This is a genomic window from Pseudomonas gingeri, assembly GCF_013385635.1.
Taxonomy (GTDB): domain Bacteria; phylum Pseudomonadota; class Gammaproteobacteria; order Pseudomonadales; family Pseudomonadaceae; genus Aquipseudomonas; species Aquipseudomonas gingeri_A.
Genome location: NZ_JACAPR010000007.1, coordinates 262,906 through 374,677 on the forward strand (window position 1 = coordinate 262,906; position 111,772 = coordinate 374,677).

111 protein-coding genes and 4 tRNA genes (2 of these 115 running past the window's edge) are annotated in these 111,772 nt (G+C 62.8%); 90 read left to right on the forward strand and 25 right to left on the reverse strand.

What is annotated here, in order from left to right:
- The 18 genes from HX851_RS34815 to HX851_RS34900 form a co-directional block, all read left to right on the forward strand.
- Positions 1-78, forward strand: partial view of an EscS/YscS/HrcS family type III secretion system export apparatus protein gene (locus tag HX851_RS34815; protein ID WP_177057563.1) — the 3' portion only. The gene continues 177 nt to the left of window position 1, outside the view; 78 of the gene's 255 nt are visible here — the last part of the coding sequence; its start codon lies beyond the left edge, outside the window; it ends in the stop codon at positions 76-78.
- A gap of 7 nt (positions 79-85) precedes the next feature.
- Positions 86-877 (forward strand): type III secretion system export apparatus subunit SctT, encoded by a 792-nt coding sequence (sctT, locus tag HX851_RS34820; RefSeq protein ID WP_177064252.1) that lies wholly within the window; start codon positions 86-88, stop codon positions 875-877.
- Positions 878-1,915, forward strand: a complete 1,038-nt coding sequence (locus tag HX851_RS34825; RefSeq protein ID WP_177057561.1) for an EscU/YscU/HrcU family type III secretion system export apparatus switch protein — start codon at positions 878-880, stop codon at positions 1,913-1,915.
- A 114-nt stretch (positions 1,916-2,029) separates the two neighbouring features.
- On the forward strand, positions 2,030-2,521 hold the full coding sequence (sicA, locus tag HX851_RS34830; protein ID WP_017128073.1) for a type III secretion system translocator chaperone SicA: 492 nt from the start codon (positions 2,030-2,032) through the stop codon (positions 2,519-2,521).
- Positions 2,518-4,296, forward strand: a complete 1,779-nt coding sequence (sctE, locus tag HX851_RS34835; protein ID WP_256262809.1) for a type III secretion system translocon subunit SseC family protein — start codon at positions 2,518-2,520, stop codon at positions 4,294-4,296. Before sicA ends, sctE begins: the two co-directional genes overlap by 4 nt.
- Positions 4,297-4,318: 22 nt before the next feature.
- The gene (locus tag HX851_RS34840; RefSeq protein WP_177064253.1) at positions 4,319-5,311 is read left to right on the forward strand and encodes an IpaC/SipC family type III secretion system effector; all 993 of its coding nucleotides are present in this window, start codon (positions 4,319-4,321) and stop codon (positions 5,309-5,311) included.
- Positions 5,312-5,316: 5 nt separating this feature from the next.
- The gene (locus HX851_RS34845) at positions 5,317-6,402 is read left to right on the forward strand and encodes an IpaD/SipD/SspD family type III secretion system needle tip protein (protein WP_256262810.1); all 1,086 of its coding nucleotides are present in this window, start codon (positions 5,317-5,319) and stop codon (positions 6,400-6,402) included.
- A gap of 91 nt (positions 6,403-6,493) precedes the next feature.
- The gene (locus HX851_RS34850) at positions 6,494-6,790 is read left to right on the forward strand and encodes a phosphopantetheine-binding protein (RefSeq protein ID WP_177057557.1); all 297 of its coding nucleotides are present in this window, start codon (positions 6,494-6,496) and stop codon (positions 6,788-6,790) included.
- A gap of 288 nt (positions 6,791-7,078) precedes the next feature.
- Positions 7,079-8,245: a winged helix-turn-helix domain-containing protein gene (locus tag HX851_RS34855; RefSeq protein ID WP_256262811.1), complete on the forward strand. Its 1,167-nt coding sequence runs from the start codon at positions 7,079-7,081 to the stop codon at positions 8,243-8,245.
- A complete protein-coding gene (locus tag HX851_RS34860) occupies positions 8,242-8,682 on the forward strand; it encodes a transglycosylase SLT domain-containing protein (RefSeq protein WP_177064255.1) in 441 nt (146 codons plus the stop codon). Before HX851_RS34855 ends, HX851_RS34860 begins: the two co-directional genes overlap by 4 nt.
- Before the next feature lie 119 nt (positions 8,683-8,801).
- On the forward strand, positions 8,802-9,947 hold the full coding sequence (locus tag HX851_RS34865) for a PrgH/EprH family type III secretion apparatus protein (protein WP_218173409.1): 1,146 nt from the start codon (positions 8,802-8,804) through the stop codon (positions 9,945-9,947).
- A gap of 12 nt (positions 9,948-9,959) precedes the next feature.
- Positions 9,960-10,220 carry a type III secretion system needle filament subunit SctF gene (gene sctF / locus HX851_RS34870; protein WP_177057554.1) on the forward strand — a complete coding sequence of 87 codons (261 nt, stop codon included), beginning with the start codon at positions 9,960-9,962 and terminating at the stop codon, positions 10,218-10,220.
- Between the two features lie 11 nt (positions 10,221-10,231).
- On the forward strand, positions 10,232-10,540 hold the full coding sequence (gene sctI, locus HX851_RS34875) for a type III secretion system inner rod subunit SctI (protein WP_177057553.1): 309 nt from the start codon (positions 10,232-10,234) through the stop codon (positions 10,538-10,540).
- A complete protein-coding gene (locus HX851_RS34880) occupies positions 10,537-11,250 on the forward strand; it encodes an EscJ/YscJ/HrcJ family type III secretion inner membrane ring protein (protein ID WP_177064256.1) in 714 nt (237 codons plus the stop codon). Before sctI ends, HX851_RS34880 begins: the two co-directional genes overlap by 4 nt.
- Positions 11,247-11,807 carry an OrgA/MxiK family T3SS sorting platform protein gene (locus HX851_RS34885; RefSeq protein ID WP_177057551.1) on the forward strand — a complete coding sequence of 187 codons (561 nt, stop codon included), beginning with the start codon at positions 11,247-11,249 and terminating at the stop codon, positions 11,805-11,807. Before HX851_RS34880 ends, HX851_RS34885 begins: the two co-directional genes overlap by 4 nt.
- The gene (locus HX851_RS34890; protein WP_177057550.1) at positions 11,782-12,495 is read left to right on the forward strand and encodes an invasion protein OrgB; all 714 of its coding nucleotides are present in this window, start codon (positions 11,782-11,784) and stop codon (positions 12,493-12,495) included. The genes HX851_RS34885 and HX851_RS34890 overlap by 26 nt, the downstream gene beginning before the upstream one ends.
- Positions 12,496-12,502: 7 nt before the next feature.
- Complete coding sequence (locus HX851_RS34895; RefSeq protein ID WP_256262812.1) at positions 12,503-12,916, forward strand: hypothetical protein; 414 nt, start codon at positions 12,503-12,505, stop codon at positions 12,914-12,916.
- Positions 12,917-12,987: 71 nt separating this feature from the next.
- Positions 12,988-14,010 carry a quinone-dependent dihydroorotate dehydrogenase gene (locus tag HX851_RS34900; RefSeq protein ID WP_177057548.1) on the forward strand — a complete coding sequence of 341 codons (1,023 nt, stop codon included), beginning with the start codon at positions 12,988-12,990 and terminating at the stop codon, positions 14,008-14,010.
- Positions 14,011-14,155: 145 nt separating this feature from the next.
- Here HX851_RS34900 and rmf read toward each other — a convergent pair whose 3' ends face one another.
- Entirely contained in the window at positions 14,156-14,371 is a 216-nt protein-coding gene (gene rmf, locus HX851_RS34905; protein ID WP_002553055.1) for a ribosome modulation factor, read from the reverse strand.
- A gap of 689 nt (positions 14,372-15,060) precedes the next feature.
- Here rmf and rlmKL point away from each other — a divergent pair.
- Positions 15,061-17,328, forward strand: coding sequence for a bifunctional 23S rRNA (guanine(2069)-N(7))-methyltransferase RlmK/23S rRNA (guanine(2445)-N(2))-methyltransferase RlmL (rlmKL, locus tag HX851_RS34910; RefSeq protein WP_177057547.1), 2,268 nt, complete (start codon positions 15,061-15,063; stop codon positions 17,326-17,328).
- Positions 17,329-17,462: 134 nt separating this feature from the next.
- Positions 17,463-19,412 (forward strand): sensor domain-containing diguanylate cyclase, encoded by a 1,950-nt coding sequence (locus HX851_RS34915; RefSeq protein ID WP_177064258.1) that lies wholly within the window; start codon positions 17,463-17,465, stop codon positions 19,410-19,412.
- A gap of 175 nt (positions 19,413-19,587) precedes the next feature.
- On the opposite strand, the gene dacB is transcribed toward HX851_RS34915, so the two are convergent.
- Complete coding sequence (dacB, locus tag HX851_RS34920) at positions 19,588-21,042, reverse strand: D-alanyl-D-alanine carboxypeptidase/D-alanyl-D-alanine endopeptidase (protein WP_177057545.1); 1,455 nt, start codon at positions 21,040-21,042, stop codon at positions 19,588-19,590.
- 232 nt (positions 21,043-21,274) lie between these two features.
- Between dacB and HX851_RS34925 the strand changes: the two genes are divergently transcribed.
- Positions 21,275-21,619 (forward strand): YggL family protein, encoded by a 345-nt coding sequence (locus tag HX851_RS34925; RefSeq protein WP_177057699.1) that lies wholly within the window; start codon positions 21,275-21,277, stop codon positions 21,617-21,619.
- Between the two features lie 166 nt (positions 21,620-21,785).
- Here the strand turns inward: HX851_RS34925 and HX851_RS34930 are convergent, their stop codons facing one another.
- Positions 21,786-22,544 (reverse strand): hypothetical protein, encoded by a 759-nt coding sequence (locus tag HX851_RS34930; protein WP_177057698.1) that lies wholly within the window; start codon positions 22,542-22,544, stop codon positions 21,786-21,788.
- Positions 22,545-22,902: 358 nt separating this feature from the next.
- Here HX851_RS34930 and HX851_RS34935 point away from each other — a divergent pair.
- From HX851_RS34935 to HX851_RS34950, 4 genes are all read left to right on the forward strand, one after another.
- Positions 22,903-22,978 (forward strand) — tRNA-Glu (locus HX851_RS34935).
- 2 nt (positions 22,979-22,980) lie between these two features.
- Positions 22,981-23,056: transfer RNA gene (locus tag HX851_RS34940), tRNA-Gly, on the forward strand.
- Positions 23,057-23,160: 104 nt separating this feature from the next.
- A tRNA-Glu gene (locus tag HX851_RS34945) sits at positions 23,161-23,236 on the forward strand.
- 3 nt (positions 23,237-23,239) lie between these two features.
- Positions 23,240-23,315 (forward strand) — tRNA-Gly (locus tag HX851_RS34950).
- A gap of 126 nt (positions 23,316-23,441) precedes the next feature.
- Here HX851_RS34950 and HX851_RS34955 read toward each other — a convergent pair.
- Positions 23,442-25,181 carry a dipeptidase gene (locus HX851_RS34955; protein WP_177064259.1) on the reverse strand — a complete coding sequence of 580 codons (1,740 nt, stop codon included), beginning with the start codon at positions 25,179-25,181 and terminating at the stop codon, positions 23,442-23,444.
- Positions 25,182-25,250: 69 nt separating this feature from the next.
- Positions 25,251-25,892, reverse strand: coding sequence for a LysE family translocator (locus HX851_RS34960; RefSeq protein WP_177064260.1), 642 nt, complete (start codon positions 25,890-25,892; stop codon positions 25,251-25,253).
- 116 nt (positions 25,893-26,008) lie between these two features.
- Between HX851_RS34960 and HX851_RS34965 the strand changes: the two genes are divergently transcribed.
- Complete coding sequence (locus HX851_RS34965; RefSeq protein WP_177064261.1) at positions 26,009-26,959, forward strand: LysR family transcriptional regulator; 951 nt, start codon at positions 26,009-26,011, stop codon at positions 26,957-26,959.
- Between the two features lie 152 nt (positions 26,960-27,111).
- Here the strand turns inward: HX851_RS34965 and HX851_RS34970 are convergent, their stop codons facing one another.
- Both HX851_RS34970 and HX851_RS34975 read right to left on the reverse strand, forming a co-directional pair.
- Positions 27,112-27,519: a PA2817 family protein gene (locus tag HX851_RS34970; RefSeq protein WP_017126375.1), complete on the reverse strand. Its 408-nt coding sequence runs from the start codon at positions 27,517-27,519 to the stop codon at positions 27,112-27,114.
- 63 nt (positions 27,520-27,582) lie between these two features.
- Positions 27,583-30,030 (reverse strand): acyl-CoA dehydrogenase, encoded by a 2,448-nt coding sequence (locus tag HX851_RS34975; protein WP_177064262.1) that lies wholly within the window; start codon positions 30,028-30,030, stop codon positions 27,583-27,585.
- A 244-nt stretch (positions 30,031-30,274) separates the two neighbouring features.
- On the opposite strand from HX851_RS34975, the gene HX851_RS34980 reads away from it, so the two are divergent.
- The 4 genes from HX851_RS34980 (at position 30,275) to HX851_RS34995 (ending at position 33,443) form a co-directional block, all read left to right on the forward strand.
- Positions 30,275-30,934, forward strand: coding sequence for a transglutaminase-like domain-containing protein (locus HX851_RS34980; RefSeq protein WP_177057540.1), 660 nt, complete (start codon positions 30,275-30,277; stop codon positions 30,932-30,934).
- Between the two features lie 43 nt (positions 30,935-30,977).
- On the forward strand, positions 30,978-31,601 hold the full coding sequence (locus tag HX851_RS34985; RefSeq protein ID WP_177057539.1) for a glutathione S-transferase: 624 nt from the start codon (positions 30,978-30,980) through the stop codon (positions 31,599-31,601).
- 133 nt (positions 31,602-31,734) lie between these two features.
- Entirely contained in the window at positions 31,735-32,667 is a 933-nt protein-coding gene (locus tag HX851_RS34990; protein ID WP_017126379.1) for an ABC transporter ATP-binding protein, read from the forward strand.
- Positions 32,664-33,443 (forward strand): ABC transporter permease, encoded by a 780-nt coding sequence (locus tag HX851_RS34995; RefSeq protein ID WP_177057538.1) that lies wholly within the window; start codon positions 32,664-32,666, stop codon positions 33,441-33,443. Before HX851_RS34990 ends, HX851_RS34995 begins: the two co-directional genes overlap by 4 nt.
- 183 nt (positions 33,444-33,626) lie before the next feature.
- On the opposite strand, the gene HX851_RS35000 is transcribed toward HX851_RS34995, so the two are convergent.
- The gene (locus HX851_RS35000; protein ID WP_177057537.1) at positions 33,627-34,148 is read right to left on the reverse strand and encodes a DUF2062 domain-containing protein; all 522 of its coding nucleotides are present in this window, start codon (positions 34,146-34,148) and stop codon (positions 33,627-33,629) included.
- A 138-nt stretch (positions 34,149-34,286) separates the two neighbouring features.
- Between HX851_RS35000 and HX851_RS35005 the strand changes: the two genes are divergently transcribed.
- The 12 genes from HX851_RS35005 (at position 34,287) to HX851_RS35060 (ending at position 45,747) form a co-directional block, all read left to right on the forward strand.
- Positions 34,287-36,521 (forward strand): DNA internalization-related competence protein ComEC/Rec2, encoded by a 2,235-nt coding sequence (locus HX851_RS35005; protein ID WP_177064263.1) that lies wholly within the window; start codon positions 34,287-34,289, stop codon positions 36,519-36,521.
- A gap of 98 nt (positions 36,522-36,619) precedes the next feature.
- Positions 36,620-37,255 (forward strand): flagellar polar localization protein PocA, encoded by a 636-nt coding sequence (gene pocA, locus HX851_RS35010; RefSeq protein WP_017126384.1) that lies wholly within the window; start codon positions 36,620-36,622, stop codon positions 37,253-37,255.
- On the forward strand, positions 37,252-37,680 hold the full coding sequence (pocB, locus tag HX851_RS35015; RefSeq protein ID WP_177064264.1) for a flagellar polar localization protein PocB: 429 nt from the start codon (positions 37,252-37,254) through the stop codon (positions 37,678-37,680). Before pocA ends, pocB begins: the two co-directional genes overlap by 4 nt.
- Positions 37,680-38,690, forward strand: a complete 1,011-nt coding sequence (gene lpxK / locus HX851_RS35020) for a tetraacyldisaccharide 4'-kinase (RefSeq protein WP_177064265.1) — start codon at positions 37,680-37,682, stop codon at positions 38,688-38,690. The genes pocB and lpxK overlap by 1 nt, the downstream gene beginning before the upstream one ends.
- Positions 38,691-38,716: 26 nt before the next feature.
- Complete coding sequence (locus HX851_RS35025; protein WP_010447200.1) at positions 38,717-38,902, forward strand: Trm112 family protein; 186 nt, start codon at positions 38,717-38,719, stop codon at positions 38,900-38,902.
- Complete coding sequence (gene kdsB, locus HX851_RS35030; RefSeq protein ID WP_177064266.1) at positions 38,899-39,663, forward strand: 3-deoxy-manno-octulosonate cytidylyltransferase; 765 nt, start codon at positions 38,899-38,901, stop codon at positions 39,661-39,663. The genes HX851_RS35025 and kdsB overlap by 4 nt, the downstream gene beginning before the upstream one ends.
- A complete protein-coding gene (locus HX851_RS35035; RefSeq protein WP_017126388.1) occupies positions 39,663-40,127 on the forward strand; it encodes a low molecular weight protein-tyrosine-phosphatase in 465 nt (154 codons plus the stop codon). Before kdsB ends, HX851_RS35035 begins: the two co-directional genes overlap by 1 nt.
- Positions 40,124-41,143, forward strand: a complete 1,020-nt coding sequence (murB, locus tag HX851_RS35040) for a UDP-N-acetylmuramate dehydrogenase (protein ID WP_177064267.1) — start codon at positions 40,124-40,126, stop codon at positions 41,141-41,143. Before HX851_RS35035 ends, murB begins: the two co-directional genes overlap by 4 nt.
- Before the next feature lie 231 nt (positions 41,144-41,374).
- Complete coding sequence (locus HX851_RS35045; RefSeq protein WP_177057532.1) at positions 41,375-41,845, forward strand: (2Fe-2S)-binding protein; 471 nt, start codon at positions 41,375-41,377, stop codon at positions 41,843-41,845.
- On the forward strand, positions 41,842-44,160 hold the full coding sequence (locus HX851_RS35050; RefSeq protein WP_177064268.1) for a xanthine dehydrogenase family protein molybdopterin-binding subunit: 2,319 nt from the start codon (positions 41,842-41,844) through the stop codon (positions 44,158-44,160). The genes HX851_RS35045 and HX851_RS35050 overlap by 4 nt, the downstream gene beginning before the upstream one ends.
- A complete protein-coding gene (locus HX851_RS35055) occupies positions 44,160-45,146 on the forward strand; it encodes an XdhC family protein (protein WP_177057530.1) in 987 nt (328 codons plus the stop codon). The genes HX851_RS35050 and HX851_RS35055 overlap by 1 nt, the downstream gene beginning before the upstream one ends.
- Entirely contained in the window at positions 45,139-45,747 is a 609-nt protein-coding gene (locus HX851_RS35060; RefSeq protein WP_177057529.1) for a nucleotidyltransferase family protein, read from the forward strand. The genes HX851_RS35055 and HX851_RS35060 overlap by 8 nt, the downstream gene beginning before the upstream one ends.
- A 214-nt stretch (positions 45,748-45,961) precedes the next feature.
- On the opposite strand, the gene rne is transcribed toward HX851_RS35060, so the two are convergent.
- The gene (gene rne, locus HX851_RS35065) at positions 45,962-49,303 is read right to left on the reverse strand and encodes a ribonuclease E (protein ID WP_177064269.1); all 3,342 of its coding nucleotides are present in this window, start codon (positions 49,301-49,303) and stop codon (positions 45,962-45,964) included.
- 710 nt (positions 49,304-50,013) lie between these two features.
- On the opposite strand from rne, the gene rluC reads away from it, so the two are divergent.
- From rluC to sppA, 3 genes are read left to right on the forward strand one after another with little or no spacing between them, the layout of a single operon-like run.
- Positions 50,014-50,970, forward strand: coding sequence for a 23S rRNA pseudouridine(955/2504/2580) synthase RluC (gene rluC / locus HX851_RS35070; RefSeq protein ID WP_177057527.1), 957 nt, complete (start codon positions 50,014-50,016; stop codon positions 50,968-50,970).
- Positions 50,960-51,622 (forward strand): HAD-IA family hydrolase, encoded by a 663-nt coding sequence (locus HX851_RS35075; RefSeq protein ID WP_177064270.1) that lies wholly within the window; start codon positions 50,960-50,962, stop codon positions 51,620-51,622. Before rluC ends, HX851_RS35075 begins: the two co-directional genes overlap by 11 nt.
- 20 nt (positions 51,623-51,642) lie before the next feature.
- Complete coding sequence (sppA, locus tag HX851_RS35080; RefSeq protein ID WP_177064271.1) at positions 51,643-52,632, forward strand: signal peptide peptidase SppA; 990 nt, start codon at positions 51,643-51,645, stop codon at positions 52,630-52,632.
- Positions 52,633-52,778: 146 nt separating this feature from the next.
- Here sppA and HX851_RS35085 read toward each other — a convergent pair whose 3' ends face one another.
- On the reverse strand, positions 52,779-53,357 hold the full coding sequence (locus HX851_RS35085) for a Maf family protein (RefSeq protein WP_177057524.1): 579 nt from the start codon (positions 53,355-53,357) through the stop codon (positions 52,779-52,781).
- 105 nt (positions 53,358-53,462) lie between these two features.
- Here HX851_RS35085 and HX851_RS35090 point away from each other — a divergent pair, with 105 nt between their 5' ends.
- The 22 genes from HX851_RS35090 (at position 53,463) to lpxO (ending at position 72,838) form a co-directional block, all read left to right on the forward strand.
- On the forward strand, positions 53,463-53,990 hold the full coding sequence (locus HX851_RS35090; protein WP_083875327.1) for a YceD family protein: 528 nt from the start codon (positions 53,463-53,465) through the stop codon (positions 53,988-53,990).
- 13 nt (positions 53,991-54,003) lie between these two features.
- Complete coding sequence (gene rpmF, locus HX851_RS35095) at positions 54,004-54,186, forward strand: 50S ribosomal protein L32 (RefSeq protein WP_003179396.1); 183 nt, start codon at positions 54,004-54,006, stop codon at positions 54,184-54,186.
- A gap of 3 nt (positions 54,187-54,189) precedes the next feature.
- A complete protein-coding gene (plsX, locus tag HX851_RS35100) occupies positions 54,190-55,200 on the forward strand; it encodes a phosphate acyltransferase PlsX (protein WP_177057523.1) in 1,011 nt (336 codons plus the stop codon).
- Between the two features lie 138 nt (positions 55,201-55,338).
- Positions 55,339-56,277 (forward strand): ACP S-malonyltransferase, encoded by a 939-nt coding sequence (gene fabD / locus HX851_RS35105; protein ID WP_177057522.1) that lies wholly within the window; start codon positions 55,339-55,341, stop codon positions 56,275-56,277.
- 16 nt (positions 56,278-56,293) lie between these two features.
- The gene (fabG, locus tag HX851_RS35110; protein ID WP_177057521.1) at positions 56,294-57,034 is read left to right on the forward strand and encodes a 3-oxoacyl-ACP reductase FabG; all 741 of its coding nucleotides are present in this window, start codon (positions 56,294-56,296) and stop codon (positions 57,032-57,034) included.
- A gap of 196 nt (positions 57,035-57,230) precedes the next feature.
- Positions 57,231-57,467 (forward strand): acyl carrier protein, encoded by a 237-nt coding sequence (gene acpP / locus HX851_RS35115; protein ID WP_007987170.1) that lies wholly within the window; start codon positions 57,231-57,233, stop codon positions 57,465-57,467.
- 111 nt (positions 57,468-57,578) lie between these two features.
- Entirely contained in the window at positions 57,579-58,823 is a 1,245-nt protein-coding gene (gene fabF / locus HX851_RS35120) for a beta-ketoacyl-ACP synthase II (protein ID WP_177057520.1), read from the forward strand.
- Positions 58,823-59,638 (forward strand): aminodeoxychorismate lyase, encoded by an 816-nt coding sequence (gene pabC, locus HX851_RS35125; protein ID WP_177057519.1) that lies wholly within the window; start codon positions 58,823-58,825, stop codon positions 59,636-59,638. Before fabF ends, pabC begins: the two co-directional genes overlap by 1 nt.
- A gap of 1 nt (position 59,639) precedes the next feature.
- Entirely contained in the window at positions 59,640-60,839 is a 1,200-nt protein-coding gene (mltG, locus tag HX851_RS35130; protein ID WP_177057518.1) for an endolytic transglycosylase MltG, read from the forward strand.
- 19 nt (positions 60,840-60,858) lie between these two features.
- Positions 60,859-61,491 carry a dTMP kinase gene (gene tmk, locus HX851_RS35135; RefSeq protein ID WP_177057517.1) on the forward strand — a complete coding sequence of 211 codons (633 nt, stop codon included), beginning with the start codon at positions 60,859-60,861 and terminating at the stop codon, positions 61,489-61,491.
- Positions 61,484-62,467 (forward strand): DNA polymerase III subunit delta', encoded by a 984-nt coding sequence (locus tag HX851_RS35140; protein ID WP_177057516.1) that lies wholly within the window; start codon positions 61,484-61,486, stop codon positions 62,465-62,467. Before tmk ends, HX851_RS35140 begins: the two co-directional genes overlap by 8 nt.
- Positions 62,468-62,521: 54 nt before the next feature.
- Positions 62,522-62,878: a PilZ domain-containing protein gene (locus HX851_RS35145; protein ID WP_017126409.1), complete on the forward strand. Its 357-nt coding sequence runs from the start codon at positions 62,522-62,524 to the stop codon at positions 62,876-62,878.
- A 15-nt stretch (positions 62,879-62,893) separates the two neighbouring features.
- Complete coding sequence (locus tag HX851_RS35150) at positions 62,894-63,679, forward strand: TatD family hydrolase (RefSeq protein ID WP_177064272.1); 786 nt, start codon at positions 62,894-62,896, stop codon at positions 63,677-63,679.
- A gap of 442 nt (positions 63,680-64,121) precedes the next feature.
- A complete protein-coding gene (locus HX851_RS35155) occupies positions 64,122-64,760 on the forward strand; it encodes a TetR/AcrR family transcriptional regulator (RefSeq protein ID WP_017126411.1) in 639 nt (212 codons plus the stop codon).
- Positions 64,761-64,946: 186 nt separating this feature from the next.
- Entirely contained in the window at positions 64,947-65,915 is a 969-nt protein-coding gene (locus tag HX851_RS35160; RefSeq protein ID WP_177057514.1) for a GTP 3',8-cyclase MoaA, read from the forward strand.
- 246 nt (positions 65,916-66,161) lie between these two features.
- Positions 66,162-66,767: a DUF4823 domain-containing protein gene (locus tag HX851_RS35165; RefSeq protein WP_177057513.1), complete on the forward strand. Its 606-nt coding sequence runs from the start codon at positions 66,162-66,164 to the stop codon at positions 66,765-66,767.
- A 17-nt stretch (positions 66,768-66,784) separates the two neighbouring features.
- Entirely contained in the window at positions 66,785-67,348 is a 564-nt protein-coding gene (locus HX851_RS35170) for a DUF1285 domain-containing protein (RefSeq protein ID WP_177057512.1), read from the forward strand.
- A 188-nt stretch (positions 67,349-67,536) separates the two neighbouring features.
- Positions 67,537-68,250 carry a GntR family transcriptional regulator gene (locus tag HX851_RS35175; protein WP_177057511.1) on the forward strand — a complete coding sequence of 238 codons (714 nt, stop codon included), beginning with the start codon at positions 67,537-67,539 and terminating at the stop codon, positions 68,248-68,250.
- On the forward strand, positions 68,247-69,251 hold the full coding sequence (locus HX851_RS35180; protein ID WP_177057510.1) for an ADP-ribosylglycohydrolase family protein: 1,005 nt from the start codon (positions 68,247-68,249) through the stop codon (positions 69,249-69,251). Before HX851_RS35175 ends, HX851_RS35180 begins: the two co-directional genes overlap by 4 nt.
- Before the next feature lie 109 nt (positions 69,252-69,360).
- Positions 69,361-70,827 (forward strand): purine-cytosine permease family protein, encoded by a 1,467-nt coding sequence (locus tag HX851_RS35185; protein ID WP_177057509.1) that lies wholly within the window; start codon positions 69,361-69,363, stop codon positions 70,825-70,827.
- Entirely contained in the window at positions 70,820-71,746 is a 927-nt protein-coding gene (locus tag HX851_RS35190) for a PfkB family carbohydrate kinase (protein WP_177057508.1), read from the forward strand. The genes HX851_RS35185 and HX851_RS35190 overlap by 8 nt, the downstream gene beginning before the upstream one ends.
- Positions 71,747-71,938: 192 nt before the next feature.
- A complete protein-coding gene (gene lpxO, locus HX851_RS35195) occupies positions 71,939-72,838 on the forward strand; it encodes a lipid A hydroxylase LpxO (protein WP_177064273.1) in 900 nt (299 codons plus the stop codon).
- Here the strand turns inward: lpxO and HX851_RS35200 are convergent.
- Positions 72,835-73,704: a LysR family transcriptional regulator gene (locus tag HX851_RS35200; protein ID WP_177057506.1), complete on the reverse strand. Its 870-nt coding sequence runs from the start codon at positions 73,702-73,704 to the stop codon at positions 72,835-72,837. The genes lpxO and HX851_RS35200 overlap by 4 nt on opposite strands.
- Positions 73,705-73,813: 109 nt before the next feature.
- On the opposite strand from HX851_RS35200, the gene HX851_RS35205 reads away from it, so the two are divergent.
- From HX851_RS35205 to HX851_RS35215, 3 genes are all read left to right on the forward strand, one after another.
- On the forward strand, positions 73,814-74,392 hold the full coding sequence (locus tag HX851_RS35205; protein ID WP_177064274.1) for a DUF4865 family protein: 579 nt from the start codon (positions 73,814-73,816) through the stop codon (positions 74,390-74,392).
- On the forward strand, positions 74,379-74,513 hold the full coding sequence (locus HX851_RS35210) for a hypothetical protein (RefSeq protein ID WP_256262385.1): 135 nt from the start codon (positions 74,379-74,381) through the stop codon (positions 74,511-74,513). Before HX851_RS35205 ends, HX851_RS35210 begins: the two co-directional genes overlap by 14 nt.
- A 63-nt stretch (positions 74,514-74,576) precedes the next feature.
- Entirely contained in the window at positions 74,577-75,062 is a 486-nt protein-coding gene (locus HX851_RS35215) for a GNAT family N-acetyltransferase (RefSeq protein ID WP_177057504.1), read from the forward strand.
- Positions 75,063-75,220: 158 nt separating this feature from the next.
- On the opposite strand, the gene HX851_RS35220 is transcribed toward HX851_RS35215, so the two are convergent.
- From HX851_RS35220 to HX851_RS35240, 5 genes are all read right to left on the reverse strand, one after another.
- Complete coding sequence (locus HX851_RS35220) at positions 75,221-76,591, reverse strand: GntT/GntP/DsdX family permease (RefSeq protein ID WP_177057503.1); 1,371 nt, start codon at positions 76,589-76,591, stop codon at positions 75,221-75,223.
- A 152-nt stretch (positions 76,592-76,743) separates the two neighbouring features.
- On the reverse strand, positions 76,744-77,595 hold the full coding sequence (copD, locus tag HX851_RS35225; RefSeq protein ID WP_177057502.1) for a copper homeostasis membrane protein CopD: 852 nt from the start codon (positions 77,593-77,595) through the stop codon (positions 76,744-76,746).
- A 4-nt stretch (positions 77,596-77,599) separates the two neighbouring features.
- Positions 77,600-77,971: a copper homeostasis periplasmic binding protein CopC gene (gene copC, locus HX851_RS35230; RefSeq protein WP_177057501.1), complete on the reverse strand. Its 372-nt coding sequence runs from the start codon at positions 77,969-77,971 to the stop codon at positions 77,600-77,602.
- A gap of 176 nt (positions 77,972-78,147) precedes the next feature.
- Positions 78,148-78,876: a CbtA family protein gene (locus HX851_RS35235; protein WP_177057500.1), complete on the reverse strand. Its 729-nt coding sequence runs from the start codon at positions 78,874-78,876 to the stop codon at positions 78,148-78,150.
- A gap of 15 nt (positions 78,877-78,891) precedes the next feature.
- Positions 78,892-79,110 carry a CbtB domain-containing protein gene (locus tag HX851_RS35240; protein WP_177057499.1) on the reverse strand — a complete coding sequence of 73 codons (219 nt, stop codon included), beginning with the start codon at positions 79,108-79,110 and terminating at the stop codon, positions 78,892-78,894.
- 196 nt (positions 79,111-79,306) lie between these two features.
- Between HX851_RS35240 and HX851_RS35245 the strand changes: the two genes are divergently transcribed.
- A complete protein-coding gene (locus HX851_RS35245; protein WP_177057498.1) occupies positions 79,307-79,852 on the forward strand; it encodes a histidine phosphatase family protein in 546 nt (181 codons plus the stop codon).
- 124 nt (positions 79,853-79,976) lie between these two features.
- Here the strand turns inward: HX851_RS35245 and HX851_RS35250 are convergent, their stop codons facing one another.
- The 6 genes from HX851_RS35250 to HX851_RS35275 form a co-directional block, all read right to left on the reverse strand.
- Positions 79,977-81,056 (reverse strand): nucleoside hydrolase, encoded by a 1,080-nt coding sequence (locus HX851_RS35250; RefSeq protein WP_177057497.1) that lies wholly within the window; start codon positions 81,054-81,056, stop codon positions 79,977-79,979.
- 90 nt (positions 81,057-81,146) lie between these two features.
- Positions 81,147-82,457 (reverse strand): MFS transporter, encoded by a 1,311-nt coding sequence (locus HX851_RS35255; RefSeq protein WP_177057496.1) that lies wholly within the window; start codon positions 82,455-82,457, stop codon positions 81,147-81,149.
- A gap of 300 nt (positions 82,458-82,757) precedes the next feature.
- Positions 82,758-83,390, reverse strand: a complete 633-nt coding sequence (locus HX851_RS35260; RefSeq protein ID WP_177057495.1) for an N-carbamoylsarcosine amidohydrolase — start codon at positions 83,388-83,390, stop codon at positions 82,758-82,760.
- A gap of 14 nt (positions 83,391-83,404) precedes the next feature.
- Complete coding sequence (locus HX851_RS35265; RefSeq protein ID WP_017126435.1) at positions 83,405-84,157, reverse strand: maleate cis-trans isomerase family protein; 753 nt, start codon at positions 84,155-84,157, stop codon at positions 83,405-83,407.
- 65 nt (positions 84,158-84,222) lie between these two features.
- Positions 84,223-85,032 (reverse strand): alpha/beta fold hydrolase, encoded by an 810-nt coding sequence (locus HX851_RS35270; protein ID WP_177064275.1) that lies wholly within the window; start codon positions 85,030-85,032, stop codon positions 84,223-84,225.
- Positions 85,029-86,177, reverse strand: a complete 1,149-nt coding sequence (locus HX851_RS35275; protein ID WP_177057493.1) for an FAD-dependent monooxygenase — start codon at positions 86,175-86,177, stop codon at positions 85,029-85,031. The genes HX851_RS35270 and HX851_RS35275 overlap by 4 nt, the downstream gene beginning before the upstream one ends.
- A 312-nt stretch (positions 86,178-86,489) precedes the next feature.
- Here HX851_RS35275 and HX851_RS35280 point away from each other — a divergent pair, with 312 nt between their 5' ends.
- From HX851_RS35280 to HX851_RS35295, 4 genes are all read left to right on the forward strand, one after another.
- Positions 86,490-87,542 (forward strand): 2,5-dihydroxypyridine 5,6-dioxygenase, encoded by a 1,053-nt coding sequence (locus tag HX851_RS35280; RefSeq protein WP_177057492.1) that lies wholly within the window; start codon positions 86,490-86,492, stop codon positions 87,540-87,542.
- A gap of 268 nt (positions 87,543-87,810) precedes the next feature.
- Positions 87,811-88,251 (forward strand): MarR family winged helix-turn-helix transcriptional regulator, encoded by a 441-nt coding sequence (locus HX851_RS35285; protein WP_177057697.1) that lies wholly within the window; start codon positions 87,811-87,813, stop codon positions 88,249-88,251.
- Positions 88,252-88,611: 360 nt separating this feature from the next.
- Entirely contained in the window at positions 88,612-89,088 is a 477-nt protein-coding gene (locus HX851_RS35290; protein WP_177057491.1) for a (2Fe-2S)-binding protein, read from the forward strand.
- A gap of 16 nt (positions 89,089-89,104) precedes the next feature.
- Complete coding sequence (locus tag HX851_RS35295) at positions 89,105-92,659, forward strand: molybdopterin cofactor-binding domain-containing protein (protein ID WP_177064276.1); 3,555 nt, start codon at positions 89,105-89,107, stop codon at positions 92,657-92,659.
- A 163-nt stretch (positions 92,660-92,822) separates the two neighbouring features.
- Here HX851_RS35295 and HX851_RS35300 read toward each other — a convergent pair whose 3' ends face one another.
- Entirely contained in the window at positions 92,823-93,464 is a 642-nt protein-coding gene (locus HX851_RS35300; protein ID WP_369680881.1) for a TetR family transcriptional regulator, read from the reverse strand.
- Between the two features lie 527 nt (positions 93,465-93,991).
- Between HX851_RS35300 and HX851_RS35305 the strand changes: the two genes are divergently transcribed.
- From HX851_RS35305 to HX851_RS35345, 9 genes are all read left to right on the forward strand, one after another.
- On the forward strand, positions 93,992-94,963 hold the full coding sequence (locus HX851_RS35305; RefSeq protein WP_177057488.1) for a 2-dehydro-3-deoxygalactonokinase: 972 nt from the start codon (positions 93,992-93,994) through the stop codon (positions 94,961-94,963).
- Positions 94,964-94,994: 31 nt separating this feature from the next.
- Positions 94,995-95,615: a 2-dehydro-3-deoxy-6-phosphogalactonate aldolase gene (locus tag HX851_RS35310; RefSeq protein ID WP_177064277.1), complete on the forward strand. Its 621-nt coding sequence runs from the start codon at positions 94,995-94,997 to the stop codon at positions 95,613-95,615.
- Positions 95,616-95,672: 57 nt separating this feature from the next.
- Positions 95,673-96,821: a galactonate dehydratase gene (gene dgoD, locus HX851_RS35315; protein WP_177057486.1), complete on the forward strand. Its 1,149-nt coding sequence runs from the start codon at positions 95,673-95,675 to the stop codon at positions 96,819-96,821.
- Between the two features lie 177 nt (positions 96,822-96,998).
- Entirely contained in the window at positions 96,999-98,309 is a 1,311-nt protein-coding gene (locus tag HX851_RS35320) for an MFS transporter (RefSeq protein WP_177064278.1), read from the forward strand.
- A 43-nt stretch (positions 98,310-98,352) separates the two neighbouring features.
- Complete coding sequence (locus HX851_RS35325) at positions 98,353-99,171, forward strand: SDR family oxidoreductase (protein ID WP_177064279.1); 819 nt, start codon at positions 98,353-98,355, stop codon at positions 99,169-99,171.
- Between the two features lie 83 nt (positions 99,172-99,254).
- Entirely contained in the window at positions 99,255-100,256 is a 1,002-nt protein-coding gene (locus HX851_RS35330; protein WP_177057483.1) for a substrate-binding domain-containing protein, read from the forward strand.
- A gap of 229 nt (positions 100,257-100,485) precedes the next feature.
- Positions 100,486-102,000, forward strand: a complete 1,515-nt coding sequence (araG, locus tag HX851_RS35335; RefSeq protein ID WP_370590380.1) for an L-arabinose ABC transporter ATP-binding protein AraG — start codon at positions 100,486-100,488, stop codon at positions 101,998-102,000.
- A 74-nt stretch (positions 102,001-102,074) separates the two neighbouring features.
- On the forward strand, positions 102,075-103,040 hold the full coding sequence (gene araH / locus HX851_RS35340; RefSeq protein ID WP_177057481.1) for an L-arabinose ABC transporter permease AraH: 966 nt from the start codon (positions 102,075-102,077) through the stop codon (positions 103,038-103,040).
- Positions 103,041-103,149: 109 nt separating this feature from the next.
- Positions 103,150-103,959, forward strand: a complete 810-nt coding sequence (locus HX851_RS35345; protein WP_177057480.1) for an IclR family transcriptional regulator — start codon at positions 103,150-103,152, stop codon at positions 103,957-103,959.
- Between the two features lie 138 nt (positions 103,960-104,097).
- Here HX851_RS35345 and HX851_RS35350 read toward each other — a convergent pair whose 3' ends face one another.
- A complete protein-coding gene (locus HX851_RS35350) occupies positions 104,098-105,150 on the reverse strand; it encodes an NAD(P)-dependent alcohol dehydrogenase (protein ID WP_177064281.1) in 1,053 nt (350 codons plus the stop codon).
- 180 nt (positions 105,151-105,330) lie between these two features.
- On the opposite strand from HX851_RS35350, the gene HX851_RS35355 reads away from it, so the two are divergent.
- On the forward strand, positions 105,331-106,236 hold the full coding sequence (locus HX851_RS35355) for an AraC family transcriptional regulator (protein ID WP_177057478.1): 906 nt from the start codon (positions 105,331-105,333) through the stop codon (positions 106,234-106,236).
- 148 nt (positions 106,237-106,384) lie between these two features.
- Here HX851_RS35355 and HX851_RS35360 read toward each other — a convergent pair whose 3' ends face one another.
- Positions 106,385-108,049, reverse strand: coding sequence for an electron transfer flavoprotein-ubiquinone oxidoreductase (locus tag HX851_RS35360; RefSeq protein WP_177064282.1), 1,665 nt, complete (start codon positions 108,047-108,049; stop codon positions 106,385-106,387).
- Positions 108,050-108,610: 561 nt separating this feature from the next.
- Between HX851_RS35360 and HX851_RS35365 the strand changes: the two genes are divergently transcribed.
- From HX851_RS35365 to HX851_RS35385, 5 genes are all read left to right on the forward strand, one after another.
- Positions 108,611-109,360, forward strand: a complete 750-nt coding sequence (locus HX851_RS35365; protein ID WP_017123912.1) for an electron transfer flavoprotein subunit beta/FixA family protein — start codon at positions 108,611-108,613, stop codon at positions 109,358-109,360.
- 1 nt (position 109,361) lies between these two features.
- A complete protein-coding gene (locus HX851_RS35370) occupies positions 109,362-110,291 on the forward strand; it encodes an electron transfer flavoprotein subunit alpha/FixB family protein (RefSeq protein WP_177057476.1) in 930 nt (309 codons plus the stop codon).
- Positions 110,292-110,484: 193 nt separating this feature from the next.
- Complete coding sequence (locus HX851_RS35375; RefSeq protein WP_177057475.1) at positions 110,485-111,306, forward strand: substrate-binding periplasmic protein; 822 nt, start codon at positions 110,485-110,487, stop codon at positions 111,304-111,306.
- Between the two features lie 9 nt (positions 111,307-111,315).
- A complete protein-coding gene (locus HX851_RS35380; protein WP_177057474.1) occupies positions 111,316-111,672 on the forward strand; it encodes a DUF4398 domain-containing protein in 357 nt (118 codons plus the stop codon).
- A protein-coding gene (locus HX851_RS35385) for an OmpA family protein (protein ID WP_177057473.1) crosses the window boundary here: on the forward strand, positions 111,669-111,772 show its beginning. It continues 712 nt past the right edge of the window; 104 of the gene's 816 nt are visible here — the first part of the coding sequence; the start codon lies at positions 111,669-111,671; the stop codon falls past the right edge of the window. Before HX851_RS35380 ends, HX851_RS35385 begins: the two co-directional genes overlap by 4 nt.

Below are 111,772 nucleotides of genomic sequence, written 5' to 3' on the forward strand. Positions count from 1 at the left end.
CTGTTCCTGCTGTCGGGCTGGTATGGCGAGACGCTGCTCGATTTCGGCCGGGAAGTCATGCGCCTGGCGCTGGATTGAGAGGCGGATGTCGATTGTGCTGTTTTTCGAACTGCACGCCTGGCTGGCGGCGGCGCTCGTGGCGTTCGCCCGGCTGGCACCGATTTTTTTCATGCTGCCGTTTCTCAACAGCGGCGTGTTGACGGGGGTGCCACGCCAGGCGGTGATCATCCTGGTCGCGCTGGGTTTCTGGCCCGCCGTGGGTCTGCCTCTGCCGGCGCTGGACAGCCTGGCGTTTTTCGGTCTGTTGCTGCGCGAGGTGGGGATCGGCGTGCTGCTGGGCTGCCTGTTGTGCTGGCCGTTCTGGGTATTGCATGGCGTGGGCAACCTGATCGACAACCAGCGCGGGGCGATGCTCAGCAATACGGTGGACCCGGCCAACGGCGTGGACACCTCGGAGCTGGCGAACTTTCTCCAGCTGTTTGCGGCAGCGGTGTATCTCGAAGGCGGTGGCATGCTGTTGATGGTCGAGACCGTGGCCCGCAGTTATCAGCTCTGTCCGCCGACGCCGGCCTGCGCGACAAACCTGGCGTCGCTGCCACCCCTGCTGGACGGCCTGGTCGGCAAGATCCTGGTGATCAGCGCACCGGTGGTGGCGGCGCTGCTGATCAGCGAAGCCCTGCTCGGGCTGCTGTCGCGTTACGCACCGCAGATGAACGCCTTTTCCGTCTCGCTGACGGTCAAGAGCCTGGTGGCCCTGGTGGTGCTGATGCTGTATTTCGGCGTTCATCTCCCCGATGAAGTGTTGCGCATGGGGCGTGCCGTGGACGAGCTGGCGGTGCATATGAATCCGCCTATGCATGCCGGGGGACAGCACTGAGTGTCCTCTTCCAGCGCCTCGAAAACCGAAGATCCCACCCCCAGGCGCCTGCGTGATTCCGCCCGCAAGGGACAGACGTTCAAGGCCAAGGACCTGGTGATCAGTTGCATGGGCCTGTGCGCGATTGTCTTTCTGGTCTTCGCTGTTTCCTTGGTGGAGGTGATGGAGGTGTACCGGCGGATCATCGCCGCCGGCTTCGAAGACGACGCCCAGCGCTATTCCGCGCTCCTGTTGAAGCTGGGCTTGTTCTGCGTGCTGCCGTTGTTCCTGGTCTGCGTGTTGAGCAGCGCGCTGCCGGCCTTGTTGCAGAGTGGTTTCGCGCTGGCCACCGAGGCTTTGAAGCTGAACCTGGGCGCCTTGAATCCGATCAACGGGTTCAAGAAGCTGTTCAGCCTGCGCACGGTCAAGGACAGCGTGAAGGCCGTGCTCTACCTGGGCAGCTTTGGCGTGGCGCTGTGGATGGTCTGGCAGTCCGAGCGCCAATTGCTGTTCGCGCAGTTGTTCGCCCAGCCGCTGGACCTGTTCCCGGCCTGGGGGCGGATGCTGTTGACTCTGTTGCTGAGCTTCCTCGCCTGTGCCCTGTTGATTATCCTGCTCGATGCCTTGTGCGAGTACTGGCTCTACATCAAGGACCTGAAGATGGACCTGCACTCGGTCAGGCGCGAGCACAAGGAGCAGGACGGCGATCCGCATATCAAGCAGAAGCGCCGCGACCTGCATATCGAATTGCTGTCCGAGCAGGTCCGCTCCGATATCCGCGGCTCACGGGTGATCATCGCCAACCCGACCCATATCGCCATTGGCATCTACTTTCGCCCCGACATCAGCTTCATCCCCCTGGTCAGCGTGATCGAGACCAACCAGCGCGCCCTGGCGGTGCGCACCTATGCCCGCGAGGTCGGAGTGCCGGTGGTCAGCGATATCCGCCTGGCCCGGCGGATCTTCAAGACGCACCAGCGCTACAGCTTTATCAAGCTGCAAGAGATCGAGGACGTCCTGCGCCTGCTGATCTGGCTCGAACAGGTCGAGCAGGCCTGAACCCGCCCGATTCGCCGGGGGCCTGCATGAGCGCATTTTTGCGGTGGGCCGTCGGGGATTTTGGCTCAATGCAACGCGTCAGCCCGTCTGGCGCCATCTTCAGGAGTGTGGCCGATGAGTCGCAGAGACACGCAAGAGGACGAACAGATAGCGTTCGAGGCGGTGCAAGCCGTCCTCGAAGGCATGCCGCTCAAGGACGTGCGCGGGATCAGCGATGAGCAGATGGACGGCCTGTATGCCTACGCCTACCAGTTCTACGAACAGGGGCGGCTGGATGACGCCGAGAAATTTTTCCACTTCCTGTGCATCTACGATTTTTACAACAGCCAGTACTGGATGGGCCTGGCTGCGGTGCACCAGCTCAGGAAAAACTACCAGAAGGCCATCGAGCTGTATGCCGTGGCCTTTGCCCAGGGCAAGGACGATTACCGTCCGATGTTCTACACCGGCCAATGCCAGCTCGCCCTGGGGCAGGGCGGCAAGGCCAGGCTGTGTTTCGAGTATGTGCTCGAGCGCGCCACCCATGACGATTTGCGCAAGCAGGCCCAGGTGTATCTGGACGCCTTGCGGCATATCGATAGCCAAGGTCCGGAGGATCAGCAATGACAACGATCAACAGTGTCCCGGGTGCCGGTGCAATGGCTCACGCCGCTGACAGCCGCTATGCCGAGGCCGCCCGGACAGCCGCCCGGACCGCAGATTTCCAGCGGGTCAGCCATGAGGTGCTGGCCGGTATCGAGTCGGTGGGCTACGAGTCCGCCGAGAGTGCCAGGAACGATGGCCGGCCGCGGCTGCAACCACCACCAGCGCGGGTCAATGGCGATCAGGCCAACACCGAGGGTGAGTTCGTACGGCTGATCGCCTCGCTGATCGAGCTGTTGGGCAATGCCAGCCTGGAGAGCCTGAAGAACCGCCTGTCGATGCTGCGCAGCATGGCGCAATCGTCCCAGCAGGGCCTGGATCGGTTGTCCGCCGATTATACCCTGGCCCTCGGTGAGCTGGCCGCGGCCCAGGGGGCGGTGGACACCAGCCAGGAACAGCTGGAAAGCCTGCAGGCCCGGCTCGACCAGGCCCAGGTCGAACTCGAAGCCGCCGAGTCGCACCTGGCGTCGCTGCAACCGTCTTCACCCGGATACGCCGATGCCTTGTCCCGGCGCGATGCCGCCAGGGCGGCCCTGGGTGGCTTGCAACAGGGCTTCGACACGGCGTTGAACGCACATGTCGGGCTATTGGCCACGGCCAGGTCAGTGGCGGTCAGGACCGAAGCGCTGGCACAGCAGGTACAGGCCACCGGCATCGGTGGCAAGGATATCGATCGGCTCGGCCAGGCGCATCTGAACGCTGCCGGTGCCCTGGCGCTGGCGCTGGCGCAATTGATCGCCTTGCTGGGGGAGGCGGCCGACAAGCAGATGCAGGCCGATCAGGAGTTATTCCTCTCGATGCAGGCCGCGCGCCAGGAGTTCATGAAGGTCAAGTCCGATGAATACCAGGAGGAAGTCCGCAAGGCCGAGGCTGCTCAGAAAGTCATGGGTTGCATCGGCAAGATCTTCGGTTGGCTGGTGATGGCCGTCAGCGCGGTGGTGGCGGTGGTCGGCACGGTCGCGACCCTGGGGGCCGCCGCGCCCGCCGCCGGTGCACTGGTGTCCGCGGCGGTCGGCATCGTCGGGGTGCTGGCGTCGATGACGGATATGATCGTCAAGGAGGCGACCGGAACCTCGTACATGGAAAGCGCCATGAAGCCGCTGATGGAGGAGTTCCAGAAACTGGTCAAGCTGCTGGGTGACCTGGTCACGCAGTTCCTGACGGACGTACTGAAGGTTTCCGAGGACGTCGCGAAGATCATCGGTTCGGTCAGCGGTGCCATCGCTGCCGTGGCGATGGTCATCGCCGCGGCGGTCGTCGGTGTCCAGGCAGCAGGACCGATGCTCGGCCCGGTGCTGAACAAGGTCATGGAAAAGCTCGGTGAGGTTTTCTCCAAGATACTGCCGTCGCTGCTCAAGCAGATGGCGGGCGCGATAGGCAAGACCCTGGCCGGCCTGATGAAGCAACTGAGCGAGCTGGTGGCCTCCAAGAGCGACGATATCGCCATGACCCAGTTGAAGAACCGCCTGGAGATGTTCCTGGCGGTGCTCTCGACGACCGGGGTCGCGACGCAGTCGGGGTTCCAGGTCCAGAGCGGCCTGCACCAGAAAAAGGGGGCCGAGCACCTGGCCGATGTCCGCGTGAGCATGGCGGTGGTCGATTCGCTGGGCGACTACCTCAAGGAATCGCTGGAGACTTTCGCCAAGGCGATCGAGCAGAAGGATAACCAGCTCAAGCAACTCATGGCCGATATGCAGCACCGCCACGGTGCCAGCCTGCATATCGCCCGTCATATCTGACCGTTGAGAGAAGGTGATACCGATGCGCGAGATTTCTCTTCATGCAGCACCCCTGTCGATTCCCGCGCCCCTGGCGGAGCAGGAGGCTGTCCAGGCCGTCCGGCAAAGCCTGGGACCGCTGAGCGGGGAAAGCCTGAGCCGGATCGTCGAGGACCAGGTCGTGGTGACCTGGGACCTGCGCCCGCCCACGCTGGAGGAGTTTGAACAGCTGACCGATCCCAGTGACTTCAGCGAGGCCGAATGGACGGCAGTGCTGGGCGAGGCGAAAAAACTGCTCAGCGACAACGACCTCAGGGAGCTGGCTTTCAATCCGGCAGCCTGGGAAAAACACACCGGCGTGCTGATCGCCGCGATCATCGCCCTGAACGCTGCCCGGATAGCCACCGCCGAGTTGCGCGGGCATTTCAGCGTGATGACCGGCAATGCCGCGCTGGAGCAGGGCAAGGCGATTCGCGAGGGCGGCAACGCGGCGTTGTACAGCGCCATCGGTGGCGCGGTGATTGCCGGTGCCATGGTTCTGGGCGGTACGCTCATGACCCTCGATGGCTACAAGCACAAGCAAGCCGGCCTGACCACCCAGAAGCAACAGACCATGGAGGCTCTGGAGCTGGAAAGGGACATGCGCGACAACTACCTGAAGCAGGTGGCCCCGGGCGAGATCAATGTGGTGAAGGACATTATGAGGGATGCCCGGCAACTCCAGACGTCGGCCGTGAAAGAGAGTGAGCTGGCCGCGGTGAAGTGGGATCGCCTGCTGAACATGGGCGGCAGCGTGAGCGGGCTGGCGACGGTCATCAGCAACATGGTGAGCAGCTCCGTGCGGGTCGCCGAGATCACTCAAAAAGAGCGGGAGGTCCAGCAGCAGAGCAACCAGGGTGTGCAGAAGAGCCTGGGCGACGAAGAGGCCCAGATCGACGCCAGTACCGCTGCGCTGCTGCAGAAGCTGCTGGAGATCATGCAGCAGATCAATGAATCGCGTAACCGGGTGATCGAAGCCACGGGTGGCAGGGTGTGAGGTGAATGATGAACGATTTGGGTATCAGGAATCATCTGGCTCCGACCTTCTTGAACCTTGAGGATGTCGAGCCTTCGGAGGCGCCCGTACGGCGTGAGTCCCCGGCAATGGGGCATGTCCGGCAGACGCTCGCCGAGTCGCCCGACGAGCTGCGCGCAAGGCTGGAGGGAGCGGTCGAAGAACTGATCAATGCCAAGGATGAAGAGGAGCGTGAGTTCAGGCAATACAAGTTCGACCTGGCCCTGAAAGACCTGAGCGAGCAGGCAAAGCGCAAGGAGCAGGGGCAGATCAGGGGGTGGATCCGGCTGTCGGAGCAGGTCGCCGATTTGCCCCGCGGCGAGGCACTGCAGCCGTGGCAAGGGCAGGCAGTCAGCGAGTTGATCGAGCAGCTCGACCGCGAGCCGGAGATCCGCGGGCTGGGGGCGCAAAGAAGTGAAGGATTCCCGGATTTCTTTGACAAGCTGATCGAACTGATCGGTTTGATCGGCGACGGTTACCTGGACGTCTACGAACATATCGTGGCGAGCTATTCGAAATTTTTCCAAGCGTTCAATGAGCAGATCACTGCGAAGCTGCATGAATGGATAGAGGGGGCCAACGAGGGCAAGGACGTGGAGCTCAACGTGGAGGAGCTGAAAAAAGCCCTCGATGACCTGAGACAGCAATTCAGCCAGGCCCCAACGGGTGTGTTGTTTCCTGTTCCACCCGAAGACCCGGACGTTCCACCCAACACCGCCAGCAAGGAGGATGCGCTGGAGTGGATCAAGGCCATGGGTTCGGGGCGCCTGGTCGATCTTGGCGGTGGCAGGTATTACGTGATGATCGACCTCTCCCCGCTGGACTCGATGATCGAGAAACTTGACGAGATCCCACCGGGAGAAATCCAGGAAGGAAAGGTGACCTGGAACAGTGCCAAATTCCAGGCCTGGCAAACCGGCTTCAACGCGCAAGGCGAGCAATTGAAGAATGAACTCCAGAAGCTGACGCAAAAGTATTCCAGTGCCAACTCCACGCACGACAACTTCATCAAGACCTTGTCTTCCCACCTGAGCCAGTTCACGGACATGTTGAAGGCAATGCTCAACTTCTGACCCAGGGTCTGCCGACCTTGTATCACCACCTTTGAAGACGGACCCCGGGGGGCTTGATCCTGGGCTTCGTCCTGCTCCGGAGAAACACTGAATGACCTATCTGACACCGGGCTATTGCGATGACTTCATCGAACAGCAAGTGATGGTGTTACTGGCCGATTACTTCCAGCTGGAGCGTCGCAAGATCCTGTTCGAGTTGCGGCTTGTCGAGGACCTGTATGTTGACTCGATGAATATCGTCGAGATGGCGGTGCTGCTCAACGAGGCTTTTGATATCGAACTGCCCGAGTCCGGCGTGGCGCGCTGGCGGACGGTGGCGGATGTGTGCCGTCTTGTAGGCGTTACCCGGCAACAACGAGTGACCAGAGAAACGACTGACATCACATAGGGTTCTTTCTGCTGTTGTGTGACTCTTATTACCTGGATGTTTGCTATTCCTTTGATTGCGTAGTTTTTTTCTTATTTCATGAGGGAAAAGTCCTACGGACTGCTGGAGGCCAAGTTTCTATAGTCGCTGCCGTTCCTCGTTGACAGGTCAGGGTTGCCCGAGGCCTGTCTTGAATGTCAGTACATTTCTGTAGAGGTCTCACGCTGATTTATGGACCGTGCCACTGATAACGTCCTGAAACAATCATTCGCCTTTGGCGAGTGGATATTGCAAAGCGATGGAACGCTGTTGCGAAACGGAAAAGGAGTTCATCTGCCACCCAAGGAGTTGCAGGTCCTGCGGTTGTTGCTGGGGTCGGCCGGCAGGCTGGTCACCAAGGATTCGCTGCTCGATTGTGTGTGGCCCGGTTGTGATGCGGCCGAGGAGTCGTTGACTCGCTGTATCTATGCCTTGCGCAAATTGCTGGGGGAGGGACGGGGCTATGTCGCGACCGTCTATGGCAAAGGGTATCGCTTTGTCGGGGCGGTAGCGCCCCTGGCGGCATCGCTGGCGGAATGCCCGACGGCCTCCTCGCTGGCGGTGTTGCCGTTTCGCCATGCCGACGACATGGCGGCGCTGGATCTGCAGGATGCCACGATCCGGCAACTGAAGGCGGCGTTCGACGGTACGCTCAGGATCCTGCCGGCGGGGCTCATGATGCCCGGCTCCGGTCCGGGCGATACCCGGCAATGGATGGAGCGGCTGGCGCCGGATTACTACATCAGCGGACGCTTCTATGTCCGGGGCGATCGGATGGAACTGTCGGTCGAGCTGATCCGCGGCAACGATCACTATCTGGTCCGCGGGCCCGTGGCAATCAAGGGCGCACTCGAAGAGGTGCTCGGGTCGATGGTGTCGATGGTGGCGCAGCATCTCCCCGATGTGCGCCCCTCCGTCAGCGGTTGCTCGTCCTATCCCCTGGCGCTGGCTTTCCTCAAGGGCGTCTACGGCTTGCAGCGGTATACCCCGCAAAGCGTGCAGGAGGCGCTGCTGTATTTTCGCCAGTGCCTGCATATGGATGCGAGTTATGTTCCGCCCTGGTGCGGCCTGGCCGATGCCCATCTGGCCTTGTCTATGCTGGGGCGGATTGATCGCGAGCAGGCCATCGAGCAGGCCCGCGAGGCCATTGCCCAGGCCTTGCTGCTGGAACCGGGCAATACCGATGCGCTGGCTCGGTTGGCCCTGATTACCAGCCTGCAGGGTTGTGGCGATGCGGCCCAGGTGTTGTTCCAGCGTTGCCTGCTGACCTCCGACCGGGCCGACATCCACTACCTGTATGCCTGGCATCACTGGTCTGGCGGGCGTGACGAGCGTGCGCTGGAGTACCTGGACTCATCGTTGCGGCGTGATCCGTCCTTCATGGCGGCACAGCGGATGCGGGTGCGGATCGCCGAGGAACAGCGAACCCGGGCATGATCGGGCGATACCTGTGTGGCGCCTGGCTGATGCTGTTGTGGGCCGGGCCGCTGTCGGCCTTTTGCTGGGACTCTGCGGGACTGCGCCATGGCATAGAACCGGAACTGTTGTATGCCATGGCCCAGGTGGAAAGCGGCCTGCGTGCGCGGGCCACGGGCAGCAACAAGGATGGCAGCCGGGATATCGGCCTGATGCAGATCAACAGCTTTCATCTGCCCCGTCTGGCCGCACAGGGCATTACCGAACAGCGGTTGCTGGAGGATCCCTGCCTCAATGTGCAGGTCGGCGCCACGATCCTGGCGCAGTTCATTGAGCGTCATGGTTACGGCTGGGCCGCCGTGGGTGCCTACAACGCCGGTAGCGCCGAGGATCGCCAGGCTATCCGTGAACGTTATGCGCGCAAGGTCTGGCGTCTTTATCGGGTGCTGGTGCCGTGAGCGGGCCGGGCCTGCCGATTCTGATTGAAATCTTCCGGGCGGGCGCCATCGGCGATCAGGATCGTTGGTGCAGGCCTCGCTAGTATCGCCGGACGCTTTACCGATCGAAGAGGGTGACGATGTCGGACAACCCCTTTTTACCCTGTGTCCTGAGAATTGGCAGCGGCCTGTTGCAGGGCTGTGAGTTCAACCTGCGCAGCAGTCGGACACTGTTTATCGTCGGGACTCCCGATCTGTTGGGAGACGATGGACTGGTAGCCGCGATACCGGATGACGCGGTCTTCGTCCCGTTGGAACAGGGCAACTGCAACTTCGAAGTGTTGCTCGACCAGGAACGGGCGACCCTGCGGATACTGGGCGACGAAGCCGAGGAACGCGAGGTGGTATTCCAGCGTTGCGAACGCATCGCCGGGTTGCTGATTGCCCTGCGGCCGGAACACGAACCCTGGGCGCCGCAGGTGTTCGCGCAAGCGCTTGTTGCCGAGCCGACTGCGCCTCGTCGCAGCGGTCCGCGGCTCAAGAAGTTTGTCGTCATGGCCTTGGTTTTTGTCTTGCTGGCGGTGTGTGCGGCGGTCTGGTCGGGGCCGATGGAAACTTCCCGGCCGGATGTATCGAGCCTGATCGCCGGTACTCGTGAGGCCGCGCAGGTGGTTCAGGGCCGGGATGATCGTGTCTATGTATTTGTCAGCTCCGAACGTGATGCCGGCTGGAGTCGCCAGGTGCTCATGCGGCATCGCATCCCGAGCCAGGTGCTGGATGTAATGGAGGAGCGACGGCGACTGGAGTCGTTGTTGAGCGAGCGGGCGGCGGTGTTGAAAGTCCGTCGTGTCGACCTGTCGCAGCCTTCCAGCGTGCGGGTTTTCCACAGCTTCCGAGGCGGCCCGCCGGATGCCGGACTGAAACGGCAGGTCTCGCATTTGTTGCTCGCCGAGGCAGCGTATGTGCAATACGTGGACTTCGAGGAACAGGACGACGAACTGCTGGGCACCCTGGCCCAGGAGGGGTTGCAGCGCCTGGCCTTGTCTTTCGAGCGGATCGAACGGGGAGATGGCGTCACGTTCAACGTCGCCGGCGATCTCCAGGATGCGGACCGGGAAGGCGCCCGGCGTTTTGTCGATGAGTTTTACCGGCGCTGGGGCAATCGCCATGTTCGCTTCACCATCGATCTAAGGGATGACTTGTTCAAGGGCCGGTCATTCCAGGCAGGGCCGCAGGGCTATATCAAGATGAGTAGTTCCTCCTGGCATTTTTCGACAATGCAATAAACGAGGTGATGCATGGTAGATGTCTCAAGATCCATCGAGTTTTCCGACGACTTCCTGGGTAAGCAGGCGGCGGCTTTCGAGGAAGGGGCCAAGAGCCTGAAGGAGGCACTTGACGCCGCCCTGGCGGAGCTCAAGACGGATGTTTCCGATCCGGGACTGTTGGCCAGTTATCAGTCGGCCTTTTCTTCCTACACCGTGTTCCGCAATGCCCAGACCAACACCATCAAGGGCTTCAAGGATATCGACATGTCGATCATCCAGTCGGCGCGCTGAGAGTCCTGCTCATGGCTTATCAAAGCAATCCTGTCAGCCTGCTCGAACAGGTGGCGATGGTCGAGTTGCGCAGCCCCGGCGAAAGCACGGCGGTGTCGCTGGAAGCCCGCCTGATCGAGGCCTTTGCCGATTCCGCGGTGGACTCGACCCGCCAGGTCGACGGCGTCCGGCGGTTACTGGATAGCCCGGATATCACCCATCCCGAGAAGCTTGCGGTGCTGCAGGAACAGCTCGGGCAGTACAACGTCGATATCAACCTGCTCAATACCCTGGTGCGCAAGGCCGTGGGCACGGCAGAAACCCTGCTGCGTTCGTCATGAAAGCGGGCATCTGGCTTGTCCTCTTGTGCCTCGTGCTCGCGGGGTGCCGGCAACCGGCGCTGCTCGAAGGCCTTGATCAGCAACAGGCCAACGAGGTGGTATCGGTGTTGCAGCGCAACAATATTGGCGCGACCAAGCAGGACAACGGCAAGGTTGGCTACAGCGTCAAGGTGGCCCGGGTGGATTTTCCGGCGGCGGTGGACCTGTTGAACCTCTATGCACTGCCGTCGAAACCGCGCCTGGAAGTGGCCCAGCTGTTTCCCGCGGACTCCCTGGTCGCTTCTCCCCGGGCGGAAAAGGCTCGGCTCTATTCGGCGCTGGAGCAGCGTCTGGAGCAGACCCTGGGCGTGCTGGAAGGCGTGGTCTCGGCACGGGTGCATGTCAGCTATGACCTGGATGCCGGGGAGGGTGGACGCAAGGCGCCGGCCGTACATCTGGCGGCCGTGGCCGTGCATGAGCGCGATGTCGAGCCGGGGCTGCTGGTCAACGATATCAAACGGTTCCTGAAGAACAGTTTCAGCGCGGTCGAGTACGAAAATATCTCTGTGGTTCTCACCCGCCGCACTCCCACCCAGCATGCGGCGCCGCTGCCGGTCGAACCGGAGGTGGGCATCGGGTGGCTTCCCGCTGTGGTCCTGGCGCTGCTCGTGGGCTTGTTGGCCGCTGCCGGTTGGTTCTATCAAATGCGTTCGATTGGAAGGCGAGCATGAGTTTCCCGGAGGAACAATTGCAGCAGATTCTCTGGCAGCCGCTGGACTACCTGCATGCCCGGCGCCTGACCCTGCCGGAGGATGTTGGCGGAGCAGCGGTTCGGCAGGTGCTCAATCGCATGCTGCTGGAGGGGCTTGGGCTGCAAACGTCCTGTTCGACGTCCTCTGCGCTCGCTGCGCTGTGGGTTCGTGAGTGGCGGCGCTTGCCGCATATCGCCCGGTTGATCGGTGCCCAACGCTTGTGGCCGGCGCTGGCGCGGGGCGCGCGCATGGGCTTGTTGTCCGCCGGCGTGCGCGACTTTGCACGCTGTGCCATCGGGCCTCGGCTGGTCGTGGAATGGCAGCACGGCAGCCCCGTGTTACAACAGGTGGACAGCGTCGGGCTGGCGCAGTTGCTGGCGTTCGAACGGGCGCTGCCTGCGGCCCTGTGCGAACGGCTGCCGCTGCAATTCCCCGAGGCGGTGGTCGCCGGCCTGGTCCGCTGGCCTGCCTGTGTGCCCGATCCGGCGCTGTTTTTCCTGGCGGTGCAGCATGCTCGACGCCATCCGCAGGATTGATGAATTGCCGGTGCCGGACACCGATGCCGTGCATATCACTCGCCAGGAACTGGCGAGTGCCCGTCGCTGCCGCGCGTTGGAGCGTCAGGCGCAACGCCGTGCGCGCCAGTTGATCGACCAGGCCCAGGTGCAGGTCGAGGCGATCCAGGCCACGGCGTTTGCCGAAGGTTATGCCGAGGGTGTGATTCAGGCGGTTGTCGACCTGGCCCGGGGCTTGTGCGAGTCCCAGCGCCTGGCCAGCCAGTTGCGCGGGCAAATGGTCGAAGCGGTGCGGCAATTGCTCGGACATCTGCTGGAGGATTCGCGCTGGTTCGACGAGATGCTCGAAGACTGGCTGGCAGGGCAGGCCGATACCGCGCGGATGGCCTTGCAGATCCTCTTGCCGGAGGGCTGTCGCAGCCGGGTCGGTGCGTTGCGCGAGCATCTGGAGCGCCTGGGCGTGTCTTCGGTCAGGTTCGAGTTCGAAGAGCAGGAGCGTTATGTCGTCCGCCTGGCCGACCAGTTGTTCGAATTCGACCTGGAGTCGGCCCGCGAGCAACTGACCCCACGGGTGCTGAGCCAGTTGGCGGGCTTGCCCGATGGCGTGCGCGAGCTTGACCGGCAGGCTCGGCAGGCGCTGGTGCAGTTGGTGTCCGGGTTTGTCGAGAGTCGCGAAGAACCCTCACAAGGAGACGAGGATGCACATTGAAAGGCCCATGGCAGTCTCCGTGACTTCTGCGCCGGAGGATTTTCCTGCGAGCGCCCTGGAGCAGCACCTGAATCAGTCGGCCGATGCCGCGCTGCCGCCCGATCCCGGTTTTGAAGCTTTTTATCAGCGCCTGGCGGCGTTGTTCGGGGCGGGTGAAAAAGAGCTCCTGCGGTTTATCGGCAGCTATCGCAGCAGTGACGAGGGGCCGCTGGACTACCGTACGGTCAGCGCGCAGATGAAGGTCGTCGGCCAGGCCTTGTCGCGTTTGAAGGACGAGGGGCTGGAAGGTTCCGCGGCGGACAAGGAACTGCGTGGGGTCATGGCACGGCTGTTCGGCACCAGCCTGTTCATCAGCCAGTACCTGCAGGAAATTTTCAACCCGGTGCTGGATGAGGACAGTCGGGAAAAGGCCGATTGGTAAACTCGCTTGTCGGGTGGCGCCCCGGCTATAATCGCCCATTCAATTCGCCGCCATCCGAGTCAAGCCCGCCCATGTATAACCTGGCCCGCCAGCTGTTGTTCAAACTTTCCCCGGAAACCTCCCACGATTTGTCCCTGGACCTGATCGGTGCGGGCGGCCGCCTGGGGCTCAACGGCCTGTTGTGCAAGGCACCGGCGTCGAGTCCGGTGAACGTCATGGGGCTGGACTTTCCCAATCCGGTGGGCCTGGCCGCGGGCCTGGACAAGAATGGCGCGGCCATCGACGGTTTCTCCCAACTGGGCTTCGGTTTTGTCGAGATCGGTACGGTGACGCCACGGCCGCAGCCGGGCAATCCGAAACCACGGATCTTCCGCCTGCCCGAGGCCGAGGCGATCATCAACCGCATGGGCTTCAACAACCTGGGTGTGGATAACCTGATTTCCCGGGTGCGCGCCGCTCGCTACAACGGCATCCTCGGGATCAATATCGGCAAGAACTTCGATACCCCGGTGGAGCGTGCCGTCGACGATTACCTGATCTGCCTGGACAAGGTCTACGCCCACGCCAGCTATATCACGGTCAACGTCAGCTCGCCGAACACCCCGGGTCTGCGCAGCCTGCAGTTCGGCGACTCGCTCAAGCAGTTGCTCGAAGCCTTGAGCCGGCGCCAGGCGGAACTGGCTGGGCAGCATGGCAAGCGCGTGCCCCTGGCGATCAAGATCGCCCCGGACATGACCGATGAAGAGACCGTGCTGGTGGCCCAGGCCCTGGTGGAGTCGGGAATGGATGCGGTGATCGCCACCAACACCACCCTCAGCCGTGTCGGTGTCGAAGGCCTTGCCCATGGCGACGAAGCCGGCGGCCTGTCCGGTGCCCCGGTGCGCGAGAAGAGCACCCACACGGTCAAGGTGCTGGCGGCCGAGCTGGCTGGGCGCTTGCCGATCATCGCCGCAGGCGGGATCACCGAGGGCGAGCATGCGGCCGAGAAGATCGCGGCCGGCGCGAGCCTGGTGCAGTTGTATTCGGGCTTTATCTACAAGGGACCGACGCTGATTCGCCAGTCGGTGGATGCCATCGCCGCTTTGCGCCGCTGAATTCTGCGTATCAAAAAGGCGGCGCATTAAAAAGGGCTCCTCTGGGGAGCCCCTGGGCCGAAGCCCGCCGCCCGGATGGGGCGTGCGTGGTTAAGTCGTTGCTATCGCAGTGATGCTCAGATTGTGGTGTCGGAATGTGCCCTGATCAGCCGACAGCGTGAAGTTCGTTGAGTCTGTGGATTCCCGCAGTGCCGGTCATACCGTCCCAGTTGTCGCCGCGTCCTTCTCGCCAGCCGTTGATCCAGGCTTGGCGTACCGACGGTAGAGTAAAGGGGCAAAGCTCACGGGATTTGCCATGAACGCCGTATTGATATCCGCGTAAAAATGCTCTTTCCAACGGATCACGCTTAAGTCTTCTCATAGGGTGTTGCCCTCACTGGTTGACTGTTATATGTCCCGTCGACCTCTTGTCGAGGCCGGGCAGAATGCATCTGCATGTGCTCGCTGCCGGCGTGGCGAGCTCCGCATCGGATGAAACTGCCTGCGCGTCGATCATGCTGCGTTAAAAACAGGTTCGGAATGCTCATTTAGCGGGCTAAACTCCGCTTCCCCACCTGTTTTTTCCTTGCCTGATCGCCGCTCGGCGAGTTTCACCAGAAGCGGGGATGTTGACGCCATTGCGACGTCAACCTGTGTTGAGTTCTAACCAATGCGCAGGGGCGTGTGAATGATCGTTTTGTCATAAGGACGTAACGATATGGGTGTTAAGGCCATAAGATAGCTCGGCCGTTTGCGCGGTTATCCGGAGAAAATCCAGCTATCATCAGCCCTTGCATGAATGATGCGTTTAATTCTCTGTTGAAAATACTGACCCTTCGTACTCAGGTATTATTCGACGAAGGGTCACGATGTGACTTTTTGTTACGGAAAGAATGAACTGTCCCGGCGTCCAAGTTCTTTTGTCCCCCGATTTCAGGGGGCAAAAGCATCTGCCGGGATGGAACGGCGCAATGGTGCGCCACACGAGCACTCTTCAAGAAAAGTGCTCGATCGAAACCGAGCGGGCGATGCGTCGCCCGTTCATTGACTGCTCAAGGCCCTGGAATTCCCATGTCGGATCGTTACGAACTCTTCCTCACTTGTCCCAAAGGCCTCGAAGGCCTGCTTCTGGAGGAAGCCGTCGGGCTTGGCCTTGAGGAGGCGCGCGAGCACACCTCGGCCATTCGCGGCGTGGCCGACATGGAGACGGCCTATCGGCTGTGTCTCTGGTCGCGCCTGGCCAACCGGGTACTGCTGGTGCTCAAGCGTTTCCCGATGAAGGACGCCGAAGACCTCTACCACGGCGTACTGGACATTGAGTGGCAGGACCATATGGTCGCCGACGGCACCCTCGCGGTGGAGTTCAGCGGCCATGGCTCGGGCATCGACAACACCCACTTCGGCGCCTTGAAGGTCAAGGACGCCATCGTCGACAAGTTGCGCACCCCGTCGGGCGAACGTCCGTCCATCGACAAGATCAGCCCGGACCTGCGCATTCACCTGCGCCTGGACCGTGGCGAGGCGATCCTTTCCCTCGACCTGTCCGGCCACAGCCTGCACCAGCGCGGCTATCGCCTGCAGCAGGGCGCGGCACCGCTGAAGGAAAACCTCGCGGCGGCGATCCTGATCCGTTCCGGCTGGCCGCGTATCGCCGCCGAAGGTGGCGCCCTGGCCGACCCGATGTGCGGCGTGGGTACCTTCCTCGTGGAGGCGGCGATGATCGCCGCCGATATCGCGCCGAACCTCAATCGCATCCACTGGGGCTTCGATGCCTGGCTCGGCCATGTGCCGGCCCTGTGGAAAAAGCTCCATGAAGAAGCCACCGCCCGTGCCGAAGCCGGCCTGGCCAGGCCGCCACTGTGGATTCGTGGTTATGAAGCCGATCCGCGCCTGATCCAGCCGGGCCGCAACAACGTCGAGCGCGCCGGCCTGAGCGACTGGATCAAGATCTACCAGGGTGAAGTCGGTACCTTCGAACCGCGCCCGGACCAGAACCAGAAAGGCCTGGTGATCTGCAACCCACCGTACGGCGAGCGCCTCGGTGACGAGGCGAGCCTGCTCTACCTCTACCAGAACCTCGGCGAGCGCCTGCGCCAGGCCTGTCTGAACTGGGAAGCGGCAGTGTTCACCGGCGCCCCGGACCTGGGCAAGCGCATGGGCATTCGCAGCCACAAGCAGTACTCGTTCTGGAACGGCGCGCTGCCGTGCAAGCTGCTGCTGATCAAGGTCGTCCCGGACCAGTTCGTCACCGGTGAGCGCCGTACCCCGGAACAGCGCCAGGTCGAACGGGCCCAGGCCGAAGAGCAGGCGCAGATCGCCGCCGAGGCACCGAAGTTCAACAAGAACGGTAACCCGATCAAGCCTGCGCCGGTACCGGCCCCGGTGGTCGAACAGGCACGCCTGAGCGAAGGCGGGCAGATGTTCGCCAACCGCCTGCAGAAGAACCTCAAGCAACTGGGCAAATGGGCCAAGCGTGAAGGCGTCGATTGCTATCGTGTCTACGATGCCGACATGCCGGAATATTCCCTGGCCATCGATCTGTACCACGACTGGGTACACGTCCAGGAATACGCCGCGCCGAAATCCATCGATCCGGAGAAGGCCCAGGCCCGCCTGTTCGATGCCCTGGCCGCGATTCCCCAGGCACTCAACGTCGACAAGAGCCGGGTGATCATCAAGCGCCGTGAGCGCCAGAGCGGGACCAAGCAGTACGAACGCCAGAGTGCGCAGGGCAAGTTCACCGAAGTCAGCGAAGGCGGGGTGAAGCTGCTGGTCAACTTGACCGACTACCTCGATACCGGGCTGTTCCTCGACCACCGGCCGATGCGCATGCGGATCCAGAAGGAGGCCGCCGGCAAGCGTTTCCTCAATCTGTATTGCTACACCGCGACTGCCAGCGTGCATGCGGCCAAGGGCGGGGCACGGACGACCACCAGCGTTGACCTGTCGAAGACCTACCTCGACTGGGCCCGGCGCAACCTGTCGCTGAACGGCTTCTCCGACAAGAACCGCCTGGAGCAGGGCGACGTGATGACCTGGCTGGAAGGCTGTCGCGACGAGTTCGACCTGATTTTCATCGATCCGCCGACCTTCTCCAATTCCAAGCGCATGGAGGGCGTGTTCGACGTCCAGCGTGATCATGTGCAACTGCTCGACCTGGCCATGGCTCGCCTGGCACCCGGCGGCGTGCTGTATTTCTCCAACAACTTCCGCAAGTTCCAGTTGGAAGACAACCTGGTGGCACGCTACGCCGTCGAGGAAATCAGCACCCAGACCCTGGACCCGGACTTTGCCCGCAACACCAAGATCCACCGGGCCTGGAAGATCACCGCCCGCTAAGCCATGAGCAAGCCCCAGAGTCTTGATTTTTATAGGCTCGGGGGCTTTTGCGCTGGCTAATCTACTGGCGAATAGCTATAACTCAGTCAAAGCCAATGTGATGTAAAACACGCCGGCGTGATGAGTTGTCGCCTATGTCGTCGCATGCCGTACGCCCCAAGATTCTTGGCTTTATCAGTGAGGATGTCTCTGCGTGGCTGGTTGCGGTACTGGTCCTGGTGGCGGGGGGATTGCTCACTCTGCTGCTGTCCGTGGCGACACGTGACCTCAATCAGCGTCAGTTGCAGCAGCGTTTCGAACTGTTGGCCAGTGAACGCTTCAGCCGTATCGAGGAGCGCTTCGACGACCAGGCGCAGCGGCTCGACAGCCTGCGGCGGTTTTTCGTCAATTCCGATTCGGTGACTCGCCAGGAGTTCGAAGGTTACGCCAGGCCGTTGCTGCTGCGGACCCAGGCCTATGCCTGGGCGCCGAGGGTCAAGGGCAGCGAGCGCGAGCCGTTCGAGCAGCAGGCACGGGCCCTGGGCATCAGCGATTTTTCCATTCGTGAACTCAACGCCGAAGGCCACCTGCAACTGGCCGCGGTGCGTGACGAGTATGTGCCGGTGTTGTACAGCGAGACGCAGAGTGCCCTGGGTTCGCCGCTGGGCTACGACTTGCTGGCACAGCCCTTGCGCCGTTCGACCCTCGAGCGTGCCCGCGACTCGGGCGCCATGGCGATCTCGCAACCACTGAACCTGGTGGGGGTCGAACCGGCCTATGCCCGCGGTGTGCTGCTGGTGGCGCCGGTCACCCTGGCTGTGAGTGTCGAGCAGCCCCGGCCGTCGCCCTATGGCTACGTGATGGCGGTGATCAGCATGCGTCAGTTGGTGGCCGACGGCTTGCCGGAACAGAACCACGACAACCTGTCGGTGCGCATCCTCGATCTGTCGACGGAGGGCGAGCACGAAGTGCTGTACGAGTCACTCAATCTGCCGGTTGAAAACTCATTGGCGGCGATTCGCCTGTTGCGCCTGGCCGACCACGACTATCAGGTGGACATCCGGCCCAGCGATGCCTTCATCCAGGCCAATCATTCCTCGGAGGCCAGCCTGGCTGTGCTCGGCGGACTGCTGAGCGTGTTGCTCAGTGCCCTGCTGTACAACCTCGTCAGCCAGCGCCAGCGTGCCCTCAAGCTGGTGGAGCAGCGCACCTCGCAGTTGCAGGTACGCGACCGCTTGCTGGAAAAGCTTGGCGCGAACGTGCCCGGCGGTATCTACCAGTACAAGCTCAACCTCGACGGCGGTGCGCATTTTGTCTATGCGAGCGCCGGTACGGGGGATATTTTTGAAGTCGATACCCGGCGTCTGCAGGAGAATGCCGAGCCGGCATTCGAACGGGTTCATCCGGATGACCTGGGGCCGCTGCGTGCCTCCATCGAGGTGTCGGCCGAGCGACTCAGCCCCTGGCGCGAAGAGTTTCGCGTGATCCTGCCGGTGCGCGGCCTGCGCTGGTTGCGCGGCGAGGCCACGCCGGAGCGCCTGCCCAGCGGCGAGATACTCTGGCACGGCTATCTTTCCGATATCTCCGATCTCAAGCGGGTCGAGGAGGAGCTGCGCGCGCTGTCGGTCACCGACTCGCTGACCGGTATCTACAACCGGCGTTATTTCCAGGAGCGGCTCAAGACCGAGCTGGCACGGGCCCAGCGCGGGCCTGGCAGCCTGGCGGTGATCATGCTCGATATCGATCACTTCAAGCGCATCAACGATCAGTACGGCCACGCCGAAGGCGATCGGGTACTCAAGGAATTGTGCGTGCGGGTCAGCCATCGTTTGCGTCGCACCGATGTCTTCTGTCGCCTGGGCGGCGAGGAGTTCATGGTGTTGTGCCCCGACACTGACGCCGAACAGGCCTGCAGCCTGGCGTTGGAGCTGTGGCATGGGCTGCGCAATATGCCGTTCGACGGCGTCGGGCGGGTCACGGCAAGCTTCGGGATTGCCAGCTGGCGCGCGGAGGAGGGGGCGGATGCGCTCTTGCTGCGGGCGGATTCGGGCGTGTACTCGGCCAAGCAGAAGGGGCGGGACCGGGTGATGGCGGAGCTCGACTGAGGCAGGTCGAACGGTTTCTGACCGAAGCAAAAGCTGTGGGAGTGGAGTTTGCGTGGGAGGGGGCTTGCCCCCGAAGGCAGTGTTCCTGCCACAAGGCGTGTGGCGAATCTACCGGCCTCTTCGCGGGCAAGCCCGCTCCCACATAAACCTGCCTTTTACACATGGCTTGTGCAGGTTACTCGTCCGAATCGGCCGGTCGCGGCTGGCGATACAGGTCCAGCAATACCTGATCCAGTATCGACGAGGCGCCCCATGGCTTCGGATCGTTGAGGATGGCCACCACCGCCCAGGTCGTGCCGTTGCTGTCGCGGCTGAAGCCGGCAATCGCCCGCACGGTGTTCAGGGTGCCGGTCTTGATATGTGCCTCACCCGACATCGCCGTATGTTTCAGGCGCTTGCGCATGGTGCCGTCCATGCCGGTGATCGGCATTGAACTGATGAACTCCGCGGCGTAGGGGCTTTTCCAGGCTGCCTGCAGCATGCTCGCCATCTCCCGGGCGCTGACCCGTTCGGCACGCGACAGGCCGGAACCGTTCTCCATCACCAGGTGCGGTGCGGTGATGCCTTTCTGCGCCAGCCACTGGCGCACGACCCGTTGCGCGGCCTTGGCATCGTCGCCGTCGGCATCATTGCGGAACTTCGCGCCCAGGCTGAGGAACAGTTGCTGGGCCATGGTGTTGTTACTGTACTTGTTGATGTCGCGGATGATTTCCGTCAGGTCTGGCGAGAACGCCCGGGCCAGCAGCTTGGCGCCCTTGGGTACCGCGTCCTGGCGGTCCTTGCCGTGGATGCTGCCGCCCAGTTCCTGCCAGATGGCGCGTACGGCGCCGGCGGTGTAGGTCGGATGGTCGAGCAGCGAAAGATAGGTCTGCGAGCTGCAGCCCTCGGCCAGTTGGCCGCTGACCGTGACGATGGTCGAACCGTCGGCCTGGGTCACCGGGTTGTAGCGCACGTCGCCGGCGCATTGCTTGGCATTGACCACCTTGACCTGGTTGTCGATGCGGATATTGGCGATCGGCGGCTCGACCGACACCAGCACCTTGCCCGAATCGTTGCGGGCGACAAAACGCAGGGCCTTGAGATTGACCATCAGCGCATCGGGCTTGACCAGGAACGGCTTGTTTTCGTCATTGCCGTCATCGTTGAACTCCGGTAACTGCGGTTGCACGAAGAAGCTGCGGTCGAGTACCAGGTCGCCGGTCACCTGGGTCACGCCATTGGCCCGCAGGTCGCGCATCAGCAGCCAGAGCTTTTCCATGTTCAGCTTGGGGTCGCCACCGCCCTTGAGGTACAGGTTGCCCTGCAGGATGCCGTTGCTCAGGGTGCCGTCGGTGTAGAACTCGGTTTTCCACTGGTGATTCGGCCCGAGCATTTCCAGGGCGGCGTAGGTGGTGATCAGCTTCATGGTCGAGGCCGGGTTGACCGACACATCGGCATTGAACATCGTCGGTGTACCCGGACCGTTGAGCGGCAGCATGACCAGCGACAGGGCATCGTTCTGCAGCTTGCTGGCCTTGATTGCCTGCTGGACCTTGGGAGAGAGGGTGGTGTTGACCGGAGCGGCGGAAACGGGAAGTGCCAGGGGAAGAAGGAGACTGGCGAGTACGAAAGGGCGCAAAGATTTGATCATATAAAATAAGACCCTACAGCCGAGGGGAAAAATACGAGGGCATATGGACAAAAAACCCTCAATGGTCATGAAAGTGTCGGCATTATGCCCCAAGCGGGCGCTACTGGGGCCTTGCCGGTGGGACGGCATTTCAATTTTTTGCGCCCGATCGACCGGCTGCGCCCAGAGACTCGGGCAATTGCAGCCTCAAACTGCTAAAGTGCCGCCCGTTATTACTTTTGAGGATTGTTTCATGGCGACTAACCGTTCCCAGCGTCTGCGCAAAAAATTGTGCGTTGATGAATTTCAGGAGTTGGGTTTCGAGCTGAACCTGGATTTCAAAGAAGACCTGAGTGAAGAGGCTATCGACGCTTTCCTCGAGGCTTTCCTGAAAGAAGCAATGGAAGCCAATGGTCTGGGTTATGTCGGCGGTGATGACTACGGTCTGGTCTGCCTGATCAAGCGTGGCTCGGTGTCCGAAGAGCAACGTGCTGCTGTCGAAGGCTGGCTCAAGGCCCGCAGCGAACTGAGCTCGGCTGAAGTCAGCCCGCTGCTGGACGTCTGGTACCCGGAAAAACCGATCAATCCGGTAGCCTGATGTCGTTCGGGCAAGGTGCCCTGTAAGCGCCTTTCCCGAGGCACAACGAAAAACGGACACGCCATGGCGTGTCCGTTTTTTTATGCCCGCTGCTTATGTGGGAGCCGGCTTGCCGGCGATGGCGTGCGCATGGGCGCTGTCGGCCTGAAGGGCGTGTCCGCTGCAATCAGTCGTAGATCGCCTTCTTCTTCCAGTCGGCGTCGGCTTCCACATCCTTGAGGCCCTGGGTCAGTTCGTTGACGTCATCTTCGGCCGGCTGGGTGGTTGCCAGGACCATGGCGTTGGCCCGCGCCAGGAGTTTCTCCAGGAACAGCAGTTGCTCGGTATAGACCGCCGGCTCCGGTTGCTTGCGCAGGTATTGCACGCCGCGTTCGAACGCCAGGCGCGCCTGCCCTGGCTGGTTCTGTTGCAAGGCATGCTGGCCGAGGTTGTTGAAGAACTCGATGTGCAGCAGGACCAGGATATGCCGCACTTCGCGGATCCAGTGCTTGGCTTCGGTGGGCTGCAGGAAACCATCCTGGGCCGCGCGGGTGATCTGGCCGTGCAGGGCTTCGAGCAGGAAACGCACGTCCTTGGCCTTGGCTTCGGTCTGGATCGGGCTGGGCGGGTTGTTGACCGGGATCGATTCGCCCTGGTTGACCAGGCCGTTGAGTTCGGCGATGCGCGACTTGAGCACGGCATCGGTCTTGCTCATGTTCAGCAGTCGTTGATTGACGTTGAGTTCCAGGCGCGTCAGCAGCAGCTTGAGCGCGGCGTTCATGTACTGACCGGGAAAGGTCTCGGTGATTTCGCCGCAACGACGCAGGCGATCCTTGAGTTCAACCTTGAGGCGAGCCTTTTCCAGCTTGTTGTTCTCGGCCATATGGTTGAGGAAGCCAATGGCGATCAAGAGAAAGATCCCGGCTGCTACCAGCAGGGTGATCATGAGTGGTGTCACCGTTAAGACCTCTTCAAGGTGGAATGCGAGCGAGTGTAGTGGCTTGGCGTTGTCGCTGATAGCGTTGATCGACGTGTAGCACGGTGCCAGAGCGCCTCTCTATAGATAGGTGCACATTGCCACTATTTGCGCAGGTGGACTATAGCGCCTTGTCGAGTGCCAGAATATAGGCGCCAATCGTCGGACGCGAGGGAAGCCTCGAAAGGGCCGCAAAGCAGGGCGAAGTCATTGATTTAAATAAATTTATAGTTGGGGGTTGACGACCCTTCGATCCATCCATAGAATGCGCGCCACTTGCAGCGTAAAGCACACAGCGAAACGCGGCAGGGAGTGAATGTTGTAGCGTGTCCCCTTCGTCTAGTGGCCTAGGACACCGCCCTTTCACGGCGGTAACAGGGGTTCGAGTCCCCTAGGGGACGCCAATGCGGGAATAGCTCAGTTGGTAGAGCACGACCTTGCCAAGGTCGGGGTCGCGAGTTCGAGTCTCGTTTCCCGCTCCAATTTTAAACGGTCTTGCCTTCGGGCGGGGCTGAGTGAAATCAGGATCAGATCTTCGGATGTGGTGCTGGACACCGAAACACACACCATGTGTTCCGGGTAGCGTGTCCCCTTCGTCTAGTGGCCTAGGACACCGCCCTTTCACGGCGGTAACAGGGGTTCGAGTCCCCTAGGGGACGCCATTTGCGGGAATAGCTCAGTTGGTAGAGCACGACCTTGCCAAGGTCGGGGTCGCGAGTTCGAGTCTCGTTTCCCGCTCCAAATTCAATGAAAACGCCGCTCAGTGATGAGCGGCGTTTTTGTTTGTGTGTGACTTTATCCGCTACTATTCGATTTCATGGTGGCTCACGCCAGTGGACCCGCCGCAACGGCGGGTCCTGAACACGATCAGAGCTTCGGCAACTGCCCGATCCGCCCCATCATCTCGGTGACGATCTGCAGGTCCAGCAGGAACTGCTCCACGGTCTTGAACTCGTTGTCGGTGTGGCCGGTGTACTTGACCTCGGGCCGGGCCAGGCCGAATTGCACGCCGTTGGGCAGTTCATGGACGGACGTGGCGCCGGCGGAGGTGCCGAACTTGTGAGGCATGCCCAGGTTTTCGCTTGCCACGGCCAGCAAGGCCTTGACCCACTCACCTTCGGGGTTGCGGTACATCGGTTCGGCGATTTTGGTATCAAGCGTCACGGCAACCCGGGTCTTCTTGCTCCAGGCGTCCAGCTTGCCGGTGATTTCGGACTTGAGCAGTTCGGGCGACTTGCCCTTCGGCACCCGCAGGTTGACCGCGAGCTTGAAGACCTTGTCATCCTGGCCGACATACGTCAGGGAAGCGGTCAGCGGTCCCATGAAGGCATCGGAGAAGCCCACGCCCAGCTTGCTGCCCAGATAATCCAGGCCCCAGTTGTCGGCGGCATAGCGGGCGGCGTCGGTGATCTGGTTGTGCTTGAGCGCAACTTTGCCATCGAGGCCATTGATGAAATCGAGCATCCGCACCACCGGGTTGACCCCGGACTCGGGCTCGGAGGAGTGGGCGGAAACGCCGGTGACCGTCAGCGCGACGTCCTTGCCGACGACCTTGGCGCTCACTTCGAAGTTGCCGCCGTGGCGCTTGGCATACCCCGCACCGGCTTTCTGCAGGCTGGCAGCCAGTTCGGCGGGCTTGTCGGTCACCAGGGTGGCGACGGACGTCGATGGAATCTGGTTGGTCGCCATGCCGCCGGTCATCGCGGTGATTTCCGCGCCCTTGCCCTGTGCCTCGCGTCGGGCAAAGCTGGCCATCACGGTGCCGTAGCCTTTCTCGGCAATCACCACCGGGTAGCCGCCATCCAGCGCCAGGTTATAGGTGGGCGTCGGGTTGTGCTCGAAGTAATAAGGGATGGCGTCGCCGCTGGTTTCCTCGGTGGTGTCCACCAGCAGCTTGAAATTGCGCGCCAGCGGCAGCTTTTCTTCCTTGATGACCTTCATGGCGTAGAGCGCGACGACGATGCCGTTCTTGTCATCCTCGGTACCACGGCCATACATACGGTCGCCGATCAGGGTGACCTTGAACGGATCGAGCTTGGTGCCGTCCTTCAGTACCCAGTTTTCCGGTGTTACCGGCACCACGTCGGCGTGAGCGTGGATACCGACGACTTCATCGCCGGTGCCTTCGAGGGAGATCTCGTAGACGCGGTTGTCGATGTTGCGAAAGTTCAGGTTGAAGGCCTGGGCAAGGCTCTTGATCTTGTCGGCGATCTTGATGAATTCCGGGTTGTCGTGCTGGGCAACACCGTCGACGTTGAAGGTCGGGATCTCCACCAGTTCACGCAGGGTTTCGGTGGCGGCGCTGCCGTATTTCACTCGTGCGTAAATGCCGAGCAGGCGATGGATCTCGTTCTGCTGGTCGACGGACAGGCTCTTGTTGTCGAGGAAGGCATTGATCGCCGGGCCGAGTTTGTCGGTCTTGGCCAGATCGCTCTTGCCCAGGTTGCCGAGGAACTGGCGGAAATCCGTGACCGAGTTGTCACTGAAGGTCTTGAGGATGGCCGCGCTCTGTTGTGGGGTGATATTGGCTGCTGCGTGTACGGCGAACGACGAAAGACTGGCCAGCATCAATGTGGTGGTGGCCAGGTGTTTGAGGGCGAAATTCATTGCAGGACGCATTCCTTTGCAGGCTGTTGGTGGGGAATATCTGATCAATCAGACAGAAACACCCCCGGACTATAAAGAAAGCATCAACCGCCCGGCAAACAGAATCAGCACCACGCCCATGCTGCGTTCAAACCAGTGCCCCATCTTCAGAAACGCCTGGCGTACCCGTTCGCTGGAAAACAGCAGGCTGACCAGGATGAACCACAGGGCATTGATGCTGCACATCCACAGGCCGTACAAAGCCTGGATCTTCAGCGGCGTCGAGGCGCTGACCACCGTGGTGAAGATCGCCAGGAAGAACAGGGTGGCCTTGGGATTGGTGGCGTTGGTCAGGAAGCCGGTGGTGAAGGCTTTCGGCAAACCTTGCCGTGGCGCGTTGTCTGGCTGTGGTGCGGCGATATCCGTCCGTGCTCCCTGTGGTTTGCTCCTGAGCAGATTGATCCCCAGGTAAAGGATATAGCCGGCACCGATGACCTTGGCGACGTTCAGCAACCAGGGTGCGCTGTTCATCAACGTGCCGACACCGAGCAAGGTGTACAGCACATGCACCGAGATGCCCGCGCCAATGCCGATGGCGGTGAACAGGCCGACCATCCTGCCAAACCGCACGCTCTGGCGAATGGTCACGGCGAAGTCCGGGCCGGGGGCGACCACGGCAAGAAAGTGGATGGTCGCCAGGGCGATGAATTCGTGGAGATACTGGGAATACATGAGGGTTTCCTCGACAGGGGGGCGTGGTACAGACCGTGATCAGGTTTGTCGGCGACCAGTATAAAAATGGCCGGGACATGTGATAATCCGGTCAAATCTCAATGGACCTGTGCATCATGAGCATAAATCCACCTCTGGCCCTGCTCAGCGAAATGGCGATTTTCGTCAAGGTGGTCGAGACCGGCAGCTTCTCCGAGGCGGCCCGGCAGCTCGGCTCTTCGCCTTCGGCCGTCAGTCGTTCGATTTCCCGCCTGGAAAAGGCTCTGGCAACCCGCTTGTTGCAGCGCACCACACGCAGATTGCGCCTGAGCGACAGCGGCGAGGAGACCTTCAAGCGTTGCCGCGACATGGTCAGTGCGGCCCGTTCGGTCATGGAGATCAGCGGCCAGTACACCCATGAGGCGCAGGGCCTGGTGCGGGTGAGCGTGCCGAAGGCGGTGGGACGCTTCGTCGTGCATCCGCACATGCCGGAGTTCCTGCGACGTTATCCACAGGTGGATGTGCAGATGATCCTCGAAGACCGGCCGGTGGATCTGATCGAGGACAATGTCGACCTGATCCTGCGTATCACCGATCATCCGCCGGTCGGCCTGGTGGGACGCCAGTTGATGCCCATCGAGCATTTGCTCTGCGCGACCCCGCAGTACCTGGCCGAGCATGGCACGCCGCAGCACCCCCATGACCTGCTGGAGCACAGTTGCATCTACCTGGGGGATACGCCCAACGATGCACGCTGGAAATTCCGCCGGGGCGGCAAGTCGGTCACGGTCGGGGTACGCGGGCGCTATGCGGCCAATCACACCGGCGTGCGGCTGGATGCGGTATTGCAGCATATCGGCATTGGCAGCCTGCCGTACTTCACGGCGCGGCATGCACTGGAGCAGGGGCTGATCGTGCAGGTGCTGCCGGCGTGGACGTTCCTGGCTTCGTACCACGGCGGCCTGTGGCTGCTGTATACGCCAACGCCCTATCTGTCACCGAAGTTGCGGGTGTTCATCGACTATCTGGTGGAGTGCCTGGCGCGGGAGCCGACGTTGAAATCGACGCAGGGATCAATGTCGCCTTAGGCCTTGAGGGACAGGGCCTGGACACTGCGGCGCGGAAGAACCCGTGGGAGGGGGGCTTGCCCCCGAAGGGCGTTCCGAGGTCTTTCAGGTGATGCGCGTTATCGTTCTTCGCGGGCAAGCCCGCTCCCACAGGGGGCGGGTGATGCTCGGCATCAGTGCTTGCTGTCCTGGTTGGACAGGGCCAGCAGCTGCTTTTCCTGGTTCCAGTCGAACGGTTCGTCGTTCTGTTCGGCTTCGTAGCGACGTTCTTCCAGCGCCTGGTACAGCTCCAGCTCTTCGTCCGGCATGTAGTGCAGGCAATCGCCGCCAAAGAACCACAGCAGGTCGCGCGGGACCAGATGGGCGATCTGTGGATAACGCTGGATCACCTGGCACAGCAGGTCCTGGCCCAGGTACTGGCTTTCTATGGGCTCGACCGGCAGTTGCGCACGCAGCTCGTCGAAACGCTCCAGGAACAGCGCGTGGCTTTCTTCGGGGACCTGTTCGGCTTCGCCGACGGCAACCAGAATGCTGCGCAGGTGGTCGAGCAGGACCAGGTGATCGGCAACGACGTTGGACATGACAAGGGGCCTCAAGAGTAAAACAGGCGCGAGAGTATAAGGCCCCGCGCCCGTGTTGTCCCGCTAGCGAACCTTGCCGGTGCTCTGGCTCAGCTCTTCCTTGCTGAAATCATCCACATCGATGACCTGGCGCCGTGCGGCTTCGGCCTTGCGCAGGGTTTCGGCCTCGGCCGGTTGCAGTACCCCGGCTTCCAGGGCCGCATCGATGGCCGATTCGCCGGCCGCCGGCTTGACCTGGCCTCCTTTGAGCCCGCTGTGCAGCTTTTTCTGCAGTTCATGACTGGCGCCCAGCAGGTCACAGGCCTGTTGCAAGGCGCCGACCGGATCGTCCGCCGATTGCGGGCGATAACAGCCGGCGAGCACGGCTTCCAGGGCCGGATCGCCCTTGGCCCGGCCCAGTACCGCGGCGACCGCGGCATCCAGGGCATCCGATGGCCCGGTATGGCGACGGCCGAACGGGAACACGATGACCCGCAACAGGCAGCCGAACAGCCGGCTGGGGAAGTTGCGCAGCAGTTCGTCCAGTGCCCGCTCGGAATGGCCGAGGCTTTCTTCCATGGCCCAGGTTAACAGCGGATCCAGGTACTCGGGCGAATCCAGGTCGTGGTAACGCTTGAGCGCCGCCGAGGCCAGGTACAGATGGCTGAGCACATCGCCCAGGCGGGCCGACAAGCGCTCGCGGCGTTTAAGTTCGCCGCCGAGCAGCATCATGCTCAGGTCCGCCAGCAGGGCGAAGGCCGCCGCCTGGCGATTCAGTGCGCGGAAATAGCCCTGGCTGAGGCGGTTACCCGGCGCCGGCTCGAAGTGGCCGAGCCCGAGGTTCAGCACCAGGGTGCTGGCGGCGTTGCTCACGGCAAAACCGATATGCCTGAGCAGCAGGCCGTCGAACTCCAGCAGTGCCTGGTCGTGATCTTCGCGTCCGGCCAGGGCCATTTCCTTGAGCACGAACGGGTGGCAGCGGATGGCGCCCTGGCCGAAGATCATCAGGTTGCGCGAGAGGATATTCGCCCCCTCGACGGTGATGAAGATCGGCGCGCCTTGCCAACTGCGGCCCAGGTAGTTGTTCGGCCCCATGATGATGCCCTTGCCGCCGTGGACGTCCATGGCGTGGCTGATGCACTCGCGGCCACGTTCGGTCAGGTGGTACTTGAGGATCGCCGACAATACCGAGGGTTTTTCCCCCAGGTCCACGGCATTGGCGGTGAGCATCCGCGCGCTGTCCATCAGCCAGGCATTGCCGCCGATTCGCGCCAGGGCTTCCTGGATCCCTTCGAAGGCCGACAGCGGCACATTGAACTGTTCGCGAACCTGGGCGTACTGGCCGGTGACCAGGCTGGTGAACTTGGCCGCGCCGGTGCCGACCGCCGGCAGGGAAATCGAACGGCCCACCGACAGGCAATTCATCAGCATCATCCAGCCTTTGCCGAGCATTTCCTGGCCGCCGATCAGGAATTCCAGGGGGATGAACACATCTTTGCCAGAGTTCGGCCCGTTCATGAAGGCGGCGCCCAGCGGCAGGTGGCGACGACCGATCTCGACACCCGGGGTATCGGTGGGAATCAGCGCCAGGCTGATGCCCAGGTCTTCTTCCTCGCCCAGCAGGTGATCCGGGTCATGGGCCTTGAAGGCCAGGCCGAGCAAGGTCGCGACCGGGCCGAGGGTGATGTAGCGTTTTTCCCAGTTCAGGCGCAGGCCGAGGACTTCCTGGCCTTGCCAGTCGCCCTTGCAGATCACCCCGGTGTCCGGCATCGAGCCGGCATCGGAGCCGGCCAGCGGGCCGGTCAGGGCAAAACACGGGATGTCGTCGCCACGGGCCAGCCGCGGCAGGTAATGATTGCGCTGTTCGTCTGTGCCGTAATGCAGCAGCAATTCCGCCGGACCAAGGGAGTTGGGGACCATGACGGTGGAGGCGAGGTCGCCGCTGCGGGTCGCCAGCTTCATCGCCACCTGGGAGTGGGCATAGGCGGAAAAACCCTTGCCGCCGAACTCCTTGGGAATGATCAGGGCGAAGAAGCCGTGCTGCTTGATGTGTTCCCAGGCGGCGGGCGGCAGGTCCATGGCCTGGCCGATCTGCCAGTCGCTGACCATGGCACAGAGCTCTTCGGTCGGACCGTCGATAAAGGCCTGTTCTTCTTCGCTCAACTGCGCCTTGGGATAGGCCAGCAGCTTCTTCCAGTCGGGCCGGCCGCTGAACAGCTCGCCATCCCACCAGACGGTACCGGCGTCGATGGCATCGCGCTCGGTTTCCGACATCGGTGGCAGGACTTTCTGGAACCAGGCGAACAGCGGTGCGCTGAAGAACCTGCGCCGCAGGTCGGGCAGTAACAGCGGCAGGGCCACGGCGGCGAGGATCAGCCAGAGGATCAGCTTCAGCCAGCCATGGCCATGGACAGAAATATCCAGTGCGACGAGGTACACGGCCACCACGCCAAGCGCAGGAAGCGGGGCGATGCGCCGGTGCGCCAGGTAGGCGGCGCCGAGCAGCAGAACCAGTATCCACAACAGCAACATATTCAATCCTCCGTGAAGACAAGGCAAAAACACCCCAGAGCTTAGTCGGCATCTGCTAGGCGGGGCGTCAGAGCTGTGTGTCTAAATCTGTGGGAAAAATCATTTGGATGGCGGTCATTCCTGAACGGGCAAAGCCTTTGCACTGTTGCAGGAAACCCCGGTTGGTCTGTGACTTGGCCGAATCGTCGTTATCGGCGCACCGGACCGAGGACTAGACTCGGGGCTTCCCAGGGAGACTGCCGTCATGCACGAGTATCTGAATCCAGGACGCTTCATCGATAGTGACCACCCGGCCGTGGTGGAGTTCGCCGAAAGTCGCCGTGGGCCCGGTGGCGATCCACGGGAGCAGGCCATTCGCTTGTATTACGCGGTGCGCGACGAGATTCGCTACAACATCTACGCCTTCAGTCGTAATCCGGACACCTTGCGCGGCAGTCACGCCCTGGCGGTAGGGCAGAGCTATTGCGTGCCCAAGGCCACCTTGCTCGCCGCCAGCGCCCGGCATTGCGGGATCCCGGCGCGAATCGGCCTGGCCGATGTGCGCAATCACTTGTCGACGCCACGGGTGCTGGAGTTGCTCAAGAGCGAGGTGTTCGCCATGCACGGCTACACCGAGTTCTATCTGGACGGACGCTGGGTCAAGGCCACGCCGGCCTTCGACCGCGGGCTGTGCGAAGCCTTCGGGGTGATACCGCTGGAGTTCGACGGCCTGAGCGACAGTGTGTTCCACCCCTACACCCTGGGTGGCCAGCGGCATATGGAGTACCTGCGCGACCACGGGCAGTTTGCCGATGTGCCCGAACCGCTGTTCTACGGGCACCTGGCCGAATGTTATCCGCATCTGTTCGCCCCCGACGCGATTTCCCTGCGCGGGGACATGCGCAACGATTTGAGTCGTGGCTGATCGGGCGTAGACTGCCTCGGCATTTATCCAACGAGAGGCCGTCATGCTGAAGATCTGGGGTCGGAAAAATTCGTCGAATGTCAGAAAGGCGCTGTGGATTGCCGAAGAACTGGGCCTGTCCTACGAGGCCATCGATGCCGGTGGCGCCTTCGGGGTCGTTGGCACCCCGCAGTACCGCGAGAAAAATCCCAACGGCCTGGTGCCGATGATCGAGGACGGCGATTTTGTCCTGTGGGAGTCCAACACCATCGTCCGTTATCTGACAGGCAAGCACGCCAGCGGCTCTGCCTGGTCGCCCACAGACCCGCAAACACGGGCATCCGCCGAGAAATGGATGGACTGGACCACCTCGTCTTTTGCCACGCCGTTTCGCGGGGTGTTCTGGGGCGTGTTGCGTACACCGGTCGAGCAACAGGACTGGACGGCCATCAACGCTGCGTTGAAAACCTGCGGCGAACTGCTGGCCACGGTCGATCAGGCACTGGCCGAACAGCCGTACCTGTCCGGCAACGAGATCGGCATGGGCGATATTCCCCTCGGCAGCTTTATCTACGCCTGGTTCGAAATGCCCATCGAACGCCCGTCGCTGCCCCATTTGAGTGCCTGGTTCGAGCGCCTGAAACAACGCCCGGCCTATCAGCGGGCGGTCATGACAGCGTTGACTTAATACCCACTATTAACGCGGGTTGCTGTACTTGTGCGGCGCTGCCAAGCACCATAGTGCTGGCTCGCCGCTATTGTTTTCGAACAGGCTTGCCCTTATTTAGAACTTTCTTCCCTTCTTGGTGCATGAATCCGATATGAGTTCCGCTCTGTCCATCCGGCAGCTAACCAAAACCTACGGCAACGGTTTCCAGGCCCTGAGTGGTATCGATCTGGATGTCGCCGAAGGTGACTTTTTCGCCTTGCTCGGCCCCAACGGTGCCGGCAAATCCACGACCATCGGCATTCTCTCGACCCTGGTGAACAAGACCAGCGGCACGGTGAATATCTTTGGCAACGACCTGGACAAATCTCCGGCGGCGCTCAAGCGCAGCATTGGCGTGGTGCCCCAGGAGTTCAACTTCAACCAGTTCGAGAAGACCTTCGATATCGTCGTGACCCAGGCGGGCTACTACGGCATTCCGGCGAAAATCGCCAAGGAACGCGCCGAGCAGTACCTGACCCAGCTGGGCCTGTGGGACAAGCGCGATGTGCCGTCGCGTTCGTTGTCCGGCGGCATGAAGCGCCGGCTGATGATCGCCAGGGCCCTGGTCCACGAGCCGCGCCTGCTGATTCTCGACGAACCGACGGCCGGGGTGGACATCGAGCTGCGCCGTTCGATGTGGACCTTCCTCACCGAGCTGAACGAGAAAGGCATCACCATCATCCTCACCACCCACTACCTGGAAGAGGCTGAGCAGCTGTGCCGTAATATCGGCATCATCGACCACGGCACCATCGTCGAAAACACCAGCATGCGCCAGTTGCTCAGCCAGTTGCATGTCGAGACCTTCCTGCTCGACCTCAAGCATGCCCAGACGGTGGCGCCGGCGTTGATCGGCTATCCGAGCAAGCTGCTCGACAGCCATACCCTGGAAGTGCAGGTCGACAAGGCGGTAGGTATCACCGCGTTGTTCAGCCAATTGGCCACGCAGCAGATCGAAGTCCTCAGCCTGCGTAACAAAACCAATCGCCTCGAGGAGCTGTTCGTGTCCCTGGTGGAAAAAAACCTGTCGAAGGTGGCGGTATGAGTTCGGAGCTGCAACCCAACCTGGTCGCCCTCAACACCATCGTTTACCGCGAGGTGAAGCGTTTTACCCGGATCTGGCCGCAGACGCTGCTGCCCCCGGCCATCACCATGGTCCTGTACTTCGTGATCTTCGGGAACCTGATCGGCCGGCAGATCGGTGATATGGGTGGTTTCACCTATATGGAATACATCGTACCCGGGCTGATCATGATGTCGGTGATCACCAACTCCTATGGCAACGTGGTCTCGAGCTTCTTCGGCAGCAAGTTCCAGCGTTCCATCGAAGAACTGATGGTTTCGCCGGTTTCGCCCCACACGATCCTGATCGGCTACACCCTCGGTGGTGTGCTGCGCGGCCTGATGGTGGGGATCATCGTGACCCTGCTGTCGCTGTTCTTCACCCACCTGCAGGTCCATCACCTGGGTGTTACCGTGCTGGTGGTGGTGCTGACGGCGACGATTTTCTCGCTCCTGGGCTTTATCAACGCGGTTTTTGCACGCAACTTCGACGATATCTCGATTATCCCGACTTTCGTGCTGACGCCGTTGACCTACCTGGGCGGGGTGTTCTACTCGATCACCTTGCTGCCACCGTTCTGGCAGAGCGTGTCGCTGGCCAACCCGGTGCTGCACATGGTCAACGCCTTCCGCTACGGTATCCTCGGCGTATCGGATATCCGTATCAGCGTGGCGATCACCTTCATGCTGGTGGCGACGATTGTCCTGTATATCGGTTGCACGCGGCTGCTGGTCAGTGGCCGGGGCATGCGTCAGTAGCATTGGCCTGATGATCGTCCCAACGCGGTGCTGATCGTTCCCACGCGGTGCTGATCGTTCCCACGCTCCCGCGTGGGAATGCCTCTCTGGACGCTCCGCGTCCGCTTCAAAAGCCTCGAGGGCAAGCCCGCTTGCACAGCGTCACGGCTGCATTCCCACGCGGAGCGTAGGAACGATCTGCGATTATCCCTTCCGGCGTTGTTCCCGACGCCTCTTCCACTGCCGCGCCACCCACCACCGCCAGTAACCCATGGTCACGCAATAGCCCAATGCGGCCAGCAACAGCCCGAGAATCACCGAGCCCAGCAGAAAGGGCTGCCACAGCGTCGACAACTGGCCGCTGATCCAGTCCCAGGTCAGCTCGTCCGGCAGGCTGCGTGGTGGTACCGCCATGATCCAGGCACCGATCTGGTAGGTGCAGTAGAAGATCGGCGGCATGGTCAGCGGATTGGTCAGCCACACCAGGCTGACGGCAATCGGCAGATTGCCGCGCACCGAAATCGCCAGGCATGCCGCCAGCAACATCTGCAACGGGATCGGCATCAACGCGGCAAACAGACCGACCGCCATGGCCCGGGCCACCGAGTGCCGATTGAGGTGCCAGAGGTTCGGATCGTGAAGCAGTTTGCCGAAAAATCGTAAGTGCTTGTGTTCCCGGATGCTGTCGGGGTCAGGCATGTAGCGTTTGAATAAGCGACGCGGCATAAGGCTTCTCGGTCGGTTCAAGCGGGCAGTATGCCCGGATTCTACGTACGGCCAATTCAGACTTTGTGACAATTAATAAAGCACTGGCCGGGCAACCGGGCTATTCCGAGAACTGAGGACCGGTTCAAGGAGTGGGGGATGCGCACAGGGATGCTGGCGCTGGCGGCGGGCCTGCTGGTTTTGCGGTTTTTGCCGCAATTGCCGCCTGTCGGAATGCTGCCGGTGCTGTCACTGGTCGGCCTGATGTTGTTGCCGTTTCGCAGCTATCCCGTCGCCTTGTTCCTGTTCGGTTTCAGCTGGGCCTGCCTGCAGGCACACTGGGCATTGGCCGATCGCCTGGTGCCGGACCTCGATGGTCAGACGCTGTGGCTCGAAGGGCGGGTGGTCGGCCTGCCGCAGGCTGGTGATTCCGTACAGCGTTTCGAACTGGCGGACGCGACGGCTCGTAGGGGGGCGCTGCCGCAGCGGATCCGCCTGGCCTGGTACGGCGGCCCGCCGGTCAACAGTGGCGAGCGCTGGCGGCTGGCGGTCAAGCTCAAGTCACCGCAGGGCCTGCTCAATCCCCATGGTTTTGACCGTGAGGCCTGGCTGCTGGCACAACGGGTCGGCGCCACGGGGACCGTCAAGGACGGGCAATTGCTCCTGCCCTCCACGGGCTCCTGGCGCGATGGGATTCGTCAGCGGATGCTCCAGGTCGAAGCTCGGGGCCAGGCGGCGACCCTGGTGGCGCTGGTGCTGGGCGATGGTTCGGGGCTGTCGTCCGAGATCTGGCGCGTGTTGCAGGACACCGGGACCGTGCACTTGCTGGTGATTTCCGGGCAGCATATCGGGCTGTTCGCCGCCCTGGTCTATGCACTGGTTGCAGGTCTGGCGCGTTATGGCCTGTGGCCGCAACGCTGGCCCTGGCTGCCGTGGGCCTGTGGCCTGGCCTTCGCGGCTGCGCTGGGCTATGGCCTGTTGGCGGGGTTCGGCGTGCCGGTGCAGCGGGCCTGCGCGATGATCGGCCTGGTGCTGCTGTGGCGCCTGCGTTATCGCCATCTGGGGGCAACCTGGCCCTTGCTGCTGGCACTGAACCTGGTGCTGCTGTTCGATCCGCTGGCCAGCCTGCGTCCCGGCTTCTGGCTGTCCTTTGCCGCGGTGGCGGTGCTTATCTTCACCTTCAGCGGGCGTCTCGGGGCTTGGGGGATCTGGCAGACCTGGACCCGCGCGCAATGGACCATTGCCCTCGGGCTGGTGCCGTTCCTGCTGGTATTGGGTCTGCCGGTCAGCCTCAGCGGGCCGTGGGTCAACCTGATCGCCGTACCCTGGATCAGCCTGGCGGTATTGCCGTTGGCCTTGCTCGGTACCTTGTTGCTGCCATTGCCCTGGGGTGGCGAAGCCTTGTTGTGGCTGGCCGGTGGTTTGCTGGAGTTGCTGTTCCTCGGGCTCGCCGAGGTGGCTATACGGGTTCCGGCCTGGCTGCCGGAGGCCATCCCGCTGTGGGCCTGGCTGCTGGGCAGCCTGGGCATCCTGCTATTGTTGCTGCCCGCCGGTGTGCCGCTGCGGCCCCTGGGCTGGCCGCTGGCGGCATGGGTGGTACTGGCACCACAAGACCGGGTGCCCGCAGGCCAGGCGGAAGTCTGGCAGATGGATGTCGGACAGGGGCTGGCGATCCTGGTGCGTACCCGACACCACAACCTGCTGTACGACACGGGGCCGCGTTTCGGTGATTTCGACCTGGGCCAACGCGTGGTGTTGCCATCCCTGCGCAAGTTGGGCGTGCGCGAACTCGACCTGATGTTGATCAGCCACGCCGATGCCGACCATGCTGGCGGGGCCCTTGCTGTCCGGCGCGGCCTGCCGGTGATCCGCGTGCTCAGCGGCGATGCCGAGGGCTTGCCGGCGCAACTGCTCGCCGAGCCCTGTGCCAGTGGTGAACGCTGGGAATGGGACGGCGTGAGCTTTGCCCTTTGGCAATGGCCGGGTGCCCGGGACAGCAACCAGCGTTCCTGCGTCTTGCAGATCGAAGCGAATGGCGAGCGGCTGTTGCTGACCGGCGATATCGATATCCAGGCCGAGTTGGCCTTCCTGGAGAGCCCGCTGGCTGTCGCCAGTGACTGGCTGCAGGCGCCTCATCACGGCAGCCGCAGTTCTTCCTCGCTGGCTTTTCTCCAGCGCCTGGCGCCCCGGGCGGTGTTGATCTCACGGGGGCATGGCAATGCGTTCGGCCATCCGCATCCGCAGGTCATGGCGCGCTACCAGGCTATGGGCATGGCGATCCATGACAGCGCGGAGCAGGGCGCCGTGCGTCTGCAACTGGGAACCTTCGGCGCGCCAAGCTTCCTGCGGGGGGAGCGGCGTTTCTGGCGGGTACCGCCGCCGGCGAATAAATAACCCTGGGTTATTAAAGTGCAGGGGTATGCGACATCACGTTCTTCGGCCAGACCGACCCCTATGTTAGAGTGGCGCACTTTTTCGAGGGGACTGTCACTGTGTGGGAATTGGTCAAATCCGGCGGCTGGATGATGTTGCCGATCATTCTGAGTTCCATCGCGGCTTTGGGCATCATTGCCGAACGGCTGTGGACCTTGCGCGCCAGTCGCGTGACCCCGGAGCATCTGCTCGGGCAGGTCTGGGTCTGGATCAAGGACAAGCAGCTGGACAAGGAAAAACTCAAGCAACTTCGGGCCGACTCCCCCCTGGGCGAGATTCTCGCGGCGGGCCTGGCGAACTCCAAGCACGGTCGCGAGATCATGAAGGAGTGCATCGAAGAAGCCGCCGCCCGGGTGATTCATGAGCTGGAGCGCTATATCAATGCCCTCGGCACCATTGCCGCCATGTCGCCGCTGCTCGGTCTGCTGGGCACGGTGCTGGGCATGATCGATATTTTCAGTTCGTTCATGGGCTCGGGCATGACCACCAACGCGGCGGTCCTCGCCGGGGGGATTTCCAAGGCCCTGATCACCACGGCTTCCGGCCTGATCGTGGGGATTCCGGCGGTGTTCTTCCACCGCTTCCTGCAACGCCGGATCGACGAGCTGGTGGTCGGCATGGAGCAGCAGGCGATCAAGCTGGTCGAGGTAGTACAGGGCGACCGTGATGTGGAAATGCCCGAGGGCAGAGCGTGAAATTCCGCCGCAAGCCCCGGGAAACCATCGATATCAACCTCGCGTCGCTGATCGACGTGGTCTTCGTCCTGCTGCTGTTTTTCGTGGTCACCACCACCTTCACCCGCGAAACCCAGTTGCGCGTGGACTTGCCGCAGGCGGTCAGCGGCTCGCCGGCCGAAGACCAGTTGGTCAAGCAACTGGATATCGCCATCAGCGCCGACGGGGTGTTCTCGGTGAACAACCAGTTGTTGCCGAAAAATGACCTGGCGAGCCTGATGGAAGCCCTGCGGAAAGAGTCCGGTGGCGATACCAACCTGCCGCTGTCCATCAGCGCCGATGGCAAGACCCAGCATCAGGCCGTGATCACTGCCATGGACGCCGCCGGCAAGCTCGGCTTCAGCCATTTGCGCATGACCACCGTCGAGGCGGCGCCGGCTCCCTGATGGCACTTTCCGATCGTCTGACGCGCGCCTGGTACAGCGGTCATCCGGCCCTGGTTCTGCTGCGCCCGCTGGAGTGGCTGTATCGGCGGGTGGTCGATGGCAAGCGGGCGCGTTTCGTTGCCGGTGAAGGCACCATCTACCAGCCACCGGTGCCGCTGATCGTGGTCGGCAATATCACCGTCGGCGGCACCGGCAAGACGCCGATGATTCTCTGGCTGATCGAGCATTGCCGGCAGCGTGGCCTGCGTGTCGGCGTGGTCAGCCGGGGTTATGGCGCCAAGCCGCCGAGCCTGCCGTGGCGGGTGCTCGCCGATCAGAGCGCGGCGGTGGCCGGCGACGAGCCGTTGCTGATCGTCCAGCGCAACGACGTGCCGCTGATGATCGACCCGGATCGCAGCCGTGCGGTGCAGGCCCTGCTGGCCACCGAAACCCTCGATCTGATCCTTTCCGATGACGGCTTGCAGCATTACCGCCTGGCCCGCGACCTGGAACTGGTGCTGATCGATGCCGCCCGTGGCCTGGGCAATGGCCGGTGCCTGCCTGCCGGGCCGTTGCGCGAGCCGCTCGAACGCCTGCAAAGCGTCGATGCGCTGCTGTACAACGGGGCCAGCGAGGATGGTGACAACGGATTCGCCTTCCACCTGCGACCGACCGCCCTGGTCAATCTGCTGAGCGGCGAACGCCGGCCGCTCGACCATTTTTCGCCCGGGCAGGCGTTGCACGCGGTGGCCGGGATCGGCAACCCGCAACGTTTCTTCGGCACCCTCGAAACGCTACACTGGCAGCCTGTGCCCCACGCCTTTGCCGATCACGCCGAATACAGCGCCGCGGCCCTGAGTTTCACGCCGTCGCTGCCACTGGTCATGACCGAAAAGGACGCGGTGAAGTGCCGGGCGTTCGCGGCCCCCGACTGGTGGTACCTGGCGGTCGACGCGGTGCCTTCCGAGGCTTTCGCGGCCTGGTTCGACACGCAGTTGCTGCGCCTGTTGCCCGATCGTCTTTTGCCCTAAACCCGTTTTTATCCAGGGAATCCTTCATGGACACCAAACTGCTCGATATCCTCGCCTGCCCGATCTGCAAGGGTCCGCTCAAGCTCAGCGCCGACAAGACCGAGCTGATCAGCAAGGGCGCCGGCCTGGCGTTCCCGATCCGCGACGGCATCCCGGTGATGCTCGAAAGCGAAGCCCGCACCCTGAGCACCGATGAGCGCCTGGACAAATGAGCACCCCGTTCATCGTCGTAATTCCGGCGCGCTTTTCTTCCACGCGCCTGCCGGCCAAGCCGCTGCAACTGATCGCCGGCAAGCCGATGATCCAGCACACCTGGGAACAGGCCTGTAAAAGTAGCGCCCAGCGGGTGGTGGTGGCGACGGATGACGCGCGCATCGTCGAGGCCTGCAAGGCCTTCGGCGCCGAAGTGCTGCTGACCCGCGAAGACCACGAGTCCGGTACCGACCGCCTGGCCGAAGTCGCCAGCCTGCTGGGGCTGGCACCGGACGCCATCGTGGTGAATGTCCAGGGTGATGAGCCGTTGATCCCGCCGATGGTGATCGATCAGGTCGCGGCCAACCTGGCGGCGCATACCGAAGCGCGCATGGCCACCCTCGCCGAGCCGATCGAAGACGTCGAGACTCTGTTCAATCCGAATGTGGTCAAGGTGGTCAGCGACATGAACGGCCTGGCGCTGACCTTCAGCCGCGCCACCTTGCCCTGGGCCCGAGATGACTTCGCCAAAGGCCGCGAGCTGATGCCCGAAGGCGTGCCGTTCCGTCGGCATATCGGCATCTATGCCTACCGCGCCGGCTTCCTGCATGACTTTGTCGGCTGGGGGCCGTGCTGGCTGGAAACCACCGAGCGCCTGGAGCAGTTGCGTGCCTTGTGGCATGGCGTGCGCATCCATGTGGCCGATGCCCTGGAGGCACCGCCTACCGGTGTCGACACAGAGCAGGATCTCGATCGCGTTCGTCGCTTGCTGGAGGCCTGATGCGGGTTCTGTTTGTCTGTCTGGGCAATATCTGTCGCTCGCCCACGGCCGAAGGTGTATTGCGTCACAAGTTGCGCGAGGCCGGCCTGGCCGAGCATATCGAAGTCGATTCCGCCGGCACCGGCCAATGGCATGTCGGCAAGGCGCCGGACAGTCGCAGTCAGCGCGCCGCGCGGATGCGCGGTTATGACCTGTCGGCGCAGCGTGCGCGGCAGGTCAGCGCGGCGGATTTCAACCGTTTCGACCTGATTCTCGCCATGGACCAGAGCAACCTGCGCAACCTCAAGCTGCTGCAACCGGCCCAGGGCAAGGCCGAGCTGGACCTGTTCCTGCGTCGTTATGACGGTGCGGTGGAGGAAGTGCCGGATCCGTACTATGACGAAGAGCACGGGTTCGAGCAGGTGCTGGACCTGATCGAACAGGCCAGCGACCGCCTGGTCGTCGAACTCAAGGGGCGTCTATGAGCCTGCAACTGCAAGCCGGGGTCTCCCTCAAGCCGTATAACAGCTTTGGTGTCGATGTCCGCGCGCAGTGGTTCGCCGAGGCCCACAGCGACGATGACGTACGCGAGGCCCTGGCTTATGCGGCGCAACAGCAACTGCCGCTGCTGGTGATTGGCGGTGGCAGCAACCTGCTGTTGACGGCGGATGTCCCGGCGCTGGTGCTGCGCATGGGCAGCCGTGGCATCCGCCTGCTGAGCGATGACGGCGAACGGGTGGTCATTGAAGCGCAGGCCGGTGAACCCTGGCATCCGTTCGTGCTGTCGACCCTGGCCCGGGGCTGGTCCGGCCTGGAAAACCTCAGCCTGATTCCCGGCACCGTCGGCGCGGCACCGATGCAGAACATCGGCGCCTACGGGGTCGAGATCAAGGACGTGTTCGCCGGCCTGACCGCCCTGGACCGGCAGACCGGCGAGTTGCGCGAGTTCTCCCTGGAAGAGTGCCAGTTCGGTTATCGCGACAGCCTGTTCAAGCATGCCGCCGGACGCTGGTTGATCCTGCGTGTGCGCTTCGCCCTGAGCCGGGTCGAGCACCTGCACCTGGGCTACGGCCCGGTGGCCGAGCGCCTGAGCGAGCAGGGCATCAGCCAGCCGAACGCCAGCGATGTCAGCCGGGCCATCTGCAGTATCCGCAGCGAAAAGCTGCCCGACCCGGCGGTCCTCGGCAATGCCGGGAGTTTCTTCAAGAACCCGCTGGTATCGGCGGTCCACGCCGCCGAACTGAAGCAGGCGCATCCCGGGCTGGTGGGTTATCCACAGGCTGACGGCCAGGTGAAGCTGGCGGCGGGCTGGTTGATCGAGGCCGCCGGCTGGAAGGGCTTTCGTGAAGGCGATGCCGGGGTGCACCGCTTGCAATCGCTGGTGCTGGTCAACTACGGCGCGGCCAGCGGCCTGCAGTTGCTTGCCCTGGCCCGCCGGATCCAGGCCGATATCGCCGAGCGCTTTGCCGTCGATCTGGAAATGGAACCGAACCTGTACTGAAGCTATGCTGATGGCTGCCATGCCAAGCCCTATGTAGTCAGACTACATAGGGCTTTTTTGTGAAAACGGCTTTCCCTTGGCCGGTTAACGCTGTAAATAATGCTTTCAAGAACGGCCGATGAAGTACTCACTTCATGAAAGAGCCGATTAGCCTGAGTCGATCTGCTGCCGTCCGTGCGGCGCCTGCGCAGATGGCTCGACCCCCATGACCTGAATAATGCGGGCGTGCCCATGATTACCCTGAAACTCAATGGTCAAGACCATCCCCTGGACGCTACCGAGGACATGCCGCTGCTGTGGGCGATCCGTGACGTGGCGGGTTATACCGGGACCAAGTTCGGCTGCGGCATGGGCCTGTGCGGTGCCTGCACCGTGCACATCGACGGCCTGCCGGCGCGTTCCTGCATCACTCCGCTCGGTGCGGTGGCGGGCAAGGGCGTGAACACCATCGACGGCCTGCACAGCGACCCGGTCGGCCAGGCGGTGCAGCAGGCCTGGCTGGACGGCGGGGTGGCGCAGTGCGGCTTCTGCCAGGGCGGGCAGATCATGTCCGCCACGGCACTGCTCAAGGTCAACCCCCAGCCCAGCGACGAGCAGATCGAAGAAGCGATGGTCGGCAATATCTGCCGATGCGGTACCTACAACCGCATCAAGACGGCGATCCACAATGCCGCCGCGCACCTGCAGGAGGCCAAGGCATGAGCCAGTCCCTGAACGATTTCGCCCTGAGCAACCTCAGCCGGCGCGGCTTTCTCAAGGGGGTCGGGGTCACCGGTGCCCTGGTGCTGGCAGCGACCTGGGGCTTGCCCGAGGCCTTTGCCGAGGGTGAGAAAAAATACGGCGCCGATGGCATGCCCAATGGTTGGATCGACGATCCCAAGGTCTACGTCAGCATCGACGCCGATGGCAGCGTAACAGTGACCTGCAACCGCTCCGAGATGGGCCAGGGCGTGCGCACCAGTTTGAGCATGGTGGTCGCCGACGAACTGGAAGCCGACTGGGCGCTGGTCAAGGTACGGCAGGCGCCGGCGGACGAAGTGCGCTTCGGCAACCAGGACACCGACGGCTCGCGCAGCATGCGCCATTGGTACGAGCCGATGCGGCGTTGCGGTGCGGCGGCGCGGACCATGCTCGAACAGGCGGCGGCGCAGCAGTGGAAAGTCCCGGTGGGCGAATGCCATGCGCAGTTGCACAAGGTTATCCACAGCCCGAGCGGGCGTGAACTGGGCTACGGTGCCCTGGCCGCCGCTGCCGGCGCGCTGGCGGTGCCGTCCTGGGACAGTCTCAAGCTCAAGCAGCCGGCGGAGTTTCGCTACATCGGCAAGGAGTCGACGCGGGCCATCGATGGCGCCGATATCGTCAATGGCCGTGCCCTGTATGGCGCCGACATCCATTTCGACGGCATGGTCTACGCCACCGTGGCGCGTCCGCCGGTGTATGGTGGCAAGGTCAAGTCCTTCGACTCGGCCGCCGCGCTGAAGGTGCCGGGTGTGCTCAAGGTGCTGGAGATCGAAGCGCGTCCGCTGCCTTCGGAATTCCAGCCATTGGGTGGCGTGGCGGTGATCGCCAGCAATACCTGGGCGGCGATCAAGGGGCGCGAGGCGCTGAGTATCGTCTGGGACAATGGTGATAACGTCAGCTATGACTCCATTGCCTATCGCCAGGAGCTGGAGGCCTCGTCACGCAAGCCGGGCAAGGTGGTGCGCAACACCGGCAATGTCGATGAAGCGCTGAAACGTGCCGCCAGTCATTTCGAGGCCGGCTACTACTTGCCCCACCTGTCGCAATCACCCATGGAGCCGATGGTCGCCATCGCCCGTTTCAACGATGGCCAGTGCGAAGCCTGGGCACCGACCCAGGCGCCGCAGGTCACCCGTGAGCGGATTGCCGAGCGGCTGGGCATCGGCTTCGACAAGGTCACGGTCCATGTCACGCTGCTGGGCGGCGGATTCGGACGCAAGTCCAAGCCGGACTATGTCATCGAGGCGGCGATCCTGGCCAAGGAGATGCCGGGCCAGGCGGTACGGGTGCAGTGGACCCGCGAGGACGATATCCATTATTCCTATTTCCATACCGTCTCGGCGGAGTACCTGCGTGCCAGCCTGAACAAGGACGGTACGCCTTCCGGCTGGCTGCACCGCACGGTGGCGCCGAGTATCACGGCGTTGTTCGCGCCCAATATGAACAATGAGGCGGCGTTCGAACTGGGCATGGGCTTCACCAACATGGCCTACGACATTCCCAACGTGCGCCTGGAGAACCCTGAGGCGAAGGTTCATACCCGCGTCGGCTGGTACCGTTCGGTGTCGAACATTCCCCATGGTTTCGCCATCCAGAGTTTTGTCGACGAACTGGCCCACAAGGCCGGGCAGGATCCGTTGGCGTATCAGCTCAAGCTGTTGGGACCGGACCGCAAGATCGATCCGCATACCCTGAGCGACCAGTGGAACTACGGCGAATCCCCCGAGCGTTATCCGATCGACACCGCTCGTTTGCGTGGCGTGCTGGAAACCGCGGCCAAGGCGGCGGGTTGGGGGCGCAAGCTGCCCAAGGGGCGTGGGCTGGGCCTGGCGGTGCACTACAGCTTTGTCACCTATGTGGCGGCGGCCATCGAAGTCGAGGTCAAGGAGGATGGCACGCTGATCGTGCACAAGGCCGATATCGCCGTGGATTGCGGACCGCAGATCAATCCGGAGCGGATCCGCTCGCAGTTCGAGGGTGCCTGTGTGATGGGCCTGGGCAATGCGGTACTGGGGGAAATCAGTTTCAAGGACGGCAAGGTCCAGCAGGACAACTTCCATATGTATGAAGTGGCGCGCATGTCCCTGGCGCCGAAGGAAGTGGCGGTGCACCTGGTCACGCCAGCGGGAGAAGTACCTTTGGGCGGGGTGGGTGAACCTGGCGTACCGCCGATCGCGCCGGCCCTGTGCAATGCGATCTTCGCCGCCACCGGCCAGCGCATCCGCAACCTGCCGGTACGTTACCAGCTGCAAGGCTGGAACAAGGCGAAGGCCTGATGGACAGTGTCGATCTGAATGTCCTGCGCAGTGTCCTGCAATGGCGCCGCGCCGGGCAGCGGGTGGTGTTGTACAGCGTGGTCCAGACCTGGGGCAGCGCGCCCCGGCAACCGGGGGCGATGCTGGCCCTGCGCGGCGATGGCGTGGTGATCGGCTCGGTCTCGGGTGGCTGCATTGAAGACGACCTGATTGCCCGGCTGTACGATGGCCGCCTGCCCGAGGATGGGCCGCCCGTGCAACTGGTGACCTATGGCGTGACCCGCGAAGAGGCGGCGCGTTTCGGCTTGCCCTGTGGCGGGACCCTGCGCCTGACCGAGGAGCGGATCGACGATTTTGCCTGGGTTGCACAACTGCTGGAGCGTTGCGAGGCCCATGAGGTCGTTGCTCGCGAACTGGACCTGAGCAGCGGTGCGGTGACCTTGCACGAGGCGGGCAAGCACGACGCCCTGACTTTCGATGACCAGGTCTTGCGGGCCATCTACGGCCCCCGCTGGCGCCTGCTGTTGATCGGCGCCGGCCAGTTGTCGCGGTATGTGGCGGAAATGGCCCGGCTGCTGGATTTCGAGGTACTGATCTGCGATCCGCGGGAGGAGTTCGTCCATGGCTGGGAGGAACGGCACGGGCGCTTTGTGCCGGGCATGCCCGATGAGGCCGTGTTGAATATCCAGACCGACGAACGCACGGCCATTGTCGCCCTGACCCATGACCCGCGACTGGACGACATGGCATTGCTCACGGCATTGAATTCCAGGGCCTTCTACATTGGCGCGCTGGGGTCGCGGATCAACAGCCGCAAGCGTCGGGACAATCTCGCGGCGCTGGGGTTGAGCGCGGAGGCCATTGCCCGCCTGCACGGTCCGATCGGCTTGCATATCGGCAGTCACACGCCTTCGGAGATTGCCTTGTCGCTGCTGGCTGAGATCGTCGCGATCAAGAACGGCGTGGAGTTGCGGCAGAAGAAGCCGGAGCTTGCGATCAATGGCTGATCCGGTCGCGGCGATTATCCTGGCAGCGGGGCAGGGCAGCCGCTTTCGGCAGGTCGCGGGGGCTGACCAGGATAAGTTGCTGGCGCCTTGCCGTGGCCGTGACGGGGTGATTCGTCCGGTGCTGGAGCAGGTGCTGTGCAGCTTGCCTCACGGTCTTGGCGAACGGATTGTGGTCACCACGCCGGATCGTGCCGAGGTGATTCGTCTGGCGCGCGTGCATGACTGTCGGGTGCTGCTGCTGGATTCCGCCGGCATGGGTGACAGCATCGCCGCCGCAGTTGCCGCAACCGCTGGTGCCGGGGGCTGGCTGGTGGTGCTGGGCGATATGCCGTTTATCCTGCCGCAGACTTTTGCACGAGTGCTGGAGGGCATGGCCGGCGATCTGATCCGCGTGCCGGTGCTTGCCGGTGAATATGGTCATCCGGTGGGTTTCGGTGCCGGTTTCGGGACTGCGTTGCGGGGTTTGTCCGGGGACCGTGGGGCCAAGCCCCTGTTCGCGACGGCCAGGGTTCATCCGGTAGTGGTCGAGGACCCCGGGATCACCTGGGATGTCGATCTTCCTTCGGCCCTGGAATTTCCCTTCTCTACCCCAGATATCTGACCAGAACCGGATAGCCAGATAGCTGGATCGCTCCTACGCTCCTACGCTCCGCGTGGTAACGCCTCCCTGGACGCTTCGCGTCCGCCTTTGTGACGCGGAGCGTCACGGGCTGCATTCCCACGCAGAGCGTGGGAGCGATCTGAGTCTGATGTGACCGCCATAAAAAAACCCCGCCTGCATCGCTGCAGGCGGGGCTTTTCAGTTACCGCTGGAGTCAGGCGAGGGGTTTAGGCTCGTGGGCTTCTTCCAGGGCTTTTGGCGTGTGCTCGATCACTTCGTCGACGGATTGCAGGTTCTCGTCGATGGTCGGCGCAGCCGGCTCGCTTTCAGTGTGTACAACAGGCACCGGAGCGGCTTCTTGTACCACTTCAGCAACCACTACCGCTTCCACGGCAGGTGTGGCGGCTGCGCCAGCCAGTTCGGCAGCCTTGCGGGCCTCTTCTTCACGCTTGCGGCGACGCACTTCACGTGGGTCGTTCGGCGCGCGGCCGTTGCTGGACACGACCACTGCCGGAGCTTCTTCAACCACTGGCGCGGCGACTTCGGCAACGACTGGGGCCTCGACCGGAGCCGGCTCTGGTTGCGCAGCCACGACAGGCTCCGCGGCAACCGGTTCGGCAATCACAGGCTCGGCGACTGGCGCCGGTGCCGCTTCGACGACGGCCGGTTCAGCGGACCATTCGAAGGTCGCCTGGACTTCCTGGGCGGGCTCCGGTGCTTTCTCGACGGCTGCTTCAACGACCGGGGTTTCAACTACTGCTGCTTCAACCACGGGGGCTTCGACAGCCGCCGTTTCGATAACAGGGGCTTCGACCGCAGGCTCTGGCGCCACGAACACTGGCAGTTCGGCAGCAACAGCGGGTTCAGCCGCTGCTTCGATCACCGGTGCGGCTTCAACTACCGGAGCAACTTCCACTTCCGGTGCGGCAACCGCATCTACCGGAGTCGTCGCTTCCACCACAGGCGCTTCGACGGCCGGGGTTTGCTCGACAGCGGCGGTGGCGCGTTCAGCCTGCTGCTGCGCTTGGGCTTCAGCCGGGGCGCTGATCACGCTGCTGGCGACAGCGGCGGTCACGGCCAGGCCTGCAGCCAGGTCATCAGTGCTGGCTTCGCCCTGATTACCTTCGCCGCCTTCTTCGGAGCCTTCGATCACATTGCCGTTGGCATCGCGCTGCCGCTCGCGACGGTTGCTGCGACGACGCTGGCCGCGGGAGCGACGACGTGGACGATCGCCACCTTCGGCGTTGTCCTGGCCGTCGTCCTGCAGTTGCTCTTCGCCCTGCAACACTTCCTCTTCTTCACCCGCTTCAGCGGCCTGTTCGGCGCGTGGCTGGCGTTCTTCACGCGGAGCACGTGGCTGACGCTCTTCACGCGGGGCGCGGGCCGGACGTTCTTCAGCGACAACAGCAGCAGCGGCGCCGGCGACAGCGCCGACTGCCGGGGTGGCATCCAGCGGTTCACGCAGTTCACGTACACGCTCTTCACGCTCGCCGCGTGGCTTGCGATCTTCACGTGGGGCACGCGGTGCACGTTCTTCGCGTGGAGCGCGCGGTGTACGTTCCTCGCGGGCTACGGCCGGAGCTTCGTCACGGGCTTCACGCGGGGCTCGTTCTTCACGGGCTTCGCGAGGTACACGTTCTTCACGCGGCGCACGCTCTTCGCGAGGTTCGCGCGGTGCGCGTTCTTCACGTGGCGCACGCTCTTCGCGCGGCTTGCGTTCTTCATCGCGGCGACCGTTGCGGTTGCGGCTCTGCTGACGACCGTTGCGACGCTCTTCGTTACGGGCAGGACGCTCGGCGGCCGGTTTCTCGACCACGACCGGCGCGGCCGGCTCTTCCTTGGTGGCGAACAGGCTGACCAGGGACTTCACCAGGCCCTTGAACAGGCTTGGCTCGGCAACCGGAGCCGGGGCGGCAACCACCGGGGCGACCACTTCGGTCGGCACGGGCGCATTGGCGCGGGCCGGAGCGGTCTTGACCGCGGCTTCCTGGCGAACCAGGGTGCGGGTTGCGGCGGCCGGCTGGACTTCTTCCACTTCGGCAGCGGCAGCGGCGATTTCGTAGCTGGACTGGTTGGTGTGGGCTTCCGGGCTGTCATCGCGCAGGCGTTGCACTTCGAAGTGCGGCGTCTCGAGGTGATCGTTCGGCAGGATCACGATGCGGGCACGGGTGCGCAGTTCGATCTTGGTGATCGAGTTGCGTTTTTCGTTGAGCAGGAACGCAGCGACCGGGATCGGCACCTGGGCGCGGACTTCGGCGGTGCGGTCCTTCAGGGCTTCTTCTTCGATCAGGCGCAGGATCGCCAGGGACAGCGACTCGACATCACGGATGATGCCGGTGCCGTTGCAGCGTGGGCAGACGATGCCGCTGCTTTCGCCCAGGGACGGACGCAGGCGCTGACGGGACATTTCCAGCAGGCCGAAGCGCGAGATGCGGCCGACTTGTACGCGGGCGCGGTCGGCTTCCAGGCATTCGCGGACTTTTTCTTCCACGGCGCGCTGATTCTTGGCCGGGGTCATGTCGATGAAGTCGATCACGATCAGGCCGCCGATGTCGCGCAGGCGCAACTGGCGGGCGATTTCTTCAGCGGCTTCGAGGTTGGTCTGCAGCGCGGTTTCTTCGATGTCGCTGCCTTTGGTGGCGCGCGCCGAGTTGATGTCGATGGACACCAGGGCTTCGGTCGGATCGATCACGATGGAACCGCCGGAAGGCAGTTCGACGACGCGCTGGAAGGCGGTCTCGATCTGGCTTTCGATCTGGAAGCGGTTGAACAGCGGGACGCTGTCTTCGTACAGCTTGATCTTGCTGGCGTACTGCGGCATCACCTGGCGGATGAAGGTCAGGGCTTCGTCCTGGGCTTCGACGCTGTCGATCAGCACTTCGCCGATGTCCTGGCGCAGGTAGTCGCGGATGGCGCGGATGATCACGTTGCTTTCCTGGTAGATCAGGAAAGGCGCGGAACGATCCAGGGACGCTTCCTTGATCGCGGTCCAGAGTTGCAGCAGGTAGTCGAGGTCCCACTGCATTTCTTCGCTGCTGCGGCCCAGGCCGGCAGTACGCACGATCAGGCCCATGTCGGCAGGTGCCACCAGGCCGTTCAGCGCTTCACGCAGTTCGTTGCGCTCTTCGCCTTCGATGCGGCGGGAAATGCCGCCGGCACGCGGGTTGTTCGGCATCAGGACGAGGTAACGACCGGCCAGGCTGATGAAGGTGGTCAGGGCGGCGCCCTTGTTGCCACGTTCTTCTTTTTCGACCTGGACGATGACTTCCTGGCCTTCGCTCAGGACGTCCTTGATGTTGACGCGGCCTTCGGGGGACTTCTTGAAGTATTCGCGGGAGATTTCTTTCAGCGGCAGGAAGCCATGGCGCTCAGAGCCGAAATCGACAAAGGCAGCCTCGAGGCTTGGTTCGATGCGAGTAATCCGGCCTTTATAGATGTTGGCCTTCTTCTGCTCGCGTGCACCGGACTCAATGTCCAGGTCGTAGAGGCGCTGGCCATCTACCAGTGCAACACGCAACTCTTCGGGTTGAGTTGCGTTAATCAGCATTCTTTTCATGTAGTACCGTCGGTTTCCGGGCTGCCGGAAACGGCGTTCGGCACACACGACTTCTCACGGTCGGTGTCAGGTGCGTCAGGAGTGGTTGGCCACTCCAGTGTCTAGCGAGATTTCGACCTTCAGGCGAAGTCGCGACTGACGCTTCCTGCTTGCTGTGGTGGCATAAGCACCGCTTAAGCAAAACTGAGTCAGGAGGAGGAATCAACCGCGGGTGTGGACGATATGAAGCGTCTTGAACAAGCCTAATGCTACACAGTCCGACGGTTGTGCATCTCCACCCTACACGTATCCCTGATAATTCGGGTGCTGCCGCGCGCAGAATCCGCAGCGGGTTGGCATTTACCGTGAACGCCGAAAGGGGAGTTCACGCATCATGGCTAATCAGGCGTTGTTTCCGGCACTCTCGCTCGGGCTTGTCCTGCGACTGACTGCACTTTGTGAACTGGCCGTGAATATCGGCTCGGGATGACGAGTGGTTACTCAGTTTCCCGGCTCGCTTCAGGCCTCATGTCACCTGCGCTCGTTACAATCACGAACCTGCCATGTGTAGCGAAAGCCCCGTAGGACGGCCTCGCGTCCTGATGAATTGCGTTGGTCAGGGTCGGCTGTTTGCCGTTGTTCCTCTGCCCGGCCGCTTTTGGCGGCGTTCGCGACTATAGCAGCAATGATTAAGTGCTTCAATTCCATAAAAAATTGTTATCATTCCCAGCATGACGACGACTACCCCCCCGACCCCAGGCGTCCAACTGCTTGAGGTCTTGCCGGAATATGCCGGCCAACGCATCGACAACTTTCTTCTTGCCCGGCTCAAAGGCGTGCCCAAGACCTTGATCTACCGCATCTTGCGTAAAGGCGAAGTGCGAGTGAACAAGGGGCGGATCAAGCCCGAGTACAAGCTGCAGGCCGGAGATGTCGTTCGAGTGCCTCCCGTGCGCGTTCCCGAGCGCGACGAGCCCGTGCCGCTGGCCCAGGGCCTGTTGCAGCGCCTGGAAGCCTCGATCGTGTTCGAAGACAAGGCGCTGATCGTGATCAACAAGCCGGCCGGTATTGCCGTGCATGGCGGCAGCGGCCTGAATTTCGGCGTGATCGAGGCATTTCGCCAGCTGCGCCCGGACGCCAAGGAACTGGAACTGGTGCACCGACTGGACCGTGACACTTCCGGCCTGCTGATGATCGCCAAGAAGCGCAGCATGTTGCGCCATTTGCACGAGCAGTTGCGCGGCGATGGCGTGGACAAGCGTTATATGGCCCTGGTCCGCGGACGCTGGGATACCGCCCTGAAGCAGGTGCGGGCGCCGTTGCTCAAGAGCAACCTGCGTTCCGGCGAGCGCATGGTCGAGGTCAATGAAGAAGGCAAGGAGGCGCTGACCGTATTCAAGGTACTGCGTCGCTTCGGTGACTTCGCCACCATGGTCGAGGCCAAGCCGGTGACCGGCCGGACCCACCAGATTCGTGTACACACCTTGCACGCCGGCCATTGCATCGCCGGTGACAGCAAGTACGGCGAGGAGGCTTTCACCAAGGAGATTCGCGACCTGGGTGGCAAGCGCCTGTTCCTGCACGCCTACATGCTGACCGTGCCGTTGCCCGATGGCGGCGAGCTGAAGTTGCAGGCGCCGGTGGATGAAATGTGGGCCAAGACGGTGGAGCGGTTGAGTGCGGTCTGATTACAAGCTGCTGATTTTCGATTGGGACGGCACCCTGGCCGATTCCATTGGTCGGATTGTCCAGGCGATGGGCGAGGCGGCCGAGCGTGCCGGCTGGCCCAAGCGCGATGATCCGGCGGTCAAGGGGATTATCGGCCTGGGCTTGCCGGAAGCGATCCGTACCCTCTATCCAAGTATTTCCGACGAAGAGCTGGTCATTTTCCGTCAGCACTACGCCGACAGTTATATTGCCCTGGAAGCCGTGCCTTCGCCGTTGTTCCCGGGCGTGGTGGAGTCCATGGACGCGTTTCGCGCCGCGGGCTACCAGTTGGCCGTGGCGACCGGCAAGGCCCGTCGCGGGCTGGATCGGGTGCTGAAGGCCCATGGCTGGCTGGATTACTTCGATATCACCCGGGCCGCCGACGAAACCGCGAGCAAGCCGCATCCGTTGATGCTCGAAGAGATTCTTGCCTACTGTGGCGTGCCGGCGTCCCAGGCGCTGATGGTCGGCGATTCGGCGTTTGACCTGCAGATGGCGCGCAATGCCGGCATGGACAGCGTGGCGGTCGGCTACGGCGCCTTGTCGCTGGATGAGTTGCGAGTGTTCGAGCCGCGTTTGGCGATCGATGGTTTTCCTGAATTGCATGCCTGGCTGAATCGCCAGGCCCATTGAGTCTATTGGGGTGAGCACGCATGGCAGATGAATGGAGTGCACCGCCCAAGGCGAATGCCGAAGGCGGCGACGACAAAAGCTGGAAACTGCTGGAGAAGACCCTGCTGGCGGGTGTCCAGGAGCAGCGCCGGGCGCGGCGCTGGGGGATTTTCTTCAAGCTGCTGACCTTCGCCTATCTGCTGGTCGCGCTGTTGATGTTCTCGCCGCTGATGGACATGGAAAAGAGTGCCGGTCGCGGTGCGCACTACACCGCCCTGATCGAGGTGCGCGGGGTGATCGCGGACAAGGAGTCGGCCAGCGCCGACAATATCGTCAGCAGTCTGCGCGAGGCGTTCAAGGATCCCAAGGTCAAGGCGGTCATCCTGCGTATCAACAGCCCGGGCGGTAGTCCGGTGCAGTCGGGTTATGTCTATGACGAGATCCGCCGGCTGCGCGGCCTTCACCCGGATACCAAGCTCTATGCGGTGATTTCCGATCTCGGTGCCTCGGGGGCTTACTACATTGCCAGCGCGGCTGACCAGATCTACGCCGACAAGGCCAGTCTGGTCGGCTCCATTGGCGTGACGGCGGCGGGTTACGGTTTTGTCGGCACCATGGAGAAGCTGGGGGTTGAGCGTCGTGCCTACTCTTCGGGTGAACACAAGGCGTTCCTCGATCCGTTCCAGCCACAAAAGGCGGATGAAACCCGCTTCTGGCAAAGCGTGCTGGACACCACTCACAACCAGTTCATCGACAGCGTCAAGAAAGGGCGTGGTGATCGTCTCAAGGATAAAGAGCATCCCGAGCTGTTCTCTGGTCTGGTCTGGTCTGGTGAGCAGGCCTTGCCCCTGGGGCTGATCGATGGCCTGGGCAGTGCCAGTTCCGTGGCCCGTGACGTGATCGGCGAGAAGGAGCTGGTGGACTTCACGGTCCAGGAGTCGCCTTTCGATCGCTTCTCGAAAAAGCTCGGTGCCAGCGTGGCCGAGCAGTTGGCCATGTGGATGGGCTTCCAGGGGCCGCCCCTGCGTTGATGATTGCGAGGCCCCTGTAAGGAGCCTGGCTTGCCAGCGATGGCGTCCGGATGGGCGCCGCAAGGTTCAAGGCCCTCTTCGCGTACAGGTTTGATCGTTCCCACGCTCTGCGTGGGAATGCCTCCCAGGACGCTCCGCGTCCCGCTTCAGGGAATCTCGACCCCTTCGGCCAACAGCATATCCACCAGTCGGATCAACGGCAGGCCCACCAGGCTGGTGGCATCTGGCCCCTCTGTACGTTGAAACAGGCTGACACCCAATCCTTCCGCCTTGAAGCTGCCCGCGCAGTCATAGGGCTGCTCGGCCCGCAGGTAGCGTTCGATGCGCTCCGGATCGAGCTGGCGCATATGCACGGTGAACGGTACGCAGTCGACCTGGCAGCGGCCGCTCTGGCTGTTGAGCAGGGCCAGGCCGGTGAGGAAAGTCACACTGGCGCCGCTGGCCGCCAGCAGTTGCTCGCGGGCCTTGTCGAAGGTGTGGGATTTGCCGATGATGCGCCCGTCGAGCACGGCGACCTGGTCCGAACCGATGATCAGGTGTCGTGGATGGCTGGCGGACAGGGCGCGGGCCTTTTCTTCGGCCAGGCGCCTGACCAGGGCCTCGGCGGACTCGCCGGGCTGGTGGCTCTCGTCGATATCGGGCGAGCCGCAGGTAAAAGGCAGGCGCAGGCGATCAAGCAGTTCCCGGCGATAAACCGAGCTGGAAGCGAGTAACAACGGCAGCATGGGCTTCTCCTGAGGGTAGCCGGCGATTCTATCCAGAGGCGAAGCTGACGGACAGGGCTGAATTTCCTTTGACATGGTCAGGGGTATCCCTATAATGCTGCGCCTATGTTGAATGACCCGATTCCACCTCACGTTGACCCGCGCAAATTGGCTGACCGTGGCACCACCCTTCAAGGTGAACTGCTGCTGGCCGATTTGGAGAGACTCTGCGACCCGCTTTCCGACAACGTCGGTACGGTGCAGGCCAAATTCGTTTTTGAACGAGATGAACGTAAGTCTGTGGTTATCCACAGCTTTATCGACACCGAAGTCAAAATGGTTTGCCAGCGTTGTCTTGAGCTGGTCACCCTGCCGATCCACAGCGAGTGCAGTTATGCCGTGGTGAAGGAGGGTGCGAATACCCAGTCGTTGCCGAAAGGTTATGACGTGCTGGAACTGGGCGAAGATCCTTTGGATCTGCAGGCATTGATCGAGGAAGAGCTTCTGCTCGCCTTGCCCATTGTGCCTGCTCATCATCCGGAAGAATGCCAGCAGCCGGACGGGCTCGAAGAGCCTGAGCCGAGCGAGGACGAGGTAACGCGGTCCAACCCGTTCAGTGTATTGGCGCAGTTAAAGCGTGACCCAAACGTTTAGGAGTTAATCAATTATGGCTGTTCAGCAGAACAAAAAATCCCGCTCCGCCCGTGACATGCGTCGTTCCCACGATGCTCTCGAGGCTAGCACCCTGTCCGTGGAAAAGACCACCGGTGAAGTTCACCTGCGTCACCACGTATCGCCAGAAGGCGTATACCGTGGCCGTAAAGTGATCGACAAGGGCGCTGACGAGTAAATCTTGTCCGCTCAGATCATCGCGATCGACGCAATGGGCGGGGACTTCGGTCCCCGCAGCATTGTCCAGGCCAGTATTGCCTGCCTGTCCGCTACACCCTCGCTGCACCTGACCCTTGTCGGTCAACCTTCCCAACTCGATGAATTGATTGCTGGTTATCCGGCTGTTGATCGCGCGCGCCTGACGATTGTCCCGGCGGCGGAGGTCATCACCATGGATGAGCGGCCGTCCCAGGCCCTGCGTGGCAAGCCCGATTCGTCGATGCGCGTGGCGTTGCAGCTACTGCGTGACGATAAGGCCCAGGCGGTGGTCAGTGCCGGTAATACCGGGGCGCTGATGGCCCTGTCGCGTCATGTGCTCAAGACCCTGCCGGGCATCGACCGGCCAGCGATGGTGGCGGCGATCCCGACCCGGCGCGGCTATTGCCAGTTGCTCGACCTCGGGGCGAATGTCGATTGCAGTGCCGAGCACCTGTTCCAGTTCGCCGTGATGGGCTCGGTGGCCGCCGAGGCCCTGGGCGTGGTGCGGCCGCGGGTGGCCTTGCTGAATGTCGGTACCGAAGACATCAAGGGTAACCAGCAGGTCAAGCTGGCGGCCGGTTTGTTGCAGGAAGCTCGCGGGCTGAACTATATAGGCTTCGTCGAGGGGGACGGGCTGTACCGTGGCGAGGCCGATGTGGTGGTCTGCGACGGCTTTGTCGGCAATATCCTGCTCAAGTCCAGCGAAGGCCTGGCGACCATGATCGCCGCGCGGATCGAGGCGTTGTTCCGTCGTAACCTGGCGTCGCGGGCGGTCGGCCTCCTGGCCTTGCCGTTGCTCAAGCGCCTGCAGGCCGACCTGGCACCGGCGCGCCACAATGGCGCGAGTTTCCTCGGCTTGCAGGGTATCGTGGTCAAGAGCCATGGCTCCGCCGGCGTGCAGGGTTTGCAGAGTGCCATCCAGCGCGCCCTGATCGAGATTCAGGAAAACCTCCCCGAGCGCCTGCACGGACGCCTGGAGGAACTGTTGCTTTAGGCGTTTTGCCTGGCAAATGCTTAAATGTGACCGCTCGGTTCAACGTGCCATCCAACTGAGGCATTCAATCAAGAATTTCTGGCGTTCCCATGGTGGGACCTCAACTCTCCGACGACAAGATCATTAGGGGCTCGTTTCATGTCTACTTCCCTCGCATTCGTCTTTCCAGGACAGGGCTCGCAGTCCCTCGGCATGCTGGCCGAGCTGGGCGCGCAGTACCCGCTGATCCTGGAAACCTTCGCCGAGGCCTCCGAGGCCCTGGGCTATGACCTCTGGGCACTGACCCAGCAGGGGCCGGAAGAGCAACTGAATCAGACCGACAAGACCCAGCCGGCGATCCTCACCGCTTCGGTGGCCCTGTGGCGCCTGTGGCTGGCTGAAGGCGGCAAGCGTCCGGCCTATGTCGCCGGCCACAGCCTGGGTGAATACAGCGCACTGGTTGCTGCCGGCAGCCTGAGCCTGGCCGATGCCGTTCGTCTGGTCGAGCGTCGCGGTCAGCTGATGCAAGAGGCCGTGCCGGCCGGGCAGGGCGCCATGGCGGCGATCCTTGGCCTGGAAGATGCCGATGTGGTTACAGCCTGTGCCGACTCCGCCCAGGGCGAAGTGGTCAGTGCGGTAAACTTCAATTCGCCGGGCCAGGTGGTGATCGCCGGGGCCAAGGCCGCTGTCGAGCGCGCCATGGAAGCCTGCAAAGCCAAGGGGGCCAAGCGCGCATTGCCGTTGCCGGTCAGCGTACCGTCACATTGCGAGCTGATGCGTCCGGCTGCCGAACGCTTCGCCGAATCGGTTGCGGCCATCGACTGGCAGGCACCACAGATCCCGCTGGTGCAGAATGTCAGCGCCGGCGTCGCCGCCGATCTGGATACCCTCAAGCGCGACCTGCTGGAACAGCTCTACAAGCCGGTGCGCTGGGTCGAGTCCGTGCAGTACCTGGCGGCCCAGGGCGCGACCGAACTGGTCGAGTGCGGCCCGGGCAAGGTCCTGGCCGGCCTGAACAAGCGTTGCGCCGATGGCGTGAACACCTCCAACCTGAATACCCCGGATGCCTTCGCCGCCACGCGCGCGGCACAGGCCTGAATTAGGAGAAGCCTGCATGAGTCTGCAAGGTAAAGTTGCACTGGTCACCGGCGCCAGCCGTGGTATCGGCCAAGCCATCGCCCTCGAATTGGGTCGCCTGGGGGCTGTGGTCGTCGGTACCGCGACATCCGCCTCGGGTGCCGAGCGCATTGCCGCGACCCTCAAGGAACATGGTATTCAAGGTACTGGCCTGGAACTCAACGTCACCAGCGACGAGTCCGTGGCCGCAGTCCTGGCGAGCATCACCGAGCAGTTCGGTGTGCCGGCGATCCTGGTCAATAATGCCGGTATCACCCGCGATAACCTGATGATGCGCATGAAAGACGATGAGTGGTACGACGTGGTCGATACCAACCTCAACAGTCTGTTCCGCCTGTCCAAGGGCGTTCTGCGTGGCATGACCAAGGCGCGTTGGGGCCGAATTATCAATATTGGCTCGGTTGTGGGTGCCATGGGTAACGCAGGCCAAGTAAACTACGCGGCAGCCAAGGCCGGCCTCGAAGGTTTCAGTCGCGCACTCGCGCGTGAAGTCGGTTCGCGGTCGATTACGGTAAACTCGGTTGCTCCAGGTTTCATCGACACCGATATGACCCGCGAATTGCCCGAGGCACAGCGTGAAGCCCTGCTGACGCAGATTCCGCTGGGCCGTCTCGGCCAGGCCCAGGAGATCGCGCAAGTGGTCGCTTTTCTGGCTTCGGACGGTGCGGCTTACGTGACTGGGGCTACAATCCCGGTGAACGGCGGGATGTACATGTAATTCAAATGTGACGGATTGCTTCAAAAAAATGTCATACCAGCTGTCTAAAATCCGTTATAAAGCTGCAACTTATTGATGGGCAGAGGGCAAAGGGGGACGAAGGCTGAAGCTTTCGGTTGAAAAGCTGAAAAGCCTTTCTATACACTTACCCACCGGCCAGCTGCCTGAATTTTTCCATTAGGAGTGAAAACAAGGTATGAGCACCATCGAAGAACGCGTCAAGAAAATCGTTGCCGAGCAACTGGGCGTCAAGGAAGAAGAAGTGGTCAACACTGCTTCCTTCGTTGAAGACCTGGGTGCCGACTCCCTTGACACCGTTGAGCTGGTGATGGCTCTGGAAGAGGAATTCGAGACCGAAATCCCTGACGAAGAAGCTGAAAAAATCACCACCGTACAAGCTGCTATCGATTACGTTACTGCCCATCAGGCGTAATAGTTTGTAATCGTTGCCCGCTGTCATGGAAAAACCGCACTGCCATCATGGCGTGCGGTTTTTTCTTTAGGTGTGAGGCAAAGTGTCGTCAACAGGATAAAGGAGAGTGCTGTGTCGCGTAGACGCGTCGTAGTCACCGGTATGGGGATGTTGTCGCCATTGGGTACGGATGTTCCGAGTACCTGGCAGGGCATTCTGGCTGGCCGCAGTGGCATTGGTCTGATCGAACACACAGACCTTTCTGCCTATACCACCCGTTTTGGCGGCTCGGTAAAAGGCTTCAAAGTCGAAGAATATTTGTCGGTCAAAGAAGCCCGCAAACTCGACCTGTTCATTCAATACGGCCTGGCTGCCGGTTTTCAGGCGGTGCGCAATGCCGGCCTGGAAGTTACCGACGCCAACCGCGAACGCATCGGCGTGGCCATGGGCTCGGGTATTGGCGGTCTGACCAATATCGAGGAAACCAGCCGCACCCTGCATGATTCCGGGCCACGGCGCATTTCGCCGTTCTTCGTGCCTGGCTCGATCATCAATATGATTTCCGGCTTCCTGTCCATCCACCTGGGTGCCCAGGGGCCGAACTACGCCATCGCCACCGCCTGCACCACCGGTACCCACTGCATCGGCATGGCGGCGCGCAACATTGCCTACGGCGAAGCCGACGTGATGATTGCCGGCGGCGCCGAGATGGCCGCCTGCGGCCTCGGCATGGGCGGCTTCGGTGCTTCGCGCGCGTTGTCGACCCGCAACGACGAGCCGACCCGTGCCAGCCGTCCGTGGGACAAGGGCCGCGACGGCTTCGTGTTGTCCGACGGCGCCGGTGCGCTGGTACTGGAAGAGCTGGAGCACGCCAAGGCGCGTGGTGCCACCATCTACGCCGAGCTGATCGGCTTCGGCACCAGCGGCGATGCCTACCACATGACCTCGCCACCCGCCGACGGCGCCGGTGCGGCGCGTTGCATCGCCAACGCCCTGCGTGATGCCAAGCTGAATGTCGATCAGGTGCAGTACGTCAATGCCCACGGCACCTCGACCGCGGCCGGCGACCTTGCCGAAGCCCAGGCGATCAAGACGGTATTCGGTGAGCACGCCTACAAACTGGCGGTCAGCTCGACCAAATCGATGACCGGTCACCTGCTGGGTGCCGCCGGGGCGATCGAGGCGATCTTCAGCGTCCTGGCGATCAACGACCAGGTAGCGCCGCCGACCATCAACCTCGACGAGCCGGACGAAGGCTGCGACCTCGACTTCGTGCCTCACGAAGCGCGGCGCATGCCGATCGACGTGGTGCTGTCCAACTCCTTCGGTTTTGGCGGTACCAACGGCTCGCTGGTGTTCCGCCGGTTCGCCGAGTGATGCAAAGCTGGGTCGACGGTCAGCCGGCGGATTCGTTGCCGCTCAAGGACCGTGGCCTGGCCTACGGCGATGGTCTGTTCGAGACCATTGCCGTGAAAGCCGGGCGTCCGCTGCTGCTGGAGCGGCACCTGCAGCGCCTGGCCGAAGGTTGCCAGCGCCTGGGCATCACTACGAACCAGGCGTTGATCCGCAGCGAGCTGCTGGTCTACAGCGCCGCCATGGGCGAGGGTGTGCTCAAGCTCATCCTCACCCGGGGTGACAGCCTGCGCGGTTACGCCGCCGCCGCCGATGCGGTGCCGCGGCGTATCCTCCAGGGCAGTCTGCCAGCGGCTTATCCACCGGCCCTGCAAAACCTGGGCATTCGTCTTTTCCCCTGTGTCACCCGCCTGTCCGAACAACCCCTGCTGGCCGGTCTCAAGCACCTCAACCGGCTGGAGCAGGTGCTCGCCCGCAGTGAGTGGCAGGATGCCGAACATGCCGAAGGCTTGATGCTCGATGGCGCCGGGCGGGTGATCGAAGGGGTCTTCAGCAACCTGTTCCTGGTACGTGGCGGCGTGCTGTTCACCGCTGACCTGAGCCGGTGCGGTGTGGCCGGCGTCATGCGTGCCGAGTTGCTGGATCAGGCCCGTGCTCTGGCTATCCCTGTGGATATCTCGGACATCAGCCTGGAGCAACTCCGACAGGCCGATGAGGTCTTTCTCTGTAACAGCGTCTACGGCGTCTGGCCGGTTCGTGCATTTGCCGATCTGAGCTGGTCGGTGGGTCCGCTCACCCGTAAACTGCAAGGTATTGCCCGCGCGTTATTGGATGTTTGAATTGAGACGTAAATTCTTGGTGCTGCTGCAGACAGGTCTGGTGCTGGCGGGATTGGCGCTGGGCGGATCGGCCTGGAAGATTCATTCGGCGCTGGAGCAGACCCTCGACCTGACGCAGGAGCAATTGCTCGACGTGCCGGCCGGCGCGACCCCCACCGGGACCTTCAATCGCATGGAGGCCGACGGCACCCTGCGCGATGCGTTCTGGCTGCGTCTGTACTGGCGTTTCAACCTGTCCGCCGTGCCTTTGCACAGTGGCGAGTATCGCCTTACCCCGGGCATGAATGTGCGTGCGCTGCTGGGCCTGTGGCAGCGTGGCGAAGTGGTGCAGTACAGCCTGACCCTGGTCGAGGGCTGGAACTTCCGGCAGGTACGCAGTGCCCTGGCGAAAAACGACAAGCTCCAGCAGACCCTCAACGGCCTCAGCGACACCGAAGTCATGAGCAAGCTGGGCCATCCGGGTGTGTTCCCGGAAGGTCGTTTCTTCCCGGACACCTACCGCTTCGTACGCGGCATGAGCGATGCCGAACTGCTGGAAAAGGCCTACGACCGCCTGGACAACGTACTGGACCAGGAATGGCAGAAGCGTGCCGCCGACGCCCCCTACACCGACCCCTACCAGGCGCTGATCATGGCGTCGCTGGTGGAGAAGGAAACCGGCGTACCCCAGGAGCGCGGCCAGATCGCCGGAGTCTTCGTGCGGCGGATGCAGATCGGCATGCTGCTGCAGACCGATCCGACGGTGATCTACGGCCTGGGTGAGCGCTACACCGGCAAATTGACCCGCGCCCACCTGCGTGAGGCCAACCCCTACAACACCTACCTCAACACCGGCTTGCCACCGACACCGATCGCCATGGTCGGCCGCGAAGCGATTCATGCCGCGCTGAACCCGGTGGCGGGCAACAGCCTGTACTTTGTCGCCCGGGGCGATGGCAGCCATGTCTTCTCCGACGACCTGGACGCTCATAACAACGCGGTGCGCGAGTTCCAGCTCAAGCGACGAGCGGACTACCGTTCGAGCCCGGCGCCGGCGGTAGCACCCTCTACGGCACCCGCCACCGTGCCGGCAGTTGTTCCCGGCGCCGAGCCGAAGCCGGCCCCGGACACCACTGAACCCGCCGCGGCGCCCCTCGGCGCCCCGACTGAAGCGCCGCCCGCGTCGGACCCCGTCGCACCCGAGACGAAGGACGCGCAATGACTCTGATTAAGGACTGCCTGTGACCGGCTTGTTTATTACCCTGGAAGGCCCGGAAGGCGCCGGCAAGAGCACCAATCGCGAGTACCTGGCCGAGCGCTTGCGCGCCCGGGGCATCGATGTGCTGCTGACCCGCGAACCGGGCGGTACGCCCCTGGCCGAACGTATTCGCGAATTGCTGCTGGCCCCGAGCGATGAAGCCATGTGTGCCGACACCGAACTGTTGCTGGTGTTCGCCGCCCGTGCCCAGCACCTGGCCCAGGTGATTCGCCCGGCCCTGGCGCGGGGGGCGGTGGTGTTGTGCGATCGCTTTACCGACGCCACCTATGCCTACCAGGGCGGCGGTCGTGGCTTGTCCCGGGAGCGAATCGCCACATTGGAAACCTTTGTCCAGGGCGAGTTGCGCCCGGACCTCACCCTGGTCTTCGACCTGCCGGTGGAAATCGGCCTGGCCCGCGCCAGTGCGCGTGGCCGGCTGGATCGCTTCGAGCAGGAAGGGCGGGTGTTCTTCGATGCGGTGCGCAGTACCTACCTGAAGCGTGCTGAAGCCGACCCGGCACGTTATCGCCTGGTCGATGCCGCCTTGCCGCTGGCACAAGTCCAGCAAGCGCTGGACGGCCTGCTGCCACTGATCCTGGAGCGGCATCGTGGCTGAAGCCTATCCCTGGCAGGACGCCCTCTGGCAGCAACTGGCCGGTCGCACGCAGCATGCCCATGCCTATCTGCTCCACGGCCCGGTGGGGATCGGCAAGCGGGCCCTGGCCGAACGGCTGATGGCGCTGCTGCTGTGCAAGAGCCCGCAAGGCCTCAATGCCTGCGGCCATTGCAAGTCCTGTCTGTTGCTGGCGGCGGGCAGTCACCCGGACAACTACATCCTCGAACCGGAAGAGGCGGACAAGGCGATCAAGGTCGACCAGGTTCGCGATCTGGTCAGCTTCGTGGTGCAGACCGCGCAACTGGGCGGGCGCAAGGTGGTGCTGATCGAGCCGGTGGAGTCGATGAACATCAACGCCGCCAACGCCTTGCTCAAGAGTCTCGAAGAGCCGTCCGGCGATACCGTGCTGTTGCTGGTCAGCCACCAGTCCAGTCGCTTGTTGCCGACCATTCGCAGCCGTTGCGTGCAGCAGGCCTGTCCGCTGCCGGGCGAAGCCATGAGCCTGGAGTGGCTGGCCGGGGCCTTGCCCGATTGCAGCGAAGAAGAGCGTGCCGAGCTGCTGACCCTGGCGGCCGGTTCGCCTCTGGCGGCGGTCAGTCTGCAGGCCCAGGGCGTGCGCGAACAGCGGGCGCTGGTGGTGGACGGAGTGAAGAAACTGCTCAAGCAACAGCAGTCGGCCACGCAGTTGGCCGAGGGCTGGAATGCCATTGCGCTGTTGCTGCTGTTCGACTGGTTCTGCGACTGGTCGAGCCTGATCCTGCGTTATCAACTGACCCAGGATGAAGCTGGCCTGGGCCTGCACGATATGCGCAAGGTGGTGCAGTACCTCGCGCAGAAAACCTCGCAGGAAAAGGTCCTGAATATCCAGGACTGGATCCTCGCCCAGCGGCAGAAGGTGCTGAGCAAGGCCAACCTCAACCGGGTGCTGCTGCTCGAAGCCTTGCTGGTGCAGTGGGCAGCGTTGCCGGCGAACTAGCCGTACAGGCCACCAAGCGCCTAGAATCGGGTTATCTGCATTTCGGGAGTCCGCATGAACGAACCCATTGGTCCAGGCCCGCGCAACGGTATCCTGTCCCTGACCATCAAGGACAAGTCGGTGCTGTACGCGGCCTATATGCCCTTTATCAAGAACGGCGGCCTGTTCATCCCCACCAACAAGAGCTACAGGTTGGGTGACGAGGTGTTCATGCTGCTCAACCTGATGGATGAGCCGGAGAAAATCCCGGTCGCCGGCAAGGTTACCTGGATCACCCCCAAGGGCGCCCAGGGCAATCGCGCGGCAGGTATCGGCGTACAGTTCAACGACGGCGACAACACCGCCCGCAGCAAGATCGAAACCCATCTGGCCGGCGCCCTCAAGTCCGACCGTCCCACCCATACGATGTAGTTGTCACTCTATCTCATGCTTGTAGATTCCCATTGCCACCTCGACCGTCTTGATCTCGCCGAACACCAGGGTTCCCTGGATGCCGCCCTCGAAGCGGCGCGCCAGCGCGGGGTCGGGCACTTCCTGTGCATCGGTGTCAGCGCCGATAACGCCGCCGACGTGAAGGCGCTGGCCGAGCGTTATGCCGATGTCGACTGTTCGGTCGGTGTGCACCCGCTGGACGTCAAGCCCGAGGCGACGCTGGCCCTCGACTGGTTGTTGCGCGAGCTCGATCATCCGCGCGTGGTGGCCATCGGCGAAACCGGCCTGGACTATCACTACGAGCCGGAAGCGGCCGACTTGCAACAGGCGTCTTTCCGCCTGCACCTGCAGGCGGCGCAGAAGACCGGCAAGCCGGTGATCGTGCATACCCGTGGCGCCCGCGCCGATACCCTGAGCCTGTTGCGCGAAGCACAGCTGCCCCAGGCCGGCGTGCTGCACTGTTTCACCGAGGATTGGGACATGGCCCGCGCGGCGCTGGACCTCGGGTTCTATATCTCGCTGTCGGGGATCGTGACCTTCCGCAACGCCGATGCCTTGCGCGATGTGGCCCGGCAGGTGCCGGCCGATCGCCTGCTGGTGGAAACCGACTCGCCTTACCTCGCGCCGATTCCCCATCGGGGCAAGCCGAACCTGCCGCAGTACGTGCGCGATGTGGCGGATTATCTGGCGATGTTGCGCGGGGTGCCTTATGAGCAGTTCGCCGAGCAGACCACCGAGAACTTCAAGCGCTTGTTTCCGCTGGCCCATGTACGTTCCTGAGCGTCGTTGTGGGAGCAATCCCTTGACCTTGAAAGCCAAATCGCAGGCAAAAAAAACCCGGGTTCTGGGGGGGTGAATCCGGGTTAAGACCATTAGGAGTAAAACAAAGGCGCGCGGTCCCTTGGCACCTTTATCGGCGCGTCACTTGGGGGAGATGTCGCGCCGACACTTCAAGTATTGGCCAGTATCGCGTCACGTCCAGTCAGGCCTGCTCATTTTTTAAACAGATTTGGAATACCTGCGCTTCGGTTGAGTTCTCATTGCTCGGCACCGCCTCCGGGTCTTGCCTGAATGCGACGCTCCGTGACCCGGACGAAGACTTTTTGACCGATAAGGTCTGATTCGTCGACAGTGAAAACGAAAAGCCTCGGATGATTCGTGCAATTTGGCGCGGCTCAGGCATAATACTTGGCTTCGATTTTGCCCCTACAGACCTTTTCTTATGCATAAAGAACCCCGTAAGGTCCGTGAGTTTCGTCGCCGCGAGCAAGAAATTCTCGATACCGCGCTAAAGCTGTTCCTCGAACAGGGTGAAGACAGTGTCACCGTCGAGATGATCGCGGATGCCGTCGGTATCGGCAAAGGCACCATCTACAAGCACTTCAAGTCCAAGGCGGAGATCTACCTGCGCCTGATGCTCGACTACGAGCGCGACTTGAACGAATTGCTGCACTCGGCCGACGTCGACAAGGACAAGGAAGCACTGTCCCGCGCCTACTTCGAATTCCGCATGCGCGACCCGCAGCGTTATCGACTGTTCGATCGCCTGGAAGAGAAGGTGGTCAAGGGCCATCAGGTCCCGGAAATGGTCGAGGAACTGCACAAGATCCGCGCCTCCAACTTCGAGCGCCTGACCTTGTTGATCAAGGGCCGTATCAGCGAAGGCAAGCTCGAGGACGTGCCGCCGTATTTCCACTATTGCGCCGCCTGGGCGCTGGTGCACGGCGCGGTCGCGTTGTACCACTCGCCGTTCTGGAGCAATGTGCTGGAGGATCAGGAGGGCTTCTTCCAGTTCCTGATGGACATCGGCGTGCGCATGGGCAACAAGCGCAAGCGCGACACCGATACGCCGGTAGCCTGACCGGCGCGGTATACTGGTGATGGTCCTGTAGGAGCCGGCTTGCCGGCGAAGAATGATAGCGCGGTGCGGCTTGAATTCCGCGTCGCTTGAATCGCCGGCAAGCCGGCTCCTACGGATAGGACTTGCTAAAAGTTGATTTTCAAGTCAGCTTTTAGTCTGTGCCAGAGTTCATCGCCGGAGTGTTCCATGATCGTTGACCGTCAAGGCAGGCGTTTTCGCAACCTGCGCATCAGCCTGACATCCGCCTGCAACTATGCCTGTACCTATTGCGTGCCCAATGGCAAGCGGCTGGTGGCTGCCCAGGATGAATTGTCGGCCGAAGCCATGGCGCGGGGTGTTGCCTACCTGATCGAGGCGGCCGGTATCGAGCGCTTGCGTATTACCGGCGGCGAACCGCTGGTCAGTCCCAAGCTGGAAGCCTTCATGGGCGCGGTGGGCAAGATGGGCTTGAGTGATATCAGCCTGACCACCAACGGCCAACTGCTGACACGCAAACTGCCGTTGCTGGTGGAGGCCGGCATCCGGCGGATCAACGTTTCCCTCGACACGCTCGACCCCGAAGCGTTCCGCAGCATTGCCCGTGGCGGCGATCTGGCGAGCGTGCTCGATGGCATGGACCGGGCCCGCGCGGCGGGGCTGAAGATCAAGGTCAATATGGTGCCGCTGCGCGGACAGAACCTGGACCAGGTGATGCCGCTGCTCGACTACTGCCTGGAGCGGGGTTACGAGCTGCGTTTCATCGAATTGATGCGCATGGGGCATCTGGCCAGCGACAACAATGCCTTTCTCCAGCAGTTTGTCAGTCTCCAGCAATTGCTCGGGCTGATCGGTGAGCGCTACGAATACCTGCAGGCCAATGCACCGGTCGACGCGACCGCGGTGCGCTACGAGATTCCGGGGCAGGGCTATTTTGGCGTGATCGCCAATGAAAGCGTACCGTTCTGTCGGACCTGCTCGCGCTTGCGCCTGTCCTCCACGGGATGGCTGCATGGCTGCCTGTCGTCGAGCAATCGGCATTACGTCGGCGACCTGCTGGACAAGCCGCGCCACGAAGCCCTGCCGGCGTTGCAGCGGCTGCTGGTCAAGGCCCTGGGCGACAAGCAGGAAGTGGCCTTCTCCGGCGGGGCGACGGTGATGAAAATCATTGGTGGCTAGGCATATCCACACCTCTATGTAGGCGCGGAGCTTGTGTGGGAGCGGGCTTGCCCGCGAAGCTTTTAGCGGCTTCACTGGCCTCTTCGCGGGCAAGCCCGCTCCTACAAAAGCCTGCTTCCACATGAATCAAGCAGTATCCCCCTGGGCTTGAAGCATGCCCCGCCCCCTCTGACTGACCAATCTGGCGCGGAAGCTGCATCACGCGGCTATTCGCCGGTTTTCCGTCACCGGCCTCTGGAGGATAGGATGCGTAGCCTGGTTATGCTGCTGGCGTTTTTGGCGCTGGGCGGCTGCATGAAAGTCAGCGATCTGGGAGAGGGCGCGCGTTATCAGATGAGCGACGCGGGATTGCTCGATCATAGCGATACGCGCCGGATCCATTCGTTCCGCATTCAGCCTGACTCCTTCATCTACATTGCCCAGGGTGCATTCACTCCGCCCGGCAGCGCCTATCCACGGCCGAACGTGGTGGCCGAAGAGGCCTTCAACGGCTTTGTCGAATACTTCCCGATGGTCCGTCGCGCCCGTGCGCCGGAGGGCCTCGACGAGGCCATGGCCGAAGCCCGCTCCGCCGGTGCCCACTACCTGCTGTACACCCGTTTCGCCAAGGCCGACGACCGGATCGGCAACTACGACGAATGGGCCGACCAGGAAGCCGTCGATCGCCTGGGGATCGACAGCGGCGTGATCCAGATCATGCTGATCGAAACCAGCACCCAGTACCTGATCGATACCGCGCGGATCAAGAGTCGTGGCGGTTTACTGACGTTCCATGACAACAAGCCGCAGGACCTGATCGCCAAGCCACTGGCCGAATATGCGCGTAGTCTATTGGGCTTGAGCGATCAGTAAGTCATTTCGGAGTGAGCATGAGTGAACCAGGCAAGGCCAACGACCTGTTGGCACAGATTCCCAGGACGGAAAAGGGGCTGCCGCCGGTTCACCTGTGGAATCCGGACTTCTGCGGCGATATCGACATGCGTATCGCCCGCGACGGTACCTGGTACTACCTGGGCACACCCATCGGGCGCAAGCCGATGGTCAAGCTGTTCTCCACCATCCTGCGTCGTGACGGCGACGATTATTTCCTGATCACCCCGGTGGAAAAGGTCGGCATCAAGGTCGACGACGCGCCTTTTGTCGCCGTGACCCTGGAGGTCCAAGGGCAGGGCGAGGCGCAGCAACTGTGCTTTACCACCTATGTCGACGAACAGGTCAGCGCGGGTGCCGAGCATCCGATCCGGGTGCTGATCGATCCCGTCAGCCAGGAGCCGACGCCGTATGTGCATGTACGCAGCAATCTCGAAGCGCTGATCCACCGCAACGTGTTCTACCAGTTGGTGGAGCTGGCGGTCACGCGACAGATCGACGGCCAGTCCTGGCTGGGCGTGTGGAGCGGCGGTGAGTTTTTCCCCATCGGCCTCGAACCCTGAGGTGGTTCCGCCTGCCGACGGATCACGAGCAAGCTTGCTCCTACAATGACCGCAACCAGACCTTGAGATGACGCGCACTCTGTAGGAGCCGGCTTGCCGGCGATAGCGCCCTCAAGTACATCGCCATTCATCCCTTCGAAAAATAAACTCCTTGCATCGGCAAGCCTGTTTCGGTTATCAATTTGTACATGATTAGACATGTTCGATTTGACAAGAAAAAACGGGTGGTCGACGAGCTGATCCGACGCATCGAAAGCGGTCTTCTCGAAGACGGCTTTCTGTTGCCGGGCGAGCATCAGTTGGCCGAAGAGTTCTCGGTGAGCCGTGGCACGCTGCGCGAGGCCCTGGCCGAGCTCAAGCGGCGCAACTACATTGCGACCCAGAGCGGCGTCGGCTCCATCGTCACCTATGACGGCATCGCGCTCGACCAGCGCGCGGGCTGGGCCCAGGCCCTGGCCGACACCGGTGCGCTGATCAACACCGAAGTGCTGCGCTTCGAGGCCGTGCAGCGCCCGGACCTGTTCAGTCGCTACGGCACTGACCGGTTCATCGCCCTCGACCGGCGTCGGCGCAATACCGAAGGCGTCGTGGTTTCCCTCGAACATTCCCTGATGCCGGCCAGCGACGGCCTGGAAAACCTGCCGGAAACCGGCCTGATCGATAACTCCCTGACCATCACCCTGGCCGCCCACGGCTTTGTCGGCGAACGCGGCGACCAGTGGATCGGCGCCGAACCCCTGGGCGAACAGGACGCCGAACTGCTTGGCCGTCCCGTCGGCACCGTGTTCCTCAAGGCCCTGCGCACCACCTATGACAAACAGGGACGCTTCATGGAACAGGTCGAAAGCCTGCTCGATCCCTTGCATTTCCGCCTGCACCTGGCTTTTGGAAACCCGACATGACCCCGACGCACCGCGCCCTTGGCGCATTCTATGGCCTGGCCCTGGGCGATGCCCTCGGCATGCCGACCCAGTCATTGAGTCGTAGCCAGATCCAGGCGCGCTTCGGCAGCATTCGCACCCTGGTGGATGCCGGCCCGGACCAGCCGATTGCGCCGAACATGCCCGCCGGTTCCATCACCGACGACACCGAACAGGCGATCCTGGTCGGCCAGTTGCTGATCGACGGCCAGGGCCATATCGAGCCGGCCGTGCTCGCCGAGCGCCTGATTGCCTGGGAGGCGGTGATGCAGGCCAAGGGTTCCCAGGACCTGCTGGGGCCGTCGACCAAACGCGCGATCGAGATGATCCTCGCCGGCCACAGCCCTGAAGAGGCCGGGCGCTACGGCACCACCAACGGCGCGGCGATGCGTATCACGCCGGTTGGCATTGCCGCCGATATCGTCGAGCCCGGGCGCTTTCTCAAGGCCGTGGTCCAGGCCTGCCAGGTCACCCATAACACCACCCTGGGCATCGCCAGTGCCGCCGCCGTGGCCGCGGTGATCTCCAGCGGGATCAATGGCAAGGGCCTGGCGCAGGCGCTGGAGGTCGGCACCGAGATCGCCTTTGCCGCTGAACAGCATGGTCACTGGGTTGCCGGTGGCCGTATAGGTCCGCGCATCCGCTGGGCCCGGCAACTGAGCGCCGACTGCGCCGATGCCGATCTCGGCGATCTGCTTTATGACGTGATCGGTACTTCCGTGGCCAGCCAGGAATCGGTGGTGGTCGCCTTTGCCCTGGCCCAGCGCGTGGCCCTGGGCCGGCTGAGCGCTTTCGACGCGACCTGCCTGGCCGCCAGCATCGGCGGCGACACCGACACCATCGCCGGGATTCTCGGCGCCATGCTCGGTGCCTGCGACGGCCTGGAATGCTGGCCGCCCGAACTGATCGCACAGATCATCGAAGTCAACAGGCTGGAACTGGTTCCACTGGTTCAAGGGCTGATTGCCCTGCGCACCGCCTGAAATAACAACACGCAACGGACTGCAGAAGAAGGGGGCCGGAGTGGCCCGGGTTTCACCACGCCTTCCGCACTGCCCACAACCACAACAATGGCATCAGGAGCTGAACACCATGACCTCATCAAACGCCGGGCAAAGTGCCGGGCAACTGGAAACCCGCGGTATCGAACCGGCCCCCGAAGCGGAGTGCAACGGCCATCCCCTGCAACTGTTCTGGGTCTGGTTCGCCGCCAATATCAGTATTCTCGGCCTGCCACTGGGGGCGACCCTGGTGGCCTTCCGTGGCCTGGCTATCTGGCAGGCGATCATTGTCGCGATCATCGGTGCGGCGGGTTCCTTCGCCGTGGTGGGGGTCATCTCCATCGCCGGTCGACGCGGCCGGGCGCCGAGCCTGACGCTGTCGCGGGCGATCTTCGGGGTGCGCGGCAATATCGGCCCGACCATCGTTTCGCTGATGTCGCGCCTGGGCTGGGAAACGGTCAACACCACCACCGCGGCCTTCGTGCTGCTGTCGCTGTGTTCGATCCTGTTCAACTCGCCGGTCGAAGCCAAGAGTGCGCCGGCCCTGACCCTGCTGTTCATCGCCATCTTCGTGCTGCTGACCCTGTCGGTGTCCGGCCTCGGTCATGCCACCTTGCTGGTCATCCAGAAGTGGGCGACCTACGTCTTCGGCGGCCTGAATATCATCGTCGGCGGTTTCCTCTGCGCCACCATCGACTGGAGCGCGGTGTTCAACGCCACCCCGGCCCCCATGAGCGCGATGATCATCGGCATCGGCACCATGGCGGCGGGCACCGGCATCGGCTGGGCCAACGCCGGGGCGGACATGTCGCGCTACCAGCACAAGAGCGTCAAGGCGGCGCGCCTGGTGGCTTCGGCGGCCTTTGGTGCCGGGATTCCGCTGGTGCTGCTGATCACCCTCGGCGGCCTGTTGTCGGTGGGCAACCATGACCTGGCACAAGCCACCGACCCGATCATCGCGATCCGCGACATGCTGCCGACCTGGATGGCCGTGCCCTACCTGATCACCGCCTTCGGTGGCCTGCTGCTGTCGAACAACCTGTCGGTGTACTCGGCCGGGCTGACCACCCTGACCCTCGGCTTGAAGGTCAAGCGTGTGCACGCGGTGATCGTCGATATCGTGGCGATCTTCGCCGGCTCCATCTACTTCATGCTGATCGCCGACAGCTTCTACGGTCCGTTCATCACCTTCATTTCGCTGCTGGCCGTGCCGATCACCGCCTGGGTCGGGATCTTCGTGGTCGACCTGCTGCATCGCCATGTCTACAGCGCCAAGGACCTGCTGGACGTCAGCCCGACCAGCGCCTACTGGTATCGCGGCGGCGTGGAATGGCGCGCGTTCGGCGCCTGGGCCGTGGCCATCGTGCTGGGCTTCAGCTTCACCACCATCGGTACCACGGCCGAGAACATCTGGTTCCGTGGTTTCCTCTCCGATTCCTGGCTGGGTCACAACGGCCTGGGCTGGATCGTTACCTTCCTCGTTGCAGGCGGTATCTACGGCCTGCTCGGCGGCGCGGCGGATCGTCGTGCGGCCTTTGTAGAGAATGCCAATGGCTAGATTGCTGCATACCGGCCAGGTCATGGTTGACCTGGTCATTTCCCTCGACCAACTGCCGGTCAGCGGCGGCGACGCGCTGGCCAATACCGCCAGCTTCGAGGCCGGTGCCGGTTTTAATGTGATGGCCGCTGCCCGGCGCAACGGTTTGGCGGTGGTCTATCTCGGTCGTCACGGCAACGGTCGCTTCGGCGAACTGGCCCGCCAGGCGATGGTGGCGGAAGGGGTGGAGATCGCCCTCGACCGTGACCAGGAAAAGGACACCGGGCTCTGCGTGTCCCTGACTGAAGCCAGTGCCGAGCGTACCTTCATTTCCCATATCGGCGCCGAAGGCGGGCTCTCGTCCGCCGAATTGGCGCGGGTTGCGGTGCAGGTCGACGACTATGTCTATGTCAGCGGCTACAGCCTGCAATACCCGGACAAGGTGCAGGCGCTGCTGGACTGGGTGCTGGCCTTGCCGAGGGCAGTGACGGTGGTGTTCGATCCGGGGCCGCTGGTCAACGCCCCGGACTCGGCGCCCATGGCGGCCCTGCTGCCGCGTATCGATATCTGGACCAGCAACAGCGTCGAATCCCTGCGCTTTACCGGTGCCGAGGATATTGCCGGTTCGCTGGACAGCCTGGCACAGCGCTTGTCCGACGGCGCCCTGTTGCTGGTGCGCGATGGCCCTGGCGGTTGCTGGATCAGCCGGGGCGGGGAGCGCCGGCATATCCCCGGTTTCAAGGTGCGGGCAGTGGATACCAATGGTGCCGGTGACGCTCATTCCGGCGTGTTCCTGGCCGGGCTGGCGGCCGGGCTCGATGCTGCCGAGGCAGCCCTTCGCGCCAATGCGGCGGCGGCCCTGGCGGTGACGCGCTGGGGGCCGGCAACCTCGCCGGGCACTGACGAGGTGGATGCCTTGCTCGCTCGGCCGAAGGGGTAAAAATGTAGGAAAAACCTGTAATAGATTGCGTTTTTGTCTTCGGCTTAAGTAGGAAATGCTGGAAACCACGGCGGCGGCTGTTCTACCCTAGCACGTTGGCTATTTTTCTCGACATCCGGCTTCCGGAGGCTCTGCTCCAGGGCTGGCTGTCGCGAGAAGTTAGCGTGTTCTCCGACTTCTGTGACGACGCCCGTGAAACTCATCATCATTGCTGTTTACGTACTGTCCATCGCGTATGTGCACCTGCGCGGTCAAGTCCGGCACAAGCTGGGCCGCCAACTGAGCGACCACTCCAGCTTCCTGGCACCGATCAACTGCTTCCTCTACCTGTTTTCGAAGATCCCCAGCCGTCCCTACCTGCAAACGACGGACTTCCCCGAACTCAAGCCGCTGCAGGACAACTGGCAGGAAATCCGCGAGGAGGCCCTGGCCCTGTTGCGTGCCGGCGAAATCAAGAAGTCCGAGCGGCCCGACGATGTCGGTTTCAACTCCTTCTTCAAGTCCGGCTGGAAACGCTTCTACCTGAAATGGTATGGCGACAATCATCCCTCCGCCCTGGAGCTCTGCCCGCGTACCACCGAACTGCTCAACGGCATCGGCACGGTCAAGGCGGCGATGTTCGCCGAGTTGCCACCGGGTTCGAAGCTGGTCCGCCACCGTGATCCGTACGCCGGTTCCCTGCGCTACCACCTGGGGCTGGAAACGCCGAACGATGCCGGCTGCTACATCAACGTCGACGGCCAGAACTACCACTGGCGTGACGGCGAGCCGGTGATGTTCGACGAGACTTTTATCCACTATGCGGAAAACACCACCGACAAGGACCGCGTGATCCTGTTCTGCGATATCGAGCGGCCGATGAAGTATCGCTGGGCGGCAGCCTTCAACCGCTGGTTCAGCCGCAACGTCATGGCGGCTGCCGCGGCGCCCAATGGCGACGGCGACAAGACCGGCGGGATCAACAAGGCCTTTGCCAGGCTGTACATTATCCGCCAGCGCGGAAAGGCCCTGAAAAAGACCAACCGCACGCGCTACTACCTGGAGAAGTGGGCGATCTTTGCCGGGCTGCTGGCGTTGTTCCTGCTGATCTAGCCGCGCTCCAACACTCCCCGGAACGCGGCACTCAATGCCCGCAATGTCTCCTGCGAGCGGGCATCCGTAGGCCGCGCGTGCAGGATGATTTCGGTCACCGGCAGCGCCGGCAGTCCCAGTTGCTCGCCGACTTCGACAGCACCGGCCGGCGCCACCCGTTTGGCCAGCGCGGCCACGCCGAGGCCGGCGCTGACCGCCGCACCCACTGCCATGACGCCGCCGCCGATAAACACTTCGGTCCAGGCAATCCCCGCATCGTCCAGTACCCGTACCGCCAGGTGTCGCACACCGCAGGGCGCGGCCATGGTCGCCAGACGTAACACGCTGCCCGGCACATGTTGCCAGGTCGGTGCGGCGAACCAGCCGAAGCGCTCGACCACCAGCACTTCGCCGTCGTGGCGGTCGCCCTCGCTACGCACGATGGCGGCGTCCAGTTCGCCGCGGTCGAACGATGCGCTCAGGTCCCGGGACGAAGCGATGCGTACTTCGATGATCAGCAGCGGATCGTACTGGGCCAGCCGGCTCAGCAGCACCGGCAGGTCGGGCCCGGCGACATGATCGCTGATGCCGATGATCAAGCGTCGGCCCGGCGGCGCGCTCATATCGCCGAGAGCCCGTTCATGGGCCTGGAGCAGGGTCCGCGCCGCCTGGATGAATTGCTCGCCGGGAAGTGTCAGGCGCACATGCCTTGGCGTGCGCTCCAGCAAGCGATAGCCGAGACGCTCTTCGAGACGCTTGAGCTTCAGGCTGATGGCCGCCTGCGAAGTATCCAGCGCCTGGGCGGCGCGGGTGAAGCTGGCGAAGTCGGCGATCAGGACAAAGGCCTGGACAGTGTCGATATCGAGCGGCCTGCTGGTGTCTGTCATATCTATCTCTTATCACACTTATATCTGTAGATATCTTGTTGTAATCATAGCGCTTGCGCAAGCTGGCTCCAGGTTTTCCACCGCCGGTTTTTTCCGAAGGAGCGCAGTCATGTTTGCCAAACAGTATTCACACCGCTTGCCCGCCAACTACGACATGGGCCTGATCCGTCGTCGTGCCACTGAACTCGGACCGCTCTGGGACGGTGCCCGCGGCCTGGTGTTCAAGGCCTTTATCGCCCGAGAGAGAGGCGTTTTCGCTGCCTCGGCCAACCAGTATTCGTCGGTCTACCTGTGGTCGGATCCGGCCGCCGCCGGGGCGTTCCTGATGGATGAGCGTTTCCAGAAGGTGATCGATTCGTTCGGGCGTCCGCGGATCGAGGCGTGGTTGCCATTGGATTTCCAACTGGGCACGGCGCTTGAGGCACGAGCGCTGTATCGCGAAGAACTGGCGGTCGATCCGGAGGCGGATCGCGCCGGGCTGCTGGCAGCCGGGATCGAGCACAACCGGGCACTGCTGCGCCAGGAAGATACCTTCGCGGTGTTCCTGGCGCTGGATACCGCGACCTGGCGGTTGGTGCGCATCATCCTGTCGTCGGCCGCGCCGGATCGTAGTCGTGCCAGCGATGCCTACGAGGTGTTGTACCTGGCGCAACCCGGCGTCGAGAGCCGGCGCCATGGACGGGGGTAAGCGGGAGGTTGGCGTCAGCCATGCGGTGCTTGCCCATCTGCTGGGATTGGCGGTGGGCGCCGTGCTGATCCTGGGCCTGACATTGTTCGCCTGCCTGTTGCTGCGAGCGAATTTTTATTGAAATGATTCAAGCGGCAACACAATCCGAATAGCATGGGCGACTTCATTGATGGTGGAAGCGCCCATGTCCCTCGAAATACGCGAAGCCCGGCCCAGCGATGCGCCGCAGATCCTGGCCTTTATCACCGAACTGGCGGACTACGAACGGGCGCGTCATGAAGTGATCGCCAGTGTCGTCGATATCGAGCGCAGCCTGTTCGGCGAAGGCGCCACGGCCCATGGCCTGATTTGTCTGCGTGAAGGCGAACCGGTCGGATTTGCGGTGTTTTTCTTCAGCTATTCCACCTGGCTCGGGCGCAACGGCCTGTACCTGGAAGACCTCTACGTCTCGCCACAACAACGCGGTGCCGGGGCGGGCAAGAAGCTCCTGCGGCACCTGGCGAAGATTGCCTGTGCCAATGATTGCGGACGTCTGGAATGGAGCGTGCTGGATTGGAACGAATCGGCGATCCGCTTCTACGAGTCCATCGGCGCGCAACCCCAGAGTGAGTGGGTGCGCTACCGCATGGACGGTGAGGTGTTGAAGAACTTTGCCTATTCGCAGGACTGAGCGGAGATCCTGAAAACACCGCGAAACCTGTAGACCCTGGTTTGGGTGGGAGGGGACTTGCCCCCGAAGAGGCCCTTCAGTCTTGCGCCGTCTGTCCGGACACCCTCGCCGGCAAGCCGTCTCCTACAGGTGGTCGGGTTCAAATCATCGGCGGCGGCTTATCTGAACCACTGCCACAAGAGCAGCGTGCCGATCAGCCCGACCACCGAGACAATGGTCTGCAATACCGACCAGACCCAGATCGTCTGCTTGAGTTGCAGGCCGAAGTACTCGCGCACCATCCAGAAACCGGCATCGTTGACATGGCAGAAGAACACCGAGCCAGCGCCGATGGCCAGTGCTACCAGCGAACTCTGGGTGGTTGCCAGGCCCGCCATCAGCGGGGCGAGGATGCCCGCGGTGGTGGTGGTCGCCACGGTGGCCGAGCCGGTCGCCTGACGCAAGGCCACGGCGATCAGCCAGGCCAGCAGCACGTAGGACATGTTCGCGCCGGTGGCGACCTTGCTGATGGTGTCGCTGATCCCCGCTTCCAGCAGGGTCTGCTTCAGTCCGCCGCCGGCGCCGATGGTCAGCAACAGCACGGCAATCGGCGCCAGGCTCTTGCGCAGCACGCTGCCGACCTGGTCGCGGGCCATGCCGATCGACCAGCCGAGGCAGATCACCGCGGCGATCACCGCGAGGCCCAGGGCGATCAGCGGCTCACCGAGAAACTTCAGGGTAATCGCCAGGTTGCTTTGCGGCGCCATGGCGACCTTCGCCAGGGTGCTGCCGAGCATCAGCAGCACCGGCAGCAGAATGATCAGCAGGGAGATGGCAAAGCTCGGTTTGCGCCGGGTCTCTACCTTAGCCGTGAACAGTGCACCGAGTTCCGCCGGCTCCTGCACATCCAGGCGTTTCGACAGCCAGATGCCATACACCGGGCCTGCCAGCATCACCGCCGGAATGGCGATACAGAAGCCCAACAGCATGGTCATGCCGAGGTCGGCATGCAGGGCACTGACGGCGATCAGCGGCCCCGGATGGGGCGGCATCAGTGCGTGCAGGGTGGTCATGCCGGCGAGGGCAGGGATAGCCACCTTGAGTAGCGGCTGGCCGGACTGGCGGGCGATCACGAAGATGATCGGCACCATCAGCACCAGGCCGACTTCGAAGAACAGCGGCAGGCCGATGACCATTGCCACCAGCGCCATCACCCAGGGCAGCGACTTGCCGCGCGCATGACGCAGCAGCGTCGAGGCGATGCGGTCGGCGGCTCCGGACTCGGCCATCAGCGCGCCGAGCATGGCGCCCAGGGAAATGATGATCCCGGCTTCACCGAGCAGGCTACCGGCGCCTTTGCTGAATGCCTTGGCCACTTCCTCGGGCGGCAGGGACGCGCCGAGCCCGGCGACGAAGGTGCCGATCAGGATGGACAGGAAGGGCGGCAGCTTGGTAAGGCTGATCAGCACGATGATGGTGGCGATGGCCAGCAGGCAGCAGACGATCAGGCGGGTGTCGTGGGCGAGCCACGCGGCATGTGAAAGATCCAACGGAAACCCCTTCTTGTAATATCTTGTTACGCGGTTGGAAGGAATATACCTGATCAATTCATATAGATGACTATCTGACGCGGGTTTTTTACCAACGGCCGTCTGAAAGTCCCGAGAAGCCGGTGTCGTTTGTTGGCGATGACTGGATCGGCTCAGTTCATCAGCATCGGCGGCAATGTGCCCAGCAGCGAGACAGCGAGGATCGCGCCCAGTCCCAGCAGCCATTCGAGCGTCACACTGCGGCGCAGGAGGCTGAAATGCCCGCGGCGGCTCATCACCAGGTTGAACAGCGCCAGCCCCAGCATCAGCACGACCATCAACACCTTGATCAGCAGGATCAGGGCAAAGCCGCTGAACAGCGGAGTCGGCCAGACGGCACCGGTGAGCACGCGCACGTTGATCATGCCGGTGACGATGATGGTGGCGACCAGCAGGTAGCCGAGGTTGCTGAAGCGGCGTAGTACCCGGTTGATGTCATGTTCCGCCGGCTTGCCCAGCACCAGAGCGAGCAACATCAGGCCGCCGACCCAGGCACCGACACCACTCAGGTGCAGCAACTGGTTGAGCATCAGCAACTGGCCGCTCAGGCCGTCGAGCATCGCACCGTGGCCGACCGGTGCGAGGGTCGCCAGCAGCAGGAACGCGAGCAGGAGATTGGCCCGGGGCGGGCCGTTGGCGCACAGGCCGAGCAACAGCAGCAGGCTGAGCCCCAGGTGCCAGCTCCAGACCTTACCGAAGAAGGTGCTGCCCAGGACCAGTTGCAGGGTGGGCCGGTGGATCGCGTCGGCCCAGTCACCGGTCATGCCGGCGGTAGTCAGCAGCAACCAGGCGACCGCACTGAGCAAGGCCAGCCCGGCCATCCAGCGTTTGGCCCGCGACAGGTGCCGGTCGAGGAGTGCGCAGGGGGCCGGGCCGATCAGCAAGGGCCTGAACAGGCAGGCCCCGAACAGCGACAGGACCATGGCGAAATGCAGGAAACGGCACAGGACCATGGCGCTTTGCATGAATTCAGTTGCCCACCTTGAAGTCGTAGTTGCCTTCGCTCTTGTGGGTGTCGACCGAGACCGCATGCCATTCGACCTTGTAGTTGCCGGCCTTCAGCGGGGCGGCCGGGGTCACGACAAGGATTTTCTTGTCGGCCGGATCACTGGCGATGCTCGCCGCGACCGGGGTGCCGCCGCTGCTTAGCTCGACCTTGGTCAGTGCGGCCTCGACACCTTCGCTGAACACCAGGCGCAATTCGCTCGGGGCGCTGACGGTGCTGTCCGCCGCCGGGGTTTCACTTTTCAGGTGAGCGTGGGCGAAGACAGAGCCGGCGGCGACGCAAGCGCCGAGCAGGACAACGGTATTCAGGGCTTTTTTCAGGTAGGGAAATGACATCGATCAGTACCTTGATGGCGGGAACAGGTGAGGATGATGCGCAGGTGCAAACTTGACAATAGCGGGTTTAGAAACACTGTAGGAGCCGGCTTGCCGGCGATGGCGTCCGCACAGGCGGCGCAAGGCCGAAGGGCCTAATCGCTGGCAAGCCCGCTCCTACAGGTGGGCAGGCCCGATCAGCCGAGCACGTAATGACCGTGGCGCTTGAGGCTGCGCTCGGTCAACCCGCCGAACAGCAGGCCGAGGGTGGTCCACAGCACCAGTTGGATACCCAGGGCGGCGACGCGGAACTGCCACAGCACCACGGCCGAGAAGTCCGCCGGCACTTCATTGACTTCCGGGAATGCATAATGAGCCACGGCGGCGATCACGATATACAGCGCGGCACCCACCAGGGCGGCCGTCCAGGCACCATGACGGGCGATCAGCTTGCGACCGAGGTTGATCGCGATCACCATCGCCGCGATCGACACCGCCAGCATCAGGAAGAACAGCTTGGTGCGCTGCTTGATGGTATCCGGGTCGCCGATCGACGGCGGATTGGCCGGGTACTTGAGTTCCGGCACGAAAATCACCGCGACAAAGGCGGCCAGGGCCAGCAGGGCGGACAGGCCGCGCGGGCCCATGCGACCGACGCGGCCCATGGCGTAGGCGAATACCAGGGCGAACAGGCCGCCCATGGAGGCGCTGTACACCAGCACGCCGGTCAGCAGGCCGATGCTGCTCTGGGTTTCGCGGCTGACCAGTTCCGGTTCAGGCGCTTCGCCCTTCATGGCGTCCATTTTTTCTTCGAAGGCAATCGCCTTGTCGACCTGCGGCTCGCCAAATACCTTGGCAAAGCCGAACGCCAGCAAACCGGCGACGATGCCCACGAGCATGCCGCGCAGCAGAAGTGATCCAGTCATGGTGTGTTCTCGTGATCAGTGGCAGGGAAAGCCGAGCAAGTGGCGGCCATCGTGTACGAATTCATGTACGTACATGCCGGAGATCAACGAGGTCGCACCCTGTTCCGCGCCGACGAAGTAAATCGCCAGCATCAGCAGCAGGCCGCCGAAGATTGCCCACGGCAGCAGTTCGCCGAGGGGAATGGTGGGGATCGATATGGAGCCGGGATTATCGTATGTTGCGGTACTGGCCATCTGAAAAGTCTCCAGGGATTGTGCGTCCGGTCTGAGATGTGAAGTGCGCATGGAAGGGTCTGACTCTCGGCATCTAGAATGCGATTACAGTGGCGCAACCGTGCCGGGTTTCCACCGGCTTCCTTCCTTGTAACAAATTGATACAAGTGCTCGCGGAGTGTAATCCTCTGTGAAGCGTAACGGGAGAAAATTCCATATGCCGATCCGGCTCAGTGTTGTCTGCCATGCCCGTACCGAGGCCCAGCGCCTGGGGCGTTTTCCGCTGGACGAGCCGGTGGAACCCAAGGGCCTGGCCAAGGCCGCCGAGCTGGCAGCCCGCCTGAAAAAGCCGGTACGGATTCTCAGTGCGCCGGAGAGCCGCGCCTGGCAGACGGCCGAGGCACTGGGTAGTGAGATCGAGATTGTTCCGGAACTGGGCGATTACGACTTTGGCGAATGGCAGGGCCTGGCCCTGGCGGACCTGCAGGAGAGTGATCCCGAGGCACTGGCGGCCTGGGTCAGCCAGCCAGAGGTGGTCGTGCCGGCGGGCGAGTCGGTGACGCAGTTGTGTGCGAGAGTGGGAGCCTGGCTCGACGGTTTTCACGAGGACGGACATTTTGTCGTCGTGACCCACCCCTTTGTGATCCGTGCGGCGATCCTGCATGCGCTGCAGGCCAGTCCGGCTTCATTCAACGCGATCGACATCGAACCCTTGTCGGTGGTCGACCTGCGTCGCAATGGGCGCTGGCGTTTGCGATTCTGAGAGGAAGGTTGTTCCCGCGCTTCGCGTGGGCATGCAGCCCTGACACTCTGCGTCACAAGAGCGGACGCAGAGCGTCCGGAGATACATTCCCACGCGGAGCGTGGGAACGATCATCGGCTGTCGACTAGGGCTTTTTCACCGGCGTCGGCAAGGTCACCAGTGACACGTAGTCGTTCCAGAATTTCTTCTGGTCCACCGCGAACACTATCTTGGCTTTCTGCGTCCCCACCGGCGGGTTCTTCTTGTAGCCCAACGCGCGACCGTAGTCCGGGCCGAAATGGGTGTCGACATCGATCCACATGTCGCGCGATTCGGTGACGATTTCAGGCTCGGTCAGGAACAGCGCCGGCAGGCTGTCCCAGGTAAAGCTGTGGTAGCCCGGGTCCTTGGCGAACTCCGGTCCGAACACACTCTTGTACAGTTCCGGCACTGCGCCCTTGGCGGCGATCACTCGCTTGTAGACCGAAGCGTCGAAGATGACCTTCTCGCAGACATCGTTGGGGAAGATCACATGTTCGATCGGCGAACGCAGGACGATCCGCGCTGCTTCCGGGTCGAACCACCAGTTGAACTCCGCCGCCGGCGTGGTATTGCCCGGGATCTCGATGGCGCCGCCCATGTACACGATGCGCTTGATCAGCGGCACGATGTCCGGCGCCTGGCGGATCGCCAGGGCCAGGTTGGTCAGCGGGCCGATGGCCAGCAGGGTCACTTCGTGAGGGTTCTTGCGCACGCTGTCGATAATGAACTGCGGGGCGGTTTCGCTGCGCAGCCGGGTGTGGGTGGCCAGGCCATCGGGCGGCGCCACCAGTTGCGTCGCCGAGGTCGGGCGCGGGTTCTTGAACGCGCCGGGCCAGCCGGCGCCGAACAGCGCCTTCTCCTGTGGATAAGTCGCGAAGTCATGCAGCAGCGGATACGCCGCGCCGGAGTAGACGCCGATCTCCTTTTCCACGCCCATGCGCTCGACGGCCTTCAGCGCATCGACCTGTTCCTGGTCGACCCAGGCGTTGCCGCTGACCAGGGTCATCCCCAGCAGGTCGATCTTCTTCTGCGCATGCAGTTGCGCCAGCATGATAAAGGCCTGGCCGTCGTCGTTGAGGACGTTGAAATCGGTGTCGAGAATGACTTTTTCAGCCGCCTGCAGCGAACCGGCCGACAGGCTGACGGCCAGCGCCAGCGCGCAGCCCTTGAGAAAGCGTTGCATGGTGATTTGCCCCAATGAGTTGTTGTTGTCTTGCGGTAGCCCAGCATGCCTGCCGACGCCTGGAAACGCCATCGGCAGGTAAGTGGCTACTTAACGATTGACCAGCTTGGCCGGCAGTGCGATCACCAGGAAGCTGCTCAGGATCAGGCAGCCGGCGAAGAACCAGAGCGCGCCGGCACTGCTGCCGGTCAGGTCGATCGCCACGCCCATCAGCGAGTTGCTCACCAGTCCGGCGATGTTCGCCACCGAGCAGGCCAGGGCAAAGCCGGTGGCCGCCGCGGTGCCCTTGAGAAAGGTCGCCGGCAGGCTGAAGAACACCGGCACCGCGCCGATGATCGCCGCCGAGGCGATGGCGAACAGCGCCACGGTCGCCACCACGTTATGGGTGAAGAATGTACTGGTGGCCATGGCGGCGGCACCGATGAAGAACGGCACGATGATGTGCCAGCGGCGCTCGCGGTGGCGGTCGGAGCTGGCACCGATCAGCAGCATGCCCAGCAGCGCGGCGACACTCGGCAAGGCGGTCAGTACGCCGATATGGAAGGTATCGGTGATACCCGCGTTGCGAATGAACGTCGGCATCCAGAACCCCATGGCGTAGGCGCTGAGCAGGATCGAGAAATCGATGCCGCCGAGCATCCACACCTTCAGGTTGAAGAAACCGTCGCGGAAATGCTGCTTGCTGTCGGGGCTGCTGGCTTCATCGGCGCGCAGCTCGTTTTCCAGCACGTTCTTCTCGTCCTCGTTCAGCCATTTGGCCTGGCGGAAGTGGTTCGGCAGGGCCCAGAACGTCAGGATGCCGAGCAGCACGCTGGGTACCGCCTCGATCAGGAACAGCCACTGCCAGCCGCGCAGGCCGCTGACCTGGTCGAAATGGCCCATCACCCAGCCCGACAGCGGTCCGCCGATCACACTGGAGAGCGGCAGGCCGATCATGAACAGGGCGATGATCCGTCCCCGTCTGTGGGTCGGGAACCAGGTGGTCAGGTAGAACAGCACGCCCGGCAGGAAACCGGCTTCGGCGGCGCCGAGCAGGAAACGCAGGATGTAGAACTGGGTGGTGGAGGTGACCAGCATGGTGCAGGCCGAGAGCAGGCCCCAGGTGATCATGATCCGCGCGATCCATATTTTCGCCCCGACCCGTTCCAGCACCAGGTTGCTCGGTACCTCGAACAGGATGTAGCCGACGAAAAACAGGCCGGCACCCAGGCCGAAGGCGGTTTCGCTGAAGTGCAGCTGGTCGAGCATCTGCAGTTTGGCGAAACCGATATTGATCCGGTCGAGGTACGCGGCCAGATAGCAGAAGCACAGGAACGGGATCAGTTTCCAGGTGATCTTGTGGTAGAGCGCTTGGGTCGGGTCGGCGACCGAAGTCGCACTTGTTGCATTCGCAATGGGCATCGGGTGTCTCCTGGCGGTGACTTATGGTTTTTATAACAGCCGCATTTCCAGCACTTCGGAGTGCTGTGAAAGCGACTTCCAAAGGCAGTGTCAGAAGACTGGGAGCTACGCTGGCTTTCCAATGTGGGGGCTGGCTTGCCAGCGATGGCGATCGTTCAGAAACATGGCTGTCGTCTGACACTGCGCTATCGCCGGCAAGCCGGCTCCCACAGTTGACCGGCTGTGTTCAACATGCCGTATTCCAAAGTGGGCTCTCAGTTTTTCAAGACCGCGCTCTATGGCGCGGTTCTTCGTAAAACCTTATTGCTCCGTGAACTTCGCCATCGCTTCCTGTTTGCTGACGACATCGCCGTACTTGCTGTCGATGTCGAACAGATTCGCTTCATGGGGCGCCGGATGGCGGTCGCCCACGCATTCGCGCACCACGATGGTCCGGAATCCGTGCTGCACGGCATCCACCGCCGTCGCACGGATGCAGCCGCTGGTGGAGCAGCCGGCCAGGACCACGGTGTCGATCCCCTGGGCGTGCAACAGCGAGGCCAGGCTGGTACCGAAAAATGCACTGGCGTACTGCTTGCTGATCACCACTTCCGACGGCAGCGGCAATACCGCTTCGCAGAAGGCCGCGAGCGGATTGCCCTCGACCATGTCCTTCATCACCGGCGCCTTGCGCACCCAGACGCCACCGTCGGCGAAGTGCCCCGGATGGTAGCGAATATTGGTGTGCACCACCGCAATCCCGTGACGCCTGGCACTGTCGAGCAGGGCGACGCTTTCGGCCACCGCACTGACCACGCCCGGAGCGAACAGCGGTGCGCCTTCGGTGGTGTAGCCCTGCATGAAATCGATCATCAGCAGCGCCGGCTTCTGTCCGAAACCGATGCGCTGGCCCCAGACACCCTGATAGTTGTCATTGGCGCTTTGTTCGCTCATTTCGCGGACCTCGCTCAGTAGGCGCCGGACAACAGGGCGCCGGCACCGGGCACGATCGGCTCCAGGTCCAGGGCCTTGAGCATGGCGTAGGTGGTGGCGATGGCGGCGGTCAGCACCGGCTTGCCGGTCTGTGCCTCGACCTTGGCGACGGCCGGCAGCGACTGCATCTGCACGCAGGCCGAGAGCACGATCACGTCGACGCCTTCGAGGTTCATCCCGGCGACGATACCCGGCAGGTTGGCCGGATCGTGGCGGGCCACTTCGAGGTTGTCGGGGATCTCCAGGGCACGCCAGTCGACGACCTCGAAACCTTCCTCGCGGATGTAGTTCACCACCAGTTCGGTCAGCGGCTTCATATACGGCGCGACAATGGCGATGCGCTTGGCGCCCATGACTTTCAGGCCCTCGATCAAGGCACCGGCGCTGGTGATCACCGGGGCGTTGCCGTCATTGTCGGCGGTGGCCTTGCGCAGACGGGCTTCGGATTGACGATGGTAGCCCAGGCCCATGGCCATGATCGCCACCAGGCAGGCGTAGCCGAGTACATCGACCTTGGCGTCGGACAGCTCGACGGCGCAACGATCGGACTCGCCGTCCATGGCCGCCAGTTCTTCCTTGCGTACCTGTTTCATGCGCATGCGGCTGGAGTGAAAGGTAAAGCGTTCCGGGCGGATCGCCTGGCGGGCGTTGAGCATCGCCGGGATCTCGGTTTCCATGGTGGTGTTCGAGCTCGGTACGATCTGACCGATGCGGTAAGGCTTGAGCATGTTTGTCTCCTTGAATCGATGATTCGGGTCACTTTGTGGGAGCCGGCTTGCCGGCTCCCACATGTTCAAGAGGTCAGGCGTACGCCGAGGAAGTCACCGAAGGCGGCGAAGAAGCCGTCCAGGTCATCCCAGGGAATCATGTGTCCGGCATCGGCAACGTGGGCGATGCGGATCGTCGGTTGCAGTTCGCGGATCTCGGCTTCGTCCTCGGGCTGGATCACGCCACCGCGACCGGCGACCAGCAGCAGGGCAGGTGCCTTGAGCCGTGGCAGGTCCTGGTGGAAGTCGACGTCATGGAAGTCGTTGAACGCCCGGACAATCGCCGGTTCGTAGCAGGTGTGCAGCCATTCGGCGCGCAGTTGCAGTTGTTCTTCGGTCCAGGTGGCACAGAAAGCGCGCATCGCCTCGGCGTCCATCCCGACCAGCGACTGGCGGATCGAGTCGACGTACCACGGCAACTTGCTCGGGTATTCGCGACGGCCCGGGCCGGACACCGGCGGGTCGATCAGTACCAGGCTTTTCACCCCGGCGGGGCTGAGCACCGCACTGCGCACGGCAAAGCGCGCGCCCATGGAGTGGCCGACCAGGTGATAGCCGTCGAGGCTCAGGGCGGCGGCAAACGCGGCGATATCGCTGGCGCAGGTCTCGGCGCTGTAGTCCAGTTCCGGGCCGCTGGAGGACAGGCCACGGCCACGGACATCCAGCACATAGGTGTCGAAATACTTGCCGAAGCGCTCGGCGACAAAGCCCCAGGTAATCGCCGGGCTGGTGATGCCGGGGATGAGGATCAGCGCCGCGCCCTTGCCGCCGTAGCGCAGGTAGTGCTGGCGAATGCCGTTGGCCTGGACGTTACCGCCATGGACGAAGGTGCTCACGCCGCCACCCCCGATTTCAGCTGTTGGGCATAGAGGTCGTAGCCGTAGACCCAGGCCGGATCTTCCTGGGTACGCAGCCAGGTGTTGGCGTTGGACACCGATTGCACGCGGGAGGCGCGGTCCTTGCGGTTGGCTTCATAGAGCTCGAAGGCGGTGCGGTAGTCGCCAAGACCGGTTTCCTGCAGGCAACGGGTCAGCATCGCGGCATCCTCGATGGCCATGCCGGCGCCCTGGGCCATGTGCGGCTTCATCGGGTGGCAGGCATCGCCCAGCAGCACCAGGCGCCCACGGCTCCACAGTGGCAGCGGATTGCGGTTGCGCAGCGGCCATTTGGTCACGGTATCGGTGGATTCGATCAGCGCCTGCACGGTGGGGTGGTAGCCCTGGAAGGCTTCGAACATTTCTTCGCGGCTGCTGTCGACGAACGGACCGTCGAAGTCCAGTTCCGGATGCGGTACGCCGGTGACGTAGTAGTACTCGTCGCGCTTGCCGGTGGTGTAGTAGACCATCATGTGCCGGTCCTCGCTCCACCACTTGATGCAGTCTTCGAAGGCCAGGTCGTAGCGGGCCAGCTTGTCGCGGGTGATCAGTGCGCGGTGGGCGACCCAGCCGCTGTACAGCGGTGCTTCCTGGCCCAGCAGTTCCTCGCGGATCTTCGAGTTGATACCGTCGGCACCGATGACGATATCGGCGCTGGCGTGGGTGCCGTCGGTGAACGTCAGGTGCACCTGGTCACCGCGGTCCTCGATGGTTTCCAGGCGCTTGTTGAAGTGCAGGGTGCCCGGCTTGATGGTGGACATCTGCAGGGCATGCAGGTCGCCACGGTGCACGGTGATGTAGGCGGCGCCGTATTCCTTGCGGGCGAACTCGCCCAGGGGGATGCGCGACAGGTATTCGCCGCTCATGCCGTCACGGCTGAACCAGTGGTCCGGGTGCGAGCCCATCTGGTCGAGCTGCTGCTCGATGCCCATGCGACGGAAGATCTTCATGATATTCGGGCCCATGTGGATCCCGGCACCCAGGCGGGAAAACTCCGGCGCCTGCTCGTAGATCGTCACGTCGAACCCGGCCTGTTGCAACAGTGTGGCGGCGGCCGCGCCACCCAGGCCCGCGCCGACGATGGCGATTTTTTGTGTGCTTGCCATGGGCATGCTCCTCGTTCCGAGTGAAGGTTGGCGGGGACGACCCGCAAGGTTTTTAAAGTGTATACGCTCTTTTTTTGAAAAGAGAAGATCCCCTGTAAAAATTAAAATTTTGCCGATATTTGGTTGCTGTAACGCTATGTAACCTTGTTTTATTGGGTTTGTGTGAGTTTGTAACGTTTTGGTCTGGCTCTTGCAGAATGTCTTCAATTCGGGTCTTATCGAATTTAAATGGCGTATACGCTATAAAAATGCACTAGAGTGAAGCGTGGCGCTTCTACTTGGTGCGTCGCGGGCGAATCGAGGAGAGAGGAAATGCCGGTAAGTGATTGCGAACTGACCCAGATGTTCGAGCATGTGTTGAAACTGTCGAAGGTCGACTCGACCCAGAGTGTCGCGGTGCTCAAGAGCCACTACTCCGACCCGCGCACCGTGCGCTCGGCGATGGAGGCCTCGCAGCGTCTGGGGGCCAAGGTGTACGCGGTGGAATTGCCGTCGTTCAACCACCCGATGGCCATGGGCAATGACATGACCGCCTACTGCGGCGACACCGCGCTGACCGGCAATATCGCCGCCCAGCGGGCGCTGGAGGCGGCGGACCTGATCGTCGACACCATGATGCTGCTGCACTCGCCGGAGCAGGAGCAGATCCTCAAGACCGGCACGCGCATCCTGCTGGCGGTCGAGCCGCCGGAAGTGCTGGCGCGGATGCTGCCGACCGAGGCCGACAAGGTGCGGGTGCTGGCGGCGGAAGCGTTGTTGAAGAAGGCGCGCTCGATCCATGTGAAGTCCCGTGCCGGCAGCGATTTTCGCGCGGCGCTGGGGCAATATCCGTCGGTGACCGAATACGGTTTCGCCGATGAGCCTGGGCGCTGGGACCACTGGCCGAGCGGCTTCCTGTTTTCCTGGCCGAACGAGGAAACCGCCGAAGGCGTGCTGGTACTGGATATCGGCGACATCCTGTTGCCATTCAAGACCTACACCCGGGAGAAGATCACCCTGGAGATCGAGAAGGGCTTCATCACCTCGATACATGGCGGTTTCGAGGCGCAATACCTGCGCGACTACATGAAGTACTTCAACGATCCCGAGGTCTACGGCATCTCCCATATCGGCTGGGGCCTGCAACCGAAGGCACAGTGGACCGCCATGGGCCTGCACGACAAGAACGACGGGATGTGCATGGACGCCCGGGCGTTCTACGGCAACTTCCTGTTCTCCACCGGACCGAACACCGAAGTCGGCGGCACCCGCAAGACGCCGTGCCACATGGACATCCCGCTGCGCAATTGCGATGTCTACCTGGATGACCAGGCGGTGGTGATCGGTGGGGACGTGGTGGCCCCCGAGGCCTCGCGGGCTCGTTGAGTGCCTGGCGACGTGGATCGTTCCCACGCTCCGCGTGGGAATGCCTCTCTGGACGCTCCGCGTCCGCTGTAGATCTGTGACGCGGAGCGTCACGGGTTGCATTCCCACGCGGAGCGTGGGAACGATCTGGTGAGCGATAGACGACTGTAGGAGCAGGGCTTGCCCGCGAAGGGGCTGGCTCGGATAACCTCACACTTGAGTCCGCCCGACAACCTGTCCATCATGCCAGCCCATTCTCCTTCGTCTTTTCGAGCCTGCCGTGCCGGATATTCCTGACTCCAATCCCTACGTTTTCTCCGAACAGGTCGGTCACCTGCTGCGCAAGGCCTATCAGCGGCATATGGCGATCTTCCAGCAGAATGTCGGCGATTCGCAGCTGACCGCCGTGCAGTTCGTCACTTTATGCGCAGTGCGTGACCACGGTCCCAGTTCCCTGACCGAGCTGGTCAAGGCCACCGCTGTCGATCAGGCCACCATTCGCGGCATCGTCGAACGGCTCAAGGCCCGCGAGCTGATCAGCCTGGAGCCGGACCCCGAGGACCGGCGCAAGGTCATCGTCGGCCTGACCGCCGAAGGCACCCGCCTGGTGCAGCAAACAACGCCCTGCGCGGCGCGCATCAGTGAACTGACCATGAGCAACCTCAACCCCGCCGAGCAGGTGGCGGTGCTGTTCCTGCTGCGCAAGATGATCGACGACCGCGACGAATAACCCCCCCTGCACTGATCGTTCCCACGCTTCGCGTGGGCATGCAGCCCGTGACGCTCCGCGTCACAGATCTTCAGCGGACGCAGAGCGTCCAGGGAGACATTCCCACGCGGAGCGTGGGAACGATCGCCGTAGGGCCGGTAAGCCTCTCGGACGCCATCGCCGGCAAGCCGGCTCCTACAGGTTTTGCATTTCGCCAACAGGCAGGTGGGATGCCGGAAAGCCTGGCTGGCATCCTTCTTGCTCTCTGTTCATGTAGTAACCACTTCATCAGAAAAAGTGTGTCGTCAGGAGACACTGACGGCGTCAGGCCACGGCTTTTTCATGTAGTGATCACTTCATAAAATGAATTGAGCGCAGCCCATGACGACGCAGGAAATCACGGTAGCCCTTGAGGTCAACGGCAGCACCACCTCGGTCACCGCCATGGCGGATACGCCGCTGTTGCTGGTCCTGCGCAACGACCTGCGGCTCAACGGCCCCAAGTACGGCTGCGGCCTCGGCGAGTGCGGGGCGTGCACGGTGATCATCGACGGCGTGGCCGCGCGTTCCTGCGTGTTTCCCCTGGCCGGTGCGGTGGATCGGCAGATCGTCACCCTGGAAGGTCTCGGCAGCCGCGAGGCGCCGCACCCGGTGCAGCAGGCCTTTATCGACGAGCAGGCGGCCCAGTGCGGCTACTGCCTGAACGGCATGATCATGACCGCCAAGGCCCTGCTCGACCGCAACCCGCACCCCAGCGAAGCACAGATCCGCAACGAGCTGTCCGCCAATCTCTGTCGCTGCGGTACCCATATCGAAATCCTTCGCGCGGTGCTGCGTGCCGCCCGTCAAACGCCTTGAACGTGGACCGACGACCATGACCGATGCCATTCCCACCCGTGATCAATTGCTGGCCAAGCCCGGCGTCCTGTTGATTGTCGACGATATCCTGCCGCCCTCCGGTCCGGTGGCCAAAGGCGGTTCGCCGGTGGTCAAGCCCAAGGAGCTGGGGCTGTTCATCGCGGTCAGCGATGATGGCTGGGTCTATGCCTTCAACGGCCATGTCGACCTCGGCACCGGCATCCGCACCTCGCTGTCGCAGATTGTCGCCGAGGAGCTGGACCTGGACGTGGCGCAGGTGCGCATGGTGCTCGGCGACACCGAGCGTGCGCCGAACCAGGGCGCGACCATCGCCAGCGCGACCCTGCAGATTTCCGCGGTGCCCCTGCGCAACGCGGCGGCCGAGGCGCGGCGTTTTCTGCTGGAACGCGCGGCCCGGCGCTGGTCGCTGACCGCGCAGGAACTGCGGGTCGAGCGCGGTATCGTCAAGGCGCCCGACGGTCGGGCCCTGAGCTACACCGAACTGGTGGCGGGCGAGCACGATCAGTTGCGCATCAGCGGTGACGCGCCGCTCAAGCCGGCCGCCGACTATCGATTGGTGGGCAAGGGCGCGGCGCGGGTGGATATTCCGGCCAAGGCCACCGGCGAACTGACCTATGTCCACGATATGCGCGTGCCGGACATGCTCCATGGCCGGGTGGTGCGGCCGCCCTATGCCGGGTTCGACAGCGGCGACTTTGTCGGCAACAGCCTGCTGGACGTGGATGAGTCGTCCATCGCGCATATTCCCGGGATTGTCCGGGTGGTGGTAATCCGCGACTTTGTCGGCGTGGTGGCGTTGCGCGAGGAACAGGCGGCCAAGGCGGCGCAGGAACTGCGGGTGCGCTGGAAGGACTGGCGGCAGAAGCTGCCGGACCTGAGCGATGTCGAGCAGGCGATTCGCGACAATCCGCGGATCAAGCGCACGGTGCACGACCAGGGCCAGGTCGACGAAGCCTTGGCCGGCGCCAGCCAGCGCATGCCGCGCAGCTACCTGTGGCCGTACCAGATGCATGCTTCGATCGGCCCGTCCTGCGGCCTGGCGGATTATCAGGAAGGCGGCATCCGGGTCTGGTCCGGCAGCCAGAATCCGCACCTGTTGCGGGCCGACCTGGCCTGGCTGCTGGAGTGTCCGGAAGAGCATATCGAGATCATCCGCATGGAGGCCGCCGGCTGTTACGGGCGCAACTGTGCCGACGATGTCTGCGCCGATGCGCTGCTGCTGTCCCGGGCTGTCGGCAAGCCGGTGCGGGTGCAACTGACCCGCGACCAGGAACACGTCTGGGAGCCCAAGGGCACGGCGCAACTGATGGATATCGATGGCGGCCTGAATGCCGATGGCAGTGTCGCCGCCTACGATTTCCAGACCAGCTACCCGTCCAACGGCGCACCGACCCTGGCCTTGTTGCTCACCGGGCGCGTCGAGCCGGTGGCGGCGATGTTCGAGATGGGCGACCGGACCTCGATCCCGCCCTACGACTACGAGCATATGCGGGTCAGCATCAACGACATGGCGCCGATTGTCCGGGCCTCGTGGATGCGCGGGGTCTCGGCCTTGCCCAATACCTTTGCCCACGAATCCTATATCGACGAACTGGCCTTTGCCGCCGGGGTCGACCCGGTGGAATACCGCTTGCGCTACCTGCATGACGAGCGCGCCGTGGACCTGGTGAAGTCCACCGCCGAGCGCGCCGCCTGGACCCCGCGGACCGCACCGATGCAGACCCCCAACGACGATCATCTGCTGCGCGGGCGCGGCTTTGCCTACGCGCGTTATATCCACAGCAAGTTTCCCGGTTTCGGCGCGGCCTGGGCCGCCTGGGTCGCGGACGTGGCGATCGACCGGCAGACCGGCGATGTCTCGGTGACCCGAGTGGTCATCGGCCATGACTCGGGGATGATGATCAACCCCGACGGGGTGCGGCATCAGATCCACGGCAATGTGATCCAGTCCACCAGCCGGGTGCTCAAGGAACGGGTGACCTTCGAAGAGTCGACGGTGGCGAGCAAGGAGTGGGGGGGGTACCCGATCCTGACCTTTCCCGAAGTGCCGAAGATCGATGTGCTGATGATGCCGCGCCAGAGCGAGCCGCCCATGGGCGCGGGGGAATCGGCTTCGGTGCCGAGCGCGGCGGCGATTGCCAATGCGATCTTCGATGCCACCGGGATTCGCTTTCGCGAACTGCCGATCACCCCGGAGCGGGTGTTGCAGGCGTTGAACGCCGGCACCGAGCAGGACCCGCCGAAGTCCCCCGGCAAGCGCTCGAAATGGTTGTTCGGTTCCTTGTTCGCCGCCTTTGGCGCGTTGCTGGGCATGGCTGCCACTGCCTGGCCCTGGCACGGCGAGATCGCCCCCATCGCGCCACCGAGCGCCGGCACCTGGTCGGCGGCCACCCTGGAACGTGGACGCCTGTTGGCAGCGGTCGGCGATTGCGCGGTCTGCCATACGGCGCCGGGCGGGGCGACCAATGCCGGAGGGCTGGCGATGGAGACGCCATTCGGCACCTTGTACAGCAGCAATATCACCCCGGATGTACAGACCGGCATCGGCAGTTGGTCGTATCCGGCCTTCGAGCGGGCGATGCGCGAGGGTATCGGGCGCGACGGGCGCAATCTGTATCCGGCGTTTCCCTACACGGCGTTTCGCAATATCAACGATGCCGACATGCAGGCGCTGTACGCCTACCTGATGTCCCAGGCACCGGTCAGTCAGCCGGCCAGGGCCAACGCCATGCGCTTTCCGTTCAACCAGCGGCCGTTGATGGCAGGGTGGAATGCGTTGTTCCTGCGCAAGGGGGAAATCCAGGTGCAGCCGCAACGCAGCGAGCAGTGGAATCGCGGGGCTTATCTGGTCAACGGCCTGGGGCACTGCGCGGCCTGTCATTCGCCGCGCAACCTGATGGGCGCGGAGAAGGGCGGCGCGGCGTTTCTGTCCGGCGGGCTGGTCGATGGCTGGGAGGCGCCGGCCCTCACCGGCTTGTCGAAGGCGCCGACGCCCTGGACCGAGGATCAGTTGTTCACCTACCTGAGCAGCGGCTATTCCGATGCCCATGGCGTGGCGGCGGGGCCGATGGGGCCGGTGGTCAGCGAACTGGCGAAGTTGCCGAAGGAAGACGTGCGGGCGATGGCGGTGTACCTGGCCTCGCTCAACGGCGCGCAGGACGAGGCGCGGGTGGTGGAGCGGGCAACCCGCCCGGCAGCGGTTGAAGCGTTGTCCCTGAGCAACGGGCAGCGGGTGTTCGAAGGCTCGTGCCAGGGCTGCCATGCCGATGGCCTGGGGCCGAAGCTGTTCGGGGTCAGCCCGTCGCTGGCGAGCAATACCAATGTGCACAGCGACCTGCCGGACAATCTGATCAAGGTGATCCTGCAGGGTGTCCCGACGCCGGCGACTCGCGACCTGGGTTATATGCCGGGCTTCAAGGACAGCTTGTCCAATACCCAGGTGGCGGAACTGGCGGCGTACCTGCGCAATCGGTTCGCCGGCAACGCGCCGCAATGGCAGGGATTGGAAAAGACCGTGGCGCACCTGCGGGCCAATCCCGGCAGCCACTGACTGAACTGGATCTTGTGGCGAGCGGGCTTGCCCGCGCCGGGGTGCGAAGCGCCCCTAAAACCAGCGACTTCGGTGTATCAGGTAGAACGATGTGATCGGTTTACGGCTGCTTCGCAGTCGAGCGCGGGCAAGCCCGCTCGCCACAATAATGTGCCCGTCTTGATTAGGGCAAACGCAGCACCCCGCGCACCACCAGATCGCTGATAAACGCCAGCCAGTCCTGCTGCTGGTGTTTTTCCGCCAGCGGCTCGCCGAGGAACGAACTCAGGGTGTGCTGGTTGGAGTTATAGAAATAGCAGAGCGAGGCGATCATCAGGTACACGTGCTTGAGGTCCAGGTCCTCGCGAAAGATCCCCCGGGCCTGGCCCGCCTCGATGATCGGCCGCAGCACGCCGACCGCTTCCCCCGACAGCCGCCGCAGCTCCCCGGACTGCTGGGCGTGCTTGCCCTTGTGCAGGTTCTCGATGCTCAGGATGGCCACGAACTCCGGGTGCCTGACGTAGTAGTTCCAGACAAAGGCCACCAGTTTCCGCAGGGCTTCCAGGGGCTGGTCCAGGTCCAGGCGCAGTTTGCTTTCGGCCTTGTTGAACTGCTCGTAGGTGTGTTCCAGCACGCAGATGAACAGCCGCTCCTTGCTGCCGAAGTAGTAGTAGAGCATGCGGTCGTTGGATTCGGCCTCGCGGGAAATGCTTTCCACCCGGCCACCGGAATAGCCGTCGCGGGTGAAAACCTTGACTGCCGCCTTGAGGATGCGGGCGCGTGTCTGGTCGGCTTGCTGGGCTCTGATGCCGATTTTCTTGTTCACCGTCGGGCATTCCTTCCACAGGGCGGGGGGCGCGAATATACCACGGCGTCTGCGACAGCCTCTCCCACTGACACCGCCAACCCCTGTAGGAGCCCGGCTTGCCGGCGAAGAGGCCCTTGAGTCATGCGGCGCCTGTGTGGACGCCATCGCCGGCAAGCCGGCTCCCACACATTGGTGCCTCGCCGCAAAATATCGTTGTTGCCACGGTCCGTGTAGGAGTGGGCTTGCCCGCGAAGCTTTTAGCGATTTCAAGAACGCCATCGCCGGCAAGCCGGCTCCCACACATTGGTGCCTCGCCGCAAAATATCGTTGTTGCCACGGTCCGTGTGGGAGTGGGCTTGCCCGCGAAGCTTTTAGCGATCTCAAGAGCGCTATCGCCGGCAAGCCGGCTCCCACAAGGTCGGTGTTGTTTATAAGGTTGAATTATTCCCAATATATGGGATTGATATTTATATATTGAGATTTTAAACGCGCCGGGTTTATAGTTCATCGCACTCACTGTCCAAAAAAACAAAACAGGTGAAGCGATGCAGGCGCAATTGATCGCGCTCGACTGGGGAACCACTTCCCTTCGTGCCTACAAGCTCGGCCCCCAGGGCCTGGTGCTGGAACAGCGCGCGTTGGCTTGCGGCATCATGCAATTGCCCAAGGCGCCGCGCCTGGTGGCCGGCCAGTGGTGCAGCGATGGTTTCGAACTGGCCTTCGATGAGGCCTGCGGCGACTGGCTTGATGCCAACCCGCAACTGCCGGTGATCGCCTGTGGCATGGTCGGCAGCGCCCAGGGCTGGCGCGAGGCGGTCTATCGGGAAACGCCGGCCAGCCTTGGCGGCCTGGGCTCCAGCCTGCAAAAGGTCGGCACCCTGCGTGGCATCGACCTGCACATCGTTCCCGGTGTCATCCAGCGTTCCCGCCTGCCCAACGTGATGCGCGGCGAGGAAACCCAGGTGCTCGGTGCCCTCGATGTGCTGGGCGACGACAGCCGCGTGCTGATCGGCCTGCCCGGCAGCCATTCGAAATGGGTCCAGGTGGTTGCCGGCAACCTCGTGCACTTCGATACCTTCATGACCGGCGAACTCTTCGGCGCGCTGAGCGAGCACACCATTCTCGGCCGCACCCAACAACGCAACGCACCCTTCGATGCGCTGGCCTTCGACCGTGGTGTGCAGGTGGCCTTGTCCGCCGAGGGCGAGATCGGTCCGTTGTCGACCCTGTTCAGTGCCCGCACCCTGGGTCTGACCGGCGAACTGAGCGCGGCGGAACAACCCAACTACCTGTCCGGCCTGCTGATCGGTCATGAACTGGTGGCGCTGCGCACGCTGCTGCTGCAGCGGCACGCCGGCGGCGACCTGCCGGCGATCCTGCTGATCGGCAACGAACAACTCTGCGCCCGTTATCGGCGAGCCCTGCAAGCCTGCGGCTTTGCCTCGGTAAGCCTGGCCGAGCAGGCCACCGAACGGGGTTTATGGCAGCTGGCCCAGGCGGCCGGTTTGCTCGACTGAAGCTTTCGACGATTCCTTTCAGAGGTTTGAGATGCTCAAGCAAGCGCTGGCAAAAAACGGCTTGATCGCCATCCTTCGCGGCCTGCGCCCGGAGGAAACCGAGGCCATCGGCAAGGTGCTGTACGACGCCGGGTTTCGCACCCTGGAAGTGCCACTCAACTCCCCGCAGCCCTATGACAGCATCCGTATCCTGCGTGACAGCCTGCCCGCCGATTGCCTGGTGGGCGCCGGTACCGTGCTGACGCCGACGCAGGTCGAACAGGTGAAGGCGGCGGGCGGCCAGGTGATCGTCATGCCCCACAGCGACCCCGTGGTCTTGCGCGCGGCCAAGGCCGCCGGACTGTACCTGTCGCCAGGCGTCGCCACGCCCACCGAAGCCTTTGCCGCGCTGGCCGAAGGTGCCGACGTGCTGAAGATGTTCCCCGCCGAGCAGATGGGCCCGGCGGTGGTCAAGGCCTGGCTCGCGGTGTTGCCGGCCGGGACCCTGTTGATCCCGGTGGGCGGCATCACCCCGGACACTATGGCGGTATTCCTCGAGGCCGGCGTCGGTGGCTTTGGCCTCGGCTCGGGACTCTTCAAGCCGGGCATGAGCGCCGATGAGGTCGCGGTTCGTGCCAAGGCCTACGTGACCGCCTGGAACACCCTTCGTTAAGACTGCCGGCGCCGCGTGCGTGCGCTCCGCCATGAACATCGACAAGAGAGATAAACGATGAAAATCACCAAGCTCACCACCTTTATCGTTCCACCGCGCTGGTGCTTCCTCAAGGTCGAGACCGACGAGGGCGTGACTGGCTGGGGCGAGCCCGTGGTGGAAGGCCGAGCCCATACCGTGGCGGCGGCGGTCGAGGAATTGTCCGATTACCTGATCGGCAAGGACCCACGCAATATCGAGGATATCTGGACGGTGCTTTACCGCGGCGGCTTCTATCGTGGTGGGGCGATCCACATGAGTGCCCTGGCCGGGATCGACCAGGCGCTCTGGGATATCAAGGGCAAGGCCCTGGGCGTGTCGGTCAGCGACCTGCTGGGCGGCCAGGTGCGGGACAAGATCCGCGTGTATTCGTGGATCGGCGGCGACCGTCCGGCCGATACCGCGCGGGCGGCGAAGGAAGCGGTCAGTCGCGGCTTCACGGCGGTAAAGATGAACGGCACCGAGGAACTGCAATTCCTCGACACCCATGACAAGGTCGACCTGGCGCTGGCGAATGTCGCCGCGGTGCGCGATGCGGTGGGACCGAATGTCGGCATCGGCGTGGACTTCCATGGCCGGGTGCACAAGCCCATGGCCAAGGTGCTGATGAAGGAGCTCGATCCCTACAAGCTGATGTTTATCGAGGAGCCGGTGCTCAGCGAGAACTACGAGGCCCTCAAGGAGCTGGCGCCGCTGACCAGCACACCGATCGCCCTCGGCGAGCGGCTGTTCTCGCGCTGGGACTTCAAGCGGGTGCTCAGCGAAGGTTATGTCGACATCATCCAGCCGGATGCTTCCCATGCCGGCGGCATCACCGAAACCCGCAAGATCGCCAACATGGCCGAGGCCTATGACGTCGCCCTGGCCCTGCATTGCCCGCTGGGACCGATTGCCCTGGCGGCGTGCCTGCAACTGGATGCGGTCTGCTACAACGCCTTTATCCAGGAGCAGAGCCTGGGCATCCATTACAACGAGAGCAACGACCTGCTGGATTACGTCAAGGATCCACGGGTGTTCGACTACGACCAAGGCTTCGTGAAAATCCCCAACGGTCCTGGCCTGGGGATCGAGATCAACGAGGACTATGTGATCGAACGGGCTGCCATCGGTCACCGCTGGCGCAACCCGATCTGGCGCCATGCCGATGGCAGTTTTGCCGAGTGGTGATACCTGATCGTTGCTTGATCGTTCCCACGCTCCGCGTGGTAACGCCGCTCAGGACGCTCTGCGTCCGCTGCTGAAGGTGACGCGGAGCGTCACTGGATGCATTCCCACGCGGAGCGTGGGAACGATCATCAGGGATAGACAAGCAGTCCTCAATAATCATAAGAAGAGGCACGCTCCATGCAATTCGAACGGCCCCTGGCGCCGGCGTCCCTGGTGACGCCCAGCCGCAAGCGATTCTTCATCATGGTGCTGTTGTTCATCACGGTGGTGATCAATTACCTGGACCGCAGCAACCTGTCGATTGCCGCGCCGGCCCTGACCAGCGACCTAGGCATCGACCCGATCCATGTCGGGTTGATCTTCTCGGCCTTCGGCTGGACCTACGCCGCCATGCAGATTCCCGGTGGCTGGTTGGTGGACCGGGTGCCGCCGCGGATCCTCTACAGCGTGGCCCTGCTGCTGTGGTCGGTGGCGACGGTGATGCTCGGTTTCGCCGCCAGCTTTATCGCCCTGTTCGTCCTGCGCATGGCGGTCGGCGCCCTGGAGGCCCCGGCCTATCCGATCAACAGTCGGGTCGTCACCACCTGGTTCCCGGAGCGTGAGCGAGCCACGGCCATCGGCTTCTATACCTCCGGGCAGTTTGTCGGCCTGGCCTTTCTCACCCCGGTCCTGGCCTGGCTGCAGCACCAGTACGGCTGGCACATGGTGTTTGTCAGCACTGGCGTGGTGGGGATTATCTGGGCGGTGATCTGGTACGCGGTGTATCGCGAGCCCCGCGACTTCAAGGGCGCGAACGCCGCCGAGATCGAACTGATCCGCGAGGGCGGCGGGCTGGTGGATATCCAGGCACAAACGGCTCGGCGCAAGGCGCCGTTCAGTTGGGCGGACCTGGGCATCGTGCTCAGCAAGCGCAAACTGTGGGGCATCTACCTGGGACAGTTCTGCCTGAACTCGACCCTGTGGTTTTTCCTGACCTGGTTCCCGACCTACCTGGTGAAGTACCGTGGCATGGACTTTATCAAGTCCGGCTTCCTCGCCTCGTTACCGTTTCTCGCGGCCTTTGTCGGCGTGCTCTGCTCCGGGCTGTTCTCCGACTGGCTGATCCGCCGTGGAGTCGGCATCGGCCTGGCGCGCAAGCTGCCGATCATCGGCGGGCTGCTGATTTCCACCTCGATCATCGGTGCCAACTTCGTCGACTCCACGGCCCTGGTGATCGCTTTTCTCGCCCTGGCGTTCTTCGGCAACGGCCTGGCCTCCATCACCTGGTCGCTGGTCTCGACCCTCGCCCCGGCGCGCCTGCTGGGATTGACCGGCGGGGTATTCAACTTCATCGGCAACCTCTCGGCGATCACTACGCCGATCGTCATCGGCTTTCTCGCCAGCGGCGATTCCTTCGCCCCGGCCATCACTTATATCGCCGTGCTGGCGTTGATCGGCGCGCTGTCCTACGGGCTGCTGGTCGGCAAGGTCGAGCGGATCGAGTTGTAGCGCGAATTCCGGGTTCATTCGATTTCATTCAGGAGTGTTTGAAATGGCAAAACCGCTGTCGTTACCCGAAGTCCCCGAGCCCAAGCGGGGCGATCGCCTGAAAGACAAGGTAGTAGTGATTACCGGCGCGGCCCAGGGCATTGGCGAGGCGATTGTCGCCTGCTTCCAGGCACAACAGGCAAAGCTGGTGATCGGCGATATCCAGGCCGAGAAGGTCGAGCGGGTCGCCGCCCGCTGGCGTGAGCAGGGCGCGCAGATTCACGCCCTGGCCATCGACATCACCTCACAGACGCAATGGCGCGCTCTGGTCGATGTGGCCATCGAGCGCTTCGGTCGGGTCGATGTGCTGGTCAACTGCGCGGGCGTGAATGTGTTTCGCGACCCGCTGGAAATGACCGACGAGGATTGGCGGCGCTGTTTCGCCATCGATCTCGATGGCGCCTGGTTCGGCTGCCGCACGGTGTTGCCGCACATGATCGAGCAGGGTATCGGCAACATCATCAATATCGCCTCGACTCATTCCAGCCACATTATCCCTGGCTGCTTCCCCTATCCGGTGGCCAAGCATGGCCTGCTCGGCCTGACGAGGGCGCTGGGCATCGAGTACGCGCCCAAGGGGATCCGGGTCAACGCGATTGCCCCGGGGTATATCGAGACCCAGCTCAATGTCGACTACTGGAACGGTTTCGCCGACCCCGAGGCCGAGCGCCAGCGGGCCTTCGACCTGCATCCGCCACGGCGTATCGGCCAGCCGGTCGAGGTGGCGATGACGGCGCTGTTCCTGGCGACCGACGAGGCACCCTTCATCAATGCCACCTGCCTGATGATCGATGGCGGGCGCTCGGTGATGTACCACGACTGACTTGCACGCCGGCCTTCGGGGCGGTGTTTGTTGCACGTGACGATTCAACAAGAACCAGCCAAACAAGAACAAGAGGGTTACCCATGCTTATCAAACGCAAGCTCCGTTCCCTGGCCTGTGCGGTCGCGGTAGTCGTCGCCGGTGGTTTTACCCATCTGGTGGCCGCCGAAGAAGTGAAGATCGGCTTTCTCGTCAAGCAGGCCGAAGAGCCTTGGTTCCAGACCGAGTGGGCCTTTGCCGAGAAGGCCGGCAAGGACAAGGGCTTCACGGTGATCAAGATCGCCGTCCCGGATGGCGAGAAGACCCTGGCCGCCATCGATACCCTGGCCGCCAATGGTGCCAAGGGTTTTGTCATCTGCCCGCCGGACACGTCGCTGGGCCCGGCGATCATGGCCAAAGCCAAACTCAACGGGCTGAAGGTACTGGCAGTGGACGACCGCTTTGTCGATGCCAAGGGCAACCCGATGGAAGACGTGCCCTACGTCGGCCTGGCGGCGTTCAAGATCGGCCAGAAGCAGGGCGCGGCGATGGCCGAGGAAGCGAAGAAGCGTGGTTGGGACTGGAGCAGCACCTACGCGGTGATCAATACCTTCGACGAACTGGACACCGGCAAGAAGCGCACCGACGGTTCGGTGGAGGGCCTCAAGGCTGCGGGCTTGCCGGCTGATCATATTCTCTTCAGCCCGCTCAAGACCCTCGATGTTCCGGGCAGCATGGATGCCACCAACTCGGCGCTGGTCAAGCTGCCCGCGGCGGCGAAGAACCTGCTGATCGGCGGCATGAACGACAGCGCGGTGCTGGGCGGCGTGCGCGCCACCGAAAGCGCCGGCTTCAAGGCGGCCAATGTGATCGGCGTCGGTATCAACGGCACCGATGCCATCGGCGAACTGAAAAAGGCCGACAGCGGCTTCTTCGGCTCGATGCTGCTGAGCCCGGACACCTCCGGCTATGAAACCGCCAGCCAGATGTACACCTGGGTCACCACGGGCAAGGAGCCGGCCAAGTACACCGCGCTGGACAACGTCACCCTGATCACCCGGGCGAACTTCCAGGCGGAACTGAGCAAGATCGGCCTGTGGAAATGAAACGCGTGCCGGGGATCGTTCCCACGCGGAGCGTGGGAACGATCAACGAACTTTCTGTGGCGAGAGGGCTTGCCCACGCTCGGCTGCGCAGCAGCCGTAAAACCGGTCACGTCGTTGTGCCAGACACAACGCGTTCTCTGGTTTCAGGACCGCTTCGCGGCCCAGCGCGGGCAAGCCCGCTCGCCACAAGGATGGCTTTTTCCTTGAGTGATTCAGGCGGAGCATGAGCATGTCGAACCCACCGAACAGCGGCGCCAGCCTGCGCTTCAATGGCATAGGCAAGGAGTTTCCCGGTGTCCGCGCCCTGGCGCAGATCAGCTTCGAGGCCCGGCCCCACAGCGTGCATGCGCTGATGGGGGAAAACGGCGCCGGCAAGTCGACCCTGTTGAAGATCCTGGGCGGCTTCTACGCGCCCAACAGCGGCCATCTGCAGATCGGCGAACAGACCCTGCACTTCAGGTCCGCCGCCGACAGCATCGCCAGCGGTATCGCGGTGATTCACCAGGAATTGCAACTGGTGCCGGAAATGAGCGTGGCCGAGAACCTGTTGCTGGGCCATATGCCCACGCGCTGGGGCGTGGTCAACCGGCGGGCGATGGTCCGTCGTGCCCGGGAATTGCTCAAGGGCCTGGCCGACGAGATCGATCCGAATACCCGCCTCGGCAGCCTGTCCCTGGGCCAGCGGCAACTGGTGGAAATCGCCAAGGCGATGTCGCGCAATGCCCGGGTGATCGCCTTCGACGAGCCCACCAGCAGCCTGTCGGCGCGGGAGATCGAGCGGCTGATGGTGATCATCGCGCGCCTGCGGGACGAGGGGCGGGTGATCCTCTATGTCTCACACCGGATGGAGGAAGTGTTCCGCATCTGCGATGCGGTGACGGTGTTCAAGGACGGGCGTTTTGTACGCACCTTCGAGGACATGGCACAGCTGAGCGTCGATCAACTGGTGAGTTGCATGGTCGGTCGCGATATCCAGGACATCTACAACTACCGGGCGCGCGAACACTTCGGCGAAGCCTTGCGGGTCGAAGGGTTGCTGGGGCCGGGCCTGCAGGAACCGGTCAACTTCAACGTGGCCAAGGGCGAGGTGCTTGGCCTGTTCGGCCTGGTCGGTGCGGGGCGTACGGAACTGCTGCGGCTGCTGGCCGGACTCGCCCGCGGCAAGGGCGGGCAACTGCTGCTGGAGGGGCAGGCGGTGCGCTTCAGGTCACCTCGCGACGCCATTGCCGCGGGAGTGCTGTTGTGCCCGGAGGACCGCAAGAAGGAAGGCATCGTGCCGCGTGCCAGCGTCGCGGAGAACATCAATATCAGTGCCCGCGCCCATCACGCCGGCTTCGGTTGCCTGATCCAGGGCGGCTGGGAGCGGGACAACGCGCAACGGCAGATCGCCGCCCTGAATATCCGTACGCCATCGGCGGCGCAGCCGATTCTCTACCTGTCCGGCGGCAACCAGCAGAAGGCCATTCTCGGCCGCTGGCTGTCGATGCCGATGAAAGTGCTGCTGCTCGACGAACCGACCCGCGGCATCGATATCGGTGCCAAGGCGGAGATCTACCAGATTATCCACAACCTGGCCGCCAGGGGCATTGCGGTGATCGTGGTGTCCAGCGACCTGATGGAAGTCATGGGCATCGCCGACCGCCTGCTGGTGATGAGCGAAGGGGCGATCACCGGCGAACTGGCGCGCAGCGAGGCCGATGAGGCCCGGCTGTTGCAATTGGCGCTCCCGCGAACGCGGGACTAAAAGAGCTGCTCCCGCGAACGCGGGACTGAAGAGACACTCCCGTGAACGCGGGACCGAAGACTGACGAGGTGGCTATGTCACAGGTAAAAACGCCGGGCGCGTTCTGGCTGGGTCTGAATCAACGCAAGTTTTTCGACGATTGGGTGATGCTCCTGGCAGCGCTGGGAATCTTCCTGTTCTGCACGCTGTTCATCGACAACTTTCTCTCCCCGCTGAACATGCGCGGCCTCGGCCTGGCGATTTCGACGACCGGGATCGCCGCCTGCACCATGCTGTTCTGCCTGGCCTCGGGTCACTTCGACCTGTCGGTGGGCTCGGTGATCGCCTGTGCGGGCGTGGTGGCGGGGATCGTCATCCGCGATACCGACAGCGTTTTCCTCGGTGTCTCGGCGGCCCTGGCGATGGGGCTTTGCGTGGGGCTGATCAACGGCATCGTGATCGCCAAGTTGCGTATCAATGCGCTGATCGCGACCCTGGCGACCATGCAGATCGTCCGCGGGCTGGCCTATATCTTTTCCAGCGGCAAGGCGGTCGGCGTGATGGACGAGGGCTTCTTTGTCTTCGGCAACGGCCAACTGTTCGGTGTGCCGGTGCCGATCGTGATCACCGTGCTGTGCTTCCTGTTCTTCGGCTGGCTGCTCAACTACACCACCTACGGGCGCAACACCATGGCCATTGGCGGGAACCAGGAAGCGGCGTTGCTGGCCGGGGTCCACGTCGACCGGACCAAGATCATCATCTTCGCCGTGCACGGCCTGGTCGGCGCGCTGGCCGGGGTGATCCTGGCCTCGCGCATGACCTCGGGCCAGCCGATGATCGGCCAGGGTTTCGAGCTGACAGTGATTTCCGCCTGTGTGCTGGGCGGGGTGTCCCTCAGTGGCGGGATCGGCCTGATCCGCCATGTGATTGCCGGGGTGCTGATCCTGGCGATCATCGAGAACGCGATGAACCTGAAGAACATCGACACCTTCTACCAGTACGTGATCCGTGGTTCGATCCTGCTGGTGGCGGTGATCATCGACCGGCTGAAACAACGTTGACCAGGCGATAATCGGCGCCTGCTGCCGAAGTCGGCGGGTCGTGCTCCACAGCCGGCAAGCGAAAGGCCATAATGGCCGCCGTTCTGGTACACCTCTTAATAGGCTGGATATGCAGGAAGACGCTCCGATCGCCCCGACGAACGCTGCCAAGGAGGCTGCGCCCACCGGCACCCAGACCCTGCTGCGTGGCCTGGGTGTGGTGCAGGCGGTGGCTGGTGGTGCCCGTGATCTCAAGGAAATCGCCCGGCGCATCGGTACCACGCGCAGCACCACCCATCGCCTGGCCAGTTGCCTGGTGGAAGAACGCTATCTGCGGGTGGTGCCGCAGGTCGGCTATCTGCTTGGACCGAAGCTGATCGAACTGGGTTTCCAGGCGCGCGAAGAGCTGCCGCTGGTGACCCTGGCCGTGCCGTACCTGGACGAGTTGTCGAGCCTGACCGGCGACACCATCCACCTGGCGATCCGTGAAGATGACGATGTGTTGTACCTGCACAAGAATCCGGGGCGCAATGGCCCGGAGATGCGTTCGCGGGTCGGTCATCGCATGCCGTTGGCGCGAACCGGGATCGGCAAGGCGCTGCTGCTCGACGACACGGCGCAGGAATGGCAACGGCTATATGAAGTGAGCCTGCCGGCGGCGGGGAAAAATGCCTTGTGGCCGCAGCACCGGGAAGCGTCCTGGGAGCAGTTCCTGCAGCGCATGCAGGAGTATGCGGCGGGCGGCTATGCGTTCGACCTGGAAGACAACGAACCGTCGATCCGCTGCGTGGCGGCGCCGATTCGCGATGCCGGCCGGCGTATCGTCGCCGGCATCAGCATCGCCAGTACCGTGCCTTACATGCCGTTGGAGAAGATGGCCGAGCTGATCCCGCTGATCAAGAAAGCGGCAGCGAGTATCTCGGCCGAGTTGGGTGGCTGACCGTAGCTGATCGTTCCCACGCGCAGCAAAGGAATGCCTCACTGGACGCTCCGCGTCCACCCTTGATCTGCGACGCAGAGCGTCACGGGCTGCATTCCCACGCAGAGCGTGGGAACGATCGCACGGGGTATCGGCGTGTCAGACCTTCAGCGTCGCCATATCGATCACGAAGCGGTATTTCACATCACCGGCGATCATCCGGCTGTAGGCCTCGTTGATATCGCGGATATCGAGCATTTCGATATCGCAGGTGATGCCGTGCTCGGCGCAGAAATCCAGGACTTCCTGGGTTTCGGCGATGCCACCGATCAGCGAGCCGGCCAGCACGCGGCGTTTCATCACCAGCTTGCCGGCATGCAGCGCCGGGTCCACCGGCTCGATCAGGCCCACCAGGATATGCACACCGTCAAAGCGCAGGGTATCGAGGTAGGGGTTGAGGTCGTGCTGCACCGGGATGGTGTCGAGCAGGAAGTCGAAGTGCCCGGCGGCGGCTTTCATCTGCTCGTCGTCGGTGGACACGATCACATGATCGGCGCCCTGGCGACGGGCTTCCCCGGCCTTGCTGGCGGAACGGGTGAACAGGGTGACTTCGGCACCCACGGCCTTGGCCAGCTTGATACCCATGTGACCCAGGCCGCCCATGCCGAGAACACCGACCTTGTCACCGGCCTTGATGCCGTAGTGCTTGATCGGCGAGTACATGGTGATGCCGGCGCAGAGCAGCGGCGCGGCACTGGCCAGGTCGAGTTTTTCCGGGATGCGCAGGACGAAACGTTCGCTGACCACGACGCTGTCGGAGTAACCGCCCATGGTGATACTGCCGTCCACGCGGTCGGCGCCGCCGTAGGTCATGGTCATGCCTTCCAGGCAGTATTGCTCCAGGTCGGCGTGACAGGTTTCGCAGTGGCGGCAGGAGTCGACCATGCAGCCGACACCGACCAGGTCGCCGACCTTGTGGCGGGTGACGGCGCCGCCGACGGCGGTGACCTTGCCGACGATTTCATGGCCCGGCATCAGCGGGTAGACGGCGATCCCCCATTCGTTGCGCGCCTGGTGGATATCGGAGTGGCAGACGCCGCAGTAGAGAATCTCGATGGCGACATCGTCCGGTCGTGGCGAGCGACGCTGGAAGGTGACGGGGGCGAGGGGAGTGGTGGCCGATTGAGCGGCATAACCGATGGCGGTGTACATGAAGAAACCTCGCAAGGCAGTGACGGTTGAGGCGGGCCATTCTCTGCGTCGTCCCACGGGCCGGCCATGACGATTCCTCCGAGTGTCATGCCTAATCCTCCGGTATCGGCGGCCGGCCACTTTCATGTCGCCCAGGACCTGCGATGATGTTCACATCCCTTTTTCCGTGAAGTTTTTGCCATGCAGTTGACCCGTCATCTCGACGCCAATGCCACGATGGTTTCATTGCTCCAGCCCCTGGCGCCCCGTTCGGGTTTCTGGCCGACCCCGCTGCCCCACGTGCACATCGTGGCGGCGTACGGCAATGTCTCGCGCTGCCCGCAGATCTACGAGCCGAGCCTGATGGTCATCGCCCAGGGCAGCAAGCTCGCCTACCTGGGGCCGCGTATCCTCGAGTATGGCGCTGGGCATTACCTGATCCAGGCGTTGCCGGTGCCTTTCGAGTACGAGACTTTTGCCACGCTGGAGGAACCGTTGCTCGGGGTGTCCATCGGTATCGACCGGGCGCTGTTGAGCGAGCTGGTGCTGGCGATGGGGTTGGCGGCGGAGCGCGGCGCTTCGTCGCAGACGCCGGAGTCGATGACCTCGGTGGCGCTGGACGATGAGATGCGCCTGAGCGTTGAGCGCCTGTTGCGGTGCCTGCATGATCCGCTGGAGTGCCGGATCATGGGCCAGGCGCGCTTGCGCGAGGTGCTGTTCGCCGCGCTGCGCGGACCCCAGGCCGATGTGCTGAGGGCGCTGGTGGAGCAACAGGGACAGTTTGCCCGGCTGGCCGCGTCCCTCAGTCATTTGCACGAGCATTTCGCCGAGCCGCTGAACGTCGATACCCTGGCGGGTTACGCGAACATGAGCACCTCGACCTTCCATGAGCATTTCAAGCGCAGCACCCTGTTGTCGCCAGTGCAGTACCTCAAGCGCCTGCGCCTGATCAAGGCCCAGCGTCTGCTGGCGAGTGATGGTCTCGGTGTGGCGCAGGTAGCGCATCGGGTGGGCTACCAGAGCACGTCACAGTTCAGCCGGGAGTACAAGCGCTACTTTGAGCACAGCCCGGTGGAAGAGGGGATCCTGGCAGCCCAATCGGTATAGGACGAGGCCTCAAGGTCGAGTACATTGATCGTTCCCACGCTCCAGCGTGGGAATGCCTCGCTGGACGCTCCGCGTCCGCTCTGCGGGTGACGCGGAGCGTCACGGGCTGTATTCCCACGCAGAGCGTGGGAACGATCAGGCATCGCGCTTACATGTTCGGGTAAGTCGGTCCGCCGGCGCCTTCCGGTGTCACCCAGGTGATGTTCTGCGCGGGGTCCTTGATGTCACAGGTCTTGCAGTGCACGCAGTTCTGGGCGTTGATCTGAAAGCGCTTCTCGCCGTCTTCCCGGGTGATCACTTCGTATACGCCGGCCGGGCAGTAGCGCTGCGCCGGTTCGTCGTACATCGGCAGGTTCTTGCCGATCGGGATGCTCGGATCCTTCAGCTTCAGGTGGCACGGCTGCTCTTCTTCATGGTTGGTACCCGAGATGAACACCGAGCTGAGTTTGTCGAAGCTCAGCTTGCCATCCGGCTTCGGATAATCGATTTTCGTCGAGTCCTTGGCCAGCTTCAGGCAGGCGTAGTCCGGCTTGGTGTCGTGCAGGGTGAACGGCAGCTTGCCGCCCATGATGTTCTGGTCGAACCAGTTGAAGCCCGCGCCGATGATCGGGCCGAACTTGTGCATCGCCGGGCCGAAGTTGCGGCTGGCGAACAGTTCTTCGTACAGCCAGCTGGCCTTGAACGACTCGACGTAGTTGTGCAGCTCGTCGCCACCTTCGGCACCGGCCAGCAACTTCTCGGCCACGGCTTCGGCGGCGAGCATGCCGGACTTCATCGCGGTGTGGCTGCCCTTGATCTTGGCGAAGTTCAGAGTGCCGAGGTCGCAGCCGATCAGCGCGCCGCCGTTGAAGACCATCTTCGGCAGCGAGTTCAGGCCGCCCTTGCAGATGGCGCGGGCGCCGTAGCTGATGCGCTTGCCGCCTTCCAGGTACTGGGCAAGCACCGGGTGATGCTTGAGGCGCTGGAACTCGTCGAATGGCGACAGGAAGGTGTTGCTGTAGGAGAGGTCGACGATCAGGCCGACCACCACCTGGTTGTTTTCCAGGTGATAGAGGAACGAGCCGCCGGTGTTCTCGGCGCTCATGATGTCCAGCGGCCAGCCGGCAGTGTGGACCACCAGGCCCGGCTCGTGCTTGGCCGGATCGATTTCCCAGATTTCCTTCAGGCCGATGCCGTAGTGCTGGGCATCGGCGTCGCTGTCGAGCTTGAAGCGCGAGATCAGTTGCTTGCCGATATGCCCGCGGCAGCCTTCGGCGAACAGGGTGTACTTGCCACGCAGTTCCATGCCGGGGGTGTACAGGCCTTCCTTCGGGTGGCCTTCACGGTCGACACCGAGGTCGCCGGTGATGATCCCGCGGACCACGCCGTTCTCGTCGAACAGTGCTTCCTGGGCGGCGAAGCCCGGGTAGATTTCCACGCCCAGGTTCTCGGCCTGCTGGGCCAGCCAGCGGCACAGGTTGCCCAGGGAGATAATGTAGTTGCCTTCGTTGTGCATGGTCTTGGGCACAAAGAAATCGGGGACCTTGGTCGAGGTCTCGCCGCTGCGCAGGACATAGATGTCGTCGCGTTTGACGGGGGTGTTCAGCGGCGCGCCGAGTGCTTTCCAGTCCGGGAACAGTTCGTTCAGGGCCCGTGGTTCGAACACCGCGCCGGAAAGGATGTGGGCGCCGACTTCGGAACCTTTTTCCACCACGCAGACGCTGATTTCCTGACCCGCTTCGGCCGCTTTCTGTTTCAGCCGGCAAGCGGCGGACAGGCCTGCGGGGCCGGCACCGACGATAACCACGTCGAATTCCATGTATTCGCGTTCCACAGACTCTCTCCTACTCAAGGCTCAACAGTTTTTTCTAATGGTGGAGGTTTGGTGTCGCGCTCCAGTATTCCTGCTCCCCATCGGGAAGAGGATCACGGATGAGACATCTTTCTCTCTAGGCGGCGCATTATATCTACACCACCACCAGCGTCCAATACAAACGTTTGTTTGAATTCGCTGGAAGCCAGATAAATCAAAGTAGCGCGGCTTATGACTGGCCATTTTGCCGTATTGACCGGAATAGGCGTTCCGGTCAAGATACGGGCGGTTTTGCGTTCGCCGTAGGCTAAACGCGGCCCGCAGGAGTACGTCCAAAGACAGGACGAAGGCAACGAAAGTGAAGTGACACGTCATTTTGGCGCGGAGTTTACACGTCCACCGGGTTCGTGACTGCACAGTCACGTCGGACGGACGGTCGTAAATCGGAAAAAGTCAGTCTTTCGGGCCGCTGTCGGCGTTTTTGGAGGTGCCCTTGAGCTTCTGATTAGAGGCATGTGCCGATGAGCATCAACCGCCGGGCTAGGCCGGGCGACTTTCTTTTCACCGGAGAGTGAGGAATCCATGAAGGTTCTTGTAGCTGTCAAACGCGTTGTCGATTACAACGTCAAGGTTCGCGTCAAGGCGGACAATTCCGGCGTAGACCTCGCCAACGTCAAGATGTCGATGAACCCCTTCTGCGAAATCGCAGTGGAAGAAGCGGTACGCCTGAAAGAAAAAGGCGTGGCCACTGAAATCGTCGTCGTCTCCGTCGGCCCGTCCACCGCTCAGGAGCAACTGCGTACCGCGCTGGCCCTGGGTGCCGACCGCGCCATCCTGGTCGAATCGGCTGAAGAGCTGACCTCCCTGGCCGTGGCCAAGCTGCTCAAGGCTGTCGTCGACAAGGAACAGCCACAGCTGGTGATCCTCGGCAAGCAGGCCATCGACAGCGACAACAACCAGACTGGCCAGATGCTGGCGGCCCTGAGCGGCTACGCCCAAGGCACCTTCGCTTCGAAAGTCGAAGTGTCGGGCGACAAGGTTGCCGTGACCCGCGAAATCGACGGCGGCCTGCAGACCGTTTCGTTGAGCCTGCCGGCCATCGTCACTACCGACCTGCGTTTGAACGAGCCGCGTTATGCGTCTCTGCCGAACATCATGAAAGCCAAGAAGAAGCCGCTTGAAACGCTGACTCCGGATGCTTTGGGCGTTTCCACCGCCTCCACCAACAAGACCCTGAAAGTCGAAGCGCCGGCTGCTCGCAGCGCGGGCATCAAGGTCAAGTCGGTTGCAGAACTGGTCGAGAAACTGAAAAACGAAGCGAAGGTAATCTGATATGACTATCTTGGTAATCGCCGAACACGACAACAAGGTCGTGGCTCCGGCCACCCTGAACACCGTTGCCGCCGCTGTCAAAATCGGTGGCGACATTCACGTGCTGGTTGCGGGCTCGGGCGCTGGCGCCGTGGCTGAAGCCGCCGCGAAAATCGCCGGTGTGTCGAAAGTACTGGTGGCTGACAACGCCGCCTACGCGCACCAGTTGCCGGAAAACGTTGCTCCTCTGGTGGCAGAACTGGGCAAGGGCTACAGCCACATCCTGGCCGCCGCCACGTCCAACGGCAAGAACATCCTGCCGCGCGTTGCTGCTGCGCTGGACGTCGACCAGCTCTCCGAGATCATCTCGGTGGAAAGCGCCGATACCTTCAAGCGTCCTATCTATGCCGGTAACGCCATTGCCACCGTGCAGTCCACTGCTTCGGTCAAAGTGATCACCGTGCGTGCCACCGGTTTCGACCCGGTTGCCGCGGAAGGTGGTTCGGCTGCCGTTGAAGCCGTTGGCGCGGTGCATGACGCTGGCAAATCGTCGTTCGTCGGCGAAGAACTGGCCAAGTCCGACCGTCCTGAGCTGACCGCCGCCAAGATCGTCGTCTCCGGCGGCCGTGGCATGCAGAACGGCGACAACTTCAAGCACCTGTACGCCCTGGCCGACAAGCTGGGTGCCGCGGTCGGCGCTTCCCGCGCCGCCGTCGACGCCGGTTTCGTGCCGAACGACATGCAGGTCGGCCAGACCGGCAAGATCGTCGCGCCACAGCTGTACATCGCCGTCGGTATCTCCGGCGCGATCCAGCACCTGGCCGGCATGAAGGACTCCAAGGTGATCGTCGCGATCAACAAGGACGAAGAGGCACCGATCTTCCAGGTGGCCGACTACGGCCTGGTCGCGGACCTGTTCGAAGCCGTACCCGAGCTGGAGAAGCTGGTCTGATCCAGCGACTTCACTTATAAAAGAGCCCGGCCTTCTGGCCGGGTTTTTTTTGCGAATTTTTTTGCCGAACGTCCCCTTGTGGGAGCCGGCTTGCCGGCGATTGCGATAGGGCAGTCGATATCATCGTTGCCTGATCAACCGTGATCGCCGGCAAACCGGCTCCTACAGGAGGGGCGAACAGGAGAACTGTGCCATGGACGTGCTTCGCGTCGTTGCGTCATCACTGCTGTTGGGGCTGTTTGCGCTGCCCGCACCGGCGTTTGCCGTGGGCAAATGCGAACGCCTGATCGTCACCGGCAGCCCGGATGCGCCGCCGTACCTGTGGCGCGACCCCGAGGATCCGGTGCATCTGATCGGCGCCAGCGCCGACCTGTTGCGCCAGGTCGGCAGCGAACTGGGGCTCAAGGTCGAGGTGCTGTATGGCGGCAAGCGCTCCCAGGCCCAGGAGGAAGTACGCAGCGGACGCATGGACCTGCTGGTGGACGCGCCGATTGCCCTCAATGAACTGGATTCGCTGGACTACATCCACCCGGCGCTGGTGCAGAACGACTACCTGGTCTGGACCCGTAACGATTCGACACTGGTCTACAACACCGCCACCGACCTGCACGGCTACACTGGCGCCGTCTCGCAAAAGGCGCGGATGACCCAGCCGTTCGTGGCGTTCACCAAGCAACAGCTGACGTTGCAATACACCCCGGCCTTGCCCCAGGCATTCCACAAACTGCTGCTGGGCGAGGTGGACTATGTCCTGGCCGGGCGTTATGCCGGCATGGTCACCACCCAGAGCCTGGGCATGGCCAAGGACCTGGGTCCGCGGGCGCAACCGGTCGATCAGCCCGGTTTGTTCCTGGCCGTCTCCCACAACTCGGCCTGCAATGACGCCTGGTTGCGCGGACAGTTGGCGAAAAAGATGACAGAATTGCCCGCTTCCGGCCTGACCGAGGCCGTGTTGCAACGCAATCTGGAGCGTTGGAAGGCGCAGCTCCAACCGGTCAGCGCCCCAAAACAGTAGGAATTTCTTTTGAGTATTCGACCTCTATTCGCTGTCCTGGCCGTTGTGGCTCTGGCGGGCTGCGCAGCCGATCCGGCGCCGAATGAACAAATGCGTCTCACCGAGCGCGCCCTTGAACAGGCACGGGCGGTAGGTGCCAAGGCTGACGATGTCGCCGAACTGAAACTGGCCGAGGGCAAGTTCGAACGCGCCCAATCCGACATGGCCGACCAATCCTTCAAGAAAGCCCGCATGCGCGCCGAGCAGGCTGAACTCGATGCGCGCCTGGCCGAAGCCCAGGTGCTGACCGAGAAAAGCCAGGAACAACTGAAGGTGCTCAATACCCGCATCACGCGCTTGCGCAAGCAATTGGGGGACGCGCAATGATCTATCCGAGCCGAATGGTCGGCGGCCTGCTGGTGTTGGCCTGCGCCAGTCTGTATGGCTGTGCCGGCCAGCAATCCAGTGACGCGGCCCTGCAGCAGGC

Bases quoted from the DNA above. Each gene is read 5' to 3' on its own strand.
- rpmF (WP_003179396.1), top strand. From the start codon at position 54,004: ATGGCTGTTCAGCAGAACAAAAAATCCCGCTCCGCCCGTGACATGCGT.
- HX851_RS35310 (WP_177064277.1), top strand. From the start codon at position 94,995: ATGCTCAAGCAAGCGCTGGCAAAAAACGGCTTGATCGCCATCCTTCGC.
- murB (WP_177064267.1), top strand. From the start codon at position 40,124: ATGAGCCTGCAACTGCAAGCCGGGGTCTCCCTCAAGCCGTATAACAGC.
- HX851_RS34990 (WP_017126379.1), top strand. From the start codon at position 31,735: ATGAGTTCCGCTCTGTCCATCCGGCAGCTAACCAAAACCTACGGCAAC.
- HX851_RS35160 (WP_177057514.1), top strand. From the start codon at position 64,947: ATGATCGTTGACCGTCAAGGCAGGCGTTTTCGCAACCTGCGCATCAGC.
- HX851_RS35085 (WP_177057524.1), bottom strand. From the start codon at position 53,357: ATGCTGCCGTTGTTACTCGCTTCCAGCTCGGTTTATCGCCGGGAACTG.
- HX851_RS35305 (WP_177057488.1), top strand. From the start codon at position 93,992: ATGCAGGCGCAATTGATCGCGCTCGACTGGGGAACCACTTCCCTTCGT.
- HX851_RS35150 (WP_177064272.1), top strand. From the start codon at position 62,894: ATGCTTGTAGATTCCCATTGCCACCTCGACCGTCTTGATCTCGCCGAA.
- copC (WP_177057501.1), bottom strand. From the start codon at position 77,971: ATGTCATTTCCCTACCTGAAAAAAGCCCTGAATACCGTTGTCCTGCTC.
- HX851_RS35005 (WP_177064263.1), top strand. From the start codon at position 34,287: ATGCGCACAGGGATGCTGGCGCTGGCGGCGGGCCTGCTGGTTTTGCGG.
- HX851_RS35175 (WP_177057511.1), top strand. From the start codon at position 67,537: ATGATTAGACATGTTCGATTTGACAAGAAAAAACGGGTGGTCGACGAG.
- HX851_RS35295 (WP_177064276.1), top strand. From the start codon at position 89,105: ATGACCGATGCCATTCCCACCCGTGATCAATTGCTGGCCAAGCCCGGC.
- HX851_RS35375 (WP_177057475.1), top strand. From the start codon at position 110,485: ATGGACGTGCTTCGCGTCGTTGCGTCATCACTGCTGTTGGGGCTGTTT.
- HX851_RS35290 (WP_177057491.1), top strand. From the start codon at position 88,612: ATGACGACGCAGGAAATCACGGTAGCCCTTGAGGTCAACGGCAGCACC.
- HX851_RS35240 (WP_177057499.1), bottom strand. From the start codon at position 79,110: ATGGCCAGTACCGCAACATACGATAATCCCGGCTCCATATCGATCCCC.
- HX851_RS34865 (WP_218173409.1), top strand. From the start codon at position 8,802: ATGTCGGACAACCCCTTTTTACCCTGTGTCCTGAGAATTGGCAGCGGC.
- HX851_RS34915 (WP_177064258.1), top strand. From the start codon at position 17,463: ATGTCGTCGCATGCCGTACGCCCCAAGATTCTTGGCTTTATCAGTGAG.
- HX851_RS34970 (WP_017126375.1), bottom strand. From the start codon at position 27,519: ATGTCCAACGTCGTTGCCGATCACCTGGTCCTGCTCGACCACCTGCGC.
- HX851_RS35200 (WP_177057506.1), bottom strand. From the start codon at position 73,704: ATGACAGACACCAGCAGGCCGCTCGATATCGACACTGTCCAGGCCTTT.
- HX851_RS35275 (WP_177057493.1), bottom strand. From the start codon at position 86,177: ATGGCAAGCACACAAAAAATCGCCATCGTCGGCGCGGGCCTGGGTGGC.
- HX851_RS35345 (WP_177057480.1), top strand. From the start codon at position 103,150: ATGCAGGAAGACGCTCCGATCGCCCCGACGAACGCTGCCAAGGAGGCT.
- HX851_RS35145 (WP_017126409.1), top strand. From the start codon at position 62,522: ATGAACGAACCCATTGGTCCAGGCCCGCGCAACGGTATCCTGTCCCTG.
- sicA (WP_017128073.1), top strand. From the start codon at position 2,030: ATGAGTCGCAGAGACACGCAAGAGGACGAACAGATAGCGTTCGAGGCG.
- HX851_RS35245 (WP_177057498.1), top strand. From the start codon at position 79,307: ATGCCGATCCGGCTCAGTGTTGTCTGCCATGCCCGTACCGAGGCCCAG.
- HX851_RS34925 (WP_177057699.1), top strand. From the start codon at position 21,275: ATGGCGACTAACCGTTCCCAGCGTCTGCGCAAAAAATTGTGCGTTGAT.
- HX851_RS35185 (WP_177057509.1), top strand. From the start codon at position 69,361: ATGACCTCATCAAACGCCGGGCAAAGTGCCGGGCAACTGGAAACCCGC.
- HX851_RS34860 (WP_177064255.1), top strand. From the start codon at position 8,242: ATGATCGGGCGATACCTGTGTGGCGCCTGGCTGATGCTGTTGTGGGCC.
- HX851_RS35355 (WP_177057478.1), top strand. From the start codon at position 105,331: ATGCAGTTGACCCGTCATCTCGACGCCAATGCCACGATGGTTTCATTG.
- rmf (WP_002553055.1), bottom strand. From the start codon at position 14,371: ATGAGAAGACTTAAGCGTGATCCGTTGGAAAGAGCATTTTTACGCGGA.
- rlmKL (WP_177057547.1), top strand. From the start codon at position 15,061: ATGTCGGATCGTTACGAACTCTTCCTCACTTGTCCCAAAGGCCTCGAA.
- HX851_RS35330 (WP_177057483.1), top strand. From the start codon at position 99,255: ATGCTTATCAAACGCAAGCTCCGTTCCCTGGCCTGTGCGGTCGCGGTA.
- HX851_RS34965 (WP_177064261.1), top strand. From the start codon at position 26,009: ATGAGCATAAATCCACCTCTGGCCCTGCTCAGCGAAATGGCGATTTTC.
- HX851_RS35370 (WP_177057476.1), top strand. From the start codon at position 109,362: ATGACTATCTTGGTAATCGCCGAACACGACAACAAGGTCGTGGCTCCG.
- HX851_RS35180 (WP_177057510.1), top strand. From the start codon at position 68,247: ATGACCCCGACGCACCGCGCCCTTGGCGCATTCTATGGCCTGGCCCTG.
- HX851_RS35000 (WP_177057537.1), bottom strand. From the start codon at position 34,148: ATGCCGCGTCGCTTATTCAAACGCTACATGCCTGACCCCGACAGCATC.
- HX851_RS35215 (WP_177057504.1), top strand. From the start codon at position 74,577: ATGTCCCTCGAAATACGCGAAGCCCGGCCCAGCGATGCGCCGCAGATC.
- HX851_RS35170 (WP_177057512.1), top strand. From the start codon at position 66,785: ATGAGTGAACCAGGCAAGGCCAACGACCTGTTGGCACAGATTCCCAGG.
- sctE (WP_256262809.1), top strand. From the start codon at position 2,518: ATGACAACGATCAACAGTGTCCCGGGTGCCGGTGCAATGGCTCACGCC.
- HX851_RS35265 (WP_017126435.1), bottom strand. From the start codon at position 84,157: ATGCTCAAGCCTTACCGCATCGGTCAGATCGTACCGAGCTCGAACACC.
- HX851_RS35255 (WP_177057496.1), bottom strand. From the start codon at position 82,457: ATGCCCATTGCGAATGCAACAAGTGCGACTTCGGTCGCCGACCCGACC.
- HX851_RS35280 (WP_177057492.1), top strand. From the start codon at position 86,490: ATGCCGGTAAGTGATTGCGAACTGACCCAGATGTTCGAGCATGTGTTG.
- HX851_RS35190 (WP_177057508.1), top strand. From the start codon at position 70,820: ATGGCTAGATTGCTGCATACCGGCCAGGTCATGGTTGACCTGGTCATT.
- HX851_RS35090 (WP_083875327.1), top strand. From the start codon at position 53,463: ATGTTGAATGACCCGATTCCACCTCACGTTGACCCGCGCAAATTGGCT.
- HX851_RS34850 (WP_177057557.1), top strand. From the start codon at position 6,494: ATGACCTATCTGACACCGGGCTATTGCGATGACTTCATCGAACAGCAA.
- dgoD (WP_177057486.1), top strand. From the start codon at position 95,673: ATGAAAATCACCAAGCTCACCACCTTTATCGTTCCACCGCGCTGGTGC.
- HX851_RS35250 (WP_177057497.1), bottom strand. From the start codon at position 81,056: ATGCAACGCTTTCTCAAGGGCTGCGCGCTGGCGCTGGCCGTCAGCCTG.
- HX851_RS34975 (WP_177064262.1), bottom strand. From the start codon at position 30,030: ATGTTGCTGTTGTGGATACTGGTTCTGCTGCTCGGCGCCGCCTACCTG.
- araH (WP_177057481.1), top strand. From the start codon at position 102,075: ATGTCACAGGTAAAAACGCCGGGCGCGTTCTGGCTGGGTCTGAATCAA.
- HX851_RS34985 (WP_177057539.1), top strand. From the start codon at position 30,978: ATGCTGAAGATCTGGGGTCGGAAAAATTCGTCGAATGTCAGAAAGGCG.
- HX851_RS35060 (WP_177057529.1), top strand. From the start codon at position 45,139: ATGGCTGATCCGGTCGCGGCGATTATCCTGGCAGCGGGGCAGGGCAGC.
- HX851_RS35050 (WP_177064268.1), top strand. From the start codon at position 41,842: ATGAGCCAGTCCCTGAACGATTTCGCCCTGAGCAACCTCAGCCGGCGC.
- dacB (WP_177057545.1), bottom strand. From the start codon at position 21,042: ATGATCAAATCTTTGCGCCCTTTCGTACTCGCCAGTCTCCTTCTTCCC.
- HX851_RS34900 (WP_177057548.1), top strand. From the start codon at position 12,988: ATGTATAACCTGGCCCGCCAGCTGTTGTTCAAACTTTCCCCGGAAACC.
- HX851_RS35235 (WP_177057500.1), bottom strand. From the start codon at position 78,876: ATGACTGGATCACTTCTGCTGCGCGGCATGCTCGTGGGCATCGTCGCC.
- HX851_RS35025 (WP_010447200.1), top strand. From the start codon at position 38,717: ATGGACACCAAACTGCTCGATATCCTCGCCTGCCCGATCTGCAAGGGT.
- HX851_RS35325 (WP_177064279.1), top strand. From the start codon at position 98,353: ATGGCAAAACCGCTGTCGTTACCCGAAGTCCCCGAGCCCAAGCGGGGC.
- araG (WP_370590380.1), top strand. From the start codon at position 100,486: ATGTCGAACCCACCGAACAGCGGCGCCAGCCTGCGCTTCAATGGCATA.
- HX851_RS34845 (WP_256262810.1), top strand. From the start codon at position 5,317: ATGATGAACGATTTGGGTATCAGGAATCATCTGGCTCCGACCTTCTTG.
- HX851_RS34890 (WP_177057550.1), top strand. From the start codon at position 11,782: ATGCTCGACGCCATCCGCAGGATTGATGAATTGCCGGTGCCGGACACC.
- HX851_RS34930 (WP_177057698.1), bottom strand. From the start codon at position 22,544: ATGATCACCCTGCTGGTAGCAGCCGGGATCTTTCTCTTGATCGCCATT.
- fabD (WP_177057522.1), top strand. From the start codon at position 55,339: ATGTCTACTTCCCTCGCATTCGTCTTTCCAGGACAGGGCTCGCAGTCC.
- HX851_RS34955 (WP_177064259.1), bottom strand. From the start codon at position 25,181: ATGAATTTCGCCCTCAAACACCTGGCCACCACCACATTGATGCTGGCC.
- HX851_RS34995 (WP_177057538.1), top strand. From the start codon at position 32,664: ATGAGTTCGGAGCTGCAACCCAACCTGGTCGCCCTCAACACCATCGTT.
- HX851_RS35260 (WP_177057495.1), bottom strand. From the start codon at position 83,390: ATGAGCGAACAAAGCGCCAATGACAACTATCAGGGTGTCTGGGGCCAG.
- HX851_RS35205 (WP_177064274.1), top strand. From the start codon at position 73,814: ATGTTTGCCAAACAGTATTCACACCGCTTGCCCGCCAACTACGACATG.
- HX851_RS35365 (WP_017123912.1), top strand. From the start codon at position 108,611: ATGAAGGTTCTTGTAGCTGTCAAACGCGTTGTCGATTACAACGTCAAG.
- HX851_RS35165 (WP_177057513.1), top strand. From the start codon at position 66,162: ATGCGTAGCCTGGTTATGCTGCTGGCGTTTTTGGCGCTGGGCGGCTGC.
- sctI (WP_177057553.1), top strand. From the start codon at position 10,232: ATGGCTTATCAAAGCAATCCTGTCAGCCTGCTCGAACAGGTGGCGATG.
- sctT (WP_177064252.1), top strand. From the start codon at position 86: ATGTCGATTGTGCTGTTTTTCGAACTGCACGCCTGGCTGGCGGCGGCG.
- HX851_RS35320 (WP_177064278.1), top strand. From the start codon at position 96,999: ATGCAATTCGAACGGCCCCTGGCGCCGGCGTCCCTGGTGACGCCCAGC.
- sppA (WP_177064271.1), top strand. From the start codon at position 51,643: ATGGCAGATGAATGGAGTGCACCGCCCAAGGCGAATGCCGAAGGCGGC.
- HX851_RS35045 (WP_177057532.1), top strand. From the start codon at position 41,375: ATGATTACCCTGAAACTCAATGGTCAAGACCATCCCCTGGACGCTACC.
- sctF (WP_177057554.1), top strand. From the start codon at position 9,960: ATGGTAGATGTCTCAAGATCCATCGAGTTTTCCGACGACTTCCTGGGT.
- HX851_RS34840 (WP_177064253.1), top strand. From the start codon at position 4,319: ATGCGCGAGATTTCTCTTCATGCAGCACCCCTGTCGATTCCCGCGCCC.
- HX851_RS34885 (WP_177057551.1), top strand. From the start codon at position 11,247: ATGAGTTTCCCGGAGGAACAATTGCAGCAGATTCTCTGGCAGCCGCTG.
- rluC (WP_177057527.1), top strand. From the start codon at position 50,014: ATGACGACGACTACCCCCCCGACCCCAGGCGTCCAACTGCTTGAGGTC.
- acpP (WP_007987170.1), top strand. From the start codon at position 57,231: ATGAGCACCATCGAAGAACGCGTCAAGAAAATCGTTGCCGAGCAACTG.
- HX851_RS35210 (WP_256262385.1), top strand. From the start codon at position 74,379: ATGGACGGGGGTAAGCGGGAGGTTGGCGTCAGCCATGCGGTGCTTGCC.
- HX851_RS35055 (WP_177057530.1), top strand. From the start codon at position 44,160: ATGGACAGTGTCGATCTGAATGTCCTGCGCAGTGTCCTGCAATGGCGC.
- HX851_RS35350 (WP_177064281.1), bottom strand. From the start codon at position 105,150: ATGTACACCGCCATCGGTTATGCCGCTCAATCGGCCACCACTCCCCTC.
- fabG (WP_177057521.1), top strand. From the start codon at position 56,294: ATGAGTCTGCAAGGTAAAGTTGCACTGGTCACCGGCGCCAGCCGTGGT.
- HX851_RS34895 (WP_256262812.1), top strand. From the start codon at position 12,503: ATGGCAGTCTCCGTGACTTCTGCGCCGGAGGATTTTCCTGCGAGCGCC.
- HX851_RS35155 (WP_017126411.1), top strand. From the start codon at position 64,122: ATGCATAAAGAACCCCGTAAGGTCCGTGAGTTTCGTCGCCGCGAGCAA.
- lpxK (WP_177064265.1), top strand. From the start codon at position 37,680: ATGGCACTTTCCGATCGTCTGACGCGCGCCTGGTACAGCGGTCATCCG.
- HX851_RS35035 (WP_017126388.1), top strand. From the start codon at position 39,663: ATGCGGGTTCTGTTTGTCTGTCTGGGCAATATCTGTCGCTCGCCCACG.
- copD (WP_177057502.1), bottom strand. From the start codon at position 77,595: ATGCAAAGCGCCATGGTCCTGTGCCGTTTCCTGCATTTCGCCATGGTC.
- HX851_RS34980 (WP_177057540.1), top strand. From the start codon at position 30,275: ATGCACGAGTATCTGAATCCAGGACGCTTCATCGATAGTGACCACCCG.
- pabC (WP_177057519.1), top strand. From the start codon at position 58,823: ATGCAAAGCTGGGTCGACGGTCAGCCGGCGGATTCGTTGCCGCTCAAG.
- rne (WP_177064269.1), bottom strand. From the start codon at position 49,303: ATGAAAAGAATGCTGATTAACGCAACTCAACCCGAAGAGTTGCGTGTT.
- HX851_RS34880 (WP_177064256.1), top strand. From the start codon at position 10,537: ATGAAAGCGGGCATCTGGCTTGTCCTCTTGTGCCTCGTGCTCGCGGGG.
- kdsB (WP_177064266.1), top strand. From the start codon at position 38,899: ATGAGCACCCCGTTCATCGTCGTAATTCCGGCGCGCTTTTCTTCCACG.
- HX851_RS34960 (WP_177064260.1), bottom strand. From the start codon at position 25,892: ATGTATTCCCAGTATCTCCACGAATTCATCGCCCTGGCGACCATCCAC.